The organism is Kribbella italica (assembly GCF_014205135.1).
GTDB classification, from domain to species: Bacteria; Actinomycetota; Actinomycetes; order Propionibacteriales; family Kribbellaceae; genus Kribbella; species Kribbella italica.
In genome coordinates this window covers 6,306,989-6,421,059 of sequence record NZ_JACHMY010000001.1, presented here as the reverse complement: position 1 = coordinate 6,421,059, position 114,071 = coordinate 6,306,989, and the positions used below count along the sequence as shown (strand labels likewise).

The window sequence follows — 114,071 nt, the reverse complement described above, 5'->3', positions numbered from 1 at the left end:
CCTTCACCTGCTCGTGGGCCTCGACCAGCAGCGGGTCGGGCACGGTGACCGGCTCGATGCCGTCGACGACGCCGAACGTCACCCGGCACACCCCGGTGTCGTCGACGGCCAGGGACAGGTCACCGATGGGCGAACCGACAACGGACCAGCGCATGAACCCATCCTCCACCCCGGCACCGACACTTTTCCGGGTCCCGCCGTCCAGGCGGCACAATGGATGCGGCGGGTGACGACGGGCACACAAGGTTCTGGATTCGTCACCCTGTGTGTGCTATTTCTGAGTCGCTCTCTTCCCGACCGGCAGCGAGGGGTTGTCCGTGACCGACCAGACCCCTGGCTCCGACCTCCCGAGGTACCTGCCGGGCACGTACCGTTCCGCCACTCCGCCGACGTACCCGCAGTACGGCGTACCGGAAGCCGGCGGCGCGCACCTGCTGCCGAAGCGGCCGCCGTCCCCTCCGTTGGACCGGTGGTTCACCGCGGAGCACGCGATGGGCCTGGCGGCCTCGGTCCTGATCGGCGCGGTCACGGTGATGAGCTGGGCCACCGCCTGGTCGGACTGGAACTCCTACCGGACCCTGCGCCTGTACGCCGGCGACGCGGACCGGATGGACGACGCCGACCTGATCTCCGGGCTGTTCGGCATCATCGCCGCGCTCGCGCTGTTCACCTCGGCCGTGGTCTTCATCGTCTGGCTGTGGCGGGTCCGCTGGAACGCCGAGATGTTCTGCCGCGGCGAGCACCGCTACACCCGCGGCTGGGTGCTCGGCGGCTGGATCGTCCCCGTGGTGAACCTCTGGTACCCCAAGCAGGTCGTCGACGACATCGTCGCGGCCAGCGACCCCCGGACGCCGCCGCACCTGCCGACTCTCCGCGGCATCCCGGGCACCCGGCTGGTCTGGGCCTGGTGGCTGACCTGGGTGGTCGGCCTGGTGCTCGACAACGTCGGCCAGCGCAGCGTCCTCGACGGCGCACCCCAGCTCGGCGAGCTGCGCGAGAACGCCTGGCTGTCGACCGTCTCCGCGGTCAGTACGACGGCCGCGGCGGTGCTGGCGATGATCCTGATCCGGCGGATCAACGACCTGCAGACCCAGCGCCCGTGGACGCCGTGGTGGGCGCACGGGAACCCTGCGCCGTAAAGCAACCCGTCACGGACCGTCCACTGCGTCGTTACAAGTGGTGATGGGCGTAGGAAAAGAACTCGTTAAGTCGATACCCTCCGTGCTGGGCTCGACTCCACACGGGTACTTACTTCGTGGTATCAATGGGGCTCGGTCACGCGGGGGCAGGATTCGACCGAGACGCCGAACAGACGGAGTTCCAGCAACGCGAGGGACGCACGACGTGAGCCACCCGCAAACGGCGGTCTTTTCCGCTGCCGATACCCACGACGAGTGGCAGCCACATGCTGCTGAGGAGTTCCAGCAGGTCGGCACCGTCGGCAAGATCGCGACCGCTCTGCTGTTCGCCTCCACCCTGACCCATCTGGTGGTCACGTGGTCGGACTGGAACACCTACAACGCGGTCAGCCAGTTCCTCGGCGACGGCGCCGACGTCGACATGGCGATCCTGAACCGGGCCGACACGATCGCCCGGCTCACCTCGATCCCGAACGTGATCGTCTCGGTCGCGGCCGCCGTGGTCTTCGTGATCTGGCTGTGGCGCGCCCGGGTCAACTCCGAGGTGTTCTGCCAGGCCGACCACCGCCGCAGCCACGGCTGGGTGCTGGCCAGCTGGTTCTGCCCCGGCCCCAACCTCTGGTACCCCAAGCAGATCGTCGACGACGTCTGGCTGGCCAGCGATCCGAAGACCCCCGTGTACGCCGACGACCTGCGCCGGTTCAGGCCGCCGCTCCTGACCCAGGTGTGGTGGATCGCCTGGGTCGGCGCGCTCGCGTTCGACATCGTGGTGCGCCGGTTCCTGATGTGGATGGCCCCGACCGTCGGCACCCTGCGCGGAATCGCGCTGGCCGGGACCGCGTCGCTGCTGCTGACCGCGGCCGCCGCGGTCGGCGGGATGCTGGTGATCCGCAAGATCAACGCGATGCAGGCCGGCCGCGAGTGGGTCCCGTGGTGGGACCAGCGCGAGCCGAAGCTGACCGCCGTCCCGACGTACGCCGACGACGACACCTCCGAGCAGCAGCCGATCGCCGAGCCGATCGCGACCGCCCCGGCGCTGCGGCTCGAGCGCTCCCCGGAGCGCCGCACCGGCTACAACCAGCAGCCTCCGACGCAGTACGCCAACGAGACGACCTTCGGTGGCGGCTCCACGACCGCCAGCCCGTTCAGCGCTCCAGCGGCGACCGAGACGACCTTCGGTGGTGGATCCGGTGCGAGCCCGTTCGGCGCGGCCGCGGCCGGTGGACTGGCTGCCGAGGCGGTGAGCGGCGGAGCCACCGGCTCGCCGTTCGCGCCCGCACCGGCTGAAGAAGAGGCTCCGGCCTGGAGCCCGTTCGCCCCGGTGGCGGAGAGCTGGCAGGAGTCCGGCCCGGCGACCGAGCAGTTCAGCCCGGTCGAGACCTGGCGGGACGAGCCGGGCCCGGTCGAGGAGGCCACCCCGTCGTACCAGCAGACCGCTGCGGGTCTGGAGTCGCCGAGCTGGGCCGGCACCAGCTACAGCTCCACCGGGGACGACCTGCTGTCGGCCCCGCTGCCGAGCTGGCAGGCCGAGACGGTCGCCCCGCCGCCGCTGACCGCCGCGCAGCCCGACCCGTATTCGTACCAGCCCGAGCCGACCCCGGTCGCCGAGCCGGAGCCGTCCTGGTCGTCGACGTACGCGCAGGGCTACTCCTCCTACGAGACCTCGTCCGACTACCTGACGTCGTCGGCACCGATCCCCGCGCCCGAGCCGGAGCCCGAGCCGGCACCTGTTGCGCGCGCCGGTCGCCGGGCCGCTCGGGTCGCGGTGGACAGCCCGTCGGCGGTTCAGCCCACCGAGCCTGCCTTCCAGCAACCAACACCGCAGGAGCCCACCTACCAGGCGGACACCGACGACTACCTCACGCCGTCGAAGCCGCTGCCCTCGGTGCCGTCGTACGGGCCGGAGCCGACGTACACGCCGGAGCCCGCCGCCTACACCCCCGAGCCGAGCTACGCGCCGGAGCCGACCTACGCGGCGTACGACGCCCCGGCGGTCCCGTCGAGCTACGAGACGGCGTACACCCCGGACTACAGCTCGTCGTACACCGAGTCGACCTACTCGGACTACAGCTCCTCCTACGCGCCGCAGCAGCCGGCCGAGCCGACGTACGAGTCGTACAGCTCGACCTACGACTCCTACAGCTCGCCGGCGCAGAGCAGCTACTCCGACTCGACCTACGACTACAGCCCGAACTACGCGCCCGAGTCCTACGACAACGGCAACTACTCGTCGACGGACTACAGCGCGACCGACTACTCCCAGCCGGCCGAGTCGCAGTACCAGCAGGCGCCGTACTCGTACGAGCCCGCCGAGCCGCCGGCCGCCACTCCGCCCCCGGCCCCGGCCGACGAGGACACCGGCGAGCACACCGCGCCGCGGACGCACCCCCGCCGCCGCTGGACCTGATCCGGCCCCGGCCCTCCCGAAGAGGCCTGATCCCACCCCCCGGGATCAGGCCTCTTCTCCGTCCTGTGCGGAAAGCGTTTGCACGGTAAGCTCGGGTGACATGACCCTGGCCTTCTCCACGCTCGGCTGCGCCGGCGCACCGCTCGACACCGTCCTGGAACTCGCCCACGCGAACAAGATCTCCGGCCTGGAACTGCGGGCCGCCGACGAAGAGTTCACCCACGTCGGACTGACCCCGGCCGAACGCCGTACGCTGCGTGGCCGGATCGAGGACGCCGGCCTGGAGATCCTCGCCGTCGACAGCTACGTGCACCTGTGCGGCGTCGAGGAGCAGCCGCTCGCCGAGCACCTGGAGCTGGCGCACGACCTCGGCGCGCGCGGCGTCCGGGCGTTCATGCGCGACGACCCGGACGCCACCGGCGAGCCGACCCCCGGCGAGCTGCGGGCGATGGACCGGGTCGCACGGTCGGGGACCGAGGTCAGCGTGCTGCTCGAGACCCACGACACGCACTCGTCGGGCCGGAGCATCGCCGCCTTCTGCGCGCTGCTCGACCGTGAGGTCCCGGCCCACGACGCGCGGGTGATCTGGGACGCCGCGCACACCCGGCGGACCGGGGAGACGCCGGCCGAGTCGCTCGCGCTGCTGCGGCCGTGGCTCGAGTTCGTCCAGATCAAGGACCACGACTCGCAGCGGGAGTACAAGCCGGTCGCGATGGGCGCCGGCGACTACCCGATCGGCGAGCTGCTGACCGCGCTCGACGGCACGGACTACCCGCTCTCGCTGGAGTGGGAGCTCAAGTGGCACCCCGACCTGCCGCCGCTGTCGGAGGCCCTACCCGCGACGCTCGCCTGGATCAACCGTTAGTGCTCAGTACGACGGGGAGCGTGCGGCGCCTCTTCGACCGCGCGGCCGTCGAGGTGCCAGCTCCAGCTCACCGTCGGCGTGATCCGCAGGTAGGTGCCGGCGCCGAACTGTCCTTCGCGCTCGATCACCTCGGCGGTGCCGTAGATCCGGACGAAGCGCGGCGACCAGGGGTCGTGGGACACCAGGTCGTCGACCACCAGCGCGATCTGCTGGTTGCCGTCCCGGACGTTCAGCACCTTGCGGGTGCGCTCGGGACTGTGCCCACCGATGTAGAAGTAGGTGCCGTCGTACTCCAGGCCGACCGGGACGACGTCCGGCTGACCGTCGAGATCGACGGTGGCGAGGCGGGCCAGCGGCTGGGACTCGAGATAGGCGAGCTCTTCCGGGGTGAAGGACATCGGGGATTCTCCTCAAGAAGGTGTCGGGTTAAGGTACAACGATCGTTGTAACAAGTACAACGGGCGTTGTATTCCTGGAGGAGACCGTGGACAAACGCACGGCGGTGCTGGCCGGCGCCCGGACGGTCTTCGCCCGCGACGGCTACACCCGGGCGAGCATCGACGTGATCGCCGCCGCGGCGCGGGTCTCGACCCGGACGATCTACAACCACTTCGGGGACAAGGCCGGACTGTTCGCCGCCGTGATCGAGACCAGCGCGGCCGGGGTCGCCGCCGCGCAGCTCGCCCTGATCGACCGCTACCTGGGCACGATCGGCGATCTGGAGGAGGACCTGGTCGCCTTCGGCATCGCCTGGCGTACGCCGGTCCCGGACCACGTCGAACACTCGGCCCTGGTCCGGCAGATCAACGCCGAGGGCGGACACATCCCGGCCGAGGTGATCGAGACCTGGCAGCAGACCGGCCCGCTCGCCGTACGCCGTGCGCTCGCTGCCCGCTTCGAAGCCTTCGCCGCCGACGGCCTGCTGACCCTCGAGGACCCGCTCCGCGCCGCCCTGCACTTCTCGGCCCTGATCAGCGGCACCGACCCGGCGTACCGCTCCCGGACCCTCGACGAGGAGGTGGCCGAGACGGTGCGCTCCGGCGTGCACGCGTTTCTCCACGGCTATGGCGAGAACTCAACGGCCTAGGCCACAATTCTGATTCAGTCTGTCATCGCGCATGACGACGGGCACTGTTCGTTCGTCAAACGAGTGAAGTCCCGACGGGGGACCTTGCAGGTAAGGACATTCGCGATGAGTGCTACCAGCGTGCGGTGGTGGGTCGGATGAGTCCGCGGGCCGTGGACAAGCGGGCCCGGCCGGGCAACGAGGGCGGACCGCCGGCCACGGAGCCCGCCGCTGACCTGACCGAGGTCGGGCAGCGGGAGGAGACCAAGGAGCCGGTCGAGGTGGACAAGAACTGAGGCGGCCCGGTCAGCGCAGCATCAGGCACACGTCGCCGAACTCGTGCCACAGGTAGTGCTGCCGCAGCGCCGCGTCGTACGCCTGCTGGACGACAGGACCACCGACGACGGACTCCAGCAGGAGCAGGTGGGACGCCTCGGGTGCGTGCATGCCGGTGATCAGCCCGTCGACGACCGACGCGGGCCGGTCGGGTCCGAGGACCAGATCGGTCCAGCCGCTCGACGCCAGCACCGATCCGCTCGGCAGGGCGCTCGACTCGATCGCGCGGACGGCCGTGGTACCGACGGCGATCACCCGGCCGCCGTTCGCCTTCACCCAGTTGACCAGCCGCGCGGTGTGCTCCGGCACGGCGTACCGCTCGGGCAGTGGCGGCTCGTGGCTCTCCAGCGACGAAACCCCACAGTGCAAGAGGATCGGCGCGATCAGTACGCCGGATGCCGCCAGCTGACTGACCAGCTCGAAGCTGAACGGCCTGCCGGCACTGGGCATCTCCGCCGAACCAGGCTGGTTGGCGAACACGGTCTGGTACAGCGCGAGCGGCCACTGCCGGTCGACGTACTTGTAGCTGATCGGCCGCCCGTGCTTGCGCAGGTACTCGACCACATCGGCCGCCGGCGGATCTGCTCGCCACAGCCGCGTCGAGCCTTCCTGGTACGGCGCCAGCAAAGTCAGTACGCCGTCCGGCAACTCCACCTGATCACCGATCGCGCCGCCGAGCATCGGTGAGCCACCGTTGCGCAGCTCGATCACCCAGGTGCCGTCGTCGAGCGCGGTCGAGAAGTGCACCACCACAGGCGCTACTCCCGAGCCGGTGATCCACGAGCCGTCGACAGCGGCGGCCAGCGTGCCGGAGGTGTTCACCAGCAGCAGGTCGCCCGGCCGCAGGTGCTCACCGATCCGGTCGAACCGGGTGTGCCGCACGGTCGACCCCTCCGCGACCAGCAGCTTCACCTGGTCCCGCGCCAGACCTCGGGCCTCCGGCGGCTCGACGGCGTTCAGTTCGTCGGGCAGCGTGAATCTCGTCTGTGGATGGACTTTCACGACGCCTCCGCCGGTGCGAACTCGGACGCCCGGTAGCGACCGCTCGCCGGCCGGCTGTCCAGCAACGCGAGCAGCGCCGGTACGACGGCCGCCGGCTCCGGCCGGTCCGAGATGTCCTCACCCGGGAAGGCCGCCTGGTGCATCGCGGTCCGCAGGTCGCCCGGATCCACGGCGTACACGGCGAGCCCGGGATGCTCGGCCGCCAGTACGGCACTCGCGTGATCGAGCGCCGCCTTCGCCGATCCGTAGCCGCCCCAGCCTTCGTAGGCCTCGACGGCCGCGTCGGAGCTGACGTTCAGCACGATCCCGTTCGCTTTGCCCAGTTCGGGAATCAGCGCCTGGGCCAGTGCGATCGGCGCGATCACGTCGACCTCGTACACCCGGCGCAGCTCGTCGAGATCGGCGGCGGCCAACGGCTGCAGCGGACTCGGGCCGAGGTAGCTCGCGTTGTTGACCAGGAGATCGAGCCGGCCGAGTTCGCCGACCGCGTCCACCAGATCGGCGCGGTGCTCGGCGTCGGTGACGTCGCCGGCCAGCGGGACGACGTCGGTCTTGGCGGCCAACTGGTCGGCCGCGTCCTTGAGCGCGTCGGCTCCCCGAGCGTCGATGATCAGCGACCATCCACGCTCGGCGAGCCCCTGCGCGAGCGCCAGCCCGAGGCCGGCCGACGCTCCGGTGACAACAGCAACAGGACGATTCTGCGAAGGAGTCATGCCGGTTACTGTGTTACCTCAAGTCAACTTGAGGTCAAGAGCTGTAGATCTCGTACTCCGACAACTGGCCCGCCGGCCACCCGGTGTTACCGGTGACGGTGAGCCGGACGTAGCGCGTGCTGACGGCACTCGGCAGCGTGATCGTCGCAGTGTTGCCAGAGCCCGGGTCGAAGGTGCGACCGGCCGCACCGGCAAGCTGCGTGTACGACGAGTTGGTGGTGCTGCCGAGCACCGCGATGGTCTGGGTGCGGGTGCCCCAGGCCGAGCTCGGCGGCAGCTTCAGCACCAGCCGCTTGACGGTCTGGTTGCTGCCGAGGTCGACGGTGATCGACTGCGGCCACGCGTTGTTCGCGCTTTCCCAGTAGCTGTTGGCGTTTCCGTCGACCGTGTTGGCCGGCACGTAGTTCTGTACCTGACTGGTCGCCGTGATCTGCTTGCCCGCGGCAAGATTGCCGGTCGGCGTCCCGGGATCGGTCCCGCCACCCGTGCCGGGCGCGACCCAGGCGCAGCCGCTCCACGTCGAGTCCCAACCACTGCTGCCGGAACCGCGGTTCAGCGCGAACGTGCCACCGGGGTACGCGCAGTTGTAGACGCCGGCCCGGCCGACGCCACTGGCCTGGACGTTGCTGATCGACGCCGATCCGGTCGTCTCGGCCTGGAACGCGAACGTCCCGGCCCCCTCGATCGAACCGCCGTCCACGGTCACGTTCTGCACCGGCCGCCCGGCGCCACCACCGTCCACGAACTGGTACGCCGACCACGGACTAGCAACCAACCGGTTATTTGTCAGCCGGACCTGCGCGTTGATCTGACTGTCGTACGCGTCCACGCGGATGGCGCCGTGCGGGTGGTTCTGGCCCCAGTTGGGGTTCATCGCGCCGGTCCGGATCAGCGTGTTGCCGGAGACGTTGATCGTGCCCGCGAGCGGGAAGAACGGCGAGCCGAACGACTGGTTCGAGATCGCGATCCCGCCGCCGAGCGCGTTGGTGTCGGCGATCAGGTTGTCCCGGACCGTCATGTCGGTGCCGCCGTAGATCGCGATGCCGTTCGCCAGGTTCGGCTGCACGATCGTGTTGTTGGCGAAGGTGGAGCCGCGGTTGGCCGCGTGCAGCGACCAGGCGGCGAGTGCGTCGTCGCCCTGGTTGCGCAGGTAGTTGTTCCGGATCTGCGCGTTGTTCGCGGTCCCGTTCAGGTTCAGGCCGTCGGCGGTCATGTCGTAGAACCGGTTGTTCTCGACCACCAGGTTGTCGTTGTTGCCGGTCAGCCACAAGCCGACCTTGAGGTGCTGCAGCCACAGCCCGGAGACCACCGAGTTCGGGCCGAGACTGCCGTTGACGAAGTTGTCCGGCGAGTTGTCGTTGCGCTCGGTCACCTCGCCGATCACCGCGAAGTCGTGCAGCTTCACGTTGCCGCCGCCGTTCGGGCGGTCGATCAGGTGGTGGCTGAGCAGCACCGAGTGCCAGCGCCCGGCGCCGCGGATCGTCACGCCGTCGGGGTTGATCGTGCCGCCGACCTTGAACCGGCCGACCGGGATCCAGACCACGCCGCCGGAGCCGCGGGCGGCGTCGATCGCCTGCTGGATGGCGCCGGTGGAGTCGCTGTTGCCGTTCGGGTCCGCGCCGCGGTCGGTGATCGAGATCGAGCCACCCGGCTGACCGGCCGGGCCGGCGACGTTCTCGAACTCGACGTCGTCGATCGTGTACGGGCCGGCGGTGTTCTCGCCGTCGACCTGCAGCTTGATCTTCGCGCCGGCGTTCACGGTCCGGCCGAGCTGGAGCCGGGCGTGGTCGTAGAGCTTGTGGGTGCGCGAACCGGCGATCCAGCTCGTGTCGACGTAGCTGTACTTCGAGGTCACGGCGAGTTGCTGGGACAGCTTCTGGCCGTCCACGTAGACCGACAGGGTGCCGGACCGGCCGTCCGGAACGGCGTACGCGACGGTGATCGCGTTGGTGGTGGCCGGTGCGGTGAACTCGACGTACTGGCCGCCGTTGAGCGTGACGGCCTGCCGGTTCGAGGCCTCGGCGGCGAGCGTGCCCTGGGCGTAGCTCGGGCCGATCCTGCTGCCGTTGGTGGCCGAGCTCTCGGCCTCGACGATGGTGAAGGGGAGTGTCGCGCCGACGGCCTGGACGGCGGTCGGGGAGGCTGCCGCGGGGGACAGGCCGAGGCCGGCCAGAGCTGTCGAGGCGACAGCGAGCGCGGCGAAGTGTCTGGGGGCGGACATCGCGAACCTTCCTTGGGGCGGTCAGGAGAAGGAAATTTCTTGACGTGTTCCCGCAAAATACCTACAGACACCGCTAGCTGTCACTATGTCGCGAGTGACGGGGTTACGTGAGCGCTGGAACGACCTCATCCCGGGCGCGGCCGTGCTGGCCGACGACCTGGCCGCGCGCTACCGCGCGGACGACCGGCGCGCCTACCGCGATCAGTACCTGCACCGGGTCCTCGACGCACTCGGCACGCTGGACCAGCTCAGCACCGATCCGACGGCGGTCTACCTCGCCGCTTGGTTCCACCGGGCCGTCCACGAGCCGGGCGGGCAGTCGGACGCCGAGGCCTCGGCGGTGCTGGCCGAGCAGGAGCTGCCGTCGTACCACGTGACCGCGGCGCGGACCGCCGAGGTCGCCCGCCTGATCCGCCTGACCGGTACGCCGCCTCCATGGTCCGACGACCTGTCCGACCCGAACGCCTACGTCCTGCTCGACGCCGTCAACGCGACCGCCGCCGGACCCAACTACGCGACGCACGCCGTGGAAGTACGGCGCGACGCCCCCGACCGCAGTACGGCGATCAAACTGCGGCACGCCCTCGTGCAACGACTGCTCGACGGACCGATCTTCCGGACACAACTCGGCCGGGACCGGTACGCCGCGGCCGCGCGCGCGAATCTCGCCAGGGAACTGGAGGTCCTGGACGGTGAGATCCCGGCGCCCTGGCGTGGTTGGCAACGCGCGGCGCTGGTCGGCGTCGCCGTGATCAGCCCACTGCTCGCCGCCGCTGCCTCATTCGGGGCGACCGGTAGCTCGTGGCAGTCCGGCGCTGACGGCGGGTCCGCGTGGCCGGCCTGGGTGCTCAACCTGGTCGCGCTGGCCTCGGTCTTCCTGCTCCAGAAGATTGCCCGCAGCAACAATCGTCGGGCGCGGGTGCTCGCCGGGGTGTTCAGCACTGCTGCGGTGGCCGGCCTGGTGATCGCGGTTCTGCTGATCCCGGACCGGACACCGTCGAACGGTCCCGGTGGACGGGTGCCGCTGGTGATCATCAGCCTGGGCCTGCTGCTGATCGGCGGTCTCGCCGCCTTGGCCGCGAGCACCCTGACCGCACCGCTTCCCGCGCGCAACCGTGGACAGTTGGTTGCCGCCCTGTTGGCGGCCGCTGCCGTGGTGGCCGCCACCGTGTTCGTCGCCGACCCGGTCGGGCGAAGCTACCTGCTGCAGGCGAACGAGCAGATCACCGGTACGACGGCACCCGAGGTCCAGGCGCCGCGGTCCGAACTGGGCGGACGGATCGCCTGGGTCAGCCCGACGACCTCACTGCGCGCGGACGCGGTGTCCGACGCGGTGGCGACCCGGCACGGCATCGCGATCTCGCGGCAGACCGGCACGGTCGAGATGCTCGACCCGGGGTCGGGCGAGGTGCGCTGGCGCTACAGCCGGTCCGACACCGCCGCACGGCCGAGGCTGTACGCCGCGGGCGACGGCCAGCTGCTGCTCGCGGACTTCGACGACTTCGGCTACCTGATGCTCGACGCCGCGACCGGACGTCGTACGCCCGGCTGGCCGCGCTCGAGCACCCGGGACCACTCGATCGAGAACGCGGACCCGCTGCTGACCGGGAAGCAGGTCTCGAAGGGGTCCGACAAGTTGCGCGGGCTGGACGCTGACGGGAAGGACCGCTGGACCTTCGAGCCCGGGCGCTGCACCAGCATCGGCGCGACCGCGACGGCGGACACCGTGGTGACGTTCCTCGGCCACAGTTGCGGAGGGAAGCCGGACGAGCTGACCGCGCTGGACCTCGAGACCGGCAAGCAGCTGTGGTCGCGGCCGGCGGACTGGCAGGGCGTGACGCGGCTGGTGTTCGACGGGCTGGTCGTCGTACTGGAGAACCGTGAAGGGTCGCCAGGAGTACTGGTCGCGATCGAGGCGCGGACCGGTGAGGTCAAGTGGCGCTGGGACCTGCCGACCACCTGGGCCTGCGACAGCAAGGTCGCCGCGGCCGGGCGGCAGGTGGTCCTGCTGAACTGCCCGTCGAAGGCCGCGAAGCAGAGCGCGGTGGTGGCGACGGTGCTCGACGCCCAGACCGGGAACCTCGCCTGGCAGCGCACGGTGCCGGGCGATCTCAGTGTCCGGTCCACGATCACCGGCGACGCGCGCGTCGTCTCGGTCCGGGAGACCACGCACGGCTGCGACCTCACTGTCCTCACCTCGACCGGCCAGCGGCGGGTCGCGCTGCCGGACGAGGTCGAGTGCCGCCGGGGAATCCATGCCCTGGGCAACCAGCTCCTGGTCTCCGGCGAGGACACCGTGATCGCTCTGCGCTAGTTCTCCGGGAGCAGGATTCCTGGGCTGAGGACGTTGTTCGGGTCGAGCACTCGCTTGACCGCCTGCAGGCTCTCGATCGCCAGCGGGCCGATCTCGGCGGCGTACGCGTCGCGGTGATCGGTCCCGACGCCGTGGTGGTGCGTGATCGTCCCACCGGCCGCGGCGATCGCCGTACTGGCTGCTGTCTTCGCCTGCCGCCACTGCCCGATCGGGTCCTCGGCCTGCGCGCAGACGACAGTGAAGTAGAGCGACGCGCCCGTCTCGTACACGTGCGACACGTGGCAGAGCACCAGCGGCGGCGTGCCTTGATCACCGAGCGACTTCACCAGCGCATCCGTCACGGCCGCCTTGAGCGCGGGGAGCTTCGACCAGAACCCGGCCGTCTCCAAGGTCTCCACCAGCGCGCCCTCGTCGAGCAGCGGATCCCGCAGGTACGGCGCGCGGTAGCGGCCCTTGCGCCAGGTCTCACCCGCTTCCTCGCCCAACGGCTCGCCGCCCGCGTCCACGAGCACCTCGGCCACAGCAGCACGTCGTACGGCGGTCGCCGTGCCCTCGAACCCGACGATCGCCTGTACGCCGCTCGCCCCACCGAGCACCTCGGGATCGGCCAGGTTCACCGCTGTCTCGGCCTCGTCGGACAGCCGCAGCACGGTCGGCAACGGCCCGTCCTGCGCGAGCCGGCGGATCGCGTCCAGGCCCTGCGCGAAGCTCCCGAACCGCCAGCCCTCGAAGAACCGCTCGACCGGCCGCGGCCGGATCCGCACCACCACCGAGGTGATGATCCCGAGCGCTCCCTCCGACCCGAGCCAGAGCTGCCGCAGATCGGGACCCGCCGCGGACATCGGCGCCCGGCCGAGCTCGACCGTTCCGCGCGGCGTCGCGACCGTCACCCCGACCACCATCTGGTCGAACCGCCCGTACCCGGCCGACGACTGCCCACTCGACCGCGTCGCCGCGTACCCACCGATCGAGGCGCCCTCGTAGGACTGCGGGAAGTGCCCGAGCGTGTAGCCCTCGTCCTTCAGCGCCGCCTCAGCCGCCGTCCCTCGGAGCCCAGCCCCCAGTCGCACCGTCCGCGAGATCTCGTCCAACTCGTCGACCTGATCCAGCCGCCGCAGATCCATCGCAACAAAAGACCTGCTCGGCGCCAGCCCACCCACCACAGACGTCCCACCCGCGTAGGGCACCACCGCCAGTCCCAGCTCCGAACAGACCCGCAGGACGCCCAGCACATCCTCGTGCGACCCCGGGAAGAGAACAGCCTCCGGCATGTCCGCCCGATCGCCCGCCCGGGCCCGCAGCAGATCAGGCGTTGAGTAACCACGGGTATGCGCCCACCGGCTGTCTGAGTCGACCTTCACATGCTCGACACCGAGTAACTCGACCAAAGCCCCCGGGGCTTCGCCGTCTACTACTTGCTCCGCCTCTACAGCTACACCGGTACGGCGTACTCCCAGATGCTTCAGCGCCGCGAGTGCTGCTTCCGGGACCTCGACCGTCTGGGCGGGGTCGCCCCAGCGGCCGGGCGTGAGTTGCACCACCGGCAGGTCGGACTCGGTCATGCGGCACTCCCCATCGGTGGGTTCGGGAGGTACCGTCCGACTAGTTCCGGCACCTTGGACTCGCTGATACACTCTGACGTGTGATGTCTCAGCGTAGCAGCGACCTCGAGTCGACCCCGTCGGCCCGTCCCACCCCCGCCAACGCGATCGGCGAGGAGCGGATCCTCGACGCGGCGTACGAGCTGCTGCTGGCGATCGGCATGCGCCGGATGACGATGGCCGACATCGCCCGGCACGCCGAGGTCTCCCGCGCGACCCTCTACCGCCGCTGGCCCAACGTGCAGGCCGTCGTCGCCGCGCTGATGACCCGGGAGTGGACGACCGCGCTGATGTCCGCCTTCCAGCCCGACGCCGTCGACGGCCGCGCCCGGCTGGTCGAGGGCGTCGTCGAGGTGGTCGGCAAGACCCGCACCCACCCGCTGATGCGCAAGATCATCGAGCTCGACCCCGAGTTCCTCACGCCGTACCTGCTGGAGCGCCGCGGCAGCAGCACGGTCGCGCACCTCGCGCTGGTCGCCGAGGGCATCAAGGCCGGTCAGGCCGACGGCTCGATCCGCGGCGGCGACCCCGACTGGCTGTCGCGCCAGATCATCCTGGTCTCGCTCGCCTCCGCGGTGTCCGGACCGGTCCTCGCCTCCCACGAGGAGTACCCGCTGCTCGACGACGAGCTCCGCGCGATGCTGAACCGCTACCTGGTGCCGGAATGATCTCGGTCGGCAACTCCAGCCTCAACGCCGCCCGGCGGACCAAGGAGCTCGACTGGCTGGACACCCGCCGGCAGGTCGACGTCCTGGTCGTCGGTGGCGGGGTGACCGGTGCCGGCGTCGCGCTCGACGCGGCCGCTCGCGGGCTGACCGTCGCCCTGGTGGAGAAGCACGACCTCGCCTTCGGGACCAGCCGCTGGAGCTCGAAGCTGGTGCACGGCGGCCTGCGCTACCTCGCGTCCGGACACGTCGGCATCGCGTACGAGAGCGCCGTCGAGCGCGGCATCCTGATGAAGACCACCGCGCCGCACCTGGTCCACCCCGTCCCGCAGGTCGCGCCTTGGTTGCCTGAGGCAAGGTTCATGCAGGCGGCGCTGCTGCGCTCGGCCTTCCTCGGCGGCGACGTACTGCGGACCTTCGCGCACACCAGCGACGACTATCTTCCGCACTCCCGCCGCGTCAGCTCGGCCGAGGTCCTGCGCTACGCGCCCACCGTCCGGCCGCACGGTCTGCGCGGCGGCTTCCTGACCTGGGACGGCCAGCTGTACGACGACGCCCGGCTCGTCGTCGCGATCGCCCGGACCGCAGCCTTGTACGGCGCCCGCGTGCTGACCCGCTGCTCGGCCGAGCAGGTTACCGGCCAGGGCGCGGTCGTCGTCGATCAGCTGAGCGGCCGTCGCATCGACGTCTCGGCGCGGATGGTGGTCAACGCCGGCGGCATCTGGGCCGACCAGGTCGCCACCGGGATCAAGCTGCGCCCGAGCCGCGGGACGCACCTGGTGCTGCCGCAGTCGGTGTTCGGCGAGCTGTCCGCCGTACTGACCGTGCCGGTGCCGGGGGAGCCGCGGCGGGTGGTGATGGCGATCCCCGCGCCGGACGGCCGGGTGTACGTCGGGCTGACCGACGAGGACGCGCCGGGCCCGGTCAGCGACGTACCGCAGGCCAGCGACGCCGAGATCGACTTCCTGCTCGGCACGATCAGCGCGGCGGTGCGCGAGCCGATCACCCGCTCCGACCTGCTCGGCACGTACGCCGGACTGCGACCGCTGCTCGACACCGGCCACCAACGGGGCGAGGACAAGACCGCCGACATCTCCCGGCGGCACGCGGTGATCACCGGACCGGACGGGCTGGTGACGATCGTCGGCGGCAAGCTCACGACGTACCGCCGGATGGCACAGGACGCACTCGACGCCGCCCTGAAGCAGTCCTCACTGGAGGTCCGGCGGCCCTGTCTGACCCACCGCATCCCCCTGGTCGGCGCAGCCGACCGCTCCCGCCTCGCAACGGTCCGCGCCCCGGCCCGCTTCGTCCACCGCTACGGCACCGAGGCCCCCGACGTCATCACCGGCGACCGCGCCCTACTCGAGCCGGTGGCCCCGGGCCTGGCCACAACCCACGCCGAACTCCGCTTCGCCGTACGGCACGAGGGAGCCCTCGACGAAGACGACGTCCTGGACCGCCGAACCCGCCTAGGCCTCTCCGCCGCCGACCGAGACCTCGCCCTCCCCGCGGTCAGAGCAGCCTTCGCCGCAGTCTGACCCGACACACCCCCGGCCCAACCCGACACACCCCCGGCCCAACCCGACACACCCTCAGTCCAACCCGAAACCCACCAAATAGTCGCCCCACCAGGCGCACGAAATCCACCTACACCCTGCCGCCCAGTCGGCTCTTTCCTTCCCTTGCTTTCCCCACCTTCCCCCCAGCTGACCTGTGGAAAAGTCCCAAAGCGCTCCCACCACCAGATAACTTGGGGAGTAGCCGCGACCTGGGGAGGTGGGGATCGTGAGTCAGCCGTATCCAGGCCAGGGTCCGTACCCCGGCAGTCATCCGCAGAACGTCGGCCAGTTCCACGGCGGCCCGCCGCCGGGCGCGCCACCGAAGTACCGCGCGCTCGGCCGGCTCGGCAAGGTCGCCGTCGCGCTGATGGCCGGGACCGTGCTGGTCAGCGTGATCCAGACGATCCTGATGTGGCTGTCGTACGACGACGTGAAGCGTCTGGTCTACGGCCTGCTGTCCGAGGACGAGATCGACACCGGCGCCGAAGCGGTCGTAGGCGCGGGACCACTGCTCGACGGACTCGGGTACCTCTTCGCAGCCGCCGGGATCGTCGTGGTGATCTGGCTCTGGCAGGCCCGGGAGAACACGGAGATCCTCAAGCCGCCCTTCGCGACGACGTACCAGGGCGGCTACGACGCGGCCCCCGGCGCACACCGGCACTCGACCGGCTGGACGGTCGGCGGCTGGCTCTGCCCGGTGGTCCAGTTCTGGTACCCGTTGCAGGTCGTCGGGGACGTGATCCGCGCCAGCGAGCCGCCGAACCAGCCGGGCATCGCCCGCTCGGGCCGGATCCGCTCGCTGCTGTTCGGCTGGTGGGCGGCCTGGGTCGCCTTCTGCGTCGTCGCGGTCGGCGGCGGGCTGTTCGCGGGGATCAGCTTCATCACCTGGTTCATCCGTTTGGTCAACCGCGCCGACGAGGCCAACCTGACCGGTGACTACGTCGACATCTACGACCTCCAGGACTATCTGGTCCGGCTCGCGCTCGGGATCAACATCGCGTTCACGGTCGGCACTGTGCTGCTGATCGTGGCAGGAGTGACGTTCTCGCTGCTGCTGCTCCAGGTCAGCAGCTGGCACGACGACCGCGAGCCGCAGTCCGGCGTACCGCTCGGGCCGACGCTGCCGTACAGCTCGCCCTCGTACCTGCCGCCGGTCGACCGCACCCCGCAGTACGCACCTCGCCCGCCGCAGGCCAACCCGTACGACAACGGGCCGTACCAGGCTCCGCCGGCTCAGGCTCCTCGTCCTGGCGGTCCCTACGGTCCAGGCGGGTACGGCGGCACCACGGGCTCGAGCCCGAACGGCCCCGGCCCGACGCACCCGCCGGACCTGAGCCCGCCGGCACCGCGCGCCGATCCGCCGAGGTCCCCTTGGCCGACCCGCGAAGGCGGCCCACCGGAGTACCCGTCCGGCTCGCGCTGACCGTCAGCTGAGCCGGCAGAGCACGGCACTCGCGTCGTCGTGCCGCTTGCCCCGGAAACTGCCGTCAGCCGCGGCGACGTCGTACGCCCGCACGCGATCGATCAGCTCCCGCGGCCCGCCGGACTCCAAGACGGCGACCAGCTCGTCCCACGAGTGCCCGTACCGCTCGGCGTACCGTGACGCTCCGTCGGTCATCACGGCCACCGACGCCACCTGCTCGCGCGGCGTCGTACCGGACAAGGCCTCGTACGCCGCCGCCGGCAGTGTGCTCGCCACCCAGAACCCACCCGGCTGGTTCCGCGCCTTCCGCACCGCCTCGAACGTGTACTCCGGCAGGTAGTCGACCCGGTCGTCCGCGACCGTCGTCACCCACCCGTCGGGAGCCCGCAGCACCACCGGCGAATCCGCGAGCACCAGGTGCTCGACGCTCTCCGCTCCGGCTCGCACCATCGCCACGGTCGACGACGGGCTGTCCGGGTTGGTCAGATCGCATGTCCCCGCATGCAGAGCCCCGACCCCGGCGATCGCCTCCGCCAGCAGGTCGGCCAGCGACGCCGCCGACCGCCCGATCAGCGGCACAGCCAACTGCGTCCCCAACTGCCGAACCAGCCAGGTCACGTCATGCCGGCACCCCGACTCCACCCCGGCGCCGGCCGTCGCCCCGTCCAGCACCACCACGAAGTCCGGCCCGCTCACCACCAGGTCCTCGTTCACTCCCACGAGCCGATCAGGAGCACCCTCACACACCGACCAGATCTGCACAGGTCCATTCAACCCGGCGACCACCCCCGATGGTTGCCGAGGGTTCCTGGCATCCACCCCCGGCACACCGGAGAGCAGACCCGGCGCAGCTTTCCAAGTCGGAACACCCGACAGATCTCCCCGACAGTTGCCTGCAGCACCGATTCCTACACGCGGGCCCCCTGCGCCACCCCCACCTCGCGCTCTTCCCACGTATCAGCAAGCGACTGATCAAGCGACACCCGCGGCGTCCACCCGACCGTCCTCTCGATCAGCCGCGTATCAGCCTGCTGCCAAGCCACCGAGCCGGCCGAGGAACCCGCATGCTCCGCGTGCACCCTGCCCTCGACCACCGTGGCGCCCGTCCCACTCAGCTCGATCAACCGGTGCACCACGTCCCGCGACAGCGCCGCCTGACCAGAACCGACGTTCAGCACCGGCGGCGGCTTCTCCTCGGTCAACGCGACCGCCAGCACGGCGTCGGCGACATCGCGGACGTCGACGTGGTCCCGCCACGCCTCCAACGAGCCCATCTCCAGCGTGTCCGTCTCCTGGACCTGCCGCACGACCCGCCCGAGCAGCGTGCTCGCCGGCGACCCCGGACCGCTGATGTTGAACGGCCGGACGACGACCGCGTCCGCGCCGTTGCGCCGGGCCCGCAGGACCAGCTCGGACCCGGCCAGCTTGGTGAACCCGTACGCCGCCTCTGGCCGCACCTCGGCGTCCTCGCCCTGGCTGGTCCCGTGCACCGCACCGCCGTACTCGGCGGCGGAGCCCATCTGGACCAGGCGGGCGTTGTTCGCCGTCCGCTGCATCGCCGACAGCAGCGCCTCGACCGCGACCACGTTCCCACGGGTCAGCGCGAGGGTGTCGCCGGACGTCGCGGCCGCCGCGTTGACGATCACCGTCGGCTTGTACATCGCGACCAGCGCGTCGAGGGCGTAGCAGTGCCCGGTGGCCAGGTCGAAGCGCCGGTGTGGATCACCCGTGCTCCGGGTCATCCCGCGGTGCTCGATCCCGCGCTCGGTCAGCAGCGCGCAAATCCGGGCTCCGAGGAAGCCGCCGGCGCCGAACACCATCACCCGCTCCGATCCGGTCACCCGGCCCATCTTGCCTCTCCGGGTTGTCGATCGGAGAAACTTTGTCCGTCGAGGTCGTCACAATGCTCATCACAGCCCCGCGCCGCGGGGACCGAGAGGAGACCTTGTGGCCAACCGCCGTCCGCCCACCACCGAGTCCACGGTGCGCGACTGGAACGACGCCGACCCGTCGGGCCAGACCTATACCAGGGTCCTCTTCCTGGACTCGGACCTGACCGAGGTGGCCAACATCGGGGGCGTGTTCGAGGAGTGCGTGTTCCGTGGGGTCCGGTTCAACGCCTCGACGCACACCGACGCCGCGTTCGTGAACTGCACGTTCGTGCGTTGCTCGTTCTTCGACACCACGTTCACGCGCTGCAAGCTGATGGGCAGCACCTTCGACGACTGCACGTACAACCTGCTCAAGGCCGACGGCGGCGACTGGTCGTTCACCAGCCTGCCGGGCGAGGACCTGCGCGGCGCCGAACTGAACGGGCTGAAGCTGCGGGAGGCGGACCTGACCGGCGTACGGGCCGGGAAGGCGACGCTGAGCAACATCGACCTGTCCGGAGCGATGCTCCAGCGCGCCGACTTCACCGGCGCCGACCTGCGCGGATCGGACCTCACGTCGCTCGACCCGCTGACCGTCCAGCTGCGGGATGCGATCATCGACCTGCCGCAGGCGATGGCGATCGCGCAGTCCCTCGGGCTCGACGTCCGGCCGTAGCTGTGGGTGAAGTTGTGGACAGCTGGAAAGTTATCCCCCGACTCGTCCACAACCTGTGGATAACTTCCCACTCTCCGTGTTTGGCGGGTCGTCGTACGGCGGAATCGGTGACTCAGCGCAGTCGAGCGACCGGCCGGAGGCGACTCGTCCGCTGAACCATCGCAGGCCGGGCCGGGAGATCGGTCCGGCGGTGCCGCGCCGGCGGACGCCCGCGCATTGTCAGCAACGCGGCGTGCTCCACGACGTACTCGGGGCTGGTCAGCGGCTGCGTCCGGTTCAGCGCCTGTACGCCGGCCGCGAGCCCGACGCCGGCGAAGGCTCCGAGCGTGTTCGCGATCAAGTCGTGCACCTGGCAAGAGCGGCCGAGCTGGGGGACCAGTGCCTGGATCGCCTCGACGGAGGCGGACAGTCCGATCCCCGCCGCGATCCCGTCGGCCGGACGCCCGCTGGCCAGCGTGAGCATGCCCGCGGCCGGGACGAAGAGCAGCACGTTGAGCAGACCCTGGAGCGAGGTGAGTCCGCCGGTCGTGGCCAGGTGCGTGCCGCACACCCCGAGCCCGCCGTGGTTCGCCGTCGGGCTCAGCGTCGCCGCGAGGACGAGCGCGAACGAGGCCGGCAGGAACAGCGACGCCAGCCGGGGGACGAGCCGGTCACCACGCCGCCGTACCGCCGAGACGGCGATCGGGATCGCCATCCCGGTGAGAACGAGCCACGTGTCCAGCAGGTGCGGGATGCCGCGATAGGTCTCGAGCACGTATCCGGATCCTCCGTCGTCAACCGGCCCACGCGCGCCCGACCGGACCGCACGCGAAACACAACGTCAGTGGTTCTCGCCCTCGTTCGCTTCCAGGTCAGACGTTCCATCGATCCCGCACCCGCTCGCCAGCCCCTTCCGGACATCTGCACGCACCCGCAAGCAAACGGTGGTCGGCCCGTGACAATCCGTAGCCGAACTGACACGCCCTATCGGTGCCCAAGGCAACATCCATCGGCAGTCCCGGACCAGGCGGCGAACGCGGCGCTCGACCGTGCGCCCCGGCGATGGCACCATTTCGAGGGTGAGCACCTCGGACGAGACGCAACGGCTGCGGGACCTCAAGCTGCTGCGCCGGGTCCGGGACCGGATCGACCGCGAGTACGCACGGCCACTGGACGTCGAGGCGCTCGCCCGCGGGGTGAACATGTCGGCCGGGCACCTGAGCCGGCAGTTCAAGCTCGCGTACGGCGAAGCGCCGTACGGGTACCTGATGACGCGCCGGATCGAGCGCGCGATGGCCCTGCTGCGGCGCGGCGACGTGAGCGTGACCGACGTCTGCTTCCAGGTCGGGTTCTCCTCGCTGGGGACCTTCAGCACCCGGTTCACCGAGCTGGTCGGGATGCCGCCGAGCACCTACCGCCAGCAGGTCCGGCCGCCGGTCGAGCCGCCGTCCTGCATCACCAAGAAGGTCGCCAGACCGATCAGGAATCAAGAAGCACCGCCGGCCTGGCCGCCAGTAGCGTGAACGCCATGACAACCCACGGAGACCTCAGAGTTCACGCCAGCTTCCTGCCGCACGACGACCCCGACGCCGCGATCGCCTTCTACCGCGACACGCTCGGCTTCGAGGTCCGCAACGACGTCGGCCAGGGCACGATCCGGTGGATCACGATCGGCTTCGAGAGCCAGCCGGACACCCAGATCGTGCTGCACCCGCCGCTCGTCGACCCCGGACTCACCGACGACGAACGCCGCACCATCACCGAGATGATGGCCAAGGGCACCTTCGCCACGATCGTGCTGGCCACCAAGGACCTGGACGGCCTGTTCGACAAGGTCCAGGCCACCGGCGCCGAGGTGATCCAGGAGCCGACCGACCAGCCGTACGGCGTCCGCGACTGCGCCTTCCGCGACCCGGCCGGCAACCACGTCCGCATCAACCAGTTGACCTGAGCCGGTTCCGACCTCACCCGCCGACCACTTGACCGACGGAGCACCGATGACCCCCAGAGCCACCAAGGCAGCCGCGAAGAAGGCCCCGGCCCGCCCGGCGTACGACGCCGACAGCCACGACCTGATCCGCGTGCACGGCGCCCGCGAGAACAACCTCAAGGACGTCAGCATCGAGCTGCCGAAGCGCCGGCTGACCGTGTTCACCGGCGTCTCGGGGTCGGGCAAGAGCTCGCTCGTGTTCGGCACGATCGCCGCGGAGTCGCAGCGGCTGATCAACGAGACCTACAGCACCTTCGTCCAGGGCTTCATGCCGTCGCAGGCACGGCCCGAGGTCGACGTACTGGAGGGCCTGACCACCGCGATCATCGTCGGCCAGGAGCGGATGGGGTCGAACCCGCGCTCCACGGTCGGGACCGCCACCGACGCCAACGCGATGCTGCGGATCCTGTACAGCCGCCTCGGGACGCCGTACGTCGGATCGCCGCAGGCGTTCTCGTTCAACGTCGCCTCGATCAGCGGCGCCGGCGCGGTCAAGATCGAGAAGCACGGGCAGACCGTGAAGGAGCGCCGCAGCTTCTCCATCACCGGCGGGATGTGCCCGCGCTGCGAGGGCCGCGGCTCGGTCTCGGACATCGACCTGACCCAGCTGTACGACGAGAACAAGTCGCTGTCCGAGGGCGCGTTCACCATCCCGGGCTGGAAGTCGGACAGCTTCTGGACCGTCCGCGTGTACGCCGAGTCCGGTTTCGTCGACCCGGACAAGCCGATCAAGAAGTACACCAAGAAGGAGCTGCAGGACTTCCTCTACAAGGACGCGGTGAAGGTCAAGGTCGACGGCGTCAACCTCACCTACGAGGGCCTGATCCCGAAGATCCAGAAGTCGTTCCTGTCCAAGGACGTCGAGTCGATGCAGCCGCACATCCGCGCGTTCGTCGAGCGGGCGGTCACCTTCACCACCTGCCCGGAGTGCGATGGCACCCGGCTCACGCCGGAGGCGCGCGCCTCGAAGATCGAGGGGATCAGCATCGCCGACGCGTGCGCGATGCAGATCAGCGACCTGGCCGAGTGGGTCCGCAAGCTCGACGAGCCGTCGGTCGCGCCGCTGCTGTCGGCGCTCGGCGAGACGCTCGACTCGTTCGTCGACATCGGCCTCGGATACCTGAGCCTCGAGCGCCCGGCCGGCACGCTGTCCGGCGGTGAAGCCCAACGCACGAAGATGATCCGGCACCTCGGATCGCCGCTGACCGACGTCACGTACGTCTTCGACGAGCCGACGATCGGCCTGCATCCGCACGACATCCAGCGGATGAACGAGCTCCTCCTGCAACTGCGCGACAAGGGCAACACGGTCCTCGTCGTCGAGCACAAGCCGGAAGCGATCGCGATCGCCGACCACGTCGTCGACCTCGGCCCGGAGGCCGGTACGGCGGGCGGCCAGGTCGTCTTCGAGGGCACGGTCGAGGGACTGCGCGCTGCCGACACCCTGACCGGGCGGCACCTGGACGACCGCGCTCTTCTGAAGCCGGAGGTGCGTACGCCGACCGATCGTCTGGAGATTCGTGGCGCGAGCACGAACAACCTGCAGGACGTCGACGTCGACATCCCGCTCGGCGCGCTCGTCGTCGTCACCGGCGTGGCCGGCTCGGGCAAGAGCTCGCTGATCCACGGCTCGGTGGCGAAGCGCGACGGCGTGATCTCGGTCGACCAGGGCGCGATCAAGGGTTCACGGCGCAGCAACCCGGCGACGTACACGGGTCTGCTGGAGCCGATCCGCAAGGCGTTCGCGAAGGCCAACGGCGTGAAGCCGGCCCTGTTCAGCGCGAACTCCGAGGGCGCCTGCCCGAACTGCAACGGCGCCGGCGTCATCTACACCGACCTCGGCATCATGGCCAGCATCACCACCACCTGCGAGGTCTGCGAGGGCAAGCGCTTCTCGGCCGACGTCCTGGAGTACACCTTCGGCGGCAAGGACATCAGCGAGGTCCTCGCCCTTCCGGTCTCCGAGGCCCTCGACTTCTTCGCCGACGGCGACGCGAAAACGCCGGCCGCCCACAAGATCCTCCAGAACCTCGCCGACGTAGGCCTCGGCTACATCAGCCTCGGCCAGCCCCTCACCACCCTCTCCGGTGGCGAACGCCAACGCCTGAAGCTCGCCACCCACATGTCCGAGAAGGGCGGCATCTACGTCCTCGACGAACCCACCACCGGTCTGCACCTGGCCGACGTAGAGCAACTGCTGGCGCTGCTCGACAAGCTGGTCGACTCCGGCAAGTCCGTCATCGTCATCGAGCACCACCAGGCCGTGATGGCCCACGCCGACTGGATCATCGACCTCGGCCCCGGCCCCGGCCACGACGGCGGCCACATCGTCTTCGAAGGCACCCCCGCGGCCCTGGTCAAAACCCGCAAAACCCTCACCGCCAAACACCTCGCCGAGTACATCGGCGGCTGACTTGCCGAGAGCCCGCCCACCTCTCCGGTGCGCGGGCTCTTAGGAGCTACCGATCCACCGGTAGTAAGAGTCCATATCGACGTTGCCGCCGCAGACCACGGTGACCACGTGCCGTCCCGCGAACCGGTCGCGATTCTCGAGCATCGCCGCGACTCCTAGCGCCCCGGACGGTTCGACCACGAGCCCCGCGTCGTGCAGCAGCATCCGCAGCCCCGTGATGATCGACTCCTCCTGCACCAGTACGGCGTCATCCGCGACCACCAACAGGTCGTCCAGCACCTCGGCAATCGGGAACCGCCCAGCAACCCCGTCAGCGATCGTGACCGCGGAATCGGTCGTCACCACCCGCCGCTCCCGCCAGGAACGAGTCATCGCCGGCGCTCCCTCCGGCTGCACACAAATCACCTCGACCCCAGGCGCCAGCTCCTTCAGCACCTGCCCGATCCCGGTCGCCATCGCCCCGCCACCGAGCGCAACCAGTACGACGTCGAACGCCACCCCGCTCTCCACCAGCTCGAGCCCGATGGTCGCCGCGCCCTCACACGTCTCCAGATCCAAGCTGTCTTCCAGCAGCCGCACCCCTTCGCCGGCAGCAAGCTCAGCCGCCCGCTGACGAGCCAACTCGTGATCCCCGTCCACGAGTTCCAGCCGGGCACCCAACGCCCGAATCCGCTCGAGCTTCACCGCGGGCGCGAACCGGGACGCCACCACGGTCACGTCCAGCTCTCGCCCCCGAGCCGACCAGGCCAGCGCCTGCCCCAGGTTCCCGGCACTCGCACAGACCACCGCCCGCTGCCCACCCCGAACGAGGCCGTCAGCAACCAACTCGGTGCCACGCCCCTTGAAGCTCCGCACCGGATTGGCGGTCTCCAGCTTGATGCTCACCCGACTACCCAGCCGAGCCCCCAACGCCTCACACTCGTAGAACGGCGACCCGAGAAACACCGGATCGATCACCGTCCGCCCCGCCCGAATCCGCCCCAGGTCAAGCCGCGTCTCCCACATACCCACCGACCCTACGTGTCATACCCGAGCCCGTCCCACGGTTCCGGCGTACGGCACGCGATAGTCGTCATGGCACGATCGTGAAGCGCGCGGGGCTCTGTCCAAAGAACTTTCTTCTGTCACCCTGTCGAATCCCCCGGATTCCGTTCGTTGCGTGGGTACGGCGGACAGCGGGTCCGCTCGAGCCGAAGGAGCAGAGATGCCCGAGTACCTCCTCTACTTCAACCAGCAGTGGGTGGGCGACCACACCGACGAGTGGATCGCCGAGCGCGGACCACTCGCCGCAGCAGCCGTCGACGAGATGAAGGCCGCCGGCGTCTACGTCTTCGCCGGGGGACTGGAGGTCGACGGCCCGGCGTACGCCGTGGACCCCACCGGCGGCGAGGTCGTCATCACCGACGGCCCGTACGTCGAGTCGAAGGAGTTCCTGGGCGGTTTCACCGTCGTCAGCGTCCCCGACGACGAGACCGCCAAAGTATGGGCAGCCAAGATCTCCACAGCCTGCGGCTGGCCCCACGAAATCCGCCGCTTCGGTTCCCAGTCCCCGCCCGAGTGACCCAGCCGGCTCCGCTTCCTCGCCGCCCCCGGCCGAGGAAGCGGAACGGCCCGGTAGAAGTCCCGTCGCTCGCACCGACCCCGGTTGTTACTTTCGCCCCATGACCGACCAGAGCAACGAAGCCCTCATCACCACCGCCGGGTCCGTCCTGCATCCCCACCACGTCGACGGCCGAACCTTCGGCGACGTGGCCGCCGCCCTCGTCACCGACGCCGGCAACGTGTACGTCGGCGTCTGCATCGACACCCCGTGCGGCACCGGTTTCTGCGCCGAGCACTCCGCCATCGCCGCGATGGTGACCGCCCGCGAGTACAAGATCGCGAAAATCGTCGCCGTCTGGCAAGGCGAAGACACCCTGCACGCCGTACCTCCGTGCGGCCGCTGCCGAGAGTTCATCCACCAGATCGACCCAGCAAACCTCGACACCGAGGTCGTCCTAGGCCGGGACCGCACATCAAAGCTCCGCGACCTCCTCCCTGAGACTGACTGGCCTGTGCCGAACTGAACGTTGCTGGATTCTCGGCTGGCTCAGTCCCCACCCATGACTGCGGCGATGTCATGCCCTGTGGTGATCGGGCTTCAGTGGCCTGTTGCGCCGTCGATCGCCTCTCGGATGATGTCGGCGTGACCGTTGTGCCGCGCGGTTTCCTGCACCATGTGGACCAAGATCGCCCGCAAGTTCGCCTCCGCTCCCGACGGCGTCGTGACCACATCGTCGAGCCCGCCGGCGGCCACGACGGCCCGGGCCCGCTCGCAGGTCCGCACGTACTGCCCGACCAGGGCATCAGCCGTCTCATCCGGACCGACACGAAACTCCGCATCTGGCTCACCGTCGGTTGCGAAGAGATCCGGCTCGGGCAACCCTCCGTAGATCTTGAGGAACCAGCCGTGCTCCGTCTCGGCCAGGTGTTTCACCACCCCCAACAGACTGAGTCCCGACGCCGTCATCGGCCGCCGCAACTGCTCTCCATCAAGCCCTTCCAGCTTGCGAAGCAGAGTGGCGCGATGGAAGTCGAGCTGCTGGGTCAACGTGTCGCGCTCGTCTGCCAGCCGACTCGGCACGACCCGCTCCACGGGCGACTTAAAGACCATCCGCCAACAGTACGATCAGGGTGCGACCAAGCAGAGGAACTACGAGCCACTGGCAACCGCGGTGATGCGCAATCGGCCCGCCGCCAACGGAAGACGGAGCTAACCGGCGGGCTTCGCGGGATCTTGGAGACTGTCGGCGGCCCAGGAAGATTGGCCAACCCGCCGGACCACGCGGGTGGTCACCGCGGGGCGAGAGCCCACCGCTCGCGCGCGAGCGCACAACTCCGGGTGGGCCGGAGCTCGCGTGGGACGAAAAGTACTCGGTGGAGACGAGGGGACTCGAACCCCCCAACCCCTGCCTCGCGAAGGCGGTTGTAGCGCTCCCGGTGACCTGAGCGGTGGGCCGTCAAGCGTGGGCTCGACCGGTTGAGCCCGCTGGCACGTTCTCGTTGGGGCACGCGGAGGGCACGCGATGTCCTGATCAGGTCAGGGGCTCGTGGGCCATTCTTCGCGGAGCACTGCGTAGGTGAAGCCGTCGTGCCAAGTGCCATCGCGGTGCAAAGCAGTGGAACGGCTGTGTTCTTCACGGCGCAGACCAAGGCGTTCCATGAGACGCCACGACGCGGTGTTATCGGCGAAGCATCCGGCGTGAATCCGCCGCAGCTTGAGCTGGTCGAAGCACAGTTCGATGGTGGCTCTGACGGCTTCGGTGGCGTAGCCCTGTCCTCCATATGTCGGGTCGAACATCCATCCAAGTTCGGCCTCCAAGCCCTTGGCGCGGATCGCGACATCCATCTGCGCCCAACTGTCGCGCGGCATGACCATGATGTGACCGATGACCGTGGAGGCAAGACGAACCATGACGTGTGTGGTGTTGCTCGACTTGCTCTCCATCGCGTCGCGGAGTTCGTCGCGCGTGCGCGGTGCCCAGCCGAGCCAGCGCTGGACCTGGGGGAGCTGTTCGTAGGCCCACAAGGCATCTAGATCGTCTGGCTTGTAGCCGCGGAGAGATAGACGTTCGGTGCTCACTGGCCACTCGATGGGCGTCACCCCGGAGAGGGTAGCCAGATCGCGGTGTGTCCGGTCAGTTCGATCTCCATATCTGCCCCGTCCCTGACAGCTGCCAACCCCAGGCCAGCGCGGCGCGGTCAAGAGTCGGCTTGCCGATCCCGTAGGTACGCCTCTGGCGGGACGACTGGCCAAGTCCACTGGGGATCCCGCGAGTGGTCACCGCGGGCGATAGCCCGCCACTGCGCTCGCCAGCGCGCCAACCTCGGTGGGGCGGGAGCGGCCGCGTAGCACGCGACGAAGGAGCGGGCGTAGCGGACGCGTGGGGAAGATGCCGGCGCCGGGTGACAAACGCCGATCGGCCGGACGTGTGCAAGTGGTCGAAGCGGGCGATAGCCCGCCACCCGCGCGCCAGCGCGCACACCTCAGGGTGGGTGGGAGCACGCGTAGCTGTCGCCTGGAGGAGCGCAGCGACGGAAGGCGGCTGCGGAGCTCGCGTGGGATGAAAAGTACTCGGTGGAGACGAGGGGACTCGAACCCCTAACCCCTGCCTTGCAAAGGCAGTGCTCTGCCAGTTGAGCTACGCCCCCGTGGGGGTGATCAGCGGCCCGGGGTGACCGGGTCGACGGCCTCGGCCCAGAGGTCCTGCTCGGCGCGGGCCTGCTGGGTCTTCTTGTAGACGAAGTATCCACCGACACTCGCCAGCAGTACCAGCAGAATCTTCTTCAGCACCGGGACTCCTTGGATCGGCGTCGATCAGGGTTTTGTGGGCCTAACTGGATTTGAACCAGTGACCTCTGCCTTATCAGGGCAGCGCTCTAACCAACTGAGCTATAGGCCCGCACTTGCGGGGTCGAACCGGAGAGAGATTACCGCACCGAGGGCCCGACTCCCAAATCCGATCGGGCCTGCGGGAGGCCCGATCGGAGGCGTTCGCGGGAGCGGCTCAGTCCTCGGACGCGAGCGTCACTTCGAGGCCGCCGAGCAGCGTGGCGGCGATGTTGTAGAGGAAGGATCCGAGCGTCGCCAGTGCCGTGATGATCAGCACGTCGGCGCAGGCCAGCAGGGTGGTGAAGCCCATCACCTTGCCGGTGTTGACGTAGTTCTCGATGTCGAACGGCTCGGCCGCCGGGGTGCCGAGCACCTCGGTGACGGTGTTGTTGATGTTGTCGAACACGCCGGCCGCGCCGATCGCCGACCAGACGATGAACACCGCGACCCAGGTCACGATGCCGAACGCGATCGACAGCAGGAACGCCGTCTTCATCACCGACCAGGGATCGACCCGGGACAGCCGCAGCCGGGCCTTGCGGACCTGGCCGCGTGACCGGGCGACCGGCTCGGTGTCTTCGGCGGCGCGGGTCTTGTCGGCGGCCGCGTCCTTGACCGCGGCGGCCTTCTCCAGCACGGCCGCCTTCGCCGCGCTGACCCGGTCCCCGAAGCTCTCGCCCTTGCCCGGCGTGCTCACCTTCCCGGTCTGCCCGTACGACGGGGTGGCGGGCGTCGTGCCCACCTTCGCCGCAGCGCCGGCGCCGCCAACCGGCGTACCGGTAGCCCGAGCCGGCGAACCGGTACGAGCCGGGCTGACGCCAGGCGTCGAGCCGGCCGTGCCGCCACTTGGCAGCCGCTGCTCCGGACGCCCAGGCGTGCTCGGCGCCGGGCGACCCGCCTGAGAAGGCGCCGGGGCCGGCTTGGACACCGGGCGCACCGGCGGCTGCTGCGGCGGCCGGGCCGGCGTACCGGGCTGGGCTGCCGGGCGGCCCGCGGCCCGCGGATCCCCGGAACGGGGGTCGGCCGGGCCGTTCGGGCTCGCCGGTCGCGGCTGGGAGCCGTTGGTACGACCGTTGGAGGCCGGTGTGGCCGGTGGGGTGGACGCGGCCTTCCCGTTGCCACTTTGCGGCGGTCGGGACTTGGCGCTGTCCGCCCCATCAGGCCAGTTCGGCCTCGAGCGGTTGGTCATCAGATGCCCTCCTGGCCGGCGTCGTCGTCTTCGACGGTAGCCGTGCCCTCGACGTCAGTCGAATGCTGGTCATCATTCTTGACGCTCTCAGGGGCGGTTTCGGTTGTCGCTGCGTCCACATCCTGGGCACCTTCGGTGACAGGCTCGCCCGCCTCGTCGAGCTCCTCGTCACTGACGGTGAGATCGGTGTTGCGCGCGATCGCGACCACCGCGTCGGACTCGCCGACACCGGCGAACCGGACCCCCATCGTGTCGCGGCCCTTGACCGGCACGCTGTCCACCCGGCTGCGCACGACCTGGCCGCTGCTCTTGATCGCGAGCACCTGGTCGGCGTCGACCACGATCAGCGCACCGACCAGCGAACCGCGCTCGTCGTTCAGCTTGACCGCCTTGATGCCCAGACCGCCACGGCCCTGCTGCCGGTACTCCGACACCCGGCTGCGCTTGGCGTACCCGGCTCCGGTGACGGTGAAGACGTACTGCGCGTCCTCCTCCGAGCCGGCCCGGATCACCGACATCGAGAGCAGCTCGTCGCCCTCGCGGAACTTCATCCCGGTGACACCGGAGGTGGCCCGGCCCATCGGCCGCAGCTGCTCGTCGTTCGCGGTGAAGCGGATCGACTGGCCCTTGCGGGAGACCAGCAGCAGGTCGTCGTCGGCGGTCGCCAGGTCGGCGCCGATCAGCTCGTCGTCGTCCTCGCGGAAGTTCACCGCGATGATGCCGCTCTGCCGGGCCGAGTCGTAGTCGGTCAGCGCCGTCTTCTTGACCAGGCCGCGCCGCGTCGCCAGGACCAGGTAGTCGCTCTGCTCGTAGTCGCGCAGCGTCAGGACCTGAGCGATCTCCTCGTCCGGCTGGAACGAGAGCAGGCCGGCGACGTGCGAGCCCTTGGCGTCGCGGGCGGACTCCGGCAGCTGCCACACCTTGGCCCGGTAGACCCGGCCCTTGGTGGTGAAGAACAGCATCCAGTGGTGGTTCGTGGTGGCGAAGAAGTGGCCGATCTCGTCCTCGGCCCGCATCGTCGCGCCACGGACGCCCTTGCCGCCGCGGTTCTGCGTCCGGTACAGGTCGGTCTTGGTGCGCTTGGCGTAGCCGCCGCGGGTGATCGTCACCACGACGTCCTCGTCCGGCACCAGGTCCTGCACGGACAGGTCGCCGTCGGCTGCGATGATCTGCGTACGCCGGTCGTCGCCGAACTTCTCGACGATCTCGGCCAGCTCGTCGCGGACGATGTGCCGCTGCCGGACCGGGTCGGCCAGGATGTCCTCGAGGTCGGCGATGACGGCCTCGAGCTCGGTCAGCCGGTCGACGATCTTCTGCCGCTCCAGGGCGGCCAGCCGGCGCAGCTGCATGTCCAGGATCGCCTGGGCCTGCGTCTCGTCGATGTCCAGCAGGCTGATCAGGCCCTGGCGCGCCTCTTCGACGTCGGGGCTGCGCCGGATCAGCGCGATCACCTCGTCGAGCGCGTCCAGCGCCTTCACGTACCCGCGGAAGATGTGCGCGTTCTTCTCGGCCTCACGCAGGCGGTACCGGGTCCGCCGCTGGATGACCTCGATCTGGTGGTCGATCCAGTGCGTGATGAACAGGTCCACGCTGAGCGTGCGCGGGACGCCGTCGACCAGCGCGAGCATGTTGCAGCCGAAGGTGTCCTGCAGCTGCGTGTGCTTGTAGAGGTTGTTCAGTACGACGCGCGGCTGCGCGTCCCGCTTCAGCACGATCACCAGGCGCTGGCCGGTCCGCGACGAGGTGTCGTCGCGGATGTCGGCGATCCCGGTCATCTTGCCGGTGTTCACCAGCTCGGCGATCTTCTGCGCCAGGTTGTCCGGGTTGACCATGTACGGCAGCTGGCTGACGACCAGGCTGGTCCGGCCCTTGGCGTCCTCCTCGATGTCGACCACCGCGCGCATCGTGACCGAGCCACGACCGGTGCGGTAGGCGTCGTCGATGCCCTTGTAGCCGACGATCAGGGCGCCGTTCGGGAAGTCCGGGCCCTTGATGTTCTCCATGCACGCGGCCAGGACCTCTTCCTGGGTCGCGTCCGGGTGCTCGAGGCACCAGTTCGCGGCCGCGGCGACCTCGCGCAGGTTGTGCGGCGGGATCTGGGTCGCCATCCCGACCGCGATGCCGGCCGAGCCGTTGACCAGCAGGTTCGGGAAGCGGGCCGGCAGGATCACCGGCTCCTGCGAGCGGCCGTCGTAGTTGGGGCGGAAGTCGACCGTCTCCTGGTCGATGTCGCGCACCATCTCCATCGCCAGCGGAGCAAGCCGGCACTCCGTGTACCGCATGGCGGCGGCCGGGTCGTTGCCCGGGGAACCGAAGTTGCCCTGGCTCTGGATCATCGGCGCGCGCATCACCCACGGCTGCGCGAGCCGGACCAGGGTGTCGTAGATCGCCGAGTCGCCGTGCGGGTGGTACTGACCCATCACGTCACCGACGATGCGGGAGCACTTGGAGAAGCCGCGGTCCGGGCGGTAGCCGCCGTCGTACATCGCGTAGAGGATCCGCCGGTGCACCGGCTTCAGTCCGTCGCGCACCTCGGGCAGCGCGCGGCCGACGATCACGGCCATCGCGTAGTCGAGGTACGACTGCTGCATCTCCGTCTGCAGATCGAGGGGCTCGATCCGGTCGTGTCCCGGTGAAATGGGGGTCTCGGTCATGTGAAGCTCGTCCCGTTCGGTTCAGACGTCGTACGTCGGTGAGGTCGGCGCTGGGAACCGGCTCCGGTACGACGTACCGGAGCCGGCCGGGCGCTCAGATGTCGAGGAAGCGGACGTCCTTGGCGTTGCGCTGGATGAAGTTGCGGCGCGCCTCGATGTCGTCGCCCATCAGCGTCGCGAACGTCTCGTCCGCGCGGGCCGCGTCGTCCAGGGTGATCTGCAGCAGCACCCGGTTGGCCGGGTCCATCGTGGTCTCCCACAGCTCCTGCGGGTTCATCTCGCCCAGACCCTTGTACCGCTGGGTGGCGTTCTCCTTGGGGAACTTCTTGCCGGCCTCGGCACCGGCCGCGATCAGGCCGTCCTTCTCCCGCTCGGTGTAGGCCAGCTCGTGCGGGGAGTTGCTCCAGCGCAGCTTGTACAGCGGCGGCTGGGCGGCGTACACGTGACCGCGCTCGATCAGCGGCCGCATGAAGCGGAACAGCAGGGTGAGCAGCAGGGTCCGGATGTGCTGGCCGTCGACGTCGGCGTCGGCCATGATCACGATCTTGTGGTACCGCAGCTTCTCCTCGTCGAAGTCCTCGTGGATCCCGGTCCCGAGCGCGGAGATGATCGCCTGGACCTCGTTGTTCTGCAGGACCTTGTCGATCCGGGCCTTCTCGACGTTCAGGATCTTGCCTCGGATCGGCAGGATGGCCTGGAACTTCGGGTCCCGCCCACCCTTCGCGGAGCCACCGGCCGAGTCACCCTCGACGATGTAGACCTCGCACTCCTCCGGGTTGGTCGACTGGCAGTCGGACAGCTTGCCCGGCAGACCGCCGCCCCCGAGCAGGCCCTTGCGGTTGCGGGCCAGGTCGCGCGCCTTGCGGGCGGCCAGCCGGGCACTCGCGGCCGCGGTCGCCTTGCGGATGATCTCGCGACCCTCCTGCGGGTTTTGCTCGAACCACGCGCCGAGCCGGTCGTTCACCACCCGCTGGACGAAGCCCTTGACCTCGGTGTTGCCGAGCTTGGTCTTGGTCTGGCCCTCGAACTGCGGGTTGCCCAGCTTGACCGAGATGATCGCGGTCAGGCCCTCGCGGATGTCGTCACCGGTGAGCCTGTCCTCCTTCTTCTTGATCATCCCCTGGTCCTCGCCGAACGAGTTGACCAGCGAGGTGAGCGCGGCCCGGAAGCCCTCTTCGTGCGTGCCGCCCTCGTGGGTGTTGATCGCGTTCGCGAAGGTGTGCACCGACTCCTGGAACGAGCCGCTCCACTGCATCGCGACCTCGAGGCTCAGGCTGTCGTCGCCCTGCGCGGCCTCGAACGCGATCACGTTGTTGTGCACGGTCTCGCGGATGCCGGTCAGGTACTTCACGTAGTCGACCAGGCCGTCGTCGTACTTGAACGACATCTCGGCCGGGTTGCCGTCCTCGGTGTGGTCCGGGCGCTCGTCGCGGATGACCAGCTCGAGGCCCTTGTTCAGGAAGGCGTACTCGCGGAAGCGGGTGGACAGCGTCTCGTACGAGTAGACCGTCGTCTCGAACACGTCCGCGCTGGGCCAGAACGTGATCGTGGTGCCGGTGGAGTCCGACGTACCGACCTCGGCGAGGTCCTCGTCCGGGACGCCGACGGTGAAGGACTGGGTGTAGGCCTTGCCGCCGGTGTTGACGTCGACCTGCAGCCGGCTGGACAGCGCGTTCACGACGGAGACACCCACGCCGTGCAGACCACCGGACACTTTGTACCCACCGCCGCCGAACTTGCCGCCGGCGTGCAGGACGGTCAGCACGACGGTGACGGCCGGCTTGCCCTCGGACTCGACGATGCCGACCGGGATGCCGCGGCCGTTGTCGACGACGCGGACGCCACCGTCGGCCAGCAGGGTGATGACGATCTTGTCGCAGTACCCGGCCAGGGCCTCGTCCACGGCGTTGTCGACCACCTCGTAGACCAGGTGGTGCAGACCGCGTTCACCGGTGGACCCGATGTACATGCCCGGCCGTTTCCGGACGGCGTCGAGGCCCTCGAGGACCTGGATCGCGCTGGCGTCGTACTCCCGCTCCACGACGCTGGACACGATCTCGGTCAGCGGTGCCTCTTCGGTGCCGGTGCTGTCGGCGGACGGGATGGCGTCGGTCTCGGTCGGCTCGTCGGTCACCGGCTGTTGTCCTCCTCGGACCCCGCGTCAACGGGGCATCGATGCACAGTGGACGCCGCCCCTGACCGGCCTGCTGCGGGAGATACTGAGGGGAACCTCAGTACGGTCCTGAGCAGATCTGGCAGGTGCGGCGCTCTCAACCCCTCCAGTCTACCCGTCGAGCGAAGCAGAACCTGCCATGCGGCGGCCGAAACTCGGGTCAGGGCGTCTTTTCTCCCTCGTCACCATGTCCCCTCTCGCGGGTGGGGGCCCGGAAAGCGCTCACGGCCGCTCAGTGCCTTTTGGCCGGGTCACCACTGACCGTCTGGTTTCCGAGACGAGCAACGCCGGGAGCCGGCGCACCCGTGGCCCCCTAAGATCGCTGCCGTGGAAAGTCTCGACGACGTCATCGACGCCATGATCGCCGACCGGGTGATCCACCGGCACCGGCGCAAGTGGCTGATCGCCCTCGCGCTCGTCGTCGTGCTGGCCGTCGTCCTCTTCCTCACCGGCGGCTTCAAGGAACACAAGGGCCGCTCGATCCCCACCGTCGACGCGCCGACCACCGTGCAGGCCGGCCGGTTCGAGTACGGCTTCACCGAAGCGAAGATCATCCGGACGCCGAAGACCGACTACAGCGAGGCGAAAGCCCGGCTCCAGGTCTACTTCGACCTGAAGAACATCGACAGCGAGACCAAGACGAGTCTGTCCCTGTCCGGCCGGCTGCTGAGCCTCGTGCCCGGCGGCGGCGCGGAGCTGATCGAGTCCAACGGCGCCAGCTGCCACGACGAGCTGAACGTGGTGCAGGTCTACGGCCTGCCCTCGCAGCCGTGCTTCGCGAAGTTCGACATCCCGGCGGACTTCGCCCGGGACGTGGTCGAGATCGGCGTGATGGCCGAGGAGTTCACGGCCGACGACAAGGTCCTTGGCGCCAGCGAGGAACCGTACTGGCACTCGCCCGGCGTCGCGCACAGCGTGGTCCGGATCACCACGACCATCGAGACGGAGAAGGACGAATGAAGCTGTACCGCCCCGCCACCGTCGCCGTCGGCGTGCTGTTCGTACTGCTCGGTGGGCTGACCCGCCTGCTGGAGCCGGACTCGGTCTACGAGGACCGGACCCGGGTGATCACCAAGGGGGCGATCGGCGAGGACGTGAAGTTCTTCGACTCGACCGTGACCGTGACCCGGATGCAGTTCGCCAAGTCGTTCGCCGAGGACGACGACGGCAGCTCCCAGGTCGACACCGAGGGGACCTTCGTCGCGGTCGAGTACGACGCGGTCCGCGGTACCAAGGACCCCGGCAACAACAGCGTCACGCTGACCGCCGACGACGGGTCGGTCTACGAGCCGGTGACCGAGATCATCGCGTCCGGGATCACCTTCACCGAACCCGGCTTCGCGCGCGCCGACACCCTGGTGTTCGAGGTCAACCCGAGCGACGTGGTCGGCCTGACCTTCACCGTCCACCCCACCTCCTTCTTCAACGTGCTCAACCAGGACCTGGCGATCGACCTCGGCGTACCGGACGAGGAAGTCGCCAAGCGGTCCATCGAGCAGGCCGAGGCCCAGTACGTGATTCGCGACTCCGTCATCCGGGTGGCCTGATGCGTATCCCTGATCGCCTACCGCAGCTGACGGCGAAGATCTCCCTGCTGATCGCGCTGGCCTCGCTGAGCACCTTCCTGATGGTTCGGACCTACCTGGGCAACCCCGAGACCATCTACAAACTCGGCACGGTCACCGACACGGTCGCCAAGGGTCCCGTGGAGATCGAGAACGCGCGCTGGCAGCTCGGCTCGCTGCAGATCTACACCCAGCTGGTCGACGAGGACCAGAAGAAGGTCACGCTGGAGAACAACGTGCCGGGCTCGGTCGTCGTCGCGGTCCACCTGGCGATCACGCCGCTGGACGGGATCAACCGGATGAGCGGCGGCGGGTTCGTCTGCGCCACCGAACTGCGTGACGACCGCGGCAACACCTGGAAGAACCAGGACGTCGCCACCGCGCTCGGGCCGGCGTCCTGCTCCGACGACGACCACCCGATGCAGCAGAACAAGCCGAACAAGCTGGTCAAGCTGTACGTCGTACCGGCGTCCGCCGTACCGCACCTGGTCGGGATTCAGGTGGGATCGCTGGACGAGTACCGCCGGGTCCTGATCACCTTCTGAGGTTCAGGCTTCGCTGGTCTGCTTCTGCGCCTCGGACTCGGCCTCGGCGGCTTCGGCGCGCCGCTCGGCGCTGACCGAGATGCACAGGTCGAACGCTGCCGCCAGCAGTGCGATCCGCAGCGTCTCGAAGACCACGCTGCGCAGACCGCTGGCGATCTCATGGTTCATCAGGTCCCACTGGTCGCCGTGGATGCCGATCAGCCGCTGGATCCCGATGAAGGTCCAGTCCGAGCCCAGCAGCCAGAACGTGTAGACCGTGCAGACGACGCCGAGGAAGACCGGCCCGGACCGGACCAGCAGGCGGAACGCGTTGAGCGTCGGGTAGAACTTCTCGCGGAGACCGCCGAGGAAAAGGTTGGGCGCCTGGTTGGTGAGCTTGACCAGACGGCTCGGCGCCGGGGCGTCGATCGTCGTGCCACCGAACCGGCGTTCCAGGCTGGTCCCGCGGAACACACCGCCGCCGGACAGCACCCGGTGACCGAAGACGACCGTGGTGATCGCCAGCCAGGTCAGCGGCTCACCGACCCCGTCCTTGAACAGCGGCCAGAGCGTGTCCCAGACGAATCCCCAGAGCCACTCCAGACCACCGGGCAGCGGGATGTTGATCTTGTCGAAGAACTCCTTGACGCCGTCCCACCAGTCCACCGTGACGTACCAGAAGCTGCGGGTCGACAGCCAGTCCTTGAGGTCACCGACCGCGTGCGGGGTGATCAGAACGGTGAGCAGCACGAAGAAGGCCTCGGCCCAGACCTGCAAAAACTTGGCCGGCCGGCTCGGCCAGCGGTCGTCGATCGCCTCCACCACACGGCGGACCACCAGCAGAACCACGACCGCGGGCAGGTAGTCCTTCCAGCCGCCGTTGTTCAGTACGAAGAACGCGGCGCCGGGGCCGAGCCCCAGCTCGACGGTGTTGCTGACCGACAGTTCGGCGAGCTGTTCGTCGAGGAATCCCCACGCCGACCAGACCGCCACCAGCGGCAGGAGGGTGACCGACAGCAACTCCATCAGACCCTGCTGCGTGGGGTCCGAGGTCTCCTCGGACTTGTTCGCCGCCGCGTCGCGCCAGCGGTAGAGCGAGGTCGCGCAGGTGCGGATCATGCCGACCGCGGCCGCGATCTGGATCAGTACGCCGAACGAGAAGAGTCCGACACCGAGGCTCTTGTGCTGGTGCTGGCCGAGCCAGATCGCGCCGTTGATCGACGCCCGGAACCCGACGTACCCGGCCAGGTACCAGGTGACCAAGGGCAGCAGGTTGCGCCACCACAACCGGAAGGTGTCTCCGATCAGGTGGACCATCTCGCGGAAACCGTCGACGATCGCGCGCATCGCGCCGATCCTAGGGGAGGTCCGGGTCGGTCTCCCAAACCGATCCCGGCCTGGGAGACGGCCGGGCCGCCGAAACCCCGATATTCCTCTGAGAGCGGCCTTGTGAGCGACCTCGCCGTCACCGTCGGCAGTCGCGGCCGTCCGGCTCAGCCGTAGGTGTCGCGGGGGCCTCGGCCGCCGCGGACCGTGCGGGGGCCCTTGCGCCAGCTGGGCTGGTGCGGGCCCTGGACGTTGACGTGGGTGACGGTGCCGTCGCCGAGTTCGGCGTTGAGGCGGCGGATCAGGTCGGGGGCGAGCATCTTCAGCTGGGTGGCCCAGGCGGTCGAGCTGGTGCGGACGGTGAGCTGGGTGTCCTCGTAGCTCTCCGGTTTGCAGTGCTCGGCCATCTCGGGGCCGACAATCGACGGCCAGCGGGCCATCACGCCGTGGACGGCGACGTCGACCTCCCAGCCCTGGTCGCGCATCAGGCGGCCGAGGGTGTTCGTCAGCTTCTGCGGGTCCCGGTCGTCCGGTCGCGCGCCGCTGACCTGGAAGCCGTCGCCGGTCCGGCGGCGCTTGCGTCGTACCGGACGGAGCGGGCCGTTCGCGGCCGCGGCGTTCTTGAGCCGGCCGGCCAGGGACTTGGCCAGTTCGAGCCCGTGCTTGTCGTGCTCCGGTTCCTCCGCCGGCAGCGTGGGAGCGTCGTCGCTCTCGTTGCCGCTGTCAGAGGAATTCCGGGGTTCAGGCACGGGTGACCGACCCGTCCCCGACCGCGAACCGTACGCCGGACAGCTCACCCGGTACGTCGTCGCCGACCGCCGCGGTGACCAGCACCTGCCGCGCCGGCGCGACCAGCTCGGCCAGCCGGTCGCGGCGCTGGGAGTCGAGCTCGGCGAACACGTCGTCCAGGATCAGCACCGGCTCACCTCCGTCCGCCCGCAGCAGCTCGTACGACGCCAGCCGCAGCGCGAGCGCGAACGACCAGGACTCACCGTGACTCGCGTACCCCTTCGCGGGCAAGTCCCCGAGCCCGAGCAGCACGTCGTCGCGATGCGGGCCGACCAGCGAGACACCCCGGTCGAGCTCGTCCTGCCGCTTGTCCCGTACGGCGGCCAGCAACGCCTCGGCCAGCTGCTCGCGCGACCGCATCCCGGGCTCGAGCGGGACCGACGACTTGTACTCCAGCCGCGCATCACCCTTGCCTCGGGCAACGGCGTCGTACCCGCTGGAGACCAACGGGCGCAGGGATTCCAGCAGCTCCAGCCGCGTGGCGAGCAACTCCGAGCCGGTCCGCGCGAGGTTGGAGTCCCACACCTCGAGCGTGCGCAGCTGCCCTTCAGCGGCGGACGAGCGGTTCTGCCGACGGGCCATCTGGGCGCTGCGCAGCAACGAGTTCCGTTGCTTGAGCACCCGGTCGTAGTCCTGCCGGACGCCGGCCATCCGCGGTGCCCGGAGGGTGAGCAGCTCGTCCAGGAACCGGCGCCGCTCGGACGGGTCGCCCTTCACCAGCGCGAGATCCTCCGGCGCGAACAGCACCGTCCGGAGCAGACCGAGCACTTCCCGGGGCCGGGGGACCGGCGATCGGTTGATCCGCGCCCGGTTTGCCTTCCCAGGATTGATTTCCAGCTCGACCACGACGTCACGCTCGTACTCGTCGCGGACCTCGGTCCGCACGATCGCGCGGGACGCGCCGGCCCGGACCAACGGTGTGTCGGTCGCGACCCGGTGCGAACCGAGCGTCGCGGTGTAGTGGATCGCCTCGACCAGGTTGGTCTTGCCGTGGCCGTTCGGACCGACGAAGGCCGTCACGCCCGGGGAGAGCTCGACCTCCGCCTGCTGGTACGACCGGAAGTCGACGAGTCCCAGGGCGGTGACGTACACCTCAGTGCTTGATCGGAGGCGTCGCGTACGACGGGTCCTCGGCGCCCTTCACCGCGTGCCCGCCGAACTGGTTGCGCATGGCGGCGATCGCCTTCATCGCCGGGGAGTCGTCCTGCCGGGACGCGAACCGCGCGAACAGCGACGCGGCGATCGCCGGCACCGGGACGGCGTGGTCGATCGCGGCCTCGACGGTCCACCGGCCCTCGCCGGAGTCGTCGGCGTACCCGCGGATCTTGTCCAGGTGGGTGTCTTCCTTGAGCGCGTTGACCATCAGGTCGAGCAGCCAGGACCGGATCACGGTGCCCTCGCGCCAGGAGTCGAACGCCTCCGGCACGCTCTCGACGATGTCGGCCGCCTCGAGCAGCTCGAAGCCCTCGGCGTACGCCTGCATGATCGCGTACTCGATGCCGTTGTGGACCATCTTGGTGAAGTGCCCGGCGCCGACCTTGCCGGCGTGCACGAAGCCGAAGTCACCCTCGGGCTTGAGCGCCTCGAAGATCGGCATCAGCGTGGCGATCGTCTCGGACTCTCCGCCGACCATCAGGGCGTAGCCGTTCTCCAGGCCCCAGACGCCGCCGGAGACACCGCAGTCGACGAACTGGATGCCCTTCTCGGCCAGCTGCGCGGCCCGGCGGGTGTCGTCGGTCCAGCGGCTGTTGCCGCCGTCGATCACGATGTCACCCGGGGAGAGCAGATCGGCGAGCTCGGTGATCACCGGGTCGATGGCCTGGACCGGCACCATCACCCAGACGATCTTCGGCTGATCGCCGGCGGTCAGCTTGCCGATCAGGTCGGCGGTGTCCTTGGCGTCGGAGATCTCCTGGTTGTGGTCCAGGCCGATCACCGTGTGTCCCGCGTTGCGGATCCGCTGGCGCATGTTGCCGCCCATCTTGCCGAGACCGACAAGCCCGAGCTCCATCGTGAAATCCCCTTGTTCTGTTGGCTTTTCCCGCCTGGACTGCTGCTGGTCAGCTGTTCAGGCGGACCGGCATCAGGACGTACCGGAACTCGCTGATCGGGTCGCCGTCGAAGTCCCTGACCCCGGTCAGCTCGGCCGGCTTCGTCGCTTGGGTGAACGCCAGATGGGCCACCGGTGTTCCGATCGCGTTCAGACCGTCCAGCAGGTACGTCGGGTTGAAGCCGACCGTGACCGGCTCGCCGACCACGCGCGCCTCGATCGACTCCGACGCCTGCGCCTCGTCACCGCTGCCGGCGTCGAGCGTCACCGAGTCCTCGGAGAACGTCAGCCGGACCGGCGCGTTGCGCTCCGCGACCAGGGCGACGCGCTTGACCGCCTCGACCAGGGTCGCGGTGTCGAGCCGGACCCGGGTGGCGATCGCGGAGTCGGTCGGGATGATGCCGCGGACCTTCGGGAACTCGCCGTCGAGCAGCCGGGTGGTGGCCCGCCGGTTGCCACCGGAGACCTCGCCCTCGAAGCCGACGATGCCGTCGCCGCTGCCGGGGGCCGCCAGCGACACGATGATGTCGGTGCCGGTCATCGCCTTCGCGGTCTCCGACAGCACCCGGGCCGGGATCAGCGCGGCGGCCGACGCGTCGGGGGACTGCGGGTTCCACTCCAGCTCGCGGATCGCCAGCCGGTAGCGGTCGGTGGCCAGCAGGGAGATCGTGGAGCCCTCGATCTCGACCCGGACACCGGTCAGCACCGGAAGCGTGTCCTCACGCCCGGCCGCGGTGACCACCTGGGCGACCGCCTGGGCGAACACGTCGCTCCGGACGGTGCCGCTGGCGGCCGGCAGGTCGGGCAAAGCCGGATATTCCTCTGTGGGAAGCGTCTGGAGCGTGAACCGCGAGCTGCCACAGGTGACCTGGGCCTTCGCACCGTCCACGGCGATGTCGACGGGCTGGTTCGGCAGACTCTTGGAGATGTCCGCGACCAGCCGGCCGGAGATCAGGCACTTGCCGGTGTCGGCCACCTGGGCCGGCACGGTGACGCGCACGGAGGTCTCGTAGTCGAAGCCGGACAGGGTGATCTGCCCTTCCTCGGCCTCGACGAGAAGTCCGGCGAGGATCGGGACGCTGGGACGGCTGGGCAAGCTGCGCGCGGCCCAGGCCACCGATTCGGCCAGTACGTCGCGCTCGACGCGAAACTTCACCGCTGGGTGCCTCCTGATTCGGCTGTGTGCCAGGCAGATCCTGCCACGGACGGATGTGATGGGTGTCCACCGGGCTTGACGCGGCGGTTCGCCACATCTCGCACCGACAGCCTGACAGGTTCCACCGACACTGCCCAGCACCGGGAGGCGAGGGGTCGGTGAAGGGCCGAAAAACGGAGTTTTCCCCAGGTTGGGCCGCTCGAACCATTTGTGGACTTTGGAACCTCTGTAGATTCCATAGGGTTCTTCGCAAGTGTGGATAGTGTGGAAAAGGCGCGAAATCGCAGGTCAGAGGCCAAATCACCCTGTGTGTGGGGTGTGGACGAAATCGGGCTTGCCTGGGGACGCCTGGGTACGACGAGATCTGTCCCCACAGGCCCTCCACAACGAAACGCTGTTCGTCCACCGGGATACCCCCAGTTATCCACAGCTGTGTCCCCAGGCTGTGTGGTCCCGGTGACCGGGTCGTAGCGCTCGGCGTACCGACCTCGTACGGCGCTGTGCGACCCGGCCGGCGGGGTCATTGCTGCTTGGCCTGGTGCTTGATCCGGTTGGTCAGTTCGGTGACCTGGTTGAAGACGCTGCGCCGCTCCGACATCAGCTGGCGGATCTTCCGCTCGGCGTGCATGACGGTGGTGTGGTCGCGGCCGCCGAACTGCTGGCCGATCTTCGGCAGCGACAGGTCGGTCAGCTCGCGGCACAGGTACATGGCGATCTGGCGGGCCGTCACCAGCACCCGGCTGCGGCTCGAACCGCACAGGTCGTCGATCGACAGCCCGAAGTACGACGCGGTCTGGCCCATGATCATGCTGGCCGTCACCTCGGGCTTGCTGCCCTCGGGGATCAGGTCCTTCAGCACGATCTCGGCCAGGCTCAGGTCGACCGGCTGGCGGTTCAGGCTGGCGAACGCCGTGACCCGGATCAGCGCGCCCTCGAGCTCGCGGATGTTGGTCTGCACCTTCGACGCGATGAACTCCAGCACCTCCGGCGGCGCGGTCAGCCGCTCGGTGGCCGCCTTCTTCCGCAGGATCGCGATCCGGGTCTCGAGGTCCGGCGGCTGGATGTCGGTGATCAGGCCCCACTCGAACCGGTTGCGCAGCCGGTCCTCCAGCGCCTCCAGGCGCTTCGGCGCCCGGTCGGAGCTGATCACGATCTGCTTGTTCGCGTTGTGCAGGGTGTTGAAGGTGTGGAAGAACTCCTCCTGGGTCTGGATCTTGCCTTCCAGGAACTGGATGTCGTCGATCAGCAGTACGTCGACGTCGCGGTACCGGCGCTGGAACTGGGACGCCTTGTCGTCGCGGATCGCGTTGATGAAGTCGTTGGTGAACTCTTCGCTGGACACGTACCGGACCCGCGCGCCGGTGTAGAGACTGCGTACGTAGTGGCCGATGGCGTGCAGCAGGTGGGTCTTGCCCAGCCCGGAGTCGCCGTAGATCAGCTGCGGGTTGTACGCCTTGCCCGGTGCCTCGGCGACCGCGACGGCCGCGGCGTGGGCGAACCGGTTCGAGCTGCCGATGACGAAGGTCTCGAAGGTGTACTTCGGGTTCAGCCGCGCCTCGCCCTGGGCGTCGTTGGTCGGCGTACCGATCAGTGCGGACCCGTTCGGCGGCGGGGCGACCGAGCTGGGCGGCTGCTGCTGGTGACCGATGCCGTAGCCGTTGCCCTGGGCGTACTGCTGCTGGTTGTGCTGCGGGGGCTGTTGCTGCTGCTGGTGGGCCGGCTGCTGTTGCTGCTGCTCGTGGGACTGGTGGTTCTGCGGCTGCTGGGTCTGGGAGTGCTGCTGGTTGATCGTGTCCGGCGCGCTCAGCTCGGACTGGATCGTCGGCTGGTAGGAGCCGTCGTTCTGCGCCGGCTGGCTCTGCTGCGGCGCCTGCTGCTGAGGCTGCTGCGAGTGGGCCTGCTGGGACTGGTCGTGCTGAAGCTGGGGCTGCTGGCTCTGTTGTTGCTGCTGCGAGTACGACTCGTTCTGCTGGAGCTGGCTCTGCTCGTACCGGTTCTGTCCGAGCGGGCTCGGCTGGAAGTGCGCCGGCGGCTGCTGCTGGTGCTGGCCGAGCTGCTGACCCTGCTGCGGGTTCGGCTGCAGGTGGCTGGGCTGCTGGTGGTTGGGAGGCTGGTACTGCGGCGCCGGCTGCTGGAACGGGTTCTGCTGGCGGGGCGGCTCCGGCTGGGGCGCGGGCTCGCGCAGCTCCGGGTCCAGCGAGGGGTCGACCGTCACCGCGATCCGGATGTCCCGGCCGAAGCTCTCGCTGAGGATCCGCTCCAGGTCCGGGCGCAGCCGGGTCTCCAGCTGGCCGCGGGTGAAGTCGTCCGGTACGGCGACGATCGCGGTGCTCTCGTGCAGGGTGACCGGGCGGCTGTTGGTCAGCCAGGCCCGTTGGTTCGGGGGCAGTCCGGCGAGCACCCGTGTCCAGGCCTCGTCCAGGTCCTTCACTTCTGCCCTGCCGTCCGCACTGGCGGACTGGTCCTCGACCACGCGTTGCTCCCCGAATCCATCGCTGCGGTGGCCGGCCCGTCCGGGCTGTGCTGCCCGGGCCGGTGCGACCTCGTCCCGATCACCGGCCACTGCTGGTGCGCCCGGTGGCCGCACGTCGCAATCGCTGGTCTCCTCAACCGGGTTTTCCTCATTGTCCACACGGTTGTCCACAGTTGTGAACGAAGCGCGGACCAGGTTGGTTACCGATCGGGGAAAGTGGGACCTCTGGTGTGAAGGGCTGACGCTAACAAGTCCCGTCCCGCTGCTTCAAGCCGTCATCCACAGGCTATGCACGCCAAATTGGGGGCAACCTGCGGCGTGTCGGGTGGACGCCGAGGCGTAGTCGTGGTGGGCCTGTCGCGGTCGGTAGTCGACCCGATCAGGCAGTCACAGGTCCCTGACGGTGGGTTTTGTCCACAAGCCTGTGGAAAACTATGGGGACGGCTGGTTTGACCTGTCCACAGGCCGCCACGTACCGTGGATCGGTCGGCGTTGAGCCGGCCGTTTCGTGCTGCGCTCCACAAGGACCGTCTGTTTGTCGGCGTCATGTTGACTGGGTTCTGGGTCGGTGTGCAGGACCTGCACCATGGGGCAGATCTACCAGTGGATTTGTCGACAATCGTGATCGAGTAACCGGAGTCATTCCAGTGAGCAAGCGGACCTTCCAGCCGAACAACCGTCGTCGGCACAAGAAGCACGGCTTCCGTCTTCGGATGCGCACCCGCGCGGGCCGCGCCATCCTCGCCTCCCGTCGTGGCAAGGGCCGTCAGCGCCTCGCGGCCTGAGGTCCGCCGACCGACGCGGTGACCACCTCGTGCTGCCCCCGTCGCACCGGCTCCGCCGGTCCGACGACTTCCGCCGCGCCGTCCGATCGGGACGGCGGGCTGGTCGGCGTGCGGTGGTGGTGCACTTCTTGGATCAGCACAGTCTGTCCGGATCCGGCGTGGTCGCCGGGTCTCCGGACGACGCTGCTCGTGTCGGATTCGTGGTGAGCAAGGCGGTGGGCAACGCGGTTGTACGTAACCGTGTCCACCGCCGGCTGCGTGCCGTCCTGGCGTCGCGGCTCCCCGAGCTCACTACCGGCAGTCTGACTGTCGTCCGCGCGCTGCCCGCGGCGGCCACGGCGTCGTACGCCGAACTGGTCGCGGACGTGGACGGTGCGCTCAAACGCGTTCTGGTGGATTCCCGATGACGTTCTCGCCCGTGAAGTACGGGCTGATCGGGTTCCTCAAGCTCTACCGGAAGGTCGTCAGCCCGATGTACGGGCAGGTCTGCCGGTTCTACCCCAGTTGTTCGGCGTACGCCCTGGAAGCGGTCGAGCGGCACGGCGCGGTGCGCGGTAGCTGGCTGGCGGCGAGGAGACTCGCCCGCTGCCACCCGTGGAACCCCGGCGGCTACGACCCCGTTCCACCCACAGATGTCGACCAGCGCGGAGAGCCCCTCTCCGCCAACCAGCCCGGATCGTCGACCGACGCCGGGCCTGTGCAGCGAGGTGCCTGAGTGATCATTCCCCTGGCCATCCCCGAGCTCGCCTTGTGGGACGGGATCGTCGATCTGTTCAACACGGTCATGACTCCGCTCTACTGGGCTGTCTCGGCACTGCTGGTGGGGTGGCACTGGCTGCTCTCGCAGGTGCTGGACCCGGACGGCGGCTGGGCCTGGGCGCTGTCGATCGCCGGCCTGACGATCGTCATCCGGACCCTGCTGATCCCGCTGTTCGTCCGGCAGATCCGCTCCAGCCGGAACATGCAGCTGCTGCAGCCGAAGATGAAGGAGCTGCAGAAGAAGTACGGCCACGACCGGGAGAAGCTCGGTCAGGAAATGATGAAGCTGTACAAGGACACGGGCACCAACCCGTTCTCCTCGTGCCTTCCGCTGCTGCTCCAGTCGCCGATCTTCCTGGCGCTGTTCCGGGTCCTGGACTACGCGTCGAAGGGCAAGACGCACGCCAGCATCATGGACCCGTACGTCTCCTCGCTGCAGCACGCGAAGATCTTCGGCGCCGAGATCTCCCAGACCTTCCTGAAGGCCAACGGCGAGGGCGCGACCAACGTCAAGGCCGTCGCGATCGTGCTGATCATCCTGATGACCAGCACCATGTTCATCACCCAGCTGCAGCTGATGCGCAAGAACATGCCGAAGGAGGCCCTCGAGGGCCAGGCGGCGCAGATGCAGAAGATCATGCTGTACGTCTTCCCGATCTTCTTCCTGATCGGTGGCTTCAACTTCCCGATCGGTGTGCTCATCTACTGGTTCGTCTCGAACGTGTGGACGATGGGCCAGCAGTTCTACGTGATCCGCCGTAACCCGGCCCCTGGCACTCCCGCCTACGACGCGATGGAAGCCCGCAAGCGCGAGCACAACCGGCGCTCGGGCAAGCCGGAGGACACCGGCCTCGCCGGTGACGAGGCCGATGGTGACACGCTGACCGACCGTCGTCCGGCCCAGCGGCAGCAGCCGAAGCGGCAGTCCCGCAGCGACCGTAAGACCGGTCCGTCGGCCGGTGCGGCGGGCGCAAGCGGCGTACAGGACGAGCCGAAGGCGTCGAGCAACGGTCAGCAGCCGTCCTCTCCGGCCCCGGCCAAGAAGGCGCCGGCCGCGAAGAAGGCTCCGGCCGGCGGCAAGCGCCAGCCGGCCGCCAAGTCCCGTGCGCAGCGGACCGCCCAGCAGAAGGCCGGGCAGAAGAAGTCCGGCGGCGGTACGCCCCGCAAGACCGACAGCTGAGCCACTGGCCGCTGTACATCCCTGCTTTTGTACGAACCGGGTCCCCGTGGGGCGGATCTCGAACCGTGAAGGAGTGGCCGTGAGCGACGGCATGCAGAACGAGTCGGCGGAGAAGTCCACCGCGAGTGGTGCGGACGAGCGTCTGAAGGCACTGGAGGCCGAGAGCGACATCGCGGCCGACTACCTGGAGGAGCTGCTCGACATCGCCGACCTGGACGGCGACATCGACATGGACATCGACGGCGACCGTGCCGCCGTGTCGATCGTCGGTGCCGACCTGAGCAACCTGGTCGGTGAGAACGGCAAGGTGCTCGAGGCGCTGCAGGAGCTCACCCGGCTGGCGGTCTACCGGGAGACCGGTGAGCGGTCGCGGCTGATGCTCGATGTATCGAACTACCGCGCCAACCGCAAGGCCGAGCTGGAGAAGGTCGGCAAGAAGGCCGTCGAGGACGTCCAGGCGACCGGCAAGCCGGTCCGGCTCGACCCGATGACGCCGTTCGAGCGCAAGGTCGTGCACGACGTCGTCGCCGCGGCGGGCCTGACCAGCGAGTCCGAAGGCGAGGAGCCGCGTCGCCGGGTCGTCGTCCAGCCGGCCTGATCGTCGTGTACTGCTCGTGACGGATGACGTTTCACGTGAAACGCCGCCGCTCGTGGAGGAGCTCTTCCCCCGGGCGGCGGGCCGGCTTGCGGCGTGCGCCGACCTGCTGGCGACCGAAGGGACCCTGCGTGGCCTGATCGGCCCGCGGGAGGTGCCGCGCCTGTGGGACCGGCATCTCCTCAACTGCGCCGTGCTCGAACGGCTGATCCCGGAGGAGTCCACGGTCGCCGACATCGGCACCGGGGCCGGCCTGCCCGGGATCGTGCTCGCGCTGGTACGCCCTGACCTCCAGGTCGCGCTCGTCGAGCCGCTGCTCCGGCGCACCACCTTCCTGGAGGAGGCGGTGGAGCAGCTCGGCCTCGAGAACGCGTCAGTGGTCCGCGCCCGAGCCGAGGACCTGCGCGGTACGACGTACGACGTGGTTGCCTCGCGCGCCGTCGCGCCGCTTGGCAAACTCGCCGGGTGGTGCTTGCCGCTGCTCGACGAAGGTGGCCTGATGCTGGCCATGAAGGGCGAGTCCGCGGAGGATGAACTGGCCGGCGCCGAGGGGGAGTTGGAGGCCCTGGGCGCGGAAGTTTGGCACGTTCATCAACTCGGCGTGGAGGAACTGGCCCAGCCGACGACTGTCGTGAGTATTGTGGCCGGACGTGCTGCGCGGGGATCCCAGCACAAGAGACGCGGGAGGTGAACGGGTTGGTGAGTCGCGCCGTCGGATGGCCGGACAGGAGTACGGGGGATTCCCGTACGACGCAGGGAATCGGCTGGCCGACAGACCCCGGCACGCCCGTCCTTCGCATCACCACCACCGACCCGGCGCCGGCAGCATCAGTCTTACCTGCGCCTGCCGCGGCGGTCTCGACTCCTGAGCCCGACGCTGCGTCCTCTACTCCCGCTCCGAGCCCCGTGACGCCTGCTCCGGTGCCTGGCCCGGCGACGTCTGCAGCTGCGCAGACTGCTCCTACGTCGGTCAGATCTGACGCGGCTCTCCTTGTGTCGACCCCCCTTGCTCCTTCGGTGCCCCCGGCAGTTGACGCAGCTCCGGCCGAGGTCGAGTCCTCGCCCTCCGCTGTCATCGGCTCGGCAAGTTCGCCGGTCGACGTCCCGACGGATCCCGCTCCGGCCTCGGCCGTCGATGCGGGCGACCGAACCTCGATGCTGCAGGCGGCTGCTTCGCTCGACCTGGGAGCTGCTGCCCCCACGACCTCGACCACCGAGCCCGTTTCACGTGAAACCGAGCCGGTGCCGACGCCTGACGAAGAGTTCCCCGAGTCTCCACGACCTGTGGATGACTACCCCCTGGAACCCGCCTCCCACGCTGGAATTCATCCACAGGCCCCTGTGGACAAAGCTGGGGAGAGACCGGCTCCGACCCCGACCGACATCCTCTTCGGGCCACGTCCCGTACCTCTTGGAATGGGCGCCATGACTGCCGCACAGATCGCCGCGCGGGCCACCTCGGACGAGCTTCAGCGACGACTCCTCGAAACTCCGATCGCCGCCGCCACCGAACGGACCCTGCTCGTGAACGAAGGACGCACGATGGGCCGCGAGTTCCCGCTGCCCGCCGAGACCCGGGTATTCGTCGTCGCCAACCAGAAGGGCGGCGTCGGCAAGACCACCACCACCGTCAACGTCGCGGCCGGCCTGGCCCTGTACGGCGCGCGCATCCTGGTGATCGACCTCGACCCGCAGGGCAACGCGTCGACCGCCCTGGGCATCGAGCACTCGGAGGGCACCCCCGGTGTCTACGAGGCGATCATCGAGAACGAGCCGCTGAACAAGCTGCTCCAGCCCTGCGAGGAGCACCCGGGCATCGTCGTCATCCCGGCGACCATCGACCTGGCCGGCGCGGAGATCGAACTGGTCAGCATCGTCGCCCGCGAGAGCCGCCTGAAGAAGGCCCTCGACGCCCACCTGGCCGAGACCGAGGCCGCCGGCGAGAAGTACGACTACGTCTTCATCGACTGCCCGCCGTCCCTGGGCCTCCTCACGGTCAACGCCCTCACCGCGGCCCGCGAGGTCCTCGTCCCCATCCAGAGCGAGTACTACGCCCTGGAGGGCCTCTCTCAGCTCCTCCGCCACATCGAGATGGTCAAGTCCCACCTGAACCCGACCCTCGACGTCTCCACGATCCTGCTCACCATGTACGACGCCCGCACCAAACTCGCCGGCGAGGTAGCAGCCGAGGTCCGAGGCCACTTCCAGGACGCCGTCCTCCGCACCGCAGTCCCCCGCTCCGTCCGAATCTCCGAGGCCCCCAGCCACGGCCAAACAGTCCTGGCCTACGACCCAGCCTCCGCTGGGGCTCTCTCGTACCTAGAGGCATCCAGAGAAATCGCCATGCGCAACAACGCCTGACCCCAGCTCTTTCAGAAGGCCCGGACCCCTAGGTCCGGGCCTTCTTCGGTTCCAAGGTGACCGCACCGTGCCGAACGTCATCGGGCGCGTCCCGACTCCGTCTCGACCGTTCCACGCGAAACCTCACAACGCCGAACTCTCCGGCCACCACCAACAAGATCCTGGCCCCAGACCCATGGTCCTGCATCTCTGGCTTCCGGACGAGCCCGAGAGGCCGACGAGCCCGACGTCGACAGTGAGCCCCTGGATGTGGGCAATCCCGTATGTCGGCAACGCGTAGTCGATGCCGACGGCCGACTCGATGCCACCTGCATCGGCGCCCCACACTCGCCCAAGCAACTACTGCCAGAGCAGGCAAGCTGTAGACACGGTGCGTCGTGGCCGCCCGGTCTCGTCACTCCAGCTCACCGACCACGGGCGTTTCGGGCATCCGAGCGCGACTCGATGAGCTCGACGACAGCCACCACTCGACGGGCCGCACTGGTGCGGCTCCGGCAGAAGTCCGCTAGCTCGACCTGAGCTCCGCTGACCGGCGCCCAGTGCTCTCCCATGCCAACGCGTTCATCGCCGCCGGCCGCCGGTCTGAGCAGGTGCCGAGGCCGCAACAGGAGGATGGAGTCAGAGCGACCTACCCGCAGCGGAAGGCCCGCGTGGCGAGCCACATCCGAAGGCCGCCGATCAGGGTGTCCAACCGACCCCATCAACCGATTTCATCGGCGTGGGAACGCACCGCCGAGGTCGGACCTTATTGAACATCAAGGCCCACCGGTTCGCGGAGGTCGACGACCGTGCTGCCAGCCACCACACAAGCATGGAGTGTCCACAGCCGGAGGCCTGGCGAGATCGACAAGCTGCATACGCAGAAGTCGGGGGCCCGCAGAGGATCGAGCTCTGCCGCCAGTAACGGCCTTCGGGGCGACGGCTCCAGAAGACACTCCCGGCACGCACCAGCGAGCCACACGAAGTGGGCCGCTGAGCCAGAGGCGCACCCGCCGCCTTGCCGCGCCAGGCATCTCCTGCATGTTCCGCCGACCGCGCCGACCGCGCCGACCGCGCCGACCGCGGTCAGGCCGGGTTCGGCGACGAGGCGCCAGGGCGAGGGCCTGTGCTCCGCGGGGGCGACGAGCTGCGAGATGCATGCGGGTGACCGCAGGGCATGACCAAAGGCCGCCTGGCAACGCATTGCGTGCAAGCCGCGCCGCGCAGGACGGCATCCGCTGACTTGGACCGTTGCGCGATGTTCGTGAGCCGTCTAGGTCCGGCTGGTTACTGGCGCCGAGGCCTACCGCATGTCGACCTCTAGTCATCCGACGGCTCATGTCAGACGCGGCGAGAGGCACGCCGTTTGGCACTCGGATCCACACATCTGATGTCAGCGCACTCGCGGTTCTCGCGATACGTGCACGTTGCCCAACCAGCCGAAGCGGAATCAAATGCCGTGAGAGATCGAGGTCTGCAGGTTGCAGGTACGCCCGACGGAGCTGGATGGCGTCGCGGGGATGGGCCGGGTTAGCGGCCCCTGTCGACCTGGCGAGTACGAAACGGGCCGAGGTTTCACGTGAAACGCGCTAGGACGACCACCTTGCCCGAGGGCGTTGCCGAGGGACGAGCTGCTCCCGGGTTCTTGGGAGCATGGCCTCGGTGCGACCAGCTTCAGCTCATGCGGACGGAGGGAAGGACTGGGCGATGGTGAGATCGCCGACGGAGGGAGGCGCGGATCGGAGGACGCGCGAACGGAGGACGAGGCCGGGGGAAGGATTGCCGGGTCACGCTCGGTTGGATGGGGCAGACGACACTCGGAGGTACTGCTCCTTGGCCGCCGGCATGACGTATCCATGATTCGCGATCGAGGACCGGACTCCGGACCCTCCGATCGATCACCTATGGCGGGGTGTGTGGGGTGGGGGTGCGGGGTGGCGCGAGACACGAAGTGCGAGGTGCGGGACACGAGGCGGGAGGCGTCGGGCACAGGTTAACGCCACGTCAGTGGCGGCGTGGTGCGTGGCACCGCTGGGGGTAAGAGGGGCCGCACGAGGACCGGCTTGATGGTGTGGGGGACCTAGAGTCTTGGGGCGTCGTGCCACGGGAACGTCGGGGTTGCAGGTGCTCGAGGAGCTTGCGGCGGTGCGGCCGGAAGTCGAGCCGCTAGGTCAGCGGAGGTGGTCCCAAGCGCCGACGGTTTGAGCGCCGGTGGACTTTGGCTGGATGGTTGAGTTGCCCCTCACATACGAAATCACGGTCACGTTGGGGCGGCATGACCGTACGCGCAGGTTGACCTCTTTGGATGGGCGAGAGACGAGCAACGCCGAGGGTGCGGGTTTCTCGGGACGGGCGTGAAGCGAACTGCCGGACGATGCGCCTCCCGGCCAGGAGGCCAGGGGGTGAGGACGCGTTGTAGCTAGTTCGACCGGCGACTCCAGAGCGATCTCGGGAGCGCGACAAGACCCGCGGATGTGGGTTCGCGGCCGCTGTGACGGCCAGCGGAGGTTTGGGTGAGCCCCCAATGTGGGCTTGCGGTTGAGTGGGGCTGGCCTGGTGACAGGAGATGGTCGGAGAGCGGGCGCTGAGGTTTCGCCGCTCGCGGTTGCAGGCGCGATGCGGCTAGCACCCGGCGGCCTGGGTGGCGAGGGGCCACGTTTCACGTGAAACAGGGATTGGTAGGCGGTCGGTGCTTCGGGCACGGGTGGCGTAGGGGGACTGGCTGCGGTGGAGCCTGTGGGCGCGTGAAGCCGACGTCGTAGTTGGCGATCGGCGGACTCCCTGAGGTGCTGCGGCTCTCGCCGTTTGGGAGATGGGCTGGGGCCAGCGGTCGGAGGCTGTGCTGCGTTCATCGCAGTGGAACTAGGGATCCTCTACCTCGCGGCCTCGCATACGACGCCGGGCGATAGGACTCTGGCGGTGGCGGTGGCGGTGGCGGTGGCGGTGGCGGTGGCGGTGGCGGTGGCGGTGGCGGTGGCGGTGGCGGGGGTTGGGGTTGGGAGGTGGTGTGGCGCGTGGGGGTTGCGAGGGGCTTTGGCGCTTTGGGGTGTTCCACGTGAAACGGGAGGGGTTGTCTGCGGTTTTGGTGGGAGAGGTTGGTGGGGCGACATGGTGGGGGTGAGGGTGGTGGTTGCGGTGTCACCGGTTACGGTTGCGGTGGCCGGTGGTGGGGAGGCGGGGTCTTCTCCTGGATCGGTGGGTGGATTCGGTGGTAGCTGACGCGAGGAGCGGTATGAATACCAGGCTTGGGCGTGGATTGGGTGCGTTGATTCCGAGCAACCCGGCTCCTGGTGGTGCGACTCTGGGGAGTAAGTCGAACTCGATTCCGGGGGCGCCGCCGATCAAGCCGGAGGTTTCTGCGGGGGTGGCCGGGGGTGGGTTGGCTGCTGTGCCGGGGGCGGAGTTTGCTGAGATCGAGGTTGGGAAGATCACGCCCAACCCGAAGCAGCCGCGGAGTGTGTTCGATGAGGATGCGATGGCTGAGCTCGTGCACTCGGTGAAGGAGATCGGGCTGCTGCAGCCGATCGTCGTACGGCGTCTCGAGGACGACAAGTACGAGTTGGTGATGGGTGAGCGGCGGTGGCGGGCGACTCAGGAAGCCGGGCTGGAGACGATTCCGGCGATTGTGCGGGATACGTCCGACGACGTGATGCTGCGGGACGCGTTGCTGGAGAACCTGCACCGGAGCCAGCTGAATCCGTTGGAAGAGGCTGCGGCGTACCAGCAGATGCTGGATGACTTCGGGTGCACGCAGGAGGTTCTCGCCACGCGGATCGGGCGGTCTCGGCCGCAGATCTCCAACACGCTGCGGCTGCTGAAGTTGCCTGCGTCGGTGCAGCGTCGGGTTGCGGCCGGCGTGCTGTCGGCCGGGCATGCTCGGGCACTCTTGGGGCTGCCGAGTGGGGACGCCATCGAACGGCTCGCTCAGCGGATCGTGGCCGAAGGACTGTCGGTGCGTACGGTCGAGGAGATCGTTGCCCTGGGCGACATGTCGGCCGAGGACCCGACTCCTGCTCGCCGGCGGAACAAGCCGGTGGCTCCGCGGCTGGTGGATCTGGCCGACCGGCTGTCCGATCGGTTCGAGACCCGCGTCAAGGTCGACCTCGGGAAGACCAAGGGGAAGATCACCGTCGAGTTCGCGTCGATCGACGACCTCGAGCGGATCGTCACCTTGATGGATCCCAACAAGCAGGCCGAGTAGTCACAGCTCCGCGGACGGCGTACTCGGGCCTAAAAAGGCGTTCTGAGGGTCGCTGTGGGAGCGATTCTGGCCGCCCGAGGTCCGCGGGCGGTGGAGGCGAGGCGGCTTAGGATGCCGCTCACAGAACTTTTCGGCGCCCTTGTCGACAGATCGGCGCTAGTTGAAACGGGCGGCCAAGCTCATCGCGATATGTCGACAAATTTATATGACGGTTTGTGGGCCCCGTTTCACGTGAAACGGGATCAGCGGGTCAGGTCGTGGTGGACCTTGCGCTCGGCGTAGAACGACAGAAACGGGATCGTGCCGGCGAGCGCGACCAGGACCAGGCGAGTGAGCGGCCAACGAACTCGGCGGGCCAGGTCGAAGGAGAAGAGCAGGTAGACGACGTAGAGGAAACCGTGCAGCGGGCCTACGACGTTCATGACTGCCGGGTCGTCGCCGAAGTACTTGAGGGGCATGGCGACGAAGACCAGGACCAGAAGCATCACGCCAACCACGTAGGCGATGGCTCGGTAGCGGGTCAGCGCGCCCCGGTTGGCCGCGGTGAGCGGCGGCTTGGTGGCGGCGGGCGTGGCGGGGTCTGCGGGGGAGGTCACGCAGAAACGGTACCGCTTGCGTCCTCAGGGTTCGGGGGCTGGTGGTCGGGATCACCTGAGCGGTGGGCGTCGAGCACCATGCGGCCCCACATCCACAGGGTGAAGGCGGCGAAGATCCACCACTGGAAGGCGTACGCGACGTTGCGGAGACCGGCGTGGTCCGTGGGCGGCGCCGGCGGCTCCACCGGGGCGAGCGCAGTGGAAGAGGTGCCGGCGACCGGGGTGCTGGGGTCGCTGGCGGTCTGGACGACGAAGGCGTCGTACACGCGGTAGTCGACCATGTGGACGATCGTCGGGATCCGCAACGACTGCAGGATGCGCGTCTGGTTGATGTCGCCGGAGGAGTCCTGGGCCTCGGACGAGGCGATGCCGCCGGTCAGCGTCGCGGGACCGGTGGGTGCCTTCGCTGCGGGATCGTCGACCGAAGCGACCCAGCCGCGGACGACCATCACGGCGCCCGTGCCGGAGGCGCCGGTGTCGTCCAGGAGCAGGGGAGTCACGACCCAGAAGCCGTCCCGCCCCTCGTGTAAACGGTCCGAGACGAAGATCTGATCAGCCGGCGCCGCCCAGGTGCCGGTGACGGTGACGCGGCGCGCGACCGCCGAAGCCGGCAGACCCGAGTCGATCGGGAAGAGCGACTGCAGTGGCACTGCCGGGATCGCGGCGCGACCAGCAGTGGCGGCGGCGGTCTTCGAGCGATAGACGTCGAGCTGCCAAACACCGAGCACCGACATCACGGCAGCGATCGCCAACGCCAGCAGAAGCAGGGCGGACCAATGCGGGGTCAGCGCAGTCCGCCACACTGGCGGTTCAGAACCAGCAGTCACGGGAGCGGGAGCAGGATCGGTCGGCGGCGCAACGGTCATCACGGACTCAACGGGCAGCGGCCGCGGCCAGCAGATCGCGGCACAGCACACCCAGCTCGATCCCAGCGGCTTCAGCGGCGAGCGGAACCAGCGACGTCTCCGTCATCCCCGGCGCCACGTTCACCTCGAGGAACCACGGCACACCCTCGGCGTCGACGACCAGGTCGGAACGCGACAGATCCCGCAGACCGAGCGCCTTGTGCGCAGTTACCGCAGCCGAGGCACAAGCCGCCGCCACCGCGGCATCCAGCCGAGCCGGTACGACGAACTGCGTCGCCCCCGCCGTGTACCGCGCCTCGTAGTCGTAGAAGCCCGAGTCCGGCTGGATCTCCACCGCCGGCAGCGCGCGCGGCCCGTCGCCGGTGTCGACCACCGTGACGGCGACCTCGGTCCCGTCGACGTACCGCTCGATCAGCGCGACCGGCCCGTACGCGTAGCAGTTCACCATCGCCGACGGCAGCTCATCCAGCGTGCGCACGATCGAAGCGCCCAGCGCCGACCCACCACGCGCCGGCTTCACCACCAGTGGCAGCCCGATCTGGCCGACGACAGCTTCCATCAACGCCGCGGCGCCGAGCTCGCGGAACGTGTCGTGACCGAGCACCACCGACTCCGGCGACCGCAGCCCGGCGGAGCGGACCATCGTGCTCGCGACCGGCTTGTCGAACGCCGTCCGGCAAGCGGCCGCGTCGGCGCCGACATACGGGACGCCGTACAGGTCGAGGACCTGGCGCAGGGCGCCGTCCTCGCCCGTCACGCCGTGCAAGACCGGGAAGACCGCGTCGGGCGGGTCGTTGCGCAGACGTTCGACCAGGCTCGCGTCGACGTCGCGTTGCTCGACCTCGACACCGACACTGCGCAGGGCGTCCGCGACACGGCGCCCGGAGCGCAGGGACACATCCCGCTCGTGCGACAGACCGCCGGCCAGTACCAGCACTCGACCCAGATCACTCATAGAACTTTCCCGATCACTCGTGGGCGATTCCGGCTCGGCGCCGGTCCCGAGGCCCATGGGAACGGTACCGCTACCCGCCGGCGGACCCACGGGCCGCCCGAAGATCCCTGCACGGATTTAGCGCGGGACGGACGCCCCGCATCAGCTCAGCTCCGGACCCGGAGCGTCGTAGTCGTGGCCCGCACCAGGCGGCAGCGGCCCGAAGGTCTGCCGCAGCTCGAGCTCCTCGTTGATCACCGCGGCCAGTCGCGCGACACCTTCGGTGATCCGTTCAGGCGTCGGATGACAGTACGACAGGCGCATGCACTGCGAGCCGAAACCGTCGGAGAAGAAGGCCGTTCCGGGCACGTAGGCGACGCGCGCCGTGACCGCGCGCGGCAGCATCGCCTTCGCGTCCAGGCCTTCCGGCAGCGTCAGCCAGACGTAGAACCCACCGTCCGGCTTCGTCCAGGTCGTTGCCGCGGGCATCTTCTCCGTCAAGGCAGCGAGCATGGCGTCGCGACGCTCGCGGTACATCTCACGGAACTGCTTCACCTGCCCCATCCAGTCGTGCCGGGTCAGGTACGACGAGATCGCCAGCTGACTGAACACCGGTGGGCACAGGGTCGCCGACTCCTGCGCCAGCACGAGTTTCTCCCGTACGGCGTGCGGAGCGACCGCCCAGCCCACCCGGAAGCCCGGAGCGAACGTCTTCGAGAACGACCCGAGGTAGATGACCCCCTCGCGGTCGTCCGCGCGCAGCGCCCGCCGCGGCTCACCGTCGAAGCCGAGCAGCCCGTACGGGTTGTCCTCCAGCACCAGCAGGTCGTTGCGCTGGCAGATCTCCAGCACCCGCCCGCGCCGCTCGGACGACAGCGAGACACCGGCCGGGTTGTGGAAGTTCGGGATCGTGTAGAAGAACTTGATCCGCTTGCCGGCCGCGCGCACGGCGGCGATCGCCTGCTCCAGCGCCTCCGGTACGACGCCGTTGTCGTCCATCGCGACGTGCACGACCTCACACTGGTACGCGCGGAAAACCCCCAGCGCGCCGACGTACGACGGCGCCTCGCAGATCACCACGTCACCCGGATCGCAGAACACCCGCGTCACCAGGTCGACCGCCTGCTGGCTGCCGACGGTGACCACCACGTCGTCCGGGTGCGCGTCGATGCCCTCGAGCCGCATCACGTCGCAGATCTGGTCGCGCAGGGTCGGGTCGCCCTGGCCGGAGCCGTACTGCATCGCGGTGGCGCCGTGGTCGACGACCAGGTCGCGCACCGCAGAACCCACGACGTCGAGCGGGAGCCCGGCGATGTTCGGCATGCCGCCGGCCAGCGAGACCACCTCGGGGCGGCTGGCGACCGAGAACAGGGCCCGGATCTCCGATGCGGTCATGCCCTTGGTCCGTGCTGCGTACCGGTCGACGTAGTTGTCGAGACGGGTCTGCCGGACGTCGGGCAGGTCTGCACTCACGGAGCGGCTCCAGGGACTCGAGGGGGAAGTCTCAAGGCTACGCCGTGGTATCCGGGCGCGTGGATACCGATCGGCGCTTCCTCTCACTACCATGCCTTATAGGGGCAGGTTCGACCATGCCGCGGACTGGCAGCTGAGACGGCCGGCGCGGCGTGACCTGGTGGTACCGCGGAAGGCAGGAGCGCAATGAACGTGGGCAAGGCGTTCGGTTTGGCACTCGGTGGGCTGGTTCTCGGCCTGCTCGCCGGGTTCGCGGGCGAGCTGTTCAGACGGCAGCCGGCCGGCAAGGTGCAGCAGCGGTACGTCGCGCCGGAAGCGGCGCGGACTCCGGACGCGCGGACCCCGGCACCGGCGGCCCGATGAGTCGCGAGGCTCCGTTGAGTCCCGAGAGCACCAGGGCCTGCTGATGGTCCGCCGGCTGGAACCGTTGACGCTCGCCAACCTCGGCGAGCTCCCGGCGCCGTGCCGGGCCTGCGTGTTCTGGGAGCTCGACCCGGTGGCCGCCCGGACGGCGAGCCGCACCGGTGACACCGAGCTGGAGAAGGAAGCCTGGCTGTCCCAGCTGTTGCTCGACTGGGGATCGGCCGGCTTCCTCCTGTACGTCGACGAGCAGCCGGCCGGGTACGTGATCTACGGCCCGGCCGCCAACCTCCCGCGGATCCAGGCGTTCCCGACGGCGCCGGTCAGCCCGGACGCCGTCGTACTGGCGACCGGGCGGATCCTCCCGCGCTACCTCGGGATGGGGCTCGGCAAGCTGCTCGTCCAGGCGGTGGCGAAGGACGTGCTGAAGCGAGGCTTCCGGGCCGTCGAGGCGTTCGGCGACTCGCGTTGGGACGGGCCTGGGTGCGTCTGGCCGACGGACTTCCTGCAGGCGGTCGGCTTCGGCGTCGTACGGGAGCATCCGCGCAATCCGCGGCTGCGGCTGGATCTGCGGTCGACCGTGACGTGGCGCAGCGAGATGGAGGCGGCCGTCGAGCGGGTCTGGGGTGTGATCAGGCCGGAGGCGCCGCCGCCGCGGCCGGTCACCGTGCGCGAGGTCAAGGAACCCCAGCGCCTCAAGCACGCGCCCGGCTGAGTCCACCACCGAGACACTCGCCCACCAGCACAGAAGGGTCCCGGCCATGATCTACCGGCTGCTCGCCGACCTGATGATGGTGCTGCACGGCGCCTTCCTGCTGTTCTTCGCGATCGGCGGCTTCCTGGCCTGGCGCTGGCCGAAGCTGATCTGGGTGCACCTGGCGATCGGGATCTACAACATCGTCAACGTCACGCTCGACTTCGCCTGCCCGCTGACCGGCGTCGAGAAGCACTTCCGCCGCGAGGGCGGCGAGGTGCCGTACGAGGGCGGTTACATCGCGCACTACCTCGACGGCCGGGTCTGGCCGGAGGGCGCCACCCCGATCGCGGAGAAGGTCGGGTTCGCCCTGCTGATCATCTCGTACGTCGGCTTCTTCGTACTCCGGAGTCGCCGCAAGCGCCGGGCAACCAGGGAAGGATCAGTGGTCACCCGGACGTGATCCGGGCGCCGCGTCCCCATACTGGTAACCGTGTCCAGTCCTGTCGACGTCTACATGGCCGACCTCAGCAGCGCGCTCAGCGGTCCCCGCCGGCGCCGCGCCGACCTGATGGCCGAGGCGCGCGACAGCTTGGAGGACGCCACCGAGGCCTACGAGGCCGGCGGCCTGCAGAGGGTCGACGCCGAGCGGAGCGCGGTCGACGACTTCGGGGACCTGGCCGAAGTGGTTCCGGGCTACCGGGCCGAGCTCGGGATCGCGCAGAGCCGTCGTACGGCGCTCCTGCTGTTCCTGGTGATGATCGCCCAGCCGCTGGTCTGGCAGGAGGGCGCCTGGGCCTGGACCCAGCAGCCTGAGGGGACGACCCCGTTCCTCGAGCTGCTCAACCGGTCGGTGATGGTGACCGGTTCGCTGTCGATCGTCGGAGCGGTCCTGGCCGTCGTCGGCACAGGGCTGGGCCTGCGCTATCCCTGGCTGCGGGACCGAGTGGCGCGTGCGACGGCCGTGTTCGCGCTGGTCAGCGCTGCAGCGGTCGGCACGATCGCTGTGCTGATGGGCTGGTTCAGCACCGAGCTGGAGGGCTCCAACCTGGCAGGGCTCAGCATCGTGGGTGGGTTCGTGCTGCTGCCACTGCTGCTGGTCTCCTACTCCGCCCAGCGCTGCCTGCGCCTCGCCTAGCTCGTGCGGGGCCGCAGCACGCCCTCGATGACCGTGCGGAACGTCTCCCACTCACCGCGCCCGTCCACCAGCATCTTCTGCCCGGCTGACGTCAGCTGGTACGTACGGCGCTTCCGCCCGCTCACCGTGCTCCACTCGCTCGCCAGGTAGCCCGCGCGCTCGAGCCGGCGCAGCGCTGGGTAGAGCGTGCCGGTCGGCAGGTCCACCGCGCCGCCGCTGCGTTCCTGCAGGGCCTCCATGATCGCGTAGCCGTGCAGGGGCTCGTGCTCGACGACCGCCAGGATCATCGGGTCGAGGTGTCCACGCAGCGCATCCGCCTTCATGTAGCCAGTCTACCCATACGGCTGCTACTGTCGTCAGTACATACGTAGAACGGCTACATGTAGCAAAGCGAGGCAGACACGATGACCGTCCAGACTCCCGTCCGGCCGCAGGCCGGCCCCGGCCTGCTCCACCGGATCGCCGGCTGGGCCCAACGGCACGCCGGCCCGGCCGTCGCCCTGTGGGTGCTCGCGCTGGTCGCGGTCACCGCCGCGTCGATGCTGGTCGGCAACGCGTACGAGAACGACAACTCGCTACCCGGGACCGACTCCCAGCGCGTGATCGAGGTGCTCGACCGGCACCAGCCGCGCGGCACGGCCGACGAGCTCCAGATCGTGCTCGCCGGAGACCTGAACGAGCCGGCCACCAAGGCCCGCGTCGACGCGATGCTCGGCAAGGTCCGCGGCCTGGACCACGTCGCCGAGGTCGCCGACCCGTACGCCGGTCAGGGCACCCTCGCCGAGGACGGCCGGACGGCGTACTCGACGGTGACGCTCGACGGCACCGGCATCGATCCGGAAGCCGTTCGCGCGATCATCGCCGAGGCGCAGACCGCCGCGCAGCAAGGGCTCCAGGTCGAGCTCGGCGGCGATGTCGTCCGCGAAGCCGCCGAGAGCGCCGGGGGAGCGGCCGAAGGCGCGGGCATCCTGGCCGCGCTGGTGATCCTCGTCTTCCTCTTCGGATCGTTGCTAGCGGCAACGCTTCCGCTGCTGACCGCGGTCTTCGCCGTCGGCAGCACGCTCGGCCTGCTGGTGCTCGCGTCGCACCTGTTCACGGTGCCCGACTACACCGCGCCGGTGATGATGCTGGTCGGTCTCGGCGTCGGCATCGACTACGCGCTGCTGATCTTCTCCCGCTATCGCAGCGAGCTCCGCAACGGCGTCGAACGCCAACGCGCCGCAGAGATCGCCCTCGACACCGCCGGCCGATCCGTTCTGTTCGCGGGGTGCACTGTCGTGATCGCGCTGCTCGGCCTGCTGGCGCTGGGACTCGGAGCCCTGCAGGGCATGGCCCTCGGCGTCACCCTCACCGTCCTGATGACGATGCTCGCGGCGGTGACGCTGCTGCCCGCGCTGCTCACGTTGTTCGGCCGGCGGATCGAGCGCAGCGTTCTCAAGCACGCCGCCAAAGCACGCCGTACGCCGGGCGACGGCTGGCGCAAGCTCGCCGGGATCGTCCAGCGCCGGCCGTGGACGCCGCTGCTGCTCGGCGTCACGGCGCTGGTCGTCCTCTGCCTGCCCGCGCTCGACCTGCGGCTCGGCTTCGCGGACGCCGGGACCGACGACCCGGCGAAGACCACCCGGAAGGCGTACGACCTGCTCGCGCAGGGATTCGGGGCGGGCTCCAACGGTCCGCTGATCGTCGTCACCGAAGGCGATCGCGCCGCGGCCGAGACGCTGAACCGTCGGCTGGCCACCGAGCCAGGGATCGCGGCGGTGACCCCGCCGCAGCTCAGTCCTGACGGTGCGGTCTCCACCATGCTCGTCTTCCCGGCCTCGGCTCCGCAGGACGAAGCGACCAACCGGTTGGTTGGCTCGCTGCGGGAGAACACCCTGCCGGCGGTCGCCGCGGAGACGAAGGCGACGTACCTGGTCGGAGGTTCCACGGCGGCAGCGGTCGACTTCGCCGACGCGGTGAGCAGCCGGCTGCCGATCTTCGTCCTGGTCGTGGTCGGGCTTTCCGCCCTGCTCCTGCTGGTGGTCTTCCGCTCGGTGCTGATCCCGCTCAAGGCGGCCGTGCTCAACCTGCTCAGCATCGGCGCCGCGCTCGGCGTCATCACGCTGGTCTTCCAGGAGGGCTGGTTCGGCGCCCAGCCCGGGCCGATCGAGGCGTTCGTGCCGGTGATGATCTTCGCGATCGTGTTCGGCCTCTCGATGGACTACGAGGTCTTCCTGATCTCCCGGATCCACGAGGAGTGGCGGCGGACCGGCGATCCGGTCCGGGCGGTCCGCGAGGGGCTGGCCAACACGGGCAGCGTCATCACCGCGGCGGCCGCGATCATGATCGTGGTCTTCGGGGCCTTCCTGCTGAGTCCGGACCGGATGCTGCAGCAGTTCGGGCTGGGGCTGGCGACCGCCGTACTGGTCGATGCGCTGCTGATCCGCTGCGTCGTCGTACCGTCGGTACTGCGGCTGCTCGGCCGGCGCGCGTGGTGGCTGCCGCGGCGGCTCGACCAGGTCCTCCCGACGATCGCCCTCGAGCGATCAGAAAACTGATCGGCCGGGCAGAAAAAGAGCCGCCCACCGGATGGTGGGCGGCTCAGCAACAACTCAGACAGTCAACTGACCGAAGCGCAGCATGCCGGTCGCGGCGTCCTGCTCCGGCGGCAGGTAGACCCGCTGGATCGCTACCACGATCGCCTCGGCGACGACGTCGCGGAAGTCCGGGTCGGCCAGCCGTGACGCGTCGTGCGGGTTGGTCACGTACCCGATCTCGAGCCGTACGGCGGGCATCCGGGTCCGGCGGAGCAGGTCCCAGGTCTTCTGGTGGGTGCGGCAGTTCAGCAGGTCGGTCCGGGCGACGATCTCGCGCTGGACCAGCCCGGCGAACTGCTCACCGATGCTGGACGACGTCCCCTGCAGGTCGGCGCCGTAGTAGTACGTCGCGACGCCCTGGGCCTCGGGGTTCATCGAGCCGTCGGTGTGCAGCGAGACGCAGAGGTTCGCGTCGGTCTCGTTCGCGAAGGCGGCCCGGGCCAGCTCGTCCGGCCCCTGGTCACGGCCACGCGACAGATAAGCCCGTACGCCGGTGGCGCCCAGCCGGCCCTCGATCCGGGCGGCCAGGTCGTAGGCCACGTCGGACTCCCGCAGGCCGAAACCTTCCCAGCCGTAGTCGAAGCCGCCGTGGCCAGGGTCGATCACCACGGTCTTGCCGGACAGCCGCGGACCGGCGGCCCGGACGGCCTCGGCCGACCGCAGCGCGTCCGGACGGCCGCCGGTCGCCATCGGACGGATCCGCTGCAGTGCCTTGAACGTCGACGGGCCGCAGGTGCCGTCGCCCGGCAGGCCCATGTTGCGCTGGAACTCGGTCACCGCGCGCTGGGTGTCGGCACCGAAGATGCCGTCCACCCGAGCCACGGCGAACCCGAGCTCCTGCAGCTTGGCCTGCAGCGCGAGCACGTCGTCCCCGCTCAGCGGGTGCGAGACGACGTACGTCAGCAGCCGGTCGCCCAGCCGCCAGCGCGCGTCGTCGATCGCCCGGTAGGTCTGCGGGCCGACGATGCCGTCGATCATCAGCCCGCGTTGCTGCTGGAAGCCGCGAACGGCGCGCGCGGTCGCCTCGTCGTAGACGAAGTGGTCGCCCGGTGCCAGCAGGCCCAGACGCTGCAGCTTGCCGATGATCTCGGCCACCGCCTCGCCGCTGTCACCGATCCGGTAGATCCGGGCGCCGTTGCTGGCTTCCATCAATGCTCCTTGCCGTGCGGCGGAATCGTGCCCTCCGAGAAGGGCAACTAAGGCAGTTCAGCCGGTGAAGTCGGCCAGTTCCTTCAGCAGCGCCGCCTTCGGCTTGGCGCCGACGATGGACTTGGCCAGCTCACCGTTCACGTAGACGTTGATGGTAGGGATACCGGTGACGCGGTAGTTGCTCGGGGTGACCGGGTTCTCGTCCACGTTCATCTTCAGGAAGGTCAGCTTGTCACCGTGGTCCTGGTTCAGCTCCTCCAGGATCGGGGACACCTGGCGGCACGGCCCGCACCACTCGGCCCAGAAGTCCACCAGCACCGGCTTGTCGCTCTTCAGCACGGTCTGGTCGAACTCGGCATCGGTGACGGCGTTCATCTTCTCGCCCACGGCGAACTCCTTAGGGGTTGGTACTCGAGGTGGTGTGTGTCAGACGGAGACAGGCTCGGTGGCCGCCGCGGCCGCGGCGGACTGGCTGTCGGCGTACTCCAGCGTGGCCAGGAAGCGCTCGGCGTCCAGGGCCGCGGAACAGCCGGTGCCGGCCGCGGTGATGGCCTGGCGGTAGGTGTGGTCGACCAGGTCGCCGGCGGCGAACACGCCCGGCAGGTTGGTCTCGGTGCTGCCGGTCTTGACCAGCACGTAGCCGTCCTCGTCAAGGTGCACCTGGCCCTTGACCAGCTCCGAGCGCGGGTCGTGACCGATCGCGATGAACAGGCCGGTGACCGGCAGGTCGCGCTTCTCACCGGTCACGGTGTCGGTCAACTGGACGCCGGTCAGCTTGCCGTCGCCCTGGATCTCCGAGACCGCCGAGTTCCAGGCGAACTCGATCTTGTCGTTCGCGAAGGCGCGTTCGGCCATGATCTTCGAGGCGCGCAGCTCCTCGCGACGGTGCACGATCGTCACCTTGTCGGCGAACCGGGTCAGGAAGGTCGCCTCCTCGATCGCGGTGTCACCACCACCGACGACGGCGATCTCGTGCGTCTTGAAGAAGAAGCCGTCACAGGTCGCACACCAGGACACACCGCGTCCGGACAGGGGCTCCTCGTTCGGCAGGCCCAGCTTGCGGTAGCCCGAACCCATCGCCAGGATCACGGTCTTCGCCTGGTGCACGGTGCCGGCCGAGTCGGTGACGGACTTGACGTCACCGGTCAGGTCCACGCTCACGATGTCGTCGGGGACCAGCTCGGCGCCGAAGCGCTCGGCCTGGTCACGCATCTCCGACATCAGGTTCGGGCCCATGATGCCCTGGGCGAAGCCCGGGTAGTTCTCCACCTCGGTCGTCGTCATCAGCGCACCACCGGCGGTGACGGATCCCTCGAAGACCAACGGCTCCAGCTGCGCCCGCGCGGCGTACACCGCTGCGGTGTATCCCGCGGGGCCCGAGCCGATGATGATCACGTTGCGAACGGCTGTGTCGCTCACGAATGGCCTTCCTAGCTTCCGTAGAGACTGGACGTCGTACTCAACGGATCCTAGAGGCCGACCATTCCCACGGTACCCACCGTGCCCGATCGGCAAGCCGGGGGCTCACCGAACGGAATCAACGGTTGCGCAGGGTGACAGTGGTGTCGTAGAAGGGCGTCGCGATGCCGCCGGAACCGCTACATCCGGTCACCACGAAGATCTTGACCTCCCGGGCCGATCCACCCGGCAGCCCGATCACCGTCGAGCGCTTGCCGTCGACCGTCACGGGCTGCACCAGTCGGAGCTCGGAGTCGGGCTGGGTGGAGGCGAACTGCTTGGCGCAGGCCAGCTCCTCGGCCTCGCCGTGCAGGACCGGGCCCTTGGACCCGTCCAGCCAGCGCTGGGCGTCCGGACCGACCTGGTCAGTGGAGATGCTCGGCACGGAGGTCGGACTGCCGATCCCGGCAGCGCCTTCCTGGCTGTGGTCGGCAGTGGCCAGTACGACGCCGACCACGCCCGCTCCGGCGATGACGACCACGGCCGCCGCCGCGAGCAGCAGCTTCGGCAGGTGCCGGCGGGGCTCCTCGCGCAGCTGGACCAGCGAGTGCACGCCGACCGTCGAGGCACGCAGTACGGACTCCGACGCGATCACGGCGTTCAGGTGCTCGGCCACGTCGGCCGGCATCGGGATGTCCATCCGGCCCTCGTCGGCCAGGTCCTCGGTCAGTTGCAGCAGCGCGTCGTACGTCTGCTGGCAGTCTGGGCAGGCCTTCACGTGCTCCCGGGCGCTGTGCGCCTCCGGGGCGGGCAGCAGGTTCTCGATCAGGTCGGCGATCGTGTCGGTGTCGAGGTGCTCGAGGTGTTCACTGGTCGGCAGACCTGCGTCGGTCATGGGAGATCGGCCCCCTCGCGGGACGTGCCGCCGTAGGTGCACAGTGTGGTCATCGGTGGAGTGCTCCGGTCGGGATGCGCGGACAGGTCGCGGGTGAGCGACTCTGCTTCGACGGGTGACCCGGTCATTCGGTTCCCACCGTTCCGGAACTCGTGGTCGCGGCCTTCTGCGGAGCCGGTACGTCGTCCTCGCCGCTGCCACCGCGGGTGGTCTGCCAGTGCCGCAGCAGCGGCAGCAGCTTGGCCCGTCCGCGCGCGCAGCGGCTCTTCACCGTGCCCGGCGCGCAGCCGAGGATGGCGGCCGCCTCCTCGATCGAGTACCCCTCCATGTCGACCAGGACCAGCGCGCTGCGCTGGTCCACGTTGATCTGCTTCAGTGCGTTCAGCACGTCCAGCCGGCGCTCGCGCACCTCGGCCGGGTCGTCCTCGGCCGGGCCGGCCAGCTCGGCGGCGCGGTCCTCGTCCTCGGGCAGCGGGTCGGCGGCCCGGACCTGCCGGCGGCGGATCCGGTCCAGGCAGGCGTTCACCACGATCCGGTGCAGCCAGGTGGTCACCTTCGCGTCGCCGCGGAAGGAGTCGGCCCGGCGGAACGCCGAGATGAACGCCTCCTGCAGCGCGTCGGCGGCCTCCTCGGGCTCGCCCAGGGTCCGGATCGCGACCGCCCACATCCGGTCGCGGTGCCGCTTGACCAGGTAGCCGAACGTGTCCGGGTTGCCGGCCACGTGCAGCCGGAGCAGCTCGTGGTCGTCCATCGCCTCGTAGCCCTGCGGCGGCACAGGACCCGCGCCCGGGCTGGGGGGCGGACCGATCCGGGTGATGTCGGAGGTCATTTCTGGATCTTGACCTCCGAGATCTCGCCGCGGTACCCGCCGCCCTCCTTGGGCAGCTTCGTCAGCCAGACCAGAACGTACCGCGACTCGACCGGCGCGGCGGGCTTCAGCTCCGCCGAGTCGTTCGCGTCCTTGGCCGAGGCCACCGACTTCCAGCCGCTCGCGGCGGCCGGCGAGGTACTCGGGTCGTCCTTGGGCACCATCAGCTCGAGGTCGGTGTCCTGACCGACCAGGCCGACCGTCACCAGCGACACGTTGGTGAGCTCGCCCAGGTCGTAGACGATGCCGACGCCGTCCTTGGTCCCGCCGAGGTCCGGCCGGCGCTTGTAGGACATCGTCGTCCAGGTCGTGCTCGGCTTGTTGTCGTAGGTGTTCTTGACGTCCTCAGGGTGCTCCTCGCCGTTGCCGTCCGGCGGCGGGTCGAAGTCCTTGGCGGCCACGATCTTCGCGGCCTCGTTGGTCACCGGCGGCGGGCCGGAGCTCTGCGGCGCGTCCGGGGTCGTCTCGCTGCCGCTCTGCTCCTTGTTGATCGCGCCCTTCACCAGGAACTGCGCCATCAGTACGACGGACAGCAGCGCGAGCACCGCGAGCAGGATCAGGATCCGCCCACCCCAGCTGCCGCGCCGGCGCGGCTCGTCGGCCGGTGGCCGCCGCCGGCCGCCACCGTTCTGCGCGGGCTGCTGGCGCCGTACCGGCCGGGTCTCCTGGGTCGACGCGTACGCCGGCTGGGCCTGGCCGTTGCTGTGGGCGCGCGGCGGCGTCGGGTCGAGCGCGGGCGGCGGTGCCGCCGGGACGACCTGGGTGGCGTCGTCGATGCTGCCGTTCTGCCGGGCGACCGCGACCGTCTCGTCCATCTGGCTCGGCGGCTCGTGCGAGCTGCCGACGACGCCGGACAGCGCGGCCGACAGTCCGGCCGCGCTGGTGATCACCGCGGCGTGGTGCCGCGGCGGGTCACCGAGCAGCCGGTCGGCGATGTCGTCGAGCGAGCGCGGTACGCCGGCGCGGACCTGACGCGGGCTGAGCAGGCGGCCGTGCTCGACCGGAGCGGGCTGCAGCCCCCAGGCGGGAGCCGGACCGGGCCAACGGCCGGTCAGCGATGAGTAGAGGAGCTCGCCGAGCGCACGGACGTCCTGCTCCGGCGTACCAGGGCCGGTCGAGCGCAGCGCGGCCTCGGTGGCCAGCCCGACCACCTTGATCGCGCCGGCGTCGGTGACGACGACCGTGGCCGGGCTGATCGAGCCGTGCGAGTGACCGGTGCGGTGCAGGTTCTCCAGCGCTTCGGAGACCTCGCGGGCCAGCCAGCCGGCCTGCTGGCCGGTCAGCGGTCCGGCGCCGAGCATCCGCTCCAGCGGCCGCCCGCCGGCCCACTCGCGCACGCAGTAGGTGACGCCCTCGAAGACGTCGCAGTCCAGCACGCGCAGGAAGCGGGGGTCGTTCGCGGCCGCGGCCCGCCGGGCCGCGTCGAAGAGGACGTTGGTCCGGTGGTCGCCCGCCGGGAGGACGTCCACGACGACCGCTCGACTGAGCACCTCGTCCACTGCCCGCCACACCCGCGCACCGTCGATCTCCGCGAGCAGCTCGGCGATCCGGTAGCGGCCGGCGAGCAGGGCACCAGGACTGACGGTCTGGTTCGACACGGTGTCTCTCGCCCTCCTCGATGCACTGGTCGGCCTGCGTCTCCGCTCCGGATCCGGTCGCGAGGACCCGGCCGCGAGCGGATGGCGGTCCGATCGCAGGCCCCATGCTAGTGCCCTGGCCCACCCAACTGGCGGGCACGAGCGCACAAGCAGCCCGGATCAGGACCGGCGGGGCCTTCCGGGCAGCTTCGATGTGACCATGGACACCACGTCGGTGACCTCGTGGATCCGTAGTACCCGGGCCACCCCGACGTACACGGGCAGCATCACGACGGCGCCGATGCCGAGCTGGAGGATCGCGGCGACCGGGCCGCTCCAGTCGACCTGCGCGTTCACGAGCGACAGCACCGCCCGGCCGATCCCGGCGCCGACCACCGCGGCGATCACCATCGCGAGCATCGGCAGCCCGATCCCGGCGCCGTGCACCCGCGGCACCTTGCGGGACAGCACCCGTCGCGAGATCACCACCGCGACCAGGTACGACAGCGCGTACGCCGCGCCGAGCATCACGCCGCTGTAGCGCAGGTGCTCCTGGTCCAGGATCACGCGGACGCCGACCAGCGCGGCGGTGATGTTGGTGGCCGCGATCGCGAGCTGCAGGAAGAACGGCGTCCGGGTGTCCTCGAACGCGTAGAAGGTGCGCAGCTGGAAGTACTGCACGGTGTAGGGCACCAGGCCGAGCGCCAGCGTCATCAGCGTGTACGCCATCAGCGTCAGGTTGTTCTTGCCGGAGCCGTAGCCGGCGATCACCGACACGATCGGGTGCGCGAACGCGACCATCGCGGCCGCGGCCGGTACGACGATCGCCAGCGTCTGCCGGATCGACCGCGCCGACAGCCGGGCCACCTCGGTCACGTCGCCGTCGGCCGCCAGCGAGGACATCTGCGGCATCGCGGCCGTGGCCAGCGAGACCGTGACGATGCCGTGCGGGACCAGGATGATCAGCATCGCCGTGCTGTACGCGAACAGACCCGCCTTCGCGCCCGGGTCGCTGCTGGCGCTACCGGCGATCGCGAGCTGGGTGACCACGACCAGCGTCACCTGGTTCACCGCGACGAACATGACCGTCCACAGCCCGAGCTTGGCGGTGTGGCCCAGCCCGGTGCCGCGCAGACCGAACTTCGGCCGGTAGTGGTGACCGCTGGCCCGCAGGTACGGCAGCAGGACCAGCAGCTGGACCGCGATCCCGACCGTGTGGCCGAGCCCGAGCAGCAGTTCCTCGTTCGTGCTGTACGTCGCCGGGGTGTCACCGGTGCGGTAGACGAGCAGGAAGACCACGATCGACGCGCAGGCGACGATGTTGTTCGCGATCGGCGCCCACATCATCGGGCCGAACCGGCGCCGCGCGTTCAGCACCTGGCCGACCAGCACGAACGCGCCGTAGAAGAAGATCTGCGGCAGGCAGAGCCGGACGAACATGATCATGTTCGCCTTCTCGGCCGCCCGGGACGGGTCGTGCAGCTCCTTGGGCAGGTACAGCTCGGCGAGCACGGGTGCCAGCAGGACACAGCCGACGGTCACGAAAGCCAGGACGACGAAGCCGAAGGTGAGCAGCCGGTTGGTGAAGTCCTGGCCGCCGTCCTCGTGGTTCTTGATCGCGCGGACCAGCTGCGGCACCAGCACGGTGTTGAAGACGCCGCCGGCCAGCAGGATGTAGAGGCTGTTCGGGATCGTGTTCGCCGCGGTGAAGATGTCGCCGCGCAGCGCGGTGCCGATCGCGGCCGCGAGCAGCGCGATCCGGACGAATCCGAGCAGGCGGGACAGCACCGTCCCGGCTGCCATCACCGCCGCGGAACGCAGGGTGCGGTCAGCCATCCTTCGACCCGACTCCTTCTTTCAGACTCTCGGGGGTGATCCGCAGCGGCTCGGCCGGGGCGAGCGGGTTCGGCTCGTCCGGGTGCGGATCGACGCCGTTCGACGGCTCGTCGAGGGCCAGCGCCGCCGGGTCGATCGGCGCCGGGTGCAACGGGTCGTCACCGGGCTCCGGCGTCGGGTTGCGCCGCTCGGAGCGCACCCGCCGGTAGATCCGGACGGCCGACGTACCGAACAGCAGGGCGACCGCGGAGCCGACCAGGATCCAGCCGACGCTGCCGTACTGCGCGGCCTGGATGACGAGCTCGCGCGAACTGCCGACCGGCAGCTCGTCGACCGTCACGATCTGCGCCTCGGCCCGGATCAGGCCGTTCTGCTCGGCGCTCGCGTCGATCTGGTACGTCGCCTTCTGGCCCGGCGGGATGGTCCTGATCTGCACCGGCTCGATCCGCAGGTCGCTGCGGTTCACCGAGCGGACCACGACCCGGACGCGGACCGAGAGCGGCAACTCGTTGGCGATGGTCAGCGGGAACGTGCCCTTGCTGCCGGACAGGTTCACCTTGAGCTCGCGGCCGCTGGCGCCGGCGTTCGTCACCAGGTGGACCTTGCCGAGCAGGTAGCTCACCGAACTCAGCTCCGAGGTCGCGAACCGCTGCGACTCGTCGGGGAAGCCGCGCCAGGTGGTCGACGTACTGCGCAGCAGCGCGCGGCGCAGGCTCTCGTCGGCGCGCCCGCGGTCGGTCAGCAGCGAGACGTACGTCGAGGTCGCGGTGGCCAGCGCCTTGACCTGCTGCAGCTGGTTCGCGGTCAGGCCGGGCGTGGAGCGCGGCACGTTCGGGCCCTTGGCCAGCACCGGCTTGGCCTGCGGGTGGGCCGGGTCGGCGCGGTAGAAGACGTCCAGCCCGATCGGCGTGGTCCACGGCAGGGCCAGGCCACTGGCCAGCGCGGCCGTCGTCTGACCGGTCTCGTCCCACCCCCGCGGCGGCAGGGCGACCACGGTGACCTGACCCTTGCCGGTCGAGGCCAGCAGAGCGGTCTCGGCGGCGAACCGTTGCCGGACCTGGATCGGATCGGTCGCGGTCGTCGGGTCCGGGCCGCCCGCGGTCAGCGCGGAGTCGGCGATCACCGTGCGGACGCTCTTGACCGGGCCCTCGGGCGTCGTGATGTCGTACATCGGCGTCGGCGCGAGTGCCGGGCGGGCGTCGGGAGTCCAGGCCGAGCTGGGGACCAGGTTGACGTCGTCGGGCTTCGTCCCGGCGTACCCGGTCGAGGCGGCGGCCAGGTTGCGGCTGCTGGCCGAGCCGTTCTCCAGCCAGAGGCCGGACTGGAAGTACTGCGGGCCGCCGAGGTTGAACTGCTCGGTCGCCGTCCGGGTCTGGCCGACCAGGTCGCGCAGCGGCGCGCCGCCGTCGATCAGGCTGCCGACGTCCGGGTCGCCGTACGGGAGCAGGACGACGGGGTTGCGGGCGCGGCTGGCGTTGAAGGCGGCGAACCACGCGGCGGCGACCTTCTGGCCTTTGCCGGCCCGCGTCTGGTTGTTCTCGGTGACGCGGTAGCCGGCCGCCATCCGCTTGACCTCGTCGATCATCGCCGGGTCGACCAGCCAGGTGACCTTCCGGGTCTTGCCGATCGCGAGCAGCCGGCCGAGCTCACCGGTCGGCGCCAGCGCGTCGGCCAGGGACTCGTTCGTGAACCGGTCGCCGGTCAGCAGCGTCGGGCGGTGCCGCAGCGGGATCACCAGGGCGGTGCTCACCTTGCGCGGCAGTGGCGACGCGGGGACCACTGGCATCAGCGTGCGGGCCAGGCCGAGCGAGATCCGGCCGGTCTGACCGGTTTCCTCGTTGGTGTAGTCACCGCGGAAGCGGACGCCGACCGTGTAGGCGCCAGGCTGCTTGGACTTCAGGTCCCAGTCCGACCAGCGCACCACGAGCCGGAACGGGACTGTCGCCTTCGGGGCCAGCGGTGCGTCGTACTCCTGGAAGGTGGTGGAGTCGGAGTTGTTCAGCCCGACGCAGTCGTTGCGGTCGCGGAGCGGCTGGTCGGCCTCGGTCGGGATCGCGGCCAGCTGGGCGCGGGTGGTCAGCCGCTTGTCGACGACGCAGGCCTGGGCCTGTGGGTTGCCGAAGGTGGCCGAGCTGGTGTTGGTGACCCGGCCGGTGATCACCACCTGGTCGCCGACCTTCGGCGCGGTCGGCGTGAAGGAGTCGATGGTCACGTCGACCACCGGGTCCTCCGCCGAGGGGCTTGCGACCGCGTCCGGGGCCGGCTGGGCCGCCACCGACGCAGCGATCACCAGGCTCGCGCCCACGCTCGCGCAGAGCCTCAGTCGCCGTCTGAACACGCCGTCACCGTAACCTAGTTCCCCGTGTCTCCTACTCCCGACCAGTCACGCTCCTCCGGATCGCTGTCCGCCGTCCAGCGGCAAGGCGTCCAGGCGTTGCTGAAGATCGCCCCGGTGGTCGACGAGCTGGGTGCCCGCTTCGACGCGGCCGGCCACGAGATCGCGCTGGTCGGAGGTCCTGTCCGCGACATTCTCCTCGATCGTGGGAGCAAGGATCTCGACTTCGCCACCTCGGCCCGGCCCGACGTCGTCCAGCGGCTGCTGGCCGGCTGGGCCGACCACGTCTGGGACATCGGCAAGGCCTTCGGCACCATCGGCTGCCGCAAGGACGACTGGGTCCTGGAGATCACCACCTATCGCTCGGAGTCCTACGATCCCACCTCGCGCAAACCGGAGGTGGCCTACGGCGACACCCTCGAGGAGGACCTGGCCCGGCGGGACTTCGCCATGAACGCGATGGCGGTGCTGCTCCCGTCGCACCGCTTCGTCGACCCGTACGGCGGCCTCGAGGACGTCGCGCACCGGGTGATCCGGACGCCGGGCTCCCCGGAGGACTCGTTCTCCGACGACCCGCTGCGGATGATGCGGGCGGCCCGGTTCGCGGCCCAGCTGGCGTTCACGCCCGACCCGGCTGTGGTCGAGGCGATGACCGCGATGGCCGACCGGATCGCGATCGTGTCCGCCGAGCGCGTCCGCGACGAGCTGGAGAAGCTGGTCTGCGCGCCGTACCCGCGGGTCGGTCTGGACCTGCTGGTGTCGACCGGGCTGGCCGATCACGTGCTGCCCGAGCTGCCGGCGCTGCGGCTCGAGCTGGACGAGCACCACCGGCACAAGGACGTGTACCAGCACTCGCTGACCGTGCTCGACCAGGCGATCGACCTGGAGCCGCGGCTGGCCAAGGACGGCATCGAGGCGCCGGACTTCGTGGTCCGGTTCGCCGCGCTGATCCACGACATCGGCAAGCCGAAGACGCGCAAGTTCGAGGGCGACGGCAAGGTCACCTTCCACCACCACGACGTGGTCGGCGCGAAGCTGGCCAAGAAGCGGATGCGCGCGCTGCGGTTCAGCAACGAGCAGATCGACGAGGTCGGCAAGCTGGTCGAGCTGCATCTGCGCTTCCACGGCTACGGGACCGGCGAGTGGACCGACTCCGCCGTCCGCCGGTACGTCCGCGACGCGGGCAAGCTGCTGAGCCGGCTGCACGTGCTGACCCGTGCCGACTCGACGACCCGGAACAAGCGCAAGGCGGACGCGCTGCGCTCGGCGTACGACGACCTGGAAGTGCGGATCGACCGGCTGCGCGAGCAGGAGGAACTGGACTCGATCCGGCCCGACCTGGACGGCAACCAGATCATGGAGACGCTGGGGATCGGGCCCGGTCGCGAGGTCGGCGAGGCGTACAAGTTCCTGATGGAGCTGCGGATGGACCAGGGCGAGATCGGTGCCGACGCGGCGCGCGAGGCGCTGCTCGCCTGGTGGGCCGAGCGCGGCTGACCTGCTCGGGTGGGCGGCCAGGGTGACCTGATCGTGGCCTGTGAGTTGTACACAGCTCTGTCCACAGGAAGGTAACTTCTGTGGATGGAGTGGTTGCTGGCCGCCCTGGGAGGCGGTGGCGTGGTGCTGCTGGGCCGGTATCTGTGGGACCGGCGCAGCGCCCGTCGGGGTGACGTCGAGGAGCTGGCCGAGATCCGGCGGCTGGCCGACGAGGACATCACTCTGCTCGGTGAGGAGCTGGCGCGCCTCGATGCGCGGGTGACCGGGCGTGAGCTGGACGTCGACGCCCGGCTGGACTTCCAGGTGGCGCTCGACTCGTACGAGGCGGCGCAGCGCGCGGCCCAGGGAATCCGCTCCGCCGAGGGGATCAGCGCGGTGACCGACGCGCTGGCGACCGGGCGGTACGCGATCGTCTGCGTCCAGGCCCGCGCCGCGGGCGAGCCGGTGCCGGTACGACGGGTGCCGTGCTTCTTCAACCCCCAGCACGGTCCGTCGACGACCGACATCGTGTGGACGCAGCCGAAGTTCGGCACCCGGACCGTCCCGGCCTGCGCGCAGGACGCCGCGCGGGTGCGCGCCGGTGAGGACCCGGAGGTGCGGTACGTCCGGTACGGGCTCCGGCGGGTTCCGTACTGGCAGGCCGGCGCGGCGGTCACGCCGTACGGGCGTGGGTACTTCGCGCTCGGCCCGTGGACGAGCTACGTGCCGCTGACCGGCTTCGACAAGGACAGCAACTCCTGACGGTTGCGTTCCACGTGGAACAAAGAGCAGTCCAGGCGGTGAGCTGGTCTACTCTCCGGCCATGGACTTCTGGAGCATCGTCGGGTGGGGCGGCTCGGCCCTGGTGGTCGTGTCGCTGCTGCAGACCCGGATCCTGCGGCTCCGGCTGCTGAACCTGGTCGGCTGCATCGTCCTGGTCGCCTTCAACCTGGTGATCGGCGTCTGGCCGATGGTCGGCATGAACGCCGTGCTCGCGGTGATCAACGTCGTCCACCTCTACCGCCTGCTCCGGCACCGCCACGACACCTCCGAGTACGCCGTCCTGCAGGTCGGCGCCGGCGACGCCTACCTGAAGCACGTGCTCGCCGCGCACGCCAAGGACATCAGCCGCTTCAACCCCGACTTCACCGCCCCCGCCGCGCCGTACGCCTTCCTGGTCCAGCGCGGCGAACGCACCGTCGGCGTCGTCCTGGCCCACGACGCCGGCGCCGGCCGCGCCCAGATCGACCTCGACTACGTCCTGCCCGAGTACCGCGACTTCACCCCCGGCGAGTTCGTCTACCGCCGCAGCGACGTCTTCACCGCCCACGGCTTCCACCAGGTCGTCGCCCCCCGCCGGATGCGCGAGTCCGCCTCCTACCTCAACAAACTCGGCTTCCACCGCGAAGGATCGGACCTGGTCCTCACTCTCAGCTGAGGTCGACGCTGTGTCACCGAAAGGTCGCGCTGAGGTCTTCCCCAATTCATCATTACCTTTCAGTATTTCTCCATGGATCAGCTGACGCGCAGGACGCTGCTGGGTGGGATCGGGGCGGTTGCGGCCGCGGGGATCGGTGCGGGGGAGGCCTGGGGAGCGCCTGCGCTGCGGACGGCGGCGGATGCTTCGGCGACGCTCGTGAAGGGCGCGACGTTTCCCGAGGGGGTGATGGCTGGAGTCCCGCGGACGGATGGGGCGACGTTGTGGACGCGGGTGCCGCGTGGGGTGTTCGAGGGGGACGCCGAGCTGGCGGTGGTGGTGTCGAGGCAGCGGGATCTGACCAGGCCGGAGATCGTCCGGACCGTGGTCGCGGAGAAGCAGTGGGACGGGTGCGTGCATTTCCCGGCGAGCGGGCTGGTCGCGGGTGAGGAGTACTTCTACCAGTTCCGCGGCAAGGACACGGTCTCGCCGGTCGGGCGGTTCCAGACGCTGAGGCCGGCCGATTCCAACCAGCCCGTGCGGATCGGGTTCTTCACCTGCCAGGGCTTCACCGAGGGGTACTACGCGACGCATCGCCACCTCGCGCAGGAGGATCTCGACCTGGTCGTCTGTCTGGGCGACTACGTGTACGAGGCGACCGTGCCCGGCGTCCGCGGGATCGATCTCAACCTCTATCCCCAGATCCTGCCGACGATGCGGGCGAAGTACACGCTCTACCGCAGCGACCCCGACCTGCGGGCGATGCACCAGCAGCACGCGTTCCTGCCGTTGTGGGACGACCACGAGTTCCGCAACAACTACAGCAAGGACAACTGGACGCTGCCCGAGCTGTTCTTCCAGGAGAAGAAGTCCGCGGCCTGGCACACCTGGTTCGAGCGGATGCCGGTCCCGCGCTACGCCAACGACATGACGCGCACGTACCGGTCGCTCAAGCTCGGCCGGACCGTCGAGCTGTTCGCGATCGACAACCGGCAGTACAAGGACGACCAGCCCTGTGACGACGGCGGCAGCATCGTCTGCGAAGCGGCGGACGCGCCCGGCCGGTCGATGCTCGGTGCGCCGCAGAAGGCCTGGCTGGAGAACGGACTGCGTTCGTCCGGCGCCCGCTGGAAGGTGCTCGCGAACCCGAACATGATGATGGGCATGGTCACCGGCGCCAACGGCGAGCGGGCGTTCATGGACACCTGGGACGGGTACGGCGCCGAGCGCGGCGAGCTGCTCTCGCTCGCGGCCGACCGGGTCTCCGATCTCGTGGTCGTCACCGGCGACGACCACGACACGTTCTCCGGTGAGCTCTGGGACACCGGCTTCGCGCCCGGCAGCCCGGGCAACCCCGGCGGTACTCGCCGGGCCGGCGTCGAGTTCGTCGTACCGTCGGTGTCCTCGACCAACACCGGCGACCTCAAGACCGTCGCGGCGACGAAGGCCGAGGAGCAGAAGCGCCTGCAGTACAACCCGCACCTGAAGCAGATCGACATGCGCCAGCACGGGTACGGCGTACTGGAGGTCACCCAGGACGATGCCACTCTCTCCTACCGCGCCGTCGACAAGCTGCACGCGAACGCCGGGGTAACGACCAGCTATCAGGTTCGGACGGGCCGAGGCAGTTCGACGATCGACGTGCTCTAGTAGGCCAGGTGCTGTCGCTCGAGGAGATTGCCGCGCAGGTCCGTTCCGGCGAGCTGGATCCGGCCGGCCTGGTCGAGGAGGCGCTGACCAAGGCCCGCGACAACGCGGGGCTCAACGCAGTCGTGCATCTCGACGAGACCGGCGCCCGTGCGGCCGCGGGCTGGCACAACCGCAAGGGCCTGCTGGCCGGTGTTCCCGTGCTGGTGAAGGAGATCATCGAGGTCGAAGGCCTGCCCTACCGCTGCGGCTCGGTGGCGATGGACGAGGTCGGGACCAGCGATGCCGACGTCGTACGACGGCTGCGCGCGGCCGGGGCGATCGTGATCGGGCTCAGTCACTCGCACGAGTTCGCCTACGGCTGCACCGGTACGTCGAACCGCGTCGGCCCGTGCCGCAACCCGTACGACCCGGAGCGGATGACCGGCGGGTCGAGCTCGGGTGCCGGAGCCGCCGTGGCCGCGGGCATCGTGCCGCTGGCGATCGGGACCGACACAGCCGGCTCGGTACGGATCCCGGCCGCGCTGTGCGGCGTGGTCGGCTTCAAACCGGCGTACGGCACCCTGCCCGCGGACGGCGTCTTCCCGCTCGCGCAGAGCCTGGACCACGTCGGCGTGCTCACCGCGACCGTCGCCGACGCGACCTACGCGCTCGCCGCGCTGACAAACTCGTTGCCGACAGCCCCTTCTGTCACGCCGCCGAGGCTGGGTGTGGTCACCACGCGCGAGGCCGACGCCGCGGTCGCCGAGGCGTGGTCCGCCTGTCTGGCCCGGTTGCAGACGGCCGGCGCCAGGACCGCACCGGTCGACCTTCCCGAGAACCTCACCAGGACGGCGATCGATCTGCAAGGCCCGGAAGCCGTGGCCAACCACGCCGGACGCAGCACCGACGCGTACCAGCCCGACGTCCAGCTCCGCCTGAAGGAAGCGGCGGAGATCCCCGCCTGGCGCTACGTCCAGGCCCGCCGCGACACCGAGACGATCCGCGCCCAGGTGAAGACCTTGCTCGACTGGTACGACGCCGTCGTGCTGCCGACGGTCCCGCTGGTCGCGCCGCTCATCGCGGAGGTCGCCGACCTGGAACGTTCGACCGCCATCCGCGCCCAGCTGATGCGCAACACCCGCCTGGGCAACCTCACCGGCTTCCCCGCGATCAGCGTGCCGCTGCCGGTCCGCGGTCTCCCGGTCGGGCTCCAAGTAGTTGCCCGAGACAACGAAACCGCGGCCGCCACGGCCGGCTGGATCGCCGGCCGGCTGGCGGCCGCGGAGGTGTGAGACCGGCCCCTGGGGCGGCAGGGGCCGGCCTGCTCAGCTGTAGACGCGCACGTCGGCCAACGTCCACCAGTGGTCACCGGCGGCGGTCGACGTGATCCGCAGGTGCCGCGCTCGCGTCGGTGAGACGTCCACGTTCGTGAGCTGACCGTTGGAGGTGCCGGTCTTCAGCGGGCGCCAGGTCGTACCGTCGTTGCTGTAGGACAGTTGCCAGGTGCCCGGGTAGTCCCCGAGGTTCCCGCCGCTGTCGAGGGCGACCCGTCGTACGGTCCGCGCAGTGCCGAGATCGACCTGCACATATTGGCCGGACGCGATCGCCGCCTTGCTCTGCCACAGCGTCGACCCGTCGGCATCCACAGCGAGCGGCGCGAGATCCGCGCCGACCGAGGCCGTCGCTGCTGCGAGCGGGACCGCCTTGTACTCCGAGCGCAGCTCGCGCGCCCAGACGAAGGTGCCGATCGAGCCGCCGGGCAGCGTGTACTCGAAGGACTTGTCGCCGACCGCGACCGCGAAGCTCCGCGGCTCGTCGTTCTCGTTGTGCACGACCAGCGCCGTCGAGCCGTCGGGGTTGCGGAACGCGGCCGACATCAGCTGCCCGTTCCACTCGGTCGTGCCGTACGACGTGGAGCCGATCCGTCGCGCGCCGGGCTTCACGAACTTCGACAGGTGGCCGATCGTGTAGTACTCCGCGTCGGTGCTGACCGAGCCGTCCGGGTGCCGCGTGACCAGACCGGTGCAGGTGTCGCAGCCGCCGTTGTGCGGACCGCCGTCGGCGTTCAGCGCGATGTTCCAGTTGACGACGGACTTGGCCCAGTTGCGCGTAGTGCCGAGCATCAGGGTGCGGGCGTGCCAGGTGAGCGTGCCGCGGAAGATCTGCGGCGGGGTGTCGTTCGGCCCGTGCGAGCCGGAGCACTCGGTGAACCAGATCCCCTTCTCGGGGAACGCCTGCTGCAGCGCGGTCTGCGCGGCCGGGCTGCCGGAGTAGCAGTGGTACGCCGTACCGGCGATCCAGCGCGCGGCCTTGGAACTGAGCAGCTGGTACGGGTAGTCGGTCTCCGGGTCCTCGCCGGGCGGGGTGTTGGCGACGTCGCCCGGGTGGGTGGTCCAGTTGTGGTCGTAGCCGAGGATCTTGGTCCGCGGGCTGGCCGCGCGCAGCAGCGGGCCCAGCTGCTCGATCACCGCGGCCGCCTGCCGGACCGGCATGTCCGTCCCCGGGTAGGCGGTGGGCGTGCGGTTCTGCGGCTCGTTCTGGATCGACAGGAAATCGACCGGTACGCCGGCCGCGGCGTACGCCTTGACGAACTTCACCAGGTAGCGCGCGTAGGCGTTGTAGACCCGCGGGTCGTCCTTCAGCCGCCCGCCGACCAGCGAGTCGCCGGTCTTCATCCAGGCCGGCGGGCTCCACGGGGTGGCCATCACCTTCAACGCGGGGTTCAGCTGCTTGGCCCGGCGCAGCAGCGGCAGGATCTGCCGCTGCTCGTGGGCGATGCTGAAGTGCCGGAGCGGGAAGTCCGTCTGACCGGCGGGGACGTCGTCGTACGTGTAGTGCTCGGGCTGCGCGGTGAAGTCGGACGAGCCGACCACCTGGCGCAGGAAGCTGACGCCGATGCCCTGCTTCGGGTCGAACAGCGAGCGCATCGTCTTCTCGCGGTCCGCGGCCGACAGCTGGTAGAGCACGGCGGCCGAGGAGTCGGTGATCGAGGCGCCGAAGCCGTCGACGGTCTGGTACTTCGTCCCGGGGTCGACCGTGATCGTCGTCTGCGGGCTCGAGCCCTTCGCGAACGCGACCGGAGCCCGCTCGTGCAGCAGCTCGGCGCGGTCGGGCGTGGTGACCCAGACGCGGGCCTGGTCGGTGGGCGGTCGGTGCGCCTGGGCGGCGGCGGGCCCGGTCAGTGAAGCGGTGGCGAGCGCCAAGGCGGCGGCGATTGCCGGTGTTCTCATCGCACTCCTCAAGGTCTTCCCCCGATGAAACACGGCTGCAACAAACTGCCTCAGGAAACTCCGCGAGGTTCGCCCCTGTCAAGATCCTGAGGCGGCAGGCTAGGGTGCTGAGCGTGAAACAAAGCGATGTAACAAATGCCTAGCGGACGCGCGACCGTGCGCGAGGTCGCGGCGGCCACGGGAGTGTCGATCGCGACCGTCTCCCGGGTGCTCAACCAGCAGGGCAGCGTCGCGCCGGAGACCCGTGCCCTGGTCGAGCGCGCGGTCGAGGAGCTGGGACTGCGCGCTCCCAGCCCGCGCGGCGGTATGCCGAAGCCCGCCGCGGGCGCGGTCTACGTGCGCTGCCCGTACCTGCTGACCGACTACTTCGGCCTGATCGTCACCTCGATCGCCGAGTCCCTCGACCGCCACGGCCGCCAGCTGATCCTCAACGCGGGCGACAACGTCCCTTCAAGTCTGCGGGAGCAGCCAGGCCTGGCCGGAGCAATCCTCATCCTCCCGCCCGAACCTCCCGAAGACCTCGTCCAGCTAAAGAACCGGCGGCTCCCGTTCGTCGTCGTCGACCCGCGCACCCCGCTGCCGAGGGACATCGCCTCCGTCTCCGCCGCGCACTTCTCCGGCGCCCGCCAGGTCACCGCCCACCTCACCGGCCTCGGTCACCGCCGCATCGGTGTCATCGCCGGCCCTCGCGAGTGGCTCGCCAGTGATGCCCGCCTGAGCGGCCACGCCGCAGCACTCGCCGACGCCGGCTCCCTCCCCGACCCGTCCCTCGTCCGGTACGTCGAGCCGACCACCGAAGAGGGCTTCCGAGCCGCCGGCGAACTGCTCGACCTCCCCAACCGCCCGACGGCCCTGGTCGCCTTCAACGACAAGACCGCCGTCGGCGCCCTCCGAGCCGCGGCCCAGCGCGGCCTGCGCGTCCCGCACGACCTCTCGATCGCAGGCTTCGACGACATCGACGTCAGCCGAGCCACCTCACCCCTGCTCACCACCGTCCGCCAGCCGCTCCAGGAAATGGGCCGAATGGCCGTCAGCCTCCTGATCCGCCTCCTCGACCGCCACGAGGTCGAGGCCCTGCACGTCGAACTGGCCACCGAACTGGTGATCCGGGACTCCACGGGACCTGTCAACTAAGGGCCTTCAGCGCACTCAACGTGCGGTCGACGAGTTGGTCCGCCGTGTAGGGGCGCTCGGCCTCCGGGAGGCCTGACCACTCGATGGCGAGGTCCTCGACGTACGCGAGCCAGGCGTGCACCGTCAGCCTGACCGGCGACGACGGCTGGTCCTCGGCGTCCTGGTCGAGCAGCGTGAGGACGCGGGCGGTGAGCGCGGCGCGCGTCTCGGCGTACACCTCGACGACGAAGACATCCCCGCCGGCGGCGCCGCGGACGAAGGAGATGTACGAGTCGCGGCGGCGGCCGACGAATGCGACGAAGGCCAGCAGCATCTGGCGCAGCTGGTCAGCCGGCGGCAGCGACGCGTCGGGCTTGGTGACGCGCAGCAGGCGGCGGCCGGCGGCGCGCATGACCGCGATGTAGAAGTCCCGCTTGGTGGGGAAGTAGTGGAACAGCAAGCCACGGGAGATCCCCGCCTCGGCCGCGACCGCGTCGATCGAGAGCTCGTGGATCGGCTGCGTGCGCAGCATCATCAGACCGATGCCGACGAGCTGCTTGCGCCGGTCGTCCGCGCTCAGCCGGCGCCGGGCAGGCGCGGCCGTGGGCTCGGGTCCGGTGTTTCCGCTCACGCTATTGAGCATTGCTTAGAACGTGCGCTACGGTCAAGGAAGTCCAGCGCGAGGAGTGGTGATGGGGTTCGAGCCGTCCGCACGGGCGCAAGAGCTGATCGAGCGGGTCATGAGCTTCCTCGAGACCGAGATCGAGCCGGTCGAGGCTGAGTTGCACGCAGCGACCAAGAACGCCGCCGATCCGTGGCAGCCGCAGCCGGCGTTCAAGGACCTGCAGGCCAAGGCCCGCGAGCAAGGCCTGTGGAACCTCTTTCTCCCGTCCGCCGAGCCCGGCAACGAGCAGTACGGCGAAGGCCTGTCCAACCTCGACTACGCCCCGATCGCCGAGCTGACCGGCCGGTCGTTCCTGGCGCCGTACGTGTTCAACTGCAACGCCCCGGACACCGGCAACATGGAGGTCCTGCTGCGCTACGGCACGGCCGAGCAGAAGAAGCGCTGGCTCGAACCGCTGCTCGACGGCGCGATCCGGTCGGCGTTCTGCATGACCGAGCCCGACGTCGCGTCGTCCGACGCGACCAACATGGCCGCGACCGCGATCCCGGACGGCGACGAGGTCGTGATCAACGGCCGCAAGTGGTGGAGCACCGGCATCGGCCACCCGGACTGCGAGCTGCTCATCTTCATGGGCCTGACCGACCCCGACGCGCACCGCTACGCCCGTCACACAATGGTCCTGGTTCCGCGCGACACCCCGGGCGTGAAGGTCGAGCGCCTGCTCCCCGCCATGCACCGGTACGACGAACCGCACGGCCACGGCGAGGTCTCGTTCACCGACGTCCGGGTCCCGGCCGAGAACATCCTGGTCGGCCCCGGCCGTGCGTTCGAGATCGCCCAGGGCCGGCTCGGTCCGGGCCGGGTGCACCACTGCATGCGCCTGATCGGCCTGGCCGAGCACTCGCTCGAGCTCGCCGTACGCCGTGGGCTGAGCCGGACGGCGTTCGGCAAGCCGCTGGTCAACCTCGGCGGCAACCGCGAGCGGATCGCCGACGCGCGGATCGCGATCAACCAGGCCCGGCTGCTGGTTCTGCAGACTGCCCACCTGCTCGACACCGAAGGCCTTGCCGGCGCGCTCAGCGAGGTCAGCCAGATCAAGGTGGCCGTCCCGCGGATGGCGCAGGACGTGATCGACATGGCGATCCAGTTGCACGGCGGTGGCGGACTGTCCGACGACTTCCCGCTGGCCGCGGCGTGGACCGGCGCGCGGGCGCTGAGACTGGCGGACGGGCCCGACGAGGTGCACCGTGGAGTGGTCGCACGGATCGAGCTGGCGAAGTACAAGGAGTCCGAATGAGCAGGGTCCTGGTCACCGGTGGAGCGAGCGGGCTGGGGCTCGCGCTGGTCGAGCGGTTCGTTGCTGAGGGCCACCAGGTCCTGAGTACCGACGTGGCGGCCGGCCTGACGCCGCCGGCCGGCGCGTCGTACCGGCAGCTGAACGTGCGCAGCGCCGAGGACTGGGACGCCGCGGTCGAGTGGGTCGAGCAGACCTGGGGCGGCCTGGACATCCTGGTGAACAACGCCGGGATCGCCACCGGCGGCCGGATCGACGTCGAGACGCTGGCCGAGTGGGACCGGGTCGTCGACATCAACCTGATGGGCGTGGTCCGCGGGTGCCGCGCGTTCACGCCGCTGTTCAAGCGGCAGCGCTCCGGCCAGATCGTGAACACGGCGTCCGCCGCCGGGCTCGTGCACCCGCCGATGATGAGCTCGTACAACAGTGTCAAGGCCGCAGTGGTCGCATTGTCGGAGACGCTCTCGCACGAGCTGCACCCGTACGGCGTGAGTGTGTCCGTGGTCTGCCCGTCGTTCTTCAAGACCAACCTGGGCGACTCGATCCAGGGCGCGGACACCGCGATGAGCGACTCCGCGCGCCGGCTGATCGAGAAGTCGCCGCGGACCGCGGACGACATCGCGGCGGCGGTGGTCGCCGGGGTGAAGAAGAAGCAGTTCCTGATCATCCCGGACCGGCCGGCGCTGCTGGCCTGGCGGACCAAGCGGTTCGCCCGCCCGCTGTACGACCGGCAGATGCGCAAGATCGCCGCCCGCGCCCGGCAGCGCGCGGAAGCGACCAGCGCAGATCAGGTGCCGTCGGCCGGAGAGCGGTAGTGGCGGCGGACGTCGTCGAGGGAGCTCGCGCCGTTCGCGACGAGGACTCCTTCGACGTCCCCGCTGTCGACGCCTGGCTGCGCACGCACACGGACCTGCCGGACGGGCTTCCCGAGGTCCGCCAGTTCTCCGGCGGTGCCTCGAACCTGACCTACCTGCTCCGGTACGACGGCCGCGACCTCATCCTGCGCCGCCCGCCGGCCGGGACCAAGGCGAAGAGCGCGCACGACATGGGCCGCGAGTACCGGATCCAGGCCGGTCTGGCGCCGGTCTTCCCGTACGTCCCGAAGATGGTTGCCCACTGCACCGACCTTGGCGTGCTCGGCTCCGAGTTCTACGTGATGGAGCGGATCGCCGGCACCATCCCGCGCCGGTCGTCGCTTGGAGTCGACCTGACACCGGAGCAGACCCGGCAGCTCGGCTTCACGCTGATCGACACCTTGGTCGCGCTGCACCAGGTCGATCCGGTCCAGGCGGGCTTGGCCGATCTCAGCCGCGGCGACGGGTACGTCGAACGCCAGGTGCACGGCTGGTCCGAGCGCTACCGCAAGGCGAAGACCTGGAACGTGGGTGGCGCCGGGAAGGTGATGAAGTGGCTCGAGGCGAACCGCCCGGCCGACGTCGGGTCCCGCGTGATCCACAACGACTTCCGCCTCGACAACGTCGTCCTCGATCCGGCCGATCCGCTGAAGGTGATCGGCGTGCTCGACTGGGAGCTGGCCACGATCGGCGACCCGCTGATGGATCTCGGCAGCGGCCTGGCGTACTGGGTGCAGGCCGACGACGACTGGGCCTTCCGGCGGTTCCGCCTGCAGCCGTCGGACGCGCCGGGCATGATCAGCCGGGACGAGATCGTCGACTACTACTGTGCGCAGACCGGGCTGGATCGCGGCAAGTGGGCCTTCTACGAGGTGTTCGGCCTGTTCCGGCTGGCCGTGATCGCGCAGCAGATCTACTACCGCTACCACCACAAGCAGACCCGCAACCCGCGGTTCAAGAACCTCTGGCTCCCGGTCAACCTGCTCGAACGGCGTTGCCGCCAGATCATCCGGAAGGCCTGAATGGGGACCGTCTACCTGATCCGGCACGCGCAGGCGTCGTTCGGCAAGAGCGACTACGACCGGCTCTCCCCGCTCGGTGACCGGCAGGCGGTTCGCCTCGGCGAGACCCTGGCCGAGCGTGGGGTGAAGCCCGATCTCGTGGTCACCGGCGCGATGCAGCGGCATGCGCGGACAGCGTCGCTCGCGCTGACGGCCGCGGGACTGCCGGCCGCGGTCGAGGTCGACGAGGGGTTCAACGAGTTCGACCACGACCAGGTGATCGTCGCGCACAAACCGGCGTACAAGCGGCGGGCGGTCCTGCTCGCGGACCTGGCGCGGACCGGGCATCCGACGCGGGCGTTCCAGGAGATGTTCACCGCCGCGACCGAGCGCTGGACGCGGGGCGGCGACGGGTACACCGAGAGCTTCACCGAGTTCTGCGACCGTTCCGAAGCGGCCGTACGGCGGGTTGCCGCGCGCGCCGGCAAGGGTGAGACCGTACTGGTGTTCACCTCGGGCGGACCGATCGCGGCCGTGGTGGGCCGGCTGTGGTCCGGTGGCGACGAGCTCTGGCTGCGGCTGAACCCGGTGACGATCAACACCGCGATCACCAAGGTGGTGTCCGGGCGCAGCGGGCTGACCGTGGTCAGCTACAACGAGCACGGACATCTCGACGGCACCGACGAACTGACCTACAGATAGGGCAGCGATGCGACGACGCACGATCCTGATCACCGGGGCGAGCTCCGGGCTCGGCGCCGAGATGGCCCGGCAGTTCGCTGCCAAGGGCCACGACCTCGCGCTGACCGCCCGCCGCGAGGACCGATTGGCCGACCTGCGCGACGAGCTGACGAAGGCGCACCCGGACCGGACGGTCGTCGTTCGCCGCCTGGACGTCACCGATCACGCCCAGGTGTTCGCCGTGTTCCACGCGCTCGACACCGAGCTCGGCGGCCTCGACCGGATCATCGTGAACGCCGGGATCGGCAAGGGCACGCCGGTCGGCACCGGCCGGTTCGACGCGAACCTCGAGACCACGATGACCAACTACGTCGCCGCGCTCGCCCAGGCCGAGGCGGCGATGGAGCTGTTCCGGGAGCGGAACGCCGGGCACCTGGTCTTCATCACCTCGGTCGCCGGGGTCCGCGGCCTGCCGCGCTCGCTGACGGCGTACGGCGCGAGCAAGGCGGCGGTCAGCTCGCTGGCCGAGGGGCTGCGGATGGAGCTGCTCGGCAAGCCGATCAAGGTCAGCGCGATCTGCCCGGGCTACGTGAAGTCCGAGCTGAACGACCACGTGAAGCAGACGCCGTTCATCGTCGAGACCGAGGTCGGGGTGCGCGCGATGGTGGCCGCGATCGAGGCGGAGAAGGGCCGCGCCTACGTGCCGGCCTGGCCGTGGGAGCCGTTGGCGAGATTCATGAAGCTCGCGCCGCTGCCGGTGCTGAGGAGGCTGATCTGATGCGTTGGGGACTGACCGTTCCGCTGACCGGCGTACCGCTGCGCGAGCACAAGGCGCTGATCGGCGAGCTGGCCTCGCTCGGATACACCGACCTGTGGTCCGCGGAGGTCGCGGGCGCTGACGCGTTCACGCCGCTGGTGCTCGCCTCGGAGTGGGACGACAAGCTGCGGCTCGGGACGGCCGTCGTACCGGTGCACACGCGGGGGCCTGCCGCGCTGGCGATGAGCGCGGCCGCGCTCGCCGATCTCGCGCCCGGGCGGTTCGTGCTCGGCATCGGGGCGTCGTCGGAGACCATCGTGACCGGGTGGAACGGGATCGCGTACGACCCGCCGCTGGCGCGGACCCGGGACGTGCTGCGGTTCCTGCGGCAGGCGTTCGCCGGAGACAAGGTGGACGGCGAGTTCGAGAGCTTCACCATCCAGCGGTTCCGGCTGGAGAAGGCGCCCGACGTACCGCCGGCGATCATGCTGGCGGCGCTGCGGCCGCAGATGCTGAAGCTGGCCCGGCGGGAAGCCGACGGCGCGATCACCAACTGGCTGTCGGCGGGCGACGTGAAGCAGGTCCGGGCCGAGCTCGGGGACGGCAAGGAGCTGGCGGCCAGGATCTTCGTCTGCGTCACCGAGGACGCCGAGATGGCCCGCAACATCGGGCGCTACCTGATCGCGACGTACCTGACCGTGCCCGGCTACTCCGCCTTCCACGACTGGCTCGGACGCGGCGAGGCGCTCGGTCTGATGCGTGCGGCCTTGGCCGCGGGCGACCGGAACGCGGCGATGGCCGCCGTGCCGGTCGAGGTGATCGACGACCTGGTCGTGCACGGTTCGGCCGACGACTGCCGGGCGAAGATCCAGGCGTACGTCGACAACGGCCTGGACACCCCGATCATCGCCACGCTGCCGACCGGCGACAACCTGCTGGACGCCGCCCGAGCGCTGGCTAGCCGACCGTCGTGACCTGAACGAGCTGCACGCACGGCTTGTCGTCGATCTGAATCACCAGCGAACCCGTTGCGGGCTTGCCCTTCGTGCGCCCGGCCAGTTGGTACACCACGACGGACGGCGTCACGATGACCCGGCCGATCGTCAGGCGGGTCGGCGGCCCGACCAGGGTGCCGATCCGGTCCGGTATGAAGGTCACCGCGCAGGCCAACGCGCCGGCGGCCTGCCGGCGGTCCGCGTTCAGGTGCCCGACGAACGTCCGCGCCACCACGGCCGCCTGCTGCGCCTTGGACAGCGGCGGCTTCGGCTTCACCGTCGGCTTGGTCACCGTCGGCTTGACCACCGAAGGCTTGACCGCTGTGGGCTTCACCGATGGTGGCGCGACGGGCGTGCTGTCCGCCTGCTCGGTTGCCTTCGGCTCCTTGTCGCGACTGCTGGCGAGGTCGTACGCGATGTACCCGGCCGCGCCCACGCAGGCGACGACCACCCCGATCAGCAGCACGATGACCAGCCCGGCCCGGTTCTTCTTCGGCGGCCCGCCGTACGGCGCGTAGTTCAGCGGCGGCGGAGGCGGCGGATAGCTCACGGCTCAGTGTCGCAGCGCGTCACCGCCGGCGGAAGATCCCTGGCGGGCCGGGAGCCGGATGGTGAAGGTGGAGCCGTGGCCGGGCCGGCTGGTGGCGGTGATGGTGCCGCGGTGGGCCTCGACCAGGTGTTTGGTGATGGCCAGGCCGAGGCCGCTGCCGCCGGTGGCGCGGGAGCGGGAGTGCTCGACGCGGTAGAAGCGGTCGAACAGGTGGGGGAGGTGCTCGGGCGCGATACCCGCGCCGTTGTCGGTGACGGTGAGCAGGTAGTCGTCGCCCGTACGGCGGACGCCGACGACGACGCGGCCGCCGTCGGGCGTGTAGCGGATCGCGTTGGAGACCAGGTTGCCGAGGGCCTGCCGGATCCGGGCGCTGTCGACGACCGCGGGGGCGACGCCGTTGGTTGCCGCGGTCAACGTGATGCCGGCCGCGTCGGCGGCCGGGCGGTGGGCGGCGACGACCTGGTCGGCGACCTCGGCCAGGTCACGCGTCGCCGGGTGGATCCGGAGCATGCCGGCGTCGGCCAGCGCGAGGTCCTGGAGGTCGGCGACCAGGTGCTCGAGCAGGCCGGTCTCCTCCAGCAGCGAGGTGACCAGCTCACGGTCGAGCGGTACGACGCCGTCCTCGGAGGCGACCAGGTAGCCCTTGATGTTGGCCAGCGGGGTGCGCAGCTCGTGCGCGACGTCGCTGACCATGGCCTTGCGCTGGTGGTCGTGCTGCTGGATCGACTCGGCCATCGCGTTGAACGCGTGCCCGAGCCGGGCCACCTCGTCCTTGCCCGACACCGGGACGCGCGCCGCGTGGTCGCCGTTCGTCATCCGCTGCGCGGCGCCGGTCAGCGCGAGGATCGGCCGGACCAGGCGCCGGCCGGTGAAGATCATCACGACCGCGGCGATCAGCAGTACGCCGAGCGCGGTCGCCGCCGTCCGCAGCAGCCCCTCGGCGGAGAACACGTTGAACGTGCTCTTCGACCCGAGGTACAGCTTGGCCGTCGGTGCGACGTACGGCGCCAGCGCCTCCGACCGCGCGGTCGTCGAGCACTCGGCGAACCCCGGCGTTGCCGGAGCCTCACGGTCGAGCGGCACGACAGCCCCGAGCCCGTCCTGGGTGGTCAGCTGGTACGGCTCGCCGGCCGCCTTCAGGCAGCTCACGGCCCGTTCGACCTCGTCCGCGTTGACCTGGATCGCCTTCGCGCTCGGTGCGTACAGGCCCGGCGGAACGCACCCGTCGGGCCGCTCCGTGTCGGTCGTGGTGAACGACATCACGGCGACACCGTCCGGGGTCTTGCCGTTCTCGACCATCAGCTGCGGAGCCAGGTCGCCGCCACCGCTGCTCACCGTCGCGTTCACGCCCTGTGCGCGGTAGCACTCGGCCGCCTGCTGGGCGAGCTTCTCGCGGTCGCGCTGCTCCTGCTCGGTCAGGCCCCAGGACTTGTACGGGCCGAACCCTGCCGGGAGTGCGGCCGAGACCGGCTTCGTGACCGACGTCATCGACCGGACCGAGACTCCCGCCACCGCCTGGGCCCGGAGCAGCGCGCCACCACCCTGGCTGCGGGCATCGATCGTTGCCGCCGGCACCGACGGGAGATCCGGTGAGGCGCCGAGCATCTTGGCCGAGTCGGCGATCGCCGAACCGTCCGCGTCGGTCAGCGCGACCCGGCGCCCGGTCTCGTCGGCGAGTTGGTGGACCAGCTTGTCCACACCGTCCCAGGACGCGTGGTCGGAGGCGTAGTCGCTGAGGTCGGCGTAGATCCGGGTGTCCACCTCCAGCTGGGAGATGTTCGTGTCGATCTCGCCCTGCAGCTGCTCGGACGTGCTGTACGTCGCGATCACGGCGGTGGCGATCACCGCGCCGAGCGCGACCGCGAGGGAGAGCCCGAGGAACCGGACCAGGACGCTACGACGCATCGGAGGACACCACCTTGTCGGCCAGCTTGTAGCCCACGCCGTACACCGTGCGCAGGTACTTCGGGTGGCCCGGCGCGGCCTCGATCTTCTTGCGCAGGTTCATCACGTGCACGTCGATGGTCCGGTCGAACACGTAGTGGTCGAAGCCGAACGCGTGCTCCAGCAGCTGCTGCCGGGAGAACGCCCGGCCCGGCGACGCCGCCAGGCAGGCGAGGATCTTGAACTCCGCCGGGGTCGCCTCGACCAGCTCGCCGGCCAGGCGGACCTCGTGCCGGACCGGGTCGATCTCGAGGTCGCCGACCCGGTAGACCTCGCCCTCGGACCGGATCCGGGTCCGCCGCAGCACGGTCCGCACCCGGGCGACCAGCTCGCGCGGGTTGTACGGCTTGGTCAGGTAGTCGTCGGCGCCGAGGTCGAGACCCAGCAGCAGGTCGTCCTCGGTGGAGCGCGCGGTGAGCATGATGATCGGTACGTCGGCGCCGCCGCCCTGGTCGGCCCGGAGGACGCGGCAGACGTCGAGGCCGTCGACCTTCGGCATCATCACGTCGAGCACGAGCAGGTCGGGGCTGCGCCGGCGCGCCTCGTCGATGGCCGCCCGCCCGTCGTGCACCACGACCGTCAGGTGACCCTCGCGCTCGAGGTAGCGCCGGATCAGTTCCGCCTGCTTCCGGTCGTCCTCGGCGACAAGAATCCGGGCTGGCATGGTCTCGACGATGACTGATCATCATGAGAATCCGATGAAGATCGGCTGAGAGCATCGAGTGCTGATCGGTCCTTCACAGGTTCTTCATCGCCGCCCGGCCACTCTCGCTGCCATGAAGAACTCACGCACAGCACTCTCGTTGATCGCCGTCCTGGCCCTGGCCGGCTGCGGGGCGGTCAACTCCCCGGGTGCGGACAAGACACCGGTCGAGAGCGACGACAAGAGCCCGCTCGCGGAGTACATGGGCGAAGGATTCAGCAGCGGCGGTGCCGGCGGGATGATGCGAGTCACCCGGGCCGGCGGCGGTGGCGAGTCGAGCGAGGAGCAGCTGGCCAAGCAGCGCAAGATGGAGGACTCCATCGCGGCCTGCATGAAGACGGCCGGCTTCGAGTACGTCGCGGTGCCGCCGGAGTCGAACGAGAAGTCCAAGTTCAACGACGCCTTCAACCTGCCGCCGGACAAGTTCGCCGAGCAGTACGGCTACGGGATCAGCACGATCGACTGGGCCAAGCCGGACGGCGAGGAGACCGACCCGAACGCCAAGATCCGCAAGGCGCTGTCGCCGAACGCCCAGAAGGCCTACGACAAGGCGCTGAACGGCGAGCTGGCGACCAGTGGCGGCATGGTCCAGGCGGTCCCGGCCGACGGCAAGCGCCCGGCGGCCAAGGACATGGGCTGCCGCGGCAAGGCCGGGGAGGAGGTCTTCGGTAGCGGCGAGGACAGGATGGCCGACTTCAGCAAGTTCGACTCGCTGTTCAAGGACCTGGAGGCGCTGCGCAAGCGGGTCGACAGCGACCAGCGCGTCGTCGACGCGACCAGCGCCTGGACCGACTGCATGGCCGACGCCGGCCACGCCGGGTTCCAGAAGATCGACGACGCCCGCAACCAGGTCTCGAGCAAGCTCGACGAGCTGACCGGCGCGAAGAAGAACCAGCCGCAGAAGGGCGGCCCGTCGGTCGTCATCGGCGCTCCGTCGCTGGACAAGGTCGACGCGGCCAAGCTGGCCGAGCTGCGCAAGTTCGAGATCGAGCTGGCCAAGGCCGATCAGGGCTGCAAGGCCACGACGTACGACGCGAAGTACAAGGAAGCCAGTACCGAGCACGAGAAGGAGTTCGTCGCGCAGCACAAGACCGAGCTCGAGCAGTACCGCGACACGATGGCCGAGCGGTGAGCACGTCACCCAAGTCGCGACGGCGGGTCCTGGTCGGAGTGTCCACGGTGGCGGCGATGTCGCTCGGGGTCGGCGTCGCCGCCGGTAGCCGGATCCAGTCGCCGGAGGACGCGGCCGCGAAGACCGCGCCGCCGAAGGCGTCCCAGATCACGGTACCGGTGGAGAAGAAGGCGCTGGCGAGCAAGGTGGTGGGCCGCGGCGACACGTCGTTCGACGGCGCGGTGAACGTCCGGGTCGAGACCAGCGGGCTGAAGACGCCCGCGGTGGTGACCGGCAAGGTGCCGGCCGTCGGCTCGACGATCAAGGAGGGCAAGGTGCTGCTGGAGATCGCCGGGCGGCCGGTGATCGGGCTGGCCGGCGTCCTGCCGATGTACCGGACGCTCAGTCCGGGCAGCCGTGGGCCGGACGTGCTCCAGCTGGAGCAGACGCTGGACCGGCTCGGGTTCGACCCGGGCACGGTCGACGCGAAGTACGACAGCGGTACGGCGAACGCGGTCGAGCAGCTGTACGAAGCGGCCGGGTACGAGGCGCCGGAGGCCGAGGAGCAGCTGACCCAGGCCGTCGACGGCGCCGACAAGGCGGTCGATCAGGCGAAGAACGCGCTCCGGCAGGCTCAGGCCGCGCTGAAACAGGCCAAGGCGACCCCTGGGAAGAAGGACTTCACGGTCGAGCAGGGCCAGGTCGACGACGCCGCGGAGAACCTCGACGACGCGCGGGACGAGCTCGAGGACGCGGAGTTCAAGGCCGGTACGCCGTTGCCGGTCTCCGAGGTGGTGTTCGTGAAGTCGCTGCCGCGCCGGGTCGACGACGTGAAGGTCGAGCGCGGCGGTGTGGTCAACGGCGTGGTGATGTCGGTCAGCGGCGCGTCCTTGGTGGTCACGGTGAAGGTCGACGCGCAGACCAAGGAGCAGCTGAAGACCGGGATGGCCGCGAGCTTCGATCTCGGCGACGGCACGATCATCGCCGCGACCGTCCGGCGGATCAGTCGCAACGCCGACCAGTACGACGTGGTGGTGGCGCCGAAGTCGCTGACCGCGGCGCAGCTGGAACGGCTGCGGGAGGCGAACGTGCGGGTGACGATCCCGGTGAAGAGCACGAAGGGCAAGGTGCTCGCCGTACCGGTGGCCGCGCTGTCGGCCGGGTCGGACGGCTCGTCGCGGGTCGAGGTGCTGCGCGACGGGAAGGTCGGGCTGATCCCGGTCAAGGTCGGGCTGTCGGCGGACGGGTTCGCCGAGGTCACCGCGACCGGCGACGCCAAGCTGACCGAAGGCGACCAAGTGGTGGTGGGCACATGACGGCCACGGCGGTCGCACTCCCTGCTCCGGTGGTGGAAATGATCGGGGTCCGCCGCTTCTTTCCCGGGCCGCCGGAGGTGCGGGCGATCAAAGGGATCGACCTGACGATTCGCGAGGGAGAGTATCTGTCGATCGTCGGGCCTTCCGGCTCCGGCAAGTCGACCCTCCTTCATCTGCTGGGTCTGCTCGACAACCCGAGCGACGGGGTCTACCGGCTCGACGGGGTGGACACGTCCAGCCTGCGCGAACGCCGGCGCGCTGTCCTCCGTGGGGAACGGATCGGCTTCGTCTTCCAGTCCTTCCACCTGCTCGACCACCGGACCGTGCTGGAGAACGTCGCGCTCTCGATGGTGTACGTCGGGGTGCCGCGCCGCGAACGGATGGCCCGCGCCCGCGTCGCCCTGGAACGCGTCGGGCTCGCGCACCGGATGGAGTTCGGCCCGCGCACGCTCTCGGGTGGAGAACGCCAGCGCGTCGCGATCGCCCGCGCCCTGGTCGCCGAGCCGAGCCTCTTGCTCGCCGACGAGCCGACCGGAAACCTCGACACCGCCAACGCGGAAGCGATCCTCGAGGTCTTCGACGAACTGCACGCCGAGGGCATGACGCTCGCCGTCATCACCCACGACGACCACGTCAGCCGACGCGCCCAGCGCCAGGTCCGCATCGTCGACGGAACCCTCCAGTGGTAACCCCCAGAACCGGCCCCCCGGATCCCGCCGGCGGGCCGTCCACTTCCCGGAAAAGATTGAGAAGGAGAAAGAAGCGCCTGACCGGAGGTCCTGCTCTCAGAGATCTGTTGGATGAAGCATTGGCAGGTGTTTCCGCTCGTCCGACTCGTCTGGTCCTCACCACTCTCGGCACTGTCCTTGGAATCGCTGCCCTCGTGGGGACCGTAGGCCTCGGCCAGACAGCAGCCGGCCAGATCACCCAGCGCTTCGACCTCGCGGCCGCCACCCGCGTCGTCGTACAGCCCGACGACAAAGCCGAAGGTGAAGCAGCAACCCAACTGCCCTGGGACGCACCAGAGCGGATCAAGCGACTCAACGGCGTAGAAGCAGCAGGCCTGTTCAGCATGCTCGACGTCGGTGACGACCTGGTGCGCAGCGTCGCGGGCATCGGCAAGGACGGCTATGCCCTGCAGGTGATGGCCGGATCCGCCGGGCTCTTCGACGCCGTGCGATCCCAGCTCCGCACCGGAAGGTTCTTCGACGCCGGCCACGACACCCGCGCCGACAAGGTCGTTGTCCTCGGCAAGCATGCCGCCGAGAAGCTCGGTATCAACCGGGTCGACTCCCAGCCGGCCGTGTTCATCGGCGACCAGGCGTACACCGTGATCGGCATCCTGGACGGCGTCTCCGGCCGGGCCGAGCTGCTCGACGGCGTGATCATGCCGAACGGCGCGGCGAAGACGGCGTACGACCTGGAGTCTCCGGACGCGCTGGAGATCAAGACCCAGGTCGGCGCGGCCCAGCTGATCGCCGGTCAGGCCCCCGTCGCCATCGACCCGAACAACCCGAGCGCGCTCAAGGTCGACGCCCCGCCGGTCCAGGGCGGCGTCCGCAAGGGCGTCGAGTCCGACCTGAACGCCCTGTTCCTGCTGCTCGGCGCGGTCGCTCTGCTCGTCGGCGGCCTCGGCATCGCGAACGTCACGCTGCTCTCGGTGCTCGAACGCGTCTCCGAGATCGGCCTGCGCCGCGCCCTCGGCGCCGCGCGAAGACACGTGGCCGGGCAGTTCCTGGTCGAGAGCGTGATCGTCGGCTTCCTCGGCGGCCTGCTCGGTACGGCGGTCGGCGTACTGCTCACGATCGGCGTCTCGTGGGGCCGGGACTGGACACCGATCCTCAGTACGTCGCTGGCGCTCGGATCGCCGCTACTGGGCGCCCTGATCGGGCTGCTCGCCGGCACCTACCCGGCCTGGAAGGCCTCCGCCATCGAGCCGATCACCGCGCTGCGGGGCGCTTAGCCGGGCGTAGCCGAAGGCGCTCACCAGGAAGCCGAGCACGATGAAGAACAGCACCGGGTACGACTTCCCGTCGTCGGGCAGGATCAGCGCGCCGAGCGCGGCCGCTGACACCTGCCCGACGTTGAAGATCATGTCGTACAGCGAGAACACGCGCCCGCGGTAGACATCGTCGACCTGCGTCTGCACGAGGGTGTCGACGCTGATCTTCACGCCCTGTGCGCAGAACCCGGTGAGGAACCCGGCGACCACGATCGCCGGCTGCGTGTAGAGCCCGCCGGGGAACGCGGTGACCACCGCGGCGGCGACGAACAGCACAGTGATCCAACGGCGCAACGTCATCACCCGAGTCGCCCACGGCGTGACCAGGGCAGCGAGGAACAGCCCGGCGCCGACGGACCCGGTCGCCAGCGCGAGCGCGCCGAACGCCTGGTCGAGCTGGTCGGGACCGTAGAACTCGTTGCGGTAGAGCAGGATCATCGCGACCGTGACGAGCCCGAAGAAGAAGCGCAGCGACCCGATCGCGGCCAGGCCGAGCGCGGCCTGCCGGCGTTCGCGCAGGTGCTTGCCGCCGTCGACCAGACCCCTGGCGATACTGCGGACGGCCTCGACCACACCGGGCTCGTCGCCGCTGAGCTCGGGGCCGAGCTGGTTGCGGCCGAGCCGCAACGCGAGCAGCGCCGCGGCGAGATACACGGCGGACGTCGTACCGAGCACGGCCAGGTCGGAGTCGAGCAGCAGCTTCACGCCCGCGCCGGCGCCACCGCCGATCAGGAAGGACGCCGTACCGGAGGTGGGCGTGACCGCGTTGGCCATCACCAGCTCGTCGGCGTCGACCACGTGGGGGAGCCCGGCCGAGAGCCCGGACAGCAGGAACCGGTTGACGCCCAGCGTCAGCAGGACGGCCAGGTAGAACGGCACGCCCGCGTTGCCGACCGCAACGATCGCGCCGACGACGAGGACCAGAGCGGCGCGGGTGACGTTCGCGCCGAAGAGGATCTGCCGCCGTGACCACCGATCCAGCAGGACGCCGGTGAACGGCCCGAGGACCGAGTAGGGCAGCAGGGCCACCGCGAACAGGCCCGCGATCGCCGCCGCGTCCGGCGCGCGTTCGGGCGAGAACAGCACGTACGACGCGAGCGCGACCTGGAACACGCCGTCGCCGAACTGCGAGCTGAGCCGGACGGCGAACAACCGCCGGAAGTCACCCCGCCGCAGCAGCCTGCCCAGATCCCGGATGAACTGCACGCCTGCACTGTAGTTCTACCGGTGCGCGAGCCTCTCCGCCGCGGTCGCGCCGCGACGGTTGACCGGGACGACGCCGGAGACCTGGCCGAGCCCGAGCAGCGGCATGTTGCCGTAGATCGTCTCGAACTGCCCGGCCGGCACGGCGTACGTCTCGTGCCAGATCCCGACGGTGCTGCCCTGGTAGGCGTGCTGGTAGAACTCGGTCCAGGCCGGGCGGTGGGTGCGCCGCGCGTCGTTCGCGAACGCCTGCAGCTTCTCGGTCGACTCCCAGTACTGGATCATCGTGACGCTGCGCAGACTCGGGAACGAGCGGAAGCCGAGCAGACCGCTGTCCGGGTCGGCCGTCAGCTCCCGCAGCATCGGCCCCATCGCCTTCGCGACCGGCAGTCACTGCCGCCAGGCGCGCAGCTTGTTCACCCGCATCCCGATCAGGAAGACCACCAGGTCCCCGTCGTACGCGGCGGTCTGTCGTCCCTCGATCATCGACGTCTCCTTTTTTGGATAGTGCGACTCCCTAATATTGGAGAGTGATACTCTCCAAAAGTCAAGAGGAGGCGAGATGTGGATCGCGGAGCTGTCCCGGCGGACCGACGTCCCGGTGGCGACGATCAAGTACTACCTGCGCGAGGGCCTGCTGGCGCCGGGCGAGTCGGTCGGCGCGACCAGGAGCCGGTACGACGAGACGCACGTCCGCCGGTTGCGGCTGATCCGCGCGCTGGTCGAGTCGGGCGGTCTGTCGCTGGCTCGCGTCCGGGGTGTGCTCGCCGAGGTGGACGAGGAGTCCCGCGAGCTGCACGACGTACTCGGCGCGGCGCACGGCGCGCTGATCCCGGACGACCTGACGGCGACCATCGAGTCGCGGCTCCGGGTCGACGACCTCGTCGCTTCCCGTGACTGGCGCGTGGCCCCGGAGTCGCACGACCGCGTGCTCCTCGCGGGGGCGCTCGACGCGCTGGCGAAGGTCGGCTACCACCTGGACGAGGACCTGCTGGAGACGTACGCCGCCGCCGCGGCCGAGATCGCCGACGCCGAGGTGGCACGCCTCCCGTCGGGGGACGGGGACCGGCAGGAGACGGTGGAATCGACCGTGCTGCTCACCGCGCTGGGCGGCCCGGTGCTGCTCGCCCTCCGGCGGTTGGCTCAGCAGAGCGCGTCGGCCCGCCGGTACGGCAGCTCACACCTACCCGGGTGAGGTGTGCACCAAGAGCAGGAACGTGCGGGCGTAGCTCAGGTCGTCCTTCGGTCGCGGCCAGTCCAGCTCCGCGAGCGCCGCGCTCGCGGTCTCGTGCGCCTCGCCGTTGACCCTGACCTCGGCGGCTTCGGAGCCTTCGCGACCGCCGAAGACGATCTTGAGGCCGACCAGTTGACCGCCGGTGAGCTCGAGGTCCTTCGTCAGCACGGGCGCGAGAGCGGGCGCGAGCGGGTGATCGAGCGCCCAGAGCTGCACGGCCTCCCGCTCCTGACCGCTGCCCCAGCCGACGATGCCGCCGTGGATCAGGTGCCAGCCGGGGAAACCGCGCGGGTCGTCGGCGCCGAAGTGCCCGGCGAAGGACCCGTCCTGGACGAGCAGCTCGAAGACCGCGCTGCCCGTCGTGTCGAGCCAGGTGCCGATCGCCCGGTCGACCGACTCCTCGACCGTGCCGCCGTAGCCCACCACGCAGTCGGTCAGCGTGGTGGTGTCAGGCCGCTCGAGGTTGAGGACGAAGTTCAGGTCGAGGTGGGCGGGGTCGCCGGCGTGGTCCTCGCCGAGCGTGACGCCGACCGTGCCGGGACCGCGGACGAGGTCGCCTTCGACGTGCCATTCCCGCTGCGACGCCGCCGCGAGTCGCGCGGCGAGCTTGTCGAGGATCACCGCGTCCGGCAGCCGATCAGTCATGCGGCGACCCTAGTACGTCGTACCGGGAGCACCGCCGTACGACGTACTCAGCTCCCCGCGCGGGCGGCCAGCCGATCCCGCAGCCGGTCGCGCTGCTCGACGAACTTGGTCGCCTGCGCGTCCAGCCCGGCCATGAACTCGGCCAGCTCGTCGCGCGCCTTGGCGCCGTCGCCGCTCAGGTCGTCGCGGTCGAACACCTTCCAGTTGCGCAGGATCGGCGCGACCACCTCGTCGTGGTGCAGCCGCAGGTCGTAGATGCCGGCCTTCGCGATCGTCACCGAGTTGCGCGCGAAACCCTCCATCGTCGCCCCGGGCATGGAGAAGTCGGTGACCTCGTTGGTGACGGCCCGCATCGTCTCGTTCGGCGCCAGCTCGAAGGCGGCGGCGACCAGGTTGCGGTAGAAGATCATGTGCAGGTTCTCGTCGGTCGCGATCCGGGCCAGCAGCTGGTCCGCGATCGGGTCGCCGGTCGCCTTGCCGGTGTTGCGGTGCGAGACGCGGGTGGCCAGCTCCTGGAAGCTGACGTACGCGATCGCCTCCAGCATGTTCTTGTCGACCTCGTGCCCGACGGTCATGTGCGCCATCCGGGCGACCTCGAGCTCGACCGGGTCCACCCCGCGCGTCACCACCAGGTAGTCACGCAGCGCGATCCCGTGCCGGCCCTCCTCGGCGGTCCAGCGCCCGACCCACGTCCCCCAGGCGCCGTCCAGCCCGAACTGGGTGGCGATCTCGCGGTGGTACGACGGCAGGTTGTCCTCGGTCAGCAGGTTGGTGATCATCGCGACCTTGGCCACCGGGTCGAGCCGGGACTGCTCGGGGTCCCAGTCCTCGCCCCCGAGGAAGGCGAAGTCGCGGCCCTCGCTCCACGGCACGTAGTCGTGCGGGTTCCAGTTCTTGGTGATCGCCAGGTGCCGCTCGAGATTCTCCTCGACGACAGGTTCCAGCTCGTGCAGCAGGTTCGTCACCAGCTTGTCGGACACCGAGGGTTCCCTTCGTCGGCGGATTCCCCCCACCCTACGGCACCGTAAGTTACGCAACCGTAGGTACGGCGCGGCTGCGCTCTTGGCGTCGACTTCGTCGCCGCGGGTTTTGGGGCTTGATCTCCCGCTCTTCCCTCGTCGGTCGGTCGCTGCGCTCCCTCCCTCCTCAGTCCAGAGCGGGAGGCCCCAAAACCTTGAGGGACTCCTGGATCGGACGTGCATCGTCGGAGAACTGACAGAGGGCGGCCCTATTCTGAGTTGGTGGATCGGACCACTTTCCCGCACTTCCACGCGATCACCACGCGCTGGAAGGACAACGACGTGTACGGGCACGTCAACAACGTCGAGTACTACAGCTTCTTCGACACCGTGATCAACGAGTTCCTGATCCGGGCCGGCCGGCTCGACATCCACGGCGGCCCGGTGATCGGGCTGTGCGTGGAGTCGCAGTGCACGTTCAAGGCGTCGCTGGCCTTCCCGGACACCGTCGACGCCGGGTTGCGGGTCGCCAAGCTGGGGAACTCGAGCGTCACCTACGAGATCGGGCTGTTCCGCTCAGGCGACTCCGCGGCGGCTGCGATCGGCCGCTTCGTGCACGTGTTCGTCGACCGCGAGCACCGCCGCCCGGTCCCGTTGCCCGACGAGCTGCGCACCGCGCTGGAGGGGATCGCCTGATGATCGTCCAGGGCGCCGTACTGCGGGAGATGGGCCTGCCCCAGCCGTACGCCGAGTCGCGGCCGCTGCGGATCGAATCGTTGGAGCTGGGTGACCCCGGTCCGGGAGAGCTGCTGGTCCGGGTCCGCGCCGCGGGCCTGTGTCACTCCGACCTGTCGGTGATCGACGGCTCCCGCCCGCGGGTGATGCCGATGCTGCTCGGCCACGAGGCGACCGGCGAGGTCGTCCGCTCGGAGTCGCCCGAGTACGCGCCGGGGGACACCGTCGGGTTCGCCTTCGTGCCGGCCTGCGGGATCTGCGGGCCTTGTGCGGAAGGGCGCGCGGCGCTGTGCGAGCCGGGCGCCGCGGCCAACACGGCAGGCACTCTGCTCGGCGGGCCGCAGCGGCTGGACGGCGTACATCATCATCTGGGGGTCTCCGGATTCGCCGACCACGCGGTGGTCTCGGCCCGCTCGGCGGTCAAGATCGATCCGTCGCTCCCGCCGGAGATCGCGGCGCTGTTCGGCTGCGCGGTGATGACCGGCGTCGGCGCGGTCGTCAACACCGCGCGGGTCCAGCCGGGGCAGAGCGCGGCCGTGTTCGGCCTCGGCGGGGTTGGCCTGTCGGCGTTGCTGGGCGCCGTACTGGCCGGTGCGCACCCGATTGTCGCGGTCGACGTCGTACCGTCGAAGCTCGCGCTCGCACTGGAGCTCGGCGCCACCGCCGCGATCGATGCCCGAGGCAATGATGTCGTGGAGCAGGTGAAGGAGGCGACGGCCGGCGGCGCGCAGTACGCCTTCGAGACCGTCGGCAGCGCCGCTGTCCTGACCCAGGCGTACGACGCGACGCGGCGCGGCGGCACCACGGTGACCGTCGGGCTCCCGCACCCGTCCCAGCTGTTGAGCATCCCGGCGGTGTCGCTGGTCGCCGAGGAGCGCACGCTCAAGGGTTCGTACCTGGGCTCGGCCGTGCCCAGCCGGGACATTCCGCGCTACATCGCGCTGTACCTGGCCGGTCGGCTCCCGGTCGACAAGCTGCTCACCTCGACGGTCGCTCTCGGCGACCTCAACGAGGCGTTCGACCAGCTCGCGGCCGGTACGACGATCCGCCAGGTCCTCGTGCTCTGATCCTGGCCGGAGTGCCGAGAAAGGTTAATTCCGCGTCAGAACCATGTACAGCGCGGCAACCCTTCAGGCAGGCTACGCACCGTGCGGAGACGCCCACCGCACGTGAGGCAGGGACCGTTCGTCGCGCCGCCCCGCGCGTGAACGGTGCCCGAGGAGTCCCTGAGGAGGACCCCCATGCAGAGCAGGATCCGCCGTACCGGCGCTCTCGTCGGAGCCGGAGCCGTTGTCTTCGGAGCACTGGCCGTCGTGGCCGGCAACCAGGCCGACGCGCAGCAGCCCGGCCCCGCCCCACTGGACCAGGTGATCGGTGAGCAGCTGCAGGGCAAGGCCGCGCTGGGCAAGCTCCAGCCGCGCCTGGCCGAGCTGGCCGAGCGCAACGGGATCGCCGAGCAGAAGCTCCAGGAGATCCTGGCCACCGACAAGACCAGCTGGCTGGACAAGACCGGCAAGCTCTTCTACCGCGAGCCCGCGGCGACCAAGGCCGAGCTGGCCAAGTCGACCGCCTCGCCGCGCTGGGCCAAGACCCCGGTGCGTTCCGCCGTCGCCGCCGGGCCGGCGTTCGAGCTGCACAGCAAGCCCGGCTCGAACCGCGTGGTCTACCTGGACTTCGACGGGCACACGATCACCGGCACCGCCTGGAACACCGGCGGCAAGCCGACCACGGTCAACGTCGGCGCGTACGACACCGACGGCAACACGAGCAACTGGAGCACTGCGGAGCAGGACGTCGTACGGGATGTGTGGGCGCGGATCGCCGAGGACTACGCGCCGTTCGACGTCGACGTGACGACACAGGCGCCGGCAGAGTCGGCGATCACGCGCTCTGGGTCTTCCGACCAGCAGTACGGCACGCGCGTGCTGATCGACCCGGGCACCTGGTACCAGTCCGGCTGTGGCTGCGGCGGTGTCGCGTACGTCGGCGTGTACGACGAGGCGAGCCGGCACGCGTACTACCAGCCGGCGCTGGTCTTCACCAAGGGCGTCGGCACCGGCGCGAAGAACATCGCCGAAGCGGCGTCGCACGAGGCCGGCCACAACATCGGGCTGAGCCACGACGGCACCGCGTCGGTCGGGTACTACCAGGGCCACGGGGCCTGGGCCCCGATCATGGGCGTCGGCTACTCCAAGGCGATCAGCCAGTGGAGCAAGGGCGAGTACTCCGGTGCGAACAACAAGGAGGACGACTTCGCCGTCGCCGGCCAGAACGGTCTCGCGCTGCGCGCCGACGACCACGGCAACGACACCGCGAACGCGACCACGCTCGCCGTCGGCGCCACCGTGTCCGGTGTCTACGCCAACGACAGTGACGTCGACGTCTTCCGCCTGTCCAACCTCGCCGCCGGCCGCTACACCTTCGCCGCCAACGGCGCCGCCAACGGCGCCGCCAACGGCGCCGCCAAGGGCGCGGACCTGGACGTCAAGCTCCAGCTGCTGAACTCGGCCGGCGCGGTCGTCGCCACCGCCGACCCGGCGTCGGGTCAGACCAACGCCGCTACGCCGACCGGGTTGAGCGCTTCGCTCACGCAGCAGGTCGCGGCCGGCACGTACTACCTGCGGGTCGACAACGTCGGCTACGGCAACCCGCTGAACACCGGCTACTCGACGTACGGCAGCCGCGGCGCGTACTCGGTGCGCGTCACCGCCGGCTGATTCGCTGTGACTCCCGGGGCGTCCTTCTTCTGGTGAAGGGGCGCCCCGGGCCCGCGGGGGCACTGGGGGGAATCCTTGAGGAGGATTCCGGATGTTTCGTCGTACTGGCGCGTTGGCGGTTGCAGGAGCTGTTGTCTTCGGGGCCTTGGCGGTCGTCGCCGGGAACCAGGCCGAGGCCGATCCTGGGCCGGATGTGAAATCCGTTGCCCAGCGCAACGGACTGAGCGAGCAGAAGGTCCGCGAGACGCTCGCCGACACCACCAGCCGGCTCGATGCGACCGGCCGGCTGTTCTTCCGTGAACCCAGCCTGACGCCTGAGCAGAAGGCCGAGCCCGCGTCGCCGCGCTGGGCCAAGGCGTCGGTTGCCGCCGCCGAGGGACCGGCGTTCGAGCTGCACAGCAAGGCCGGCGCGAACCGGGTGATCTACCTCGACTTCGACGGCCACAGCATCACTGGCACCGCGTGGAACGCGGACAAGGGCATCGACCCGGTCGACGTCACGCCGTACGACACCGACGGCAACCCCGCGGTCTTCAGTACGGCGGAGCAGGACGTCGTCCACGAGGTCTGGGCCCGCGTCGCCGAGGACTACGCGGCGTTCGACGTCGACGTCACCACGCAGGAACCGCCGCAGGACGCGATCAACCGCTCGGACGCGTCGGACGAGCAGTACGGCACACGGGTCCTGATCGATCCCGACACCTGGTACCAGTCCGGCTGCGGCTGTGGCGGCGTCGCCTACATCGGCGTGTACGACGCGGCGAGCCAGCACGACTACTACCAACCCGCCCTGGTCTTCACCAAGGGCGTCGGCACCGGCGCGAAGAACCTCGCCGAAGCCGCCTCCCACGAAGCGGGCCACAACGTCGGCCTGGGCCACGACGGCACCGCCTCGGTCGGCTACTACGAAGGCCACGGCGCCTGGGCCCCGATCATGGGCGTCGGCTACTACCGAGCCATCAGCCAGTGGAGCAAGGGCGAGTACGCCGGCGCCAACAACACCGAGGACGACTACGCCGTCATCACCTCCCACGGCCTCCCCCTCCGCCCCGACGACCACGCCGACACCACGGAGAACGCGTCGCCACTGACCATCGGCACGCCTGCCCCCGGCGTAGTCACCACCGAAACCGACACCGACGTCTTCCGCGTCGACATCACAACAGCCGGCACCTACACAGCCACCACCACCCCAGCCCCCACCGGCGCCAACCTGGACCTCCAACTAGACCTCCTGGACGCCACCGGCACCCTCCTCACCTCCGCCAACCCCGCCTCCGGCCAATCCAACGCCGGCACCCCCACCGGCCTGGACGCCACCGTCAGCACCCAACTCCAGCCCGGCACCTACTACCTACGCCTGGACAACGTCGGCAACGCCGACCCCACCACCGGCTACTCCACCTACGGCAGCCGAGGCGCGTACACGATCACCATCAACCCCACCTGACCCCAGCCCCGCCTCGCTGCGGCACCCGGCCCACCCCCGGGCCCGGCCAGCTTCGGCACCAAGCCCACCGGGGCACCCGGCCACCGCGGCACCCGGCCAACCCAGGCCCCCGGCCACTGCGACACCCAGCCCACCCCGGCACTCGGCCCACCCCGGCCTCCTGCTCGCTGCGGCACCCGGCCGCCGCGGCAACCACTCGGGCGACCGCCACCACCCACCCTGGCCGCCACCTGAGTCACACGCCCATTCCACGCACCACCCAACACCCGGCTACCTACCCCGCACCGCACCCGGCTGCGCACTCCCACCGCGCCCCAGGTGCCAACTCGCATCGCCCAGGTGCCTACCCACACCCCGCCCGGTTGCCTGCTCCACCGCACCCAGGTGCCTACCCACACCGCCGCACCTCAGCGACCTGCCCCGCCGCACCCAGCAATCCCGCCGCCCTCAACCACCTAATCCGTACCGCCCCCGTCCCCTCGCTCCTCCCGAACCCCTGCGACTGGCCACCTCTGGCGGACCAACCACCGCAGGCCGCCTCGTCCCCCGAGCCCGTGCTCGGGGGACGAGGTGTTTCGGCCGGCGGACAGCAGGCACCGCGGCGCCGAGTCGGTCGACAGGGCTTGAGCAGCCGCTGGGCAGCGACCCGCATCACCCCCAGCGCGCGGCCGCCCAGGTGCGAGGCTGCGCCCACACCGTCCGAACGCGACGACCTGCCTGCTCAACCTGATCAAGCACCCGCGCAGAACAGACGCCCGGCAACCACGCTGAAGCTCACCACCTCGGCTACAGCGAGGCCCACGCGAGCACCGCGCGGGCAGCACCGGGCGACCAGCACCGGGCGGGCACCCACCGGGCGGGCACCCACCCGGGCGGACACCACCGGGGCCGGGTGTCGGTGCGGGTGCGCTCGCCCGGTGCTGCGCCCTTGGTGCTGTGCGCCCGGAGTCTCCGGCTCCGGTCGACCGTCCGTTCGACCAGCTCGAGACCGCCGGGGAGGCGGTGCCAAAACCGCCGAGGAGCAGCGCGGTGCGAAGCCGCCAAGGAACGGGAGCCGTTCGGCGCGGGCGTCGCCTGGCTCCCGACCAGCGTGCTGCTGGCCGCGGAAGGCCGGACCAGACTGAGCCGCTGGGGGCGCCGGATCTCCGTCGAGTCGACCGTTCGTACGGGCGGTGGTTCAGTGGGTTGCCGGAAGGGCATGGTCCTCGCCGGGTGGTCCGCGGTGGCGCGGTGCCCGGGCGGTGCGGTCGTCTAGCGGATTCCGAACGGGGGTTGGGATGCAGTTCACCGAGGTCCACGGAGTGCGGATGGCCTGGCGCGAGGTCGGGTCCGGGCCGCCGGTTGTTTTTCTGCATGGCAATCCAACCTCCTCCTACCTGTGGCGAAACGTGCTTGATCGGGTGGCGCAGCACGGGCGGTGCATCGCGCCGGACCTGGTGGGAATGGGGGCGTCGGGCAAGCTCCCGGACTCCGGGCCGGGGCGGTACCGGCTGGTCGAGCACCGGGAGTACCTGGACGCCCTGTTGTCCGCGCTGGGGGTCGAGAAGGACGTGGTGTTCATAGGACACGACTGGGGTTCCGTCCTGGGCATCGACTGGTGTCGCCGGCATCCGGACGCGGTGCGTGGGATCGCCTACTTGGAGACGCTGGCAGCCCCGGTCGCGGCGGACAGTGAGAACGCGCCCGACCCCGAGCTGTTCGGCCCGCTGCGCGGTCCGGCCGGTGAGACCCTCGTGCTCGACGACAACTTCTTCGTCGAGAAGGTCCTCCCAGCCGGCATCCAGCGCACCCTCGCACCGGACGAGATGGCCGCCTACCGAACGCCGTACGAGCAGCCCGGCGAATCCCGCCGCCCGACCCTGACCTGGGCGCGAGAGATACCGATGGACGGCGACCCAGCCGACGTCGCCGAGATCGTCGCCAGGAACGCCGAGTGGATGGCCACCTCCCCGATCCCGAAGCTGTTCGTGAACGGAGACCCAGGCGCCCTCCTGACCGGCCCACTCCGCACCCTGTGCCGCCAATGGCCGAACCAGCACGAAGTCACCGTCCCCGGCCTCCACTTCCTGCCAGAAGACTCCCCCCACCAACTAGCCACCGCCCTCAACCACTGGCTAACCACCCTCACCCCCGCCTAACCACCGCCAGCCCTGGCTACAGCACCCGCCGCCACCACCGCCACCACCGCGGCCACCGCCACCACCGCGACCACCGCGGCCAAGGCGACCACCCGGCGACCGCGACCACCCGGCCACCGCGACCACCCGGCCACCGCGGCCACCGCGACCACCGCCACCACGGCGGCCACCGCCACCACCCGGCGACCGCGGCCACCGCCGCAGACCGCCGCAGACCGCCACGGAGTCCCCGTGGCCCCCGACCGCCGGCTGCCTTGAAGCGGTGGAGGAGGCGGCTGCGGAGGCGCCGCCAGCTGACCGTGGTGCCCGTCGCCGCCGGGGGCTTTGCTGCTGTCGCCAGGGTCCTCGCCGCTCGCGGACCAGCTGTCCCCGCCGAGTTCCCGCAGAGCGCTCGGAGTGCTGCCTACCTGATGTGGCGGAGCAGTCGGCTGTGGAGGAGCTGCACCAACCGACCCTCGTGCGCGTCCGCCGGCGCCACCTCCGTCGTTGCTGATGCCGCCACGGTTTCCCGCCGAGCGCATCGCCACAGCTGTCACCGCTGAGTCCCCGCGGAGCGAGGTCTCGTCGCCGAGCACGAGCTAGGCCGGGTGCAGAAGCTGTTCGCTGAACGCCTGGCGCGCGGCGGCGAGCTCGGACCGCCGACTCTCCTGACGCGGTGGGGCAGGTGGCTGTTGAGGCGCGGCACCATCCGACCGTGGTGGCGTCTGCCGACGCCACAGCCGCATCTCCTGCTGTCACTACAGCCCTTCGTTGCTCGCTTTGGCACGGCTTTCACCGCCGACGGTGCCATCGGCGAGTCCCTGTGGAGCGCCTGGCTGCCTGGCGCGGTGGAGCAGGCGGGTGCGGAGGCGCGGCAGCACTCGACGGTGGTGCGCGTCTGCGCACGCCACTCCGGTTCCCGCTAGGTCGCCCGGATGCCAGCTGACCCGACGAGCGGCTGCGGAGGCCGGTCGACGGGAGCCAGACCTCGGCGGGTCAGGGGGCGGAGGGTCAGCGACTAGGCGGATCAAAGGGGTAGGCGGCAGCGGGGCTAGCGGCGAGTCAGTCGGTGAGCGGGACAGGGGGTCAACAGGTCAGCGGGTCAGGGGCCGGCGTGTGAGCGGGTCTGGGGTCAGCGGGCGAGTGGGTCAGCGGGTTAGCTCGAAGGTGTCGTCGGGGGATTGGGGAGTGCGGGTCAGTTCGGTGGTGTTGGTGGGGGACTGTGGTGGGCGGGATTGCGTGGGGCGGGCGAAGACCTTGGCCAGGTGTTCCAGGTGGTGGTCGAGGGTGGTGAGTGCGGTGTGGAGGGTGGCGTGGGAGCGGTGGGCGGCCAGGGCCTGGGGAGCGTGGAGGAGGATTTCCAGGGACTGGAAGGCGTTGCGGAGGTGGGATTCCAGGTCGTGGCGGATCTCGGGCTCCTCGGTGTAGGGGACCAGACGGGGGAGGGTGGTGGAGCGGTAGAGGATCTCGGTGACCAGGGGCCACTGGCCTTCGGTGGTTTGGCGGTTGAGGAGGGTGAGGGTGCTGCCGGGTGGGTGGTGTCCGCGGTCGTCGAGGTGGGACGTCAGTGCGAGGGTGGCGGGGACATAGGCCTGGTACGACGGACGAGTGGACACCCCGCCGATGCCGGGAGCGTGGTGGGGGATGGACAGAAGGCGTAGGTAGGCGTCCAAGTGGGTGTGGGACCAGGCTTCGGCGATGCCTTCCTCCAAGGCCTGGGCGCCGGGCGCACGGAAGGCGGCGCGGGCGGCCTCCTGGGTGGAGCCGTGGGGGCCCAGGAAGTGGGACTGCTCGTGGAGGAGCGTCAACAAGGCGTCGCGGTACCGGGCGAGGGTGGTCGTGGGGCGGGACTGACCCGCTCGGGCGTAGAGGTCGTGCAGCGGGGCGAGGATGAACTCGCGGTCGAGGTGCAGCGTGCCGTCCCAGTGGGCCAGGCCGAGGATGCCGTCGCCGGCTTCGACGATCTGGCCGTTCCAGGCGGAGCGGTCGGCGCCGGAGAGCGACAGTGCGGCTTGGGCGTGCTGGGTGAGCAGCTCGGCGAGGGTGTGGGGAGCGGCGAAGGGGATGACGCGGCCGGTGTTGTGCTGCTGCAGCGCCGACTGGATCGGGTCGGTCATGGGCGGATCGCCGTGGCGAGGCGGACCAGAGCGTCGGCCGAGCGGTGCAGGTTGGTGCGTTCGTTCGGGTCTTCGCAGGTCTCGGCACGGCGGCGGAGCTCGGTGATCAGCCACTCGGTGCGGGCCAGGCGGTCGCCGTACGGCTCGTTGGTCTCCATGGGGGTCCTTCCGGGCGAGGTGAGGTCTCGCCAGGGAAGGTATGGAGAAAGGGCCGCGATTCAGCGGCGAGTTACGAGGCTGTGGACAAAGAGGTCAGCGCGAGTGCTCGAGCCCGTCGGCGAGGATCGCCAGCGGCTCGGTCATCTTCAGCAGCGTGAACCGCTCACCCGGATCCTCGACCCGGTCCGCCAGCGTGCGGATCTTCTTGATCGCGCGCTGGGCCAGTTTGATCCGCTCGGTGACCGGACCGTCCGCGGCGTTCGCCTCGGCCGTCAGCGCGGACGCCTCCTGGAAGGCCTTCTCGTACGCCGGGGAGGCCGGCGGCGGCGTGTTGCGCCGGACCATCTCGAGCAGATCGGTGAGCGAGGCCAGGTCGGACGCCGCCTCCTCCCGCTCGGAGCGCAGCTCCACCTGGTCGGCCAGCACCGCCAGACGGCCTACTTCGGCGGCCAAACCATCCACGTCCAGCCGTGCGTCGAGGCACGCCTGCTGGACGGCGTCATACGCAGAGCGGAACTCGTCGTACCTCACAGTGAACAAACCTAGGGCACAACGGGCCCGCGCGGCGAGACACGAATGTCGCGCTGGTTGAACCTCTGGCAAAGAAAGCGGATCAGAACAGCGTCGGTGGCGCGGATTGCACGGGTTCCGGGAGCGGCTCGAGGTCCGGGACGAGGGCTCGTACGTCGTCGTGGAAGCGCCGCGCCAGACCGAGTGCGAGCGCGTTGTCGGGGGTGTGGACGAAGACCGTCGGCGAGCGTCCCTCGCGGAGCCACCCGGCGCACAACGAGGCCCAGCCCTGCCAGCCGGCGGCGGTCTCCTCGGCCGAGTCCCGTCCGATGTAGCGGACGATGGGCTGGTCGGTCAGAGCGCGAGTACGCCGGGGGACGCGCGGTTTGTTCATCCAGGCCTCCCGCTCGACCAGGCTGGTCGCCGGGCGGCCGAAGAGCGTCATCGTGTCGAACGGCACCCACTCGGCGCCGGACCGGCCGAGTACCTGCTCCAGCGATGCCGCGGCGCGGTCGTTGGTGAAGAAGTCCCGGTGGCGGACCTCCACGGCGTACCGGAGTGAGCGTGGGAGCTTGTGCATGAACGTCGCCAGGGCGCCGAGATCGCCCGGGCCGAAGGACGCCGGGAGCTGGATCCAGAAGGCGTGCGCGCGAGGGCCGAGGGGTTCGAGCGCGGAGAGAAAGGCCGCGACCTCGGCGTCGGCGCTGCGCAGCCGGCGTTCGTGGGTGATGGTCTTCGGGAGTTTCACCACGAAGCGGAAGTCGGGTGAGGTCTGCGCCGCCCAGCTCTCGACCGAGCTGCGGGACGGTGTCGCGTAGAAGGTCGTGTTGCCCTCGACGGCGGTGCAGTGCGAGGCGTACGAGCGCAGGCGGTCCTTGGGGCCGAGGTCCCAGGCCGCGTGCGTCCACTGCGCGCAGCCCACATGAAGTCGCACGAGAAAAAGATAGTGCCGGCCGGCGTCGGAGCGACGCCGGCCGGCGCGAAATCAGCGCTCGACCTCGCCCTTGATGAACTTCTCCACCAGTTCGCGGCAGACGTCGTCGGCGTACTGCTCCGGCGGCGACTTCATGAAGTACGACGACGCGGACAGGATCGGGCCGCCGATGCCGCGGTCCTTGGCGATCTTCACCGCGCGGATCGCGTCGATGATGATGCCGGCCGAGTTCGGCGAGTCCCAGACCTCGAGCTTGTACTCCAGCGACAGCGGGACGTCGCCGAAGTTGCGGCCCTCGAGCCGGATGAAGGCCCACTTGCGGTCGTCGAGCCAGGCGACGTAGTCGGACGGGCCGATGTGCACGTTGCGCGGGTCGATGTCGTCGACCAGCTGGGACGTGACGGACTGGGTCTTGCTGATCTTCTTGGACTCCAGCCGGTCGCGCTCCAGCATGTTCTTGAAGTCCATGTTGCCGCCGACGTTCAGCTGGTAGGTCCGGTCGACGGTGACGCCGCGGTCCTCGAACAGCTTGGCCAGGACGCGGTGGGTGATGGTGGCACCGATCTGCGACTTGATGTCGTCGCCGACGATCGGCACGCCGGCCGCGGTGAACTTGTCGGCCCACTCCTTCGTGCCGGCGATGAACACCGGCAGCGCGTTCACGAACGCGACGTTCGCGTCGATCGCGCACTGCGCGTAGAACTTCGCCGCCTGCTCCGACCCGACCGGCAGGTAGCAGACCAGGACGTCGACCTGCGCCTCACGCAGCGCCGCGACGACGTCGACCGGCGCCGCGTCGGACTCGGTGATCGTCTCGCGGTAGTACTTGCCGAGACCGTCCAGCGTGTGACCGCGCTGCACGGTGACGCCGGACGGCGGCACGTCGCAGATCTTGATCGTGTTGTTCTCACTGGCGCCGATCGCGTCGGCGAGGTCGAGGCCGACCTTCTTGCCGTCCACGTCGAACGCGGCGACGAACTCGACGTCGCGGACGTGGTAGTCGCCGAACTGGACGTGCATCAGACCGGGGACGCGCTCGTCGGGCTTGGCGTCACGGTAGTAGTGCACGCCCTGGACGAGCGAGCTGGCGCAGTTGCCGACACCGACGATCGCTACGCGGATCGAAGTCATCTGGAACTCCTTCAATTGGGGGGTGTTGCAGGCGGTTTCTGGTCTGGGGGCTGCTGCTGGCGCCGTTCGCCGTCGATCAGCTCGTTCAGCCAGCGGACCTCGCGCTCGGCCGACTCCAGGCCGTGCCGTTGCAGCTCGAGGGTGTACGCGTCGACCCGCTCCGCCGTGCGGCTCATCGCCGCCCGGAAGTTGGCCAGCCGCTCCTCCATCCGGGCCCGGCGGCCCTCGAGGATGCGCAACCGGGTGGCCGGGTCGGTCCGGCCGAAGAACGAGAACCGGACCCCGAACGTGTCGTCGTCCCAGGCCGACGGACCGGCGTCGTGCATGGCGTGCGCGAAGTGGTCCTTCCCGTCGGCGGTGATCGAGTAGACGATCTTGGGCCGGCGGCCGTCCGGCGTACCGGCCTCGGTCGCGATCAGGCCGGTCCGGAGCATCGCCTTCAGGCACGGGTAGAGCGACCCGAACGACAGCACCCGTCCCCACCCGAACTGGGCGTTGACGCGCTTGCGGAGCTCGTAACCGTGCATCGGCGCTTCGTGCAGCAGACCGAGTACGGCGAGTTCCAGGACCCCACTGCGGTTTCCCATGACCCCACCTCCCTCGGTCCAGTTTGTCATGACCTGATGTATCGGTTCGATACATCGCTCCGCCACTGTAAGCAGCTCCCTGACGCGACGACAACTCATGACAAAGTCCACCTTTGTCAGCTCGCCGCACGACGCGCGCCAGGAAACCTGTCACGTCAGGCGGCGATCTGCGTTAATCACTTGACACACAGCGTCGTGAGTCAGGAGCGGAGAGTCATGACCGAGAGTCACGGCAAGCACGCCAAGCACGAGGTGGACGGCGAAGGGCCGCTGGCGCGGGTCGCGCTGCGCTTCACCGCGTTCACCGAGAAATGGCTGCCGGACGCGTTCGGGTTCGTCCTGGTCGGCACCTTCGTGGTGCTGCTGTTCGGGCTGGTGACCGGCGAGCCACTGCTGAAACGCCCGGACGACCCGGCCGCGACGCAGGGGTTCGGCCTGGTCGACGCGTGGGGGCTGGGCTTCTGGAGCCTGATCACCTTCACCCTGCAGATGGCGATGATCATCATCGGCGGGTACGCCGTCGCGACCAGCGGTCCGGTGGCGCGCCTGATCACCCGCCTGGCCCGGATCCCGAAGTCACCGCGCGGCGCGGTCGCCTTCGTCGCCGCGGTGGCCATGTTCGCGTCGTACCTGAACTGGGCGTTCAGCCTGATCTTCGCCGCGATCCTGGCCCGCGAGGTCGCGCGGAACGTACCGAAGGCGGACTACCGGGCGCTCGGCGCGATGGCGTTCCTCGGCCTCGGGACGGTCTGGGCGCAGGGCCTGTCCGGCTCGGCCGCGCTGCAGGTCGCCAGCCCGAGCAGCAGTCCGGCGCCGGTCCAGGAGGTGATCAAGGCCGCCGGCCACGCCAGCGGCGTGATCCCGCTCAGCGACACGATCTTCACCTGGCAGGCGATCGTGGCGACGATCTTCGTGTACGCCGTGGGCGTGACGATGGCGTGGTTCGTCGCGCCCGGCGCGGACAACTCCAAGACCGCGGAGCACCTCGGGATCGAGCTCAAGCCTCTGGTCGGCCGCGGTTCGGCGTACAACGGTCAGCGCGTGGAAGGGGAGACGCGGAGGCCGGGGGACTGGCTGGAGCACTCGCCGCTGTTCAGCCTGCTGGTGGTGCTGCTCGGCGGGATCTACCTCGTCCGGTACTTCGACGGGAAGAACTTCTTCAATGCGCTCGACCTGAACACGGTCAACCTGATCCTGTTCCTGCTCGCGATGCTGCTGCACTGGCGGCCGTGGCGGATGGCCCGCGCGGTCCGCGACGGCGCACCGGCGGCGGCCGGCGTCCTGCTGCAGTTCCCGCTGTACGGCGGGATCTTCGGCATGATCGCCTACACCGGTATCTCGGCGCGGCTCGCGGGCTGGCTCGTGCAGGCGAGCACGCAGTTCTTCTTCCCGCCGCTGGTCGCGATCTACTCCTGCATCCTCGGGGTGTTCGTCCCCAGCGGCGGCAGCAAGTGGGTGATCGAGGCGCCGTACGTGCTGGCCGCGGCGAACGAGCTCAAGGTCGACGCCGGCTGGATGGTCGTCGTCTACGACCTCGGCGAAGCCAGCGCCAACCTGCTGCAGCCGTTCTGGATGCTCCCCACACTCGCCATCCTCGGCCTCAAGGCCCGCGACATCATGGGCTACACCTTCACCCTGTTCCTCGCCTGCTTCCCGGCAGCGTTGCTCGCTGTGACGCTGCTGGCGCCACACGTGACCGGCTAGGTACTCTCTGTGGTCATTTAGGGCGCGTTACCACATCCCCCTTAGTCTGGGGGGCAATGACTTCAGCGAGATCGTCGAGGACTGGACAGTGAGTGAAGCTCG

Annotated in this window: 106 protein-coding genes, 2 tRNA genes and 1 pseudogene (2 of these 109 running past the window's edge); 55 read left to right on the top strand and 54 right to left on the bottom strand. The window is 69.7% G+C overall.

What is annotated here, in order from left to right; translation table 11 throughout:
- Positions 1-154, bottom strand: partial view of a methylated-DNA--[protein]-cysteine S-methyltransferase gene (locus tag HDA39_RS29905; RefSeq protein WP_184800829.1) — the beginning only. It extends 329 nt beyond the left edge of the window; the window shows 154 of its 483 coding nt (coding positions 1-154); it begins with the start codon at positions 152-154; the stop codon falls past the left edge of the window.
- Between the two features lie 163 nt (positions 155-317).
- Here HDA39_RS29905 and HDA39_RS29900 point away from each other — a divergent pair, with 163 nt between their 5' ends.
- From HDA39_RS29900 to HDA39_RS29890, 3 genes are all read left to right on the top strand, one after another.
- Complete coding sequence (locus HDA39_RS29900) at positions 318-1,139, top strand: DUF4328 domain-containing protein (protein WP_337925950.1); 822 nt, start codon at positions 318-320, stop codon at positions 1,137-1,139.
- Positions 1,140-1,344: 205 nt separating this feature from the next.
- Positions 1,345-3,546, top strand: coding sequence for a DUF4328 domain-containing protein (locus HDA39_RS29895; RefSeq protein WP_184800825.1), 2,202 nt, complete (start codon positions 1,345-1,347; stop codon positions 3,544-3,546).
- A gap of 100 nt (positions 3,547-3,646) precedes the next feature.
- Positions 3,647-4,411: a sugar phosphate isomerase/epimerase family protein gene (locus HDA39_RS29890; protein WP_184800823.1), complete on the top strand. Its 765-nt coding sequence runs from the start codon at positions 3,647-3,649 to the stop codon at positions 4,409-4,411.
- Here the strand turns inward: HDA39_RS29890 and HDA39_RS29885 are convergent.
- Entirely contained in the window at positions 4,408-4,809 is a 402-nt protein-coding gene (locus HDA39_RS29885; protein ID WP_184800821.1) for a PPOX class F420-dependent oxidoreductase, read from the bottom strand. The genes HDA39_RS29890 and HDA39_RS29885 overlap by 4 nt on opposite strands.
- Before the next feature lie 86 nt (positions 4,810-4,895).
- Between HDA39_RS29885 and HDA39_RS29880 the strand changes: the two genes are divergently transcribed.
- Together HDA39_RS29880 and HDA39_RS29875 are read left to right on the top strand one after the other, a co-directional pair.
- Entirely contained in the window at positions 4,896-5,498 is a 603-nt protein-coding gene (locus tag HDA39_RS29880) for a TetR family transcriptional regulator (protein ID WP_184800819.1), read from the top strand.
- 137 nt (positions 5,499-5,635) lie between these two features.
- Positions 5,636-5,773, top strand: coding sequence for a hypothetical protein (locus tag HDA39_RS29875; RefSeq protein WP_184800817.1), 138 nt, complete (start codon positions 5,636-5,638; stop codon positions 5,771-5,773).
- A 10-nt stretch (positions 5,774-5,783) separates the two neighbouring features.
- Here HDA39_RS29875 and HDA39_RS29870 read toward each other — a convergent pair whose 3' ends face one another.
- From HDA39_RS29870 to HDA39_RS29860, 3 genes are read right to left on the bottom strand one after another with little or no spacing between them, the layout of a single operon-like run.
- A complete protein-coding gene (locus HDA39_RS29870) occupies positions 5,784-6,815 on the bottom strand; it encodes an S-adenosylmethionine:tRNA ribosyltransferase-isomerase (RefSeq protein WP_184800815.1) in 1,032 nt (343 codons plus the stop codon).
- Positions 6,812-7,528, bottom strand: a complete 717-nt coding sequence (locus HDA39_RS29865) for an SDR family NAD(P)-dependent oxidoreductase (protein WP_184800813.1) — start codon at positions 7,526-7,528, stop codon at positions 6,812-6,814. Before HDA39_RS29865 ends, HDA39_RS29870 begins: the two co-directional genes overlap by 4 nt.
- Positions 7,529-7,562: 34 nt before the next feature.
- Positions 7,563-9,749, bottom strand: coding sequence for a discoidin domain-containing protein (locus tag HDA39_RS29860; protein ID WP_184800811.1), 2,187 nt, complete (start codon positions 9,747-9,749; stop codon positions 7,563-7,565).
- A gap of 85 nt (positions 9,750-9,834) precedes the next feature.
- On the opposite strand from HDA39_RS29860, the gene HDA39_RS29855 reads away from it, so the two are divergent.
- Positions 9,835-12,063 carry an outer membrane protein assembly factor BamB family protein gene (locus HDA39_RS29855; protein ID WP_184800809.1) on the top strand — a complete coding sequence of 743 codons (2,229 nt, stop codon included), beginning with the start codon at positions 9,835-9,837 and terminating at the stop codon, positions 12,061-12,063.
- On the opposite strand, the gene HDA39_RS29850 is transcribed toward HDA39_RS29855, so the two are convergent.
- Positions 12,060-13,625, bottom strand: coding sequence for an FAD-binding oxidoreductase (locus HDA39_RS29850; RefSeq protein ID WP_184800807.1), 1,566 nt, complete (start codon positions 13,623-13,625; stop codon positions 12,060-12,062). The genes HDA39_RS29855 and HDA39_RS29850 overlap by 4 nt on opposite strands.
- 83 nt (positions 13,626-13,708) lie before the next feature.
- On the opposite strand from HDA39_RS29850, the gene HDA39_RS29845 reads away from it, so the two are divergent.
- From HDA39_RS29845 to HDA39_RS29835, 3 genes are all read left to right on the top strand, one after another.
- Positions 13,709-14,332 carry a TetR/AcrR family transcriptional regulator gene (locus HDA39_RS29845; protein WP_184800805.1) on the top strand — a complete coding sequence of 208 codons (624 nt, stop codon included), beginning with the start codon at positions 13,709-13,711 and terminating at the stop codon, positions 14,330-14,332.
- Positions 14,329-15,870, top strand: a complete 1,542-nt coding sequence (locus HDA39_RS29840; RefSeq protein ID WP_184800803.1) for a glycerol-3-phosphate dehydrogenase/oxidase — start codon at positions 14,329-14,331, stop codon at positions 15,868-15,870. Before HDA39_RS29845 ends, HDA39_RS29840 begins: the two co-directional genes overlap by 4 nt.
- Before the next feature lie 247 nt (positions 15,871-16,117).
- On the top strand, positions 16,118-17,314 hold the full coding sequence (locus tag HDA39_RS29835) for a DUF4328 domain-containing protein (RefSeq protein WP_184800801.1): 1,197 nt from the start codon (positions 16,118-16,120) through the stop codon (positions 17,312-17,314).
- Between the two features lie 3 nt (positions 17,315-17,317).
- Here the strand turns inward: HDA39_RS29835 and HDA39_RS29830 are convergent, their stop codons facing one another.
- Both HDA39_RS29830 and HDA39_RS29825 read right to left on the bottom strand, forming a co-directional pair.
- A complete protein-coding gene (locus tag HDA39_RS29830; RefSeq protein WP_337925948.1) occupies positions 17,318-18,028 on the bottom strand; it encodes a protein phosphatase 2C domain-containing protein in 711 nt (236 codons plus the stop codon).
- A 194-nt stretch (positions 18,029-18,222) separates the two neighbouring features.
- Positions 18,223-19,155: an NAD-dependent epimerase/dehydratase family protein gene (locus HDA39_RS29825; RefSeq protein WP_337925947.1), complete on the bottom strand. Its 933-nt coding sequence runs from the start codon at positions 19,153-19,155 to the stop codon at positions 18,223-18,225.
- Between the two features lie 106 nt (positions 19,156-19,261).
- Between HDA39_RS29825 and HDA39_RS43450 the strand changes: the two genes are divergently transcribed.
- A complete protein-coding gene (locus HDA39_RS43450; protein WP_184800799.1) occupies positions 19,262-19,861 on the top strand; it encodes a pentapeptide repeat-containing protein in 600 nt (199 codons plus the stop codon).
- Positions 19,862-19,973: 112 nt separating this feature from the next.
- Here HDA39_RS43450 and HDA39_RS43445 read toward each other — a convergent pair whose 3' ends face one another.
- Complete coding sequence (locus HDA39_RS43445; protein WP_184800797.1) at positions 19,974-20,615, bottom strand: VanZ family protein; 642 nt, start codon at positions 20,613-20,615, stop codon at positions 19,974-19,976.
- Between the two features lie 304 nt (positions 20,616-20,919).
- Between HDA39_RS43445 and HDA39_RS29810 the strand changes: the two genes are divergently transcribed.
- From HDA39_RS29810 to HDA39_RS29800, 3 genes are read left to right on the top strand one after another with little or no spacing between them, the layout of a single operon-like run.
- Positions 20,920-21,363 (top strand): helix-turn-helix domain-containing protein, encoded by a 444-nt coding sequence (locus HDA39_RS29810; RefSeq protein ID WP_184800795.1) that lies wholly within the window; start codon positions 20,920-20,922, stop codon positions 21,361-21,363.
- A 5-nt stretch (positions 21,364-21,368) separates the two neighbouring features.
- On the top strand, positions 21,369-21,791 hold the full coding sequence (locus HDA39_RS29805) for a VOC family protein (protein ID WP_184800793.1): 423 nt from the start codon (positions 21,369-21,371) through the stop codon (positions 21,789-21,791).
- Positions 21,792-21,837: 46 nt separating this feature from the next.
- Entirely contained in the window at positions 21,838-24,243 is a 2,406-nt protein-coding gene (locus tag HDA39_RS29800; protein ID WP_184800791.1) for an ATP-binding cassette domain-containing protein, read from the top strand.
- 39 nt (positions 24,244-24,282) lie between these two features.
- Here the strand turns inward: HDA39_RS29800 and HDA39_RS29795 are convergent, their stop codons facing one another.
- Positions 24,283-25,248: a threonine ammonia-lyase gene (locus HDA39_RS29795; protein ID WP_184800789.1), complete on the bottom strand. Its 966-nt coding sequence runs from the start codon at positions 25,246-25,248 to the stop codon at positions 24,283-24,285.
- Positions 25,249-25,447: 199 nt separating this feature from the next.
- On the opposite strand from HDA39_RS29795, the gene HDA39_RS29790 reads away from it, so the two are divergent.
- Positions 25,448-25,804: a YciI family protein gene (locus HDA39_RS29790; protein WP_184800786.1), complete on the top strand. Its 357-nt coding sequence runs from the start codon at positions 25,448-25,450 to the stop codon at positions 25,802-25,804.
- Between the two features lie 100 nt (positions 25,805-25,904).
- Positions 25,905-26,309, top strand: a complete 405-nt coding sequence (locus HDA39_RS29785) for a cytidine deaminase family protein (protein WP_184800784.1) — start codon at positions 25,905-25,907, stop codon at positions 26,307-26,309.
- Between the two features lie 74 nt (positions 26,310-26,383).
- On the opposite strand, the gene HDA39_RS29780 is transcribed toward HDA39_RS29785, so the two are convergent.
- The 8 genes from HDA39_RS29780 to gyrB form a co-directional block, all read right to left on the bottom strand.
- The gene (locus tag HDA39_RS29780; protein WP_184800782.1) at positions 26,384-26,896 is read right to left on the bottom strand and encodes a DinB family protein; all 513 of its coding nucleotides are present in this window, start codon (positions 26,894-26,896) and stop codon (positions 26,384-26,386) included.
- Positions 26,897-27,322: 426 nt separating this feature from the next.
- Positions 27,323-27,886: a GNAT family N-acetyltransferase gene (locus HDA39_RS29775; RefSeq protein WP_184800781.1), complete on the bottom strand. Its 564-nt coding sequence runs from the start codon at positions 27,884-27,886 to the stop codon at positions 27,323-27,325.
- A 475-nt stretch (positions 27,887-28,361) separates the two neighbouring features.
- A tRNA-Ala gene (locus HDA39_RS29770) sits at positions 28,362-28,434 on the bottom strand.
- Between the two features lie 10 nt (positions 28,435-28,444).
- A complete protein-coding gene (locus HDA39_RS42645; RefSeq protein ID WP_420488750.1) occupies positions 28,445-28,576 on the bottom strand; it encodes a DLW-39 family protein in 132 nt (43 codons plus the stop codon).
- Between the two features lie 35 nt (positions 28,577-28,611).
- Positions 28,612-28,685, bottom strand: a tRNA-Ile gene (locus HDA39_RS29765).
- 105 nt (positions 28,686-28,790) lie between these two features.
- Positions 28,791-29,804, bottom strand: coding sequence for a DUF3566 domain-containing protein (locus tag HDA39_RS41915; protein WP_202893157.1), 1,014 nt, complete (start codon positions 29,802-29,804; stop codon positions 28,791-28,793).
- A complete protein-coding gene (gene gyrA, locus HDA39_RS29755) occupies positions 29,804-32,395 on the bottom strand; it encodes a DNA gyrase subunit A (protein WP_420488805.1) in 2,592 nt (863 codons plus the stop codon). The genes HDA39_RS41915 and gyrA overlap by 1 nt, the downstream gene beginning before the upstream one ends.
- Before the next feature lie 157 nt (positions 32,396-32,552).
- Positions 32,553-34,592, bottom strand: coding sequence for a DNA topoisomerase (ATP-hydrolyzing) subunit B (gene gyrB / locus HDA39_RS29750; RefSeq protein WP_184800776.1), 2,040 nt, complete (start codon positions 34,590-34,592; stop codon positions 32,553-32,555).
- A 366-nt stretch (positions 34,593-34,958) separates the two neighbouring features.
- Here gyrB and HDA39_RS29745 point away from each other — a divergent pair, with 366 nt between their 5' ends.
- The 3 genes from HDA39_RS29745 to HDA39_RS29735 are packed head-to-tail and all read left to right on the top strand — an operon-like array spanning position 34,959 to position 36,741.
- Positions 34,959-35,591 carry a hypothetical protein gene (locus HDA39_RS29745; RefSeq protein ID WP_184800774.1) on the top strand — a complete coding sequence of 211 codons (633 nt, stop codon included), beginning with the start codon at positions 34,959-34,961 and terminating at the stop codon, positions 35,589-35,591.
- Positions 35,588-36,178: a hypothetical protein gene (locus HDA39_RS29740; protein ID WP_184800772.1), complete on the top strand. Its 591-nt coding sequence runs from the start codon at positions 35,588-35,590 to the stop codon at positions 36,176-36,178. Before HDA39_RS29745 ends, HDA39_RS29740 begins: the two co-directional genes overlap by 4 nt.
- Complete coding sequence (locus HDA39_RS29735) at positions 36,178-36,741, top strand: hypothetical protein (RefSeq protein ID WP_184800770.1); 564 nt, start codon at positions 36,178-36,180, stop codon at positions 36,739-36,741. The genes HDA39_RS29740 and HDA39_RS29735 overlap by 1 nt, the downstream gene beginning before the upstream one ends.
- A 3-nt stretch (positions 36,742-36,744) precedes the next feature.
- On the opposite strand, the gene HDA39_RS29730 is transcribed toward HDA39_RS29735, so the two are convergent.
- From HDA39_RS29730 to dnaA, 6 genes are all read right to left on the bottom strand, one after another.
- The gene (locus tag HDA39_RS29730) at positions 36,745-38,067 is read right to left on the bottom strand and encodes a hypothetical protein (RefSeq protein WP_184800768.1); all 1,323 of its coding nucleotides are present in this window, start codon (positions 38,065-38,067) and stop codon (positions 36,745-36,747) included.
- Positions 38,068-38,213: 146 nt separating this feature from the next.
- Positions 38,214-38,795, bottom strand: a complete 582-nt coding sequence (locus tag HDA39_RS29725) for a DciA family protein (RefSeq protein WP_184800766.1) — start codon at positions 38,793-38,795, stop codon at positions 38,214-38,216.
- On the bottom strand, positions 38,788-39,927 hold the full coding sequence (gene recF, locus HDA39_RS29720; RefSeq protein WP_184800764.1) for a DNA replication/repair protein RecF: 1,140 nt from the start codon (positions 39,925-39,927) through the stop codon (positions 38,788-38,790). The genes HDA39_RS29725 and recF overlap by 8 nt, the downstream gene beginning before the upstream one ends.
- Before the next feature lies 1 nt (position 39,928).
- Positions 39,929-40,846 carry a phosphogluconate dehydrogenase (NAD(+)-dependent, decarboxylating) gene (gene gnd, locus HDA39_RS29715; protein WP_184800762.1) on the bottom strand — a complete coding sequence of 306 codons (918 nt, stop codon included), beginning with the start codon at positions 40,844-40,846 and terminating at the stop codon, positions 39,929-39,931.
- 49 nt (positions 40,847-40,895) lie between these two features.
- Positions 40,896-42,041 (bottom strand): DNA polymerase III subunit beta, encoded by a 1,146-nt coding sequence (gene dnaN / locus HDA39_RS29710; RefSeq protein ID WP_184800760.1) that lies wholly within the window; start codon positions 42,039-42,041, stop codon positions 40,896-40,898.
- A 520-nt stretch (positions 42,042-42,561) separates the two neighbouring features.
- The gene (dnaA, locus tag HDA39_RS29705) at positions 42,562-44,442 is read right to left on the bottom strand and encodes a chromosomal replication initiator protein DnaA (RefSeq protein WP_420488804.1); all 1,881 of its coding nucleotides are present in this window, start codon (positions 44,440-44,442) and stop codon (positions 42,562-42,564) included.
- A gap of 719 nt (positions 44,443-45,161) precedes the next feature.
- On the opposite strand from dnaA, the gene rpmH reads away from it, so the two are divergent.
- From rpmH to HDA39_RS29665, 8 genes and pseudogenes are all read left to right on the top strand, one after another.
- Positions 45,162-45,299, top strand: coding sequence for a 50S ribosomal protein L34 (rpmH, locus tag HDA39_RS29700; protein ID WP_012924626.1), 138 nt, complete (start codon positions 45,162-45,164; stop codon positions 45,297-45,299).
- Positions 45,300-45,328: 29 nt separating this feature from the next.
- Complete coding sequence (gene rnpA, locus HDA39_RS29695; RefSeq protein ID WP_184800756.1) at positions 45,329-45,706, top strand: ribonuclease P protein component; 378 nt, start codon at positions 45,329-45,331, stop codon at positions 45,704-45,706.
- Positions 45,703-46,014, top strand: a complete 312-nt coding sequence (gene yidD, locus HDA39_RS29690; protein ID WP_184800754.1) for a membrane protein insertion efficiency factor YidD — start codon at positions 45,703-45,705, stop codon at positions 46,012-46,014. Before rnpA ends, yidD begins: the two co-directional genes overlap by 4 nt.
- Positions 46,015-47,004: pseudogene (gene yidC / locus HDA39_RS29685) on the top strand (membrane protein insertase YidC); the annotation flags it as partial.
- A gap of 313 nt (positions 47,005-47,317) precedes the next feature.
- Positions 47,318-47,836, top strand: a complete 519-nt coding sequence (locus HDA39_RS29680; RefSeq protein ID WP_460658528.1) for a Jag family protein — start codon at positions 47,318-47,320, stop codon at positions 47,834-47,836.
- Between the two features lie 16 nt (positions 47,837-47,852).
- On the top strand, positions 47,853-48,524 hold the full coding sequence (rsmG, locus tag HDA39_RS29675) for a 16S rRNA (guanine(527)-N(7))-methyltransferase RsmG (protein WP_337925946.1): 672 nt from the start codon (positions 47,853-47,855) through the stop codon (positions 48,522-48,524).
- 734 nt (positions 48,525-49,258) lie between these two features.
- Positions 49,259-50,194, top strand: a complete 936-nt coding sequence (locus HDA39_RS29670) for a ParA family protein (RefSeq protein WP_184800750.1) — start codon at positions 49,259-49,261, stop codon at positions 50,192-50,194.
- Between the two features lie 3,211 nt (positions 50,195-53,405).
- Positions 53,406-54,374, top strand: coding sequence for a ParB/RepB/Spo0J family partition protein (locus HDA39_RS29665; RefSeq protein WP_184800748.1), 969 nt, complete (start codon positions 53,406-53,408; stop codon positions 54,372-54,374).
- A 242-nt stretch (positions 54,375-54,616) separates the two neighbouring features.
- On the opposite strand, the gene HDA39_RS29660 is transcribed toward HDA39_RS29665, so the two are convergent.
- From HDA39_RS29660 to HDA39_RS29645, 4 genes are all read right to left on the bottom strand, one after another.
- A complete protein-coding gene (locus HDA39_RS29660; RefSeq protein ID WP_184800746.1) occupies positions 54,617-54,970 on the bottom strand; it encodes a DUF3817 domain-containing protein in 354 nt (117 codons plus the stop codon).
- The gene (locus tag HDA39_RS29655) at positions 54,967-55,722 is read right to left on the bottom strand and encodes an SURF1 family protein (protein ID WP_238356182.1); all 756 of its coding nucleotides are present in this window, start codon (positions 55,720-55,722) and stop codon (positions 54,967-54,969) included. Before HDA39_RS29655 ends, HDA39_RS29660 begins: the two co-directional genes overlap by 4 nt.
- Positions 55,723-55,843: 121 nt before the next feature.
- A complete protein-coding gene (locus HDA39_RS29650; RefSeq protein WP_184800742.1) occupies positions 55,844-56,791 on the bottom strand; it encodes a D-alanine--D-alanine ligase family protein in 948 nt (315 codons plus the stop codon).
- A 141-nt stretch (positions 56,792-56,932) separates the two neighbouring features.
- Positions 56,933-58,243 carry an aminotransferase class I/II-fold pyridoxal phosphate-dependent enzyme gene (locus HDA39_RS29645; RefSeq protein WP_184800740.1) on the bottom strand — a complete coding sequence of 437 codons (1,311 nt, stop codon included), beginning with the start codon at positions 58,241-58,243 and terminating at the stop codon, positions 56,933-56,935.
- A 186-nt stretch (positions 58,244-58,429) separates the two neighbouring features.
- Between HDA39_RS29645 and HDA39_RS29640 the strand changes: the two genes are divergently transcribed.
- Genes HDA39_RS29640 through HDA39_RS29625 form a run of 4 tightly spaced genes read left to right on the top strand, consistent with a single transcriptional unit; the run spans position 58,430 to position 60,435 of the window.
- The gene (locus tag HDA39_RS29640) at positions 58,430-58,606 is read left to right on the top strand and encodes a hypothetical protein (protein ID WP_184800738.1); all 177 of its coding nucleotides are present in this window, start codon (positions 58,430-58,432) and stop codon (positions 58,604-58,606) included.
- Positions 58,607-58,649: 43 nt separating this feature from the next.
- On the top strand, positions 58,650-59,318 hold the full coding sequence (locus HDA39_RS29635; RefSeq protein WP_184800736.1) for a GNAT family N-acetyltransferase: 669 nt from the start codon (positions 58,650-58,652) through the stop codon (positions 59,316-59,318).
- 46 nt (positions 59,319-59,364) lie between these two features.
- Positions 59,365-59,760, top strand: a complete 396-nt coding sequence (locus HDA39_RS29630; protein ID WP_184800733.1) for a DUF2784 domain-containing protein — start codon at positions 59,365-59,367, stop codon at positions 59,758-59,760.
- A gap of 30 nt (positions 59,761-59,790) precedes the next feature.
- Positions 59,791-60,435, top strand: coding sequence for a permease prefix domain 1-containing protein (locus HDA39_RS29625; RefSeq protein WP_337925945.1), 645 nt, complete (start codon positions 59,791-59,793; stop codon positions 60,433-60,435).
- Here HDA39_RS29625 and HDA39_RS29620 read toward each other — a convergent pair.
- The gene (locus HDA39_RS29620) at positions 60,432-60,758 is read right to left on the bottom strand and encodes a PadR family transcriptional regulator (RefSeq protein ID WP_184800732.1); all 327 of its coding nucleotides are present in this window, start codon (positions 60,756-60,758) and stop codon (positions 60,432-60,434) included. The genes HDA39_RS29625 and HDA39_RS29620 overlap by 4 nt on opposite strands.
- A gap of 81 nt (positions 60,759-60,839) precedes the next feature.
- On the opposite strand from HDA39_RS29620, the gene HDA39_RS29615 reads away from it, so the two are divergent.
- On the top strand, positions 60,840-62,972 hold the full coding sequence (locus tag HDA39_RS29615; protein ID WP_184800730.1) for an MMPL family transporter: 2,133 nt from the start codon (positions 60,840-60,842) through the stop codon (positions 62,970-62,972).
- Between the two features lie 54 nt (positions 62,973-63,026).
- Here the strand turns inward: HDA39_RS29615 and HDA39_RS29610 are convergent, their stop codons facing one another.
- The 8 genes from HDA39_RS29610 to HDA39_RS29575 all read right to left on the bottom strand — a co-directional run bounded on the left by HDA39_RS29610 (position 63,027) and on the right by HDA39_RS29575 (position 73,072).
- Positions 63,027-64,160 carry an N-acetylmuramoyl-L-alanine amidase gene (locus tag HDA39_RS29610; RefSeq protein ID WP_184800728.1) on the bottom strand — a complete coding sequence of 378 codons (1,134 nt, stop codon included), beginning with the start codon at positions 64,158-64,160 and terminating at the stop codon, positions 63,027-63,029.
- A 57-nt stretch (positions 64,161-64,217) separates the two neighbouring features.
- Positions 64,218-64,535, bottom strand: coding sequence for a thioredoxin (gene trxA / locus HDA39_RS29605; RefSeq protein WP_202894233.1), 318 nt, complete (start codon positions 64,533-64,535; stop codon positions 64,218-64,220).
- 51 nt (positions 64,536-64,586) lie between these two features.
- The gene (gene trxB, locus HDA39_RS29600; RefSeq protein WP_184800724.1) at positions 64,587-65,579 is read right to left on the bottom strand and encodes a thioredoxin-disulfide reductase; all 993 of its coding nucleotides are present in this window, start codon (positions 65,577-65,579) and stop codon (positions 64,587-64,589) included.
- Between the two features lie 118 nt (positions 65,580-65,697).
- Positions 65,698-66,453 carry an anti-sigma factor family protein gene (locus HDA39_RS29595; protein WP_184800722.1) on the bottom strand — a complete coding sequence of 252 codons (756 nt, stop codon included), beginning with the start codon at positions 66,451-66,453 and terminating at the stop codon, positions 65,698-65,700.
- A gap of 124 nt (positions 66,454-66,577) precedes the next feature.
- Positions 66,578-67,282: an RNA polymerase sigma factor SigM gene (sigM, locus tag HDA39_RS29590; RefSeq protein WP_238356181.1), complete on the bottom strand. Its 705-nt coding sequence runs from the start codon at positions 67,280-67,282 to the stop codon at positions 66,578-66,580.
- Positions 67,279-68,919, bottom strand: coding sequence for a protein kinase family protein (locus tag HDA39_RS29585; RefSeq protein WP_184800720.1), 1,641 nt, complete (start codon positions 68,917-68,919; stop codon positions 67,279-67,281). Before HDA39_RS29585 ends, sigM begins: the two co-directional genes overlap by 4 nt.
- Positions 68,920-69,078: 159 nt before the next feature.
- The gene (gene murJ / locus HDA39_RS29580; protein WP_184800718.1) at positions 69,079-70,734 is read right to left on the bottom strand and encodes a murein biosynthesis integral membrane protein MurJ; all 1,656 of its coding nucleotides are present in this window, start codon (positions 70,732-70,734) and stop codon (positions 69,079-69,081) included.
- Positions 70,727-73,072 (bottom strand): DUF6049 family protein, encoded by a 2,346-nt coding sequence (locus HDA39_RS29575; RefSeq protein WP_337925944.1) that lies wholly within the window; start codon positions 73,070-73,072, stop codon positions 70,727-70,729. Before HDA39_RS29575 ends, murJ begins: the two co-directional genes overlap by 8 nt.
- A gap of 24 nt (positions 73,073-73,096) precedes the next feature.
- Between HDA39_RS29575 and HDA39_RS29570 the strand changes: the two genes are divergently transcribed.
- The 5 genes from HDA39_RS29570 to HDA39_RS29550 all read left to right on the top strand — a co-directional run bounded on the left by HDA39_RS29570 (position 73,097) and on the right by HDA39_RS29550 (position 78,883).
- Positions 73,097-74,566 carry a CCA tRNA nucleotidyltransferase gene (locus tag HDA39_RS29570; protein ID WP_420488749.1) on the top strand — a complete coding sequence of 490 codons (1,470 nt, stop codon included), beginning with the start codon at positions 73,097-73,099 and terminating at the stop codon, positions 74,564-74,566.
- A gap of 84 nt (positions 74,567-74,650) precedes the next feature.
- Entirely contained in the window at positions 74,651-75,307 is a 657-nt protein-coding gene (locus HDA39_RS29565) for a hypothetical protein (RefSeq protein WP_238356180.1), read from the top strand.
- A 61-nt stretch (positions 75,308-75,368) separates the two neighbouring features.
- Complete coding sequence (locus HDA39_RS29560) at positions 75,369-75,983, top strand: YgjV family protein (protein ID WP_184800716.1); 615 nt, start codon at positions 75,369-75,371, stop codon at positions 75,981-75,983.
- Positions 75,984-76,055: 72 nt separating this feature from the next.
- Positions 76,056-77,612 (top strand): alkaline phosphatase D family protein, encoded by a 1,557-nt coding sequence (locus HDA39_RS29555; protein ID WP_184800714.1) that lies wholly within the window; start codon positions 76,056-76,058, stop codon positions 77,610-77,612.
- 8 nt (positions 77,613-77,620) lie between these two features.
- The gene (locus HDA39_RS29550; protein WP_184800712.1) at positions 77,621-78,883 is read left to right on the top strand and encodes an amidase family protein; all 1,263 of its coding nucleotides are present in this window, start codon (positions 77,621-77,623) and stop codon (positions 78,881-78,883) included.
- A 33-nt stretch (positions 78,884-78,916) separates the two neighbouring features.
- On the opposite strand, the gene HDA39_RS29545 is transcribed toward HDA39_RS29550, so the two are convergent.
- On the bottom strand, positions 78,917-80,821 hold the full coding sequence (locus HDA39_RS29545) for a glycoside hydrolase family 30 beta sandwich domain-containing protein (RefSeq protein ID WP_184800710.1): 1,905 nt from the start codon (positions 80,819-80,821) through the stop codon (positions 78,917-78,919).
- A 135-nt stretch (positions 80,822-80,956) separates the two neighbouring features.
- On the opposite strand from HDA39_RS29545, the gene HDA39_RS29540 reads away from it, so the two are divergent.
- A complete protein-coding gene (locus tag HDA39_RS29540) occupies positions 80,957-81,955 on the top strand; it encodes a LacI family DNA-binding transcriptional regulator (RefSeq protein WP_184800708.1) in 999 nt (332 codons plus the stop codon).
- Here the strand turns inward: HDA39_RS29540 and HDA39_RS29535 are convergent.
- The gene (locus HDA39_RS29535) at positions 81,948-82,565 is read right to left on the bottom strand and encodes a TetR/AcrR family transcriptional regulator (protein WP_337925943.1); all 618 of its coding nucleotides are present in this window, start codon (positions 82,563-82,565) and stop codon (positions 81,948-81,950) included. The genes HDA39_RS29540 and HDA39_RS29535 overlap by 8 nt on opposite strands.
- A gap of 61 nt (positions 82,566-82,626) precedes the next feature.
- Between HDA39_RS29535 and HDA39_RS29530 the strand changes: the two genes are divergently transcribed.
- The 6 genes from HDA39_RS29530 to HDA39_RS29505 are packed head-to-tail and all read left to right on the top strand — an operon-like array spanning position 82,627 to position 88,120.
- The gene (locus tag HDA39_RS29530; RefSeq protein WP_184800704.1) at positions 82,627-83,856 is read left to right on the top strand and encodes an acyl-CoA dehydrogenase family protein; all 1,230 of its coding nucleotides are present in this window, start codon (positions 82,627-82,629) and stop codon (positions 83,854-83,856) included.
- Positions 83,853-84,668: an SDR family NAD(P)-dependent oxidoreductase gene (locus HDA39_RS29525; protein WP_184800702.1), complete on the top strand. Its 816-nt coding sequence runs from the start codon at positions 83,853-83,855 to the stop codon at positions 84,666-84,668. Before HDA39_RS29530 ends, HDA39_RS29525 begins: the two co-directional genes overlap by 4 nt.
- A complete protein-coding gene (locus HDA39_RS29520) occupies positions 84,668-85,729 on the top strand; it encodes a phosphotransferase (RefSeq protein WP_184800700.1) in 1,062 nt (353 codons plus the stop codon). Before HDA39_RS29525 ends, HDA39_RS29520 begins: the two co-directional genes overlap by 1 nt.
- Positions 85,730-86,410, top strand: a complete 681-nt coding sequence (locus HDA39_RS29515) for a histidine phosphatase family protein (protein WP_184800698.1) — start codon at positions 85,730-85,732, stop codon at positions 86,408-86,410.
- Positions 86,411-86,417: 7 nt separating this feature from the next.
- Positions 86,418-87,167 carry an SDR family oxidoreductase gene (locus tag HDA39_RS29510; protein ID WP_184800696.1) on the top strand — a complete coding sequence of 250 codons (750 nt, stop codon included), beginning with the start codon at positions 86,418-86,420 and terminating at the stop codon, positions 87,165-87,167.
- Positions 87,167-88,120: an LLM class F420-dependent oxidoreductase gene (locus HDA39_RS29505; RefSeq protein WP_202893155.1), complete on the top strand. Its 954-nt coding sequence runs from the start codon at positions 87,167-87,169 to the stop codon at positions 88,118-88,120. Before HDA39_RS29510 ends, HDA39_RS29505 begins: the two co-directional genes overlap by 1 nt.
- Here the strand turns inward: HDA39_RS29505 and HDA39_RS29500 are convergent.
- Genes HDA39_RS29500 through HDA39_RS29490 form a run of 3 tightly spaced genes read right to left on the bottom strand, consistent with a single transcriptional unit; the run spans position 88,104 to position 91,299 of the window.
- Positions 88,104-88,691, bottom strand: coding sequence for a hypothetical protein (locus tag HDA39_RS29500; protein ID WP_184800694.1), 588 nt, complete (start codon positions 88,689-88,691; stop codon positions 88,104-88,106). The genes HDA39_RS29505 and HDA39_RS29500 overlap by 17 nt on opposite strands.
- 3 nt (positions 88,692-88,694) lie before the next feature.
- Positions 88,695-90,596 carry a sensor histidine kinase gene (locus HDA39_RS29495; protein WP_184800692.1) on the bottom strand — a complete coding sequence of 634 codons (1,902 nt, stop codon included), beginning with the start codon at positions 90,594-90,596 and terminating at the stop codon, positions 88,695-88,697.
- Positions 90,586-91,299, bottom strand: a complete 714-nt coding sequence (locus tag HDA39_RS29490) for a response regulator transcription factor (RefSeq protein ID WP_184800690.1) — start codon at positions 91,297-91,299, stop codon at positions 90,586-90,588. The genes HDA39_RS29495 and HDA39_RS29490 overlap by 11 nt, the downstream gene beginning before the upstream one ends.
- A gap of 112 nt (positions 91,300-91,411) precedes the next feature.
- Between HDA39_RS29490 and HDA39_RS29485 the strand changes: the two genes are divergently transcribed.
- From HDA39_RS29485 to HDA39_RS29470, 4 genes are read left to right on the top strand one after another with little or no spacing between them, the layout of a single operon-like run.
- A complete protein-coding gene (locus tag HDA39_RS29485; protein ID WP_184800688.1) occupies positions 91,412-92,470 on the top strand; it encodes a hypothetical protein in 1,059 nt (352 codons plus the stop codon).
- Positions 92,467-93,765 carry a peptidoglycan-binding protein gene (locus HDA39_RS29480; RefSeq protein WP_184800686.1) on the top strand — a complete coding sequence of 433 codons (1,299 nt, stop codon included), beginning with the start codon at positions 92,467-92,469 and terminating at the stop codon, positions 93,763-93,765. Before HDA39_RS29485 ends, HDA39_RS29480 begins: the two co-directional genes overlap by 4 nt.
- On the top strand, positions 93,762-94,454 hold the full coding sequence (locus HDA39_RS29475) for an ABC transporter ATP-binding protein (RefSeq protein ID WP_184800684.1): 693 nt from the start codon (positions 93,762-93,764) through the stop codon (positions 94,452-94,454). The genes HDA39_RS29480 and HDA39_RS29475 overlap by 4 nt, the downstream gene beginning before the upstream one ends.
- Before the next feature lie 56 nt (positions 94,455-94,510).
- On the top strand, positions 94,511-95,728 hold the full coding sequence (locus HDA39_RS29470; RefSeq protein WP_238356179.1) for an ABC transporter permease: 1,218 nt from the start codon (positions 94,511-94,513) through the stop codon (positions 95,726-95,728).
- Here the strand turns inward: HDA39_RS29470 and HDA39_RS29465 are convergent.
- Genes HDA39_RS29465 through HDA39_RS42640 form a run of 3 tightly spaced genes read right to left on the bottom strand, consistent with a single transcriptional unit; the run spans position 95,636 to position 97,456 of the window.
- Positions 95,636-96,973 (bottom strand): MFS transporter, encoded by a 1,338-nt coding sequence (locus tag HDA39_RS29465; RefSeq protein ID WP_184800682.1) that lies wholly within the window; start codon positions 96,971-96,973, stop codon positions 95,636-95,638. The genes HDA39_RS29470 and HDA39_RS29465 overlap by 93 nt on opposite strands.
- A 15-nt stretch (positions 96,974-96,988) precedes the next feature.
- Positions 96,989-97,360 carry a DUF4188 domain-containing protein gene (locus HDA39_RS29460; RefSeq protein WP_273482875.1) on the bottom strand — a complete coding sequence of 124 codons (372 nt, stop codon included), beginning with the start codon at positions 97,358-97,360 and terminating at the stop codon, positions 96,989-96,991.
- Positions 97,361-97,456 (bottom strand): DUF4188 domain-containing protein, encoded by a 96-nt coding sequence (locus HDA39_RS42640; RefSeq protein ID WP_238356177.1) that lies wholly within the window; start codon positions 97,454-97,456, stop codon positions 97,361-97,363.
- Positions 97,457-97,532: 76 nt separating this feature from the next.
- On the opposite strand from HDA39_RS42640, the gene HDA39_RS29455 reads away from it, so the two are divergent.
- Positions 97,533-98,165: a MerR family transcriptional regulator gene (locus tag HDA39_RS29455; protein ID WP_184800680.1), complete on the top strand. Its 633-nt coding sequence runs from the start codon at positions 97,533-97,535 to the stop codon at positions 98,163-98,165.
- Here the strand turns inward: HDA39_RS29455 and HDA39_RS29450 are convergent.
- Complete coding sequence (locus HDA39_RS29450) at positions 98,154-98,849, bottom strand: DUF6348 family protein (protein WP_184800678.1); 696 nt, start codon at positions 98,847-98,849, stop codon at positions 98,154-98,156. The two genes, HDA39_RS29455 and HDA39_RS29450, sit on opposite strands and share 12 nt — an antisense overlap.
- A 47-nt stretch (positions 98,850-98,896) precedes the next feature.
- The gene (locus tag HDA39_RS29445) at positions 98,897-99,829 is read right to left on the bottom strand and encodes an acyl-ACP desaturase (RefSeq protein ID WP_184800676.1); all 933 of its coding nucleotides are present in this window, start codon (positions 99,827-99,829) and stop codon (positions 98,897-98,899) included.
- Positions 99,830-100,090: 261 nt separating this feature from the next.
- Here HDA39_RS29445 and HDA39_RS29440 point away from each other — a divergent pair, with 261 nt between their 5' ends.
- The 5 genes from HDA39_RS29440 to HDA39_RS29420 all read left to right on the top strand — a co-directional run bounded on the left by HDA39_RS29440 (position 100,091) and on the right by HDA39_RS29420 (position 106,848).
- A complete protein-coding gene (locus HDA39_RS29440) occupies positions 100,091-100,504 on the top strand; it encodes a thioesterase family protein (RefSeq protein WP_184800674.1) in 414 nt (137 codons plus the stop codon).
- Positions 100,504-101,610 (top strand): zinc-dependent alcohol dehydrogenase family protein, encoded by a 1,107-nt coding sequence (locus HDA39_RS29435; protein WP_184800672.1) that lies wholly within the window; start codon positions 100,504-100,506, stop codon positions 101,608-101,610. Before HDA39_RS29440 ends, HDA39_RS29435 begins: the two co-directional genes overlap by 1 nt.
- Positions 101,611-101,784: 174 nt before the next feature.
- On the top strand, positions 101,785-103,260 hold the full coding sequence (locus tag HDA39_RS29430; RefSeq protein ID WP_184800670.1) for a zinc-dependent metalloprotease family protein: 1,476 nt from the start codon (positions 101,785-101,787) through the stop codon (positions 103,258-103,260).
- A 91-nt stretch (positions 103,261-103,351) separates the two neighbouring features.
- Positions 103,352-104,710: a pre-peptidase C-terminal domain-containing protein gene (locus HDA39_RS29425; protein ID WP_184800668.1), complete on the top strand. Its 1,359-nt coding sequence runs from the start codon at positions 103,352-103,354 to the stop codon at positions 104,708-104,710.
- Between the two features lie 1,277 nt (positions 104,711-105,987).
- On the top strand, positions 105,988-106,848 hold the full coding sequence (locus HDA39_RS29420; RefSeq protein ID WP_184800666.1) for a haloalkane dehalogenase: 861 nt from the start codon (positions 105,988-105,990) through the stop codon (positions 106,846-106,848).
- Here HDA39_RS29420 and HDA39_RS29415 read toward each other — a convergent pair.
- The 7 genes from HDA39_RS29415 to HDA39_RS29380 form a co-directional block, all read right to left on the bottom strand.
- Complete coding sequence (locus HDA39_RS29415) at positions 106,845-107,018, bottom strand: hypothetical protein (protein WP_184800664.1); 174 nt, start codon at positions 107,016-107,018, stop codon at positions 106,845-106,847. The genes HDA39_RS29420 and HDA39_RS29415 overlap by 4 nt on opposite strands.
- 957 nt (positions 107,019-107,975) lie before the next feature.
- Positions 107,976-108,944, bottom strand: a complete 969-nt coding sequence (locus tag HDA39_RS29405; protein WP_184800660.1) for a hypothetical protein — start codon at positions 108,942-108,944, stop codon at positions 107,976-107,978.
- Positions 108,941-109,102 carry a hypothetical protein gene (locus tag HDA39_RS29400; RefSeq protein ID WP_184800658.1) on the bottom strand — a complete coding sequence of 54 codons (162 nt, stop codon included), beginning with the start codon at positions 109,100-109,102 and terminating at the stop codon, positions 108,941-108,943. Before HDA39_RS29400 ends, HDA39_RS29405 begins: the two co-directional genes overlap by 4 nt.
- Before the next feature lie 94 nt (positions 109,103-109,196).
- Positions 109,197-109,634, bottom strand: a complete 438-nt coding sequence (locus HDA39_RS29395; RefSeq protein ID WP_184800656.1) for a hypothetical protein — start codon at positions 109,632-109,634, stop codon at positions 109,197-109,199.
- A gap of 82 nt (positions 109,635-109,716) precedes the next feature.
- Positions 109,717-110,547, bottom strand: a complete 831-nt coding sequence (locus HDA39_RS29390; protein WP_184800654.1) for a DUF72 domain-containing protein — start codon at positions 110,545-110,547, stop codon at positions 109,717-109,719.
- Positions 110,548-110,598: 51 nt separating this feature from the next.
- Positions 110,599-111,678, bottom strand: coding sequence for an inositol-3-phosphate synthase (locus tag HDA39_RS29385; RefSeq protein ID WP_184800652.1), 1,080 nt, complete (start codon positions 111,676-111,678; stop codon positions 110,599-110,601).
- Between the two features lie 11 nt (positions 111,679-111,689).
- The gene (locus HDA39_RS29380; protein WP_184800650.1) at positions 111,690-112,265 is read right to left on the bottom strand and encodes a PadR family transcriptional regulator; all 576 of its coding nucleotides are present in this window, start codon (positions 112,263-112,265) and stop codon (positions 111,690-111,692) included.
- Between the two features lie 216 nt (positions 112,266-112,481).
- Here HDA39_RS29380 and HDA39_RS29375 point away from each other — a divergent pair, with 216 nt between their 5' ends.
- Complete coding sequence (locus tag HDA39_RS29375; RefSeq protein WP_184800648.1) at positions 112,482-113,969, top strand: short-chain fatty acid transporter; 1,488 nt, start codon at positions 112,482-112,484, stop codon at positions 113,967-113,969.
- Between the two features lie 88 nt (positions 113,970-114,057).
- Positions 114,058-114,071, top strand: partial view of a transglycosylase domain-containing protein gene (locus HDA39_RS29370; RefSeq protein WP_184800646.1) — the beginning only. The gene runs 2,251 nt beyond the window's last position; the window shows 14 of its 2,265 coding nt (coding positions 1-14); its start codon is at positions 114,058-114,060; the stop codon falls past the right edge of the window.

Coding starts and splice junctions, on each gene's coding strand:
- HDA39_RS29455 (WP_184800680.1), top strand. CDS start 97,533: ATGTGGATCGCGGAGCTGTCCCGGCGGACCGACGTCCCGGTGGCGACG.
- HDA39_RS29875 (WP_184800817.1), top strand. CDS start 5,636: ATGAGTCCGCGGGCCGTGGACAAGCGGGCCCGGCCGGGCAACGAGGGC.
- HDA39_RS29560 (WP_184800716.1), top strand. CDS start 75,369: ATGGACTTCTGGAGCATCGTCGGGTGGGGCGGCTCGGCCCTGGTGGTC.
- HDA39_RS29635 (WP_184800736.1), top strand. CDS start 58,650: ATGGTCCGCCGGCTGGAACCGTTGACGCTCGCCAACCTCGGCGAGCTC.
- HDA39_RS41915 (WP_202893157.1), bottom strand. CDS start 29,804: ATGACCAACCGCTCGAGGCCGAACTGGCCTGATGGGGCGGACAGCGCC.
- HDA39_RS29785 (WP_184800784.1), top strand. CDS start 25,905: ATGACCGACCAGAGCAACGAAGCCCTCATCACCACCGCCGGGTCCGTC.
- HDA39_RS29430 (WP_184800670.1), top strand. CDS start 101,785: ATGCAGAGCAGGATCCGCCGTACCGGCGCTCTCGTCGGAGCCGGAGCC.
- HDA39_RS29565 (WP_238356180.1), top strand. CDS start 74,651: ATGGAGTGGTTGCTGGCCGCCCTGGGAGGCGGTGGCGTGGTGCTGCTG.
- HDA39_RS29840 (WP_184800803.1), top strand. CDS start 14,329: ATGATCTCGGTCGGCAACTCCAGCCTCAACGCCGCCCGGCGGACCAAG.
- HDA39_RS29610 (WP_184800728.1), bottom strand. CDS start 64,160: ATGGAAGCCAGCAACGGCGCCCGGATCTACCGGATCGGTGACAGCGGC.
- HDA39_RS29435 (WP_184800672.1), top strand. CDS start 100,504: ATGATCGTCCAGGGCGCCGTACTGCGGGAGATGGGCCTGCCCCAGCCG.
- HDA39_RS29885 (WP_184800821.1), bottom strand. CDS start 4,809: ATGTCCTTCACCCCGGAAGAGCTCGCCTATCTCGAGTCCCAGCCGCTG.
- HDA39_RS29595 (WP_184800722.1), bottom strand. CDS start 66,453: ATGACCGACGCAGGTCTGCCGACCAGTGAACACCTCGAGCACCTCGAC.
- yidD (WP_184800754.1), top strand. CDS start 45,703: ATGACGTTCTCGCCCGTGAAGTACGGGCTGATCGGGTTCCTCAAGCTC.
- HDA39_RS29525 (WP_184800702.1), top strand. CDS start 83,853: ATGAGCAGGGTCCTGGTCACCGGTGGAGCGAGCGGGCTGGGGCTCGCG.
- HDA39_RS29540 (WP_184800708.1), top strand. CDS start 80,957: ATGCCTAGCGGACGCGCGACCGTGCGCGAGGTCGCGGCGGCCACGGGA.
- HDA39_RS29615 (WP_184800730.1), top strand. CDS start 60,840: ATGACCGTCCAGACTCCCGTCCGGCCGCAGGCCGGCCCCGGCCTGCTC.
- HDA39_RS29400 (WP_184800658.1), bottom strand. CDS start 109,102: ATGGAGACCAACGAGCCGTACGGCGACCGCCTGGCCCGCACCGAGTGG.
- HDA39_RS29450 (WP_184800678.1), bottom strand. CDS start 98,849: ATGACTGATCGGCTGCCGGACGCGGTGATCCTCGACAAGCTCGCCGCG.
- gnd (WP_184800762.1), bottom strand. CDS start 40,846: ATGGAGCTCGGGCTTGTCGGTCTCGGCAAGATGGGCGGCAACATGCGC.
- HDA39_RS29555 (WP_184800714.1), top strand. CDS start 76,056: ATGGATCAGCTGACGCGCAGGACGCTGCTGGGTGGGATCGGGGCGGTT.
- HDA39_RS29855 (WP_184800809.1), top strand. CDS start 9,835: ATGTCGCGAGTGACGGGGTTACGTGAGCGCTGGAACGACCTCATCCCG.
- HDA39_RS29735 (WP_184800770.1), top strand. CDS start 36,178: ATGCGTATCCCTGATCGCCTACCGCAGCTGACGGCGAAGATCTCCCTG.
- HDA39_RS29380 (WP_184800650.1), bottom strand. CDS start 112,265: ATGGGAAACCGCAGTGGGGTCCTGGAACTCGCCGTACTCGGTCTGCTG.
- HDA39_RS29515 (WP_184800698.1), top strand. CDS start 85,730: ATGGGGACCGTCTACCTGATCCGGCACGCGCAGGCGTCGTTCGGCAAG.
- HDA39_RS29630 (WP_184800733.1), top strand. CDS start 59,365: ATGATCTACCGGCTGCTCGCCGACCTGATGATGGTGCTGCACGGCGCC.
- HDA39_RS29385 (WP_184800652.1), bottom strand. CDS start 111,678: ATGACTTCGATCCGCGTAGCGATCGTCGGTGTCGGCAACTGCGCCAGC.
- sigM (WP_238356181.1), bottom strand. CDS start 67,282: ATGACCTCCGACATCACCCGGATCGGTCCGCCCCCCAGCCCGGGCGCG.
- HDA39_RS29790 (WP_184800786.1), top strand. CDS start 25,448: ATGCCCGAGTACCTCCTCTACTTCAACCAGCAGTGGGTGGGCGACCAC.
- HDA39_RS29405 (WP_184800660.1), bottom strand. CDS start 108,944: ATGACCGACCCGATCCAGTCGGCGCTGCAGCAGCACAACACCGGCCGC.
- HDA39_RS29420 (WP_184800666.1), top strand. CDS start 105,988: ATGCAGTTCACCGAGGTCCACGGAGTGCGGATGGCCTGGCGCGAGGTC.
- HDA39_RS29375 (WP_184800648.1), top strand. CDS start 112,482: ATGACCGAGAGTCACGGCAAGCACGCCAAGCACGAGGTGGACGGCGAA.
- HDA39_RS29890 (WP_184800823.1), top strand. CDS start 3,647: ATGACCCTGGCCTTCTCCACGCTCGGCTGCGCCGGCGCACCGCTCGAC.
- HDA39_RS29730 (WP_184800768.1), bottom strand. CDS start 38,067: ATGCGCGCGATCGTCGACGGTTTCCGCGAGATGGTCCACCTGATCGGA.
- HDA39_RS29485 (WP_184800688.1), top strand. CDS start 91,412: ATGAAGAACTCACGCACAGCACTCTCGTTGATCGCCGTCCTGGCCCTG.
- HDA39_RS29510 (WP_184800696.1), top strand. CDS start 86,418: ATGCGACGACGCACGATCCTGATCACCGGGGCGAGCTCCGGGCTCGGC.
- HDA39_RS29495 (WP_184800692.1), bottom strand. CDS start 90,596: ATGCGTCGTAGCGTCCTGGTCCGGTTCCTCGGGCTCTCCCTCGCGGTC.
- HDA39_RS42640 (WP_238356177.1), bottom strand. CDS start 97,456: ATGATCGAGGGACGACAGACCGCCGCGTACGACGGGGACCTGGTGGTC.
- HDA39_RS29780 (WP_184800782.1), bottom strand. CDS start 26,896: ATGGTCTTTAAGTCGCCCGTGGAGCGGGTCGTGCCGAGTCGGCTGGCA.
- gyrA (WP_420488805.1), bottom strand. CDS start 32,395: ATGCAGCAGTCGTACCTCGACTACGCGATGGCCGTGATCGTCGGCCGC.
- HDA39_RS29740 (WP_184800772.1), top strand. CDS start 35,588: ATGAAGCTGTACCGCCCCGCCACCGTCGCCGTCGGCGTGCTGTTCGTA.
- HDA39_RS29860 (WP_184800811.1), bottom strand. CDS start 9,749: ATGTCCGCCCCCAGACACTTCGCCGCGCTCGCTGTCGCCTCGACAGCT.
- HDA39_RS29620 (WP_184800732.1), bottom strand. CDS start 60,758: ATGAAGGCGGATGCGCTGCGTGGACACCTCGACCCGATGATCCTGGCG.
- HDA39_RS29670 (WP_184800750.1), top strand. CDS start 49,259: ATGACTGCCGCACAGATCGCCGCGCGGGCCACCTCGGACGAGCTTCAG.
- HDA39_RS29845 (WP_184800805.1), top strand. CDS start 13,709: ATGTCTCAGCGTAGCAGCGACCTCGAGTCGACCCCGTCGGCCCGTCCC.
- HDA39_RS29545 (WP_184800710.1), bottom strand. CDS start 80,821: ATGAGAACACCGGCAATCGCCGCCGCCTTGGCGCTCGCCACCGCTTCA.
- HDA39_RS29800 (WP_184800791.1), top strand. CDS start 21,838: ATGACCCCCAGAGCCACCAAGGCAGCCGCGAAGAAGGCCCCGGCCCGC.
- trxA (WP_202894233.1), bottom strand. CDS start 64,535: ATGAACGCCGTCACCGATGCCGAGTTCGACCAGACCGTGCTGAAGAGC.
- HDA39_RS29530 (WP_184800704.1), top strand. CDS start 82,627: ATGGGGTTCGAGCCGTCCGCACGGGCGCAAGAGCTGATCGAGCGGGTC.
- HDA39_RS29795 (WP_184800789.1), bottom strand. CDS start 25,248: ATGTGGGAGACGCGGCTTGACCTGGGGCGGATTCGGGCGGGGCGGACG.
- HDA39_RS29665 (WP_184800748.1), top strand. CDS start 53,406: ATGAATACCAGGCTTGGGCGTGGATTGGGTGCGTTGATTCCGAGCAAC.
- HDA39_RS29850 (WP_184800807.1), bottom strand. CDS start 13,625: ATGACCGAGTCCGACCTGCCGGTGGTGCAACTCACGCCCGGCCGCTGG.
- HDA39_RS29490 (WP_184800690.1), bottom strand. CDS start 91,299: ATGCCAGCCCGGATTCTTGTCGCCGAGGACGACCGGAAGCAGGCGGAA.
- HDA39_RS29425 (WP_184800668.1), top strand. CDS start 103,352: ATGTTTCGTCGTACTGGCGCGTTGGCGGTTGCAGGAGCTGTTGTCTTC.
- HDA39_RS29505 (WP_202893155.1), top strand. CDS start 87,167: ATGCGTTGGGGACTGACCGTTCCGCTGACCGGCGTACCGCTGCGCGAG.
- HDA39_RS29650 (WP_184800742.1), bottom strand. CDS start 56,791: ATGAGTGATCTGGGTCGAGTGCTGGTACTGGCCGGCGGTCTGTCGCAC.
- HDA39_RS29865 (WP_184800813.1), bottom strand. CDS start 7,528: ATGACTCCTTCGCAGAATCGTCCTGTTGCTGTTGTCACCGGAGCGTCG.
- HDA39_RS29475 (WP_184800684.1), top strand. CDS start 93,762: ATGACGGCCACGGCGGTCGCACTCCCTGCTCCGGTGGTGGAAATGATC.
- HDA39_RS29640 (WP_184800738.1), top strand. CDS start 58,430: ATGAACGTGGGCAAGGCGTTCGGTTTGGCACTCGGTGGGCTGGTTCTC.
- murJ (WP_184800718.1), bottom strand. CDS start 70,734: ATGGCTGACCGCACCCTGCGTTCCGCGGCGGTGATGGCAGCCGGGACG.
- HDA39_RS29805 (WP_184800793.1), top strand. CDS start 21,369: ATGACAACCCACGGAGACCTCAGAGTTCACGCCAGCTTCCTGCCGCAC.